At 39.7% G+C, this 82,040-nt stretch carries 94 protein-coding genes and 1 pseudogene (1 of these 95 only partly in view); 16 read left to right on the forward strand and 79 right to left on the reverse strand.

Annotated features, from left to right (window positions below):
• The 5 genes from lgt to NXS10_RS05060 all read right to left on the reverse strand — a co-directional run.
• Positions 1-187: the start of a prolipoprotein diacylglyceryl transferase gene (gene lgt / locus NXS10_RS05040; protein ID WP_259138353.1), read on the reverse strand. 596 nt of this gene lie to the left of the window's left edge; only the first 187 of its 783 coding nucleotides appear in the window; the start codon lies at positions 185-187; its stop codon lies beyond the left edge, outside the window.
• Positions 184-1,116: an HPr(Ser) kinase/phosphatase gene (gene hprK / locus NXS10_RS05045; protein WP_259138356.1), complete on the reverse strand. Its 933-nt coding sequence runs from the start codon at positions 1,114-1,116 to the stop codon at positions 184-186. The genes lgt and hprK overlap by 4 nt, the downstream gene beginning before the upstream one ends.
• Before the next feature lie 195 nt (positions 1,117-1,311).
• Positions 1,312-1,581 (reverse strand): PspC domain-containing protein, encoded by a 270-nt coding sequence (locus tag NXS10_RS05050; RefSeq protein ID WP_259138358.1) that lies wholly within the window; start codon positions 1,579-1,581, stop codon positions 1,312-1,314.
• A gap of 65 nt (positions 1,582-1,646) precedes the next feature.
• Positions 1,647-2,084, reverse strand: a complete 438-nt coding sequence (locus NXS10_RS05055; RefSeq protein ID WP_259138360.1) for a SprT family protein — start codon at positions 2,082-2,084, stop codon at positions 1,647-1,649.
• Complete coding sequence (locus NXS10_RS05060) at positions 2,071-4,203, reverse strand: Tex family protein (protein ID WP_259138363.1); 2,133 nt, start codon at positions 4,201-4,203, stop codon at positions 2,071-2,073. Before NXS10_RS05060 ends, NXS10_RS05055 begins: the two co-directional genes overlap by 14 nt.
• Positions 4,204-4,381: 178 nt before the next feature.
• On the opposite strand from NXS10_RS05060, the gene NXS10_RS05065 reads away from it, so the two are divergent.
• The 3 genes from NXS10_RS05065 to NXS10_RS05075 are packed head-to-tail and all read left to right on the forward strand — an operon-like array spanning position 4,382 to position 6,231.
• On the forward strand, positions 4,382-4,513 hold the full coding sequence (locus NXS10_RS05065) for an SPJ_0845 family protein (protein WP_259138365.1): 132 nt from the start codon (positions 4,382-4,384) through the stop codon (positions 4,511-4,513).
• A gap of 3 nt (positions 4,514-4,516) precedes the next feature.
• A complete protein-coding gene (locus NXS10_RS05070) occupies positions 4,517-5,419 on the forward strand; it encodes a permease (RefSeq protein ID WP_259138367.1) in 903 nt (300 codons plus the stop codon).
• Positions 5,419-6,231: a TIGR03943 family putative permease subunit gene (locus tag NXS10_RS05075; protein WP_259138369.1), complete on the forward strand. Its 813-nt coding sequence runs from the start codon at positions 5,419-5,421 to the stop codon at positions 6,229-6,231. The genes NXS10_RS05070 and NXS10_RS05075 overlap by 1 nt, the downstream gene beginning before the upstream one ends.
• A 39-nt stretch (positions 6,232-6,270) precedes the next feature.
• Here NXS10_RS05075 and ftsY read toward each other — a convergent pair whose 3' ends face one another.
• The 9 genes and pseudogenes from ftsY to NXS10_RS08650 all read right to left on the reverse strand — a co-directional run bounded on the left by ftsY (position 6,271) and on the right by NXS10_RS08650 (position 16,473).
• Positions 6,271-7,662, reverse strand: a complete 1,392-nt coding sequence (gene ftsY / locus NXS10_RS05080) for a signal recognition particle-docking protein FtsY (RefSeq protein ID WP_259138372.1) — start codon at positions 7,660-7,662, stop codon at positions 6,271-6,273.
• Positions 7,662-8,492, reverse strand: a complete 831-nt coding sequence (locus NXS10_RS05085) for a Cof-type HAD-IIB family hydrolase (RefSeq protein ID WP_259138375.1) — start codon at positions 8,490-8,492, stop codon at positions 7,662-7,664. The genes ftsY and NXS10_RS05085 overlap by 1 nt, the downstream gene beginning before the upstream one ends.
• The gene (locus NXS10_RS05090; RefSeq protein WP_259138377.1) at positions 8,473-9,285 is read right to left on the reverse strand and encodes an HAD family hydrolase; all 813 of its coding nucleotides are present in this window, start codon (positions 9,283-9,285) and stop codon (positions 8,473-8,475) included. Before NXS10_RS05090 ends, NXS10_RS05085 begins: the two co-directional genes overlap by 20 nt.
• A 224-nt stretch (positions 9,286-9,509) precedes the next feature.
• Entirely contained in the window at positions 9,510-10,712 is a 1,203-nt protein-coding gene (locus NXS10_RS05095; RefSeq protein ID WP_259138570.1) for an MFS transporter, read from the reverse strand.
• A gap of 43 nt (positions 10,713-10,755) precedes the next feature.
• Positions 10,756-11,333 (reverse strand): annotated as a pseudogene (locus tag NXS10_RS05100) (HD domain-containing protein).
• A 23-nt stretch (positions 11,334-11,356) separates the two neighbouring features.
• A complete protein-coding gene (locus tag NXS10_RS05105; RefSeq protein ID WP_259138379.1) occupies positions 11,357-11,563 on the reverse strand; it encodes a hypothetical protein in 207 nt (68 codons plus the stop codon).
• Positions 11,564-11,728: 165 nt separating this feature from the next.
• Complete coding sequence (locus NXS10_RS05110) at positions 11,729-13,387, reverse strand: NUDIX domain-containing protein (protein ID WP_259138381.1); 1,659 nt, start codon at positions 13,385-13,387, stop codon at positions 11,729-11,731.
• 94 nt (positions 13,388-13,481) lie between these two features.
• On the reverse strand, positions 13,482-16,352 hold the full coding sequence (locus NXS10_RS05115) for a non-ribosomal peptide synthetase (protein WP_259138383.1): 2,871 nt from the start codon (positions 16,350-16,352) through the stop codon (positions 13,482-13,484).
• Between the two features lie 52 nt (positions 16,353-16,404).
• Positions 16,405-16,473: an SHP2/SHP3 family peptide pheromone gene (locus NXS10_RS08650; protein ID WP_259138572.1), complete on the reverse strand. Its 69-nt coding sequence runs from the start codon at positions 16,471-16,473 to the stop codon at positions 16,405-16,407.
• A gap of 81 nt (positions 16,474-16,554) precedes the next feature.
• Between NXS10_RS08650 and NXS10_RS05125 the strand changes: the two genes are divergently transcribed.
• Entirely contained in the window at positions 16,555-17,406 is an 852-nt protein-coding gene (locus NXS10_RS05125; protein WP_259138385.1) for a helix-turn-helix domain-containing protein, read from the forward strand.
• A gap of 296 nt (positions 17,407-17,702) precedes the next feature.
• On the opposite strand, the gene celB is transcribed toward NXS10_RS05125, so the two are convergent.
• The 11 genes from celB to yycF all read right to left on the reverse strand — a co-directional run bounded on the left by celB (position 17,703) and on the right by yycF (position 31,147).
• Positions 17,703-19,055: a PTS cellobiose transporter subunit IIC gene (celB, locus tag NXS10_RS05130; protein ID WP_259138387.1), complete on the reverse strand. Its 1,353-nt coding sequence runs from the start codon at positions 19,053-19,055 to the stop codon at positions 17,703-17,705.
• 18 nt (positions 19,056-19,073) lie between these two features.
• Positions 19,074-19,427: a hypothetical protein gene (locus tag NXS10_RS05135; protein WP_259138390.1), complete on the reverse strand. Its 354-nt coding sequence runs from the start codon at positions 19,425-19,427 to the stop codon at positions 19,074-19,076.
• Between the two features lie 182 nt (positions 19,428-19,609).
• Positions 19,610-19,924, reverse strand: coding sequence for a PTS cellobiose transporter subunit IIA (locus NXS10_RS05140; RefSeq protein ID WP_259138392.1), 315 nt, complete (start codon positions 19,922-19,924; stop codon positions 19,610-19,612).
• Complete coding sequence (locus NXS10_RS05145; RefSeq protein WP_259138394.1) at positions 19,924-21,924, reverse strand: BglG family transcription antiterminator; 2,001 nt, start codon at positions 21,922-21,924, stop codon at positions 19,924-19,926. The genes NXS10_RS05140 and NXS10_RS05145 overlap by 1 nt, the downstream gene beginning before the upstream one ends.
• Before the next feature lie 45 nt (positions 21,925-21,969).
• Positions 21,970-22,284: a PTS cellobiose transporter subunit IIB gene (locus NXS10_RS05150; RefSeq protein WP_259138396.1), complete on the reverse strand. Its 315-nt coding sequence runs from the start codon at positions 22,282-22,284 to the stop codon at positions 21,970-21,972.
• A 117-nt stretch (positions 22,285-22,401) separates the two neighbouring features.
• A complete protein-coding gene (locus NXS10_RS05155) occupies positions 22,402-23,832 on the reverse strand; it encodes a 6-phospho-beta-glucosidase (RefSeq protein WP_259138398.1) in 1,431 nt (476 codons plus the stop codon).
• A gap of 109 nt (positions 23,833-23,941) precedes the next feature.
• Complete coding sequence (gene smc / locus NXS10_RS05160) at positions 23,942-27,478, reverse strand: chromosome segregation protein SMC (RefSeq protein ID WP_259138400.1); 3,537 nt, start codon at positions 27,476-27,478, stop codon at positions 23,942-23,944.
• The gene (gene rnc, locus NXS10_RS05165) at positions 27,479-28,171 is read right to left on the reverse strand and encodes a ribonuclease III (protein ID WP_259138402.1); all 693 of its coding nucleotides are present in this window, start codon (positions 28,169-28,171) and stop codon (positions 27,479-27,481) included.
• Between the two features lie 111 nt (positions 28,172-28,282).
• Positions 28,283-29,095, reverse strand: coding sequence for an exodeoxyribonuclease WalJ (walJ, locus tag NXS10_RS05170; protein WP_259138404.1), 813 nt, complete (start codon positions 29,093-29,095; stop codon positions 28,283-28,285).
• A gap of 2 nt (positions 29,096-29,097) precedes the next feature.
• A complete protein-coding gene (gene vicK, locus NXS10_RS05175) occupies positions 29,098-30,444 on the reverse strand; it encodes a cell wall metabolism sensor histidine kinase VicK (protein ID WP_259138406.1) in 1,347 nt (448 codons plus the stop codon).
• Positions 30,437-31,147 carry a response regulator YycF gene (gene yycF, locus NXS10_RS05180; RefSeq protein ID WP_259138409.1) on the reverse strand — a complete coding sequence of 237 codons (711 nt, stop codon included), beginning with the start codon at positions 31,145-31,147 and terminating at the stop codon, positions 30,437-30,439. Before yycF ends, vicK begins: the two co-directional genes overlap by 8 nt.
• A 626-nt stretch (positions 31,148-31,773) precedes the next feature.
• On the opposite strand from yycF, the gene NXS10_RS05185 reads away from it, so the two are divergent.
• Genes NXS10_RS05185 through NXS10_RS05200 form a run of 4 tightly spaced genes read left to right on the forward strand, consistent with a single transcriptional unit; the run spans position 31,774 to position 34,728 of the window.
• Positions 31,774-32,544, forward strand: a complete 771-nt coding sequence (locus NXS10_RS05185) for an amino acid ABC transporter ATP-binding protein (protein WP_259138412.1) — start codon at positions 31,774-31,776, stop codon at positions 32,542-32,544.
• A gap of 1 nt (position 32,545) precedes the next feature.
• Positions 32,546-33,349, forward strand: coding sequence for a transporter substrate-binding domain-containing protein (locus tag NXS10_RS05190; protein WP_259138414.1), 804 nt, complete (start codon positions 32,546-32,548; stop codon positions 33,347-33,349).
• 14 nt (positions 33,350-33,363) lie between these two features.
• On the forward strand, positions 33,364-34,068 hold the full coding sequence (locus tag NXS10_RS05195; RefSeq protein WP_259138418.1) for an amino acid ABC transporter permease: 705 nt from the start codon (positions 33,364-33,366) through the stop codon (positions 34,066-34,068).
• A gap of 9 nt (positions 34,069-34,077) precedes the next feature.
• Positions 34,078-34,728, forward strand: a complete 651-nt coding sequence (locus NXS10_RS05200) for an amino acid ABC transporter permease (protein WP_259138421.1) — start codon at positions 34,078-34,080, stop codon at positions 34,726-34,728.
• A 60-nt stretch (positions 34,729-34,788) separates the two neighbouring features.
• On the opposite strand, the gene thrS is transcribed toward NXS10_RS05200, so the two are convergent.
• Positions 34,789-36,741: a threonine--tRNA ligase gene (gene thrS / locus NXS10_RS05205; protein ID WP_259138424.1), complete on the reverse strand. Its 1,953-nt coding sequence runs from the start codon at positions 36,739-36,741 to the stop codon at positions 34,789-34,791.
• Between the two features lie 158 nt (positions 36,742-36,899).
• Positions 36,900-37,217: a nucleoside triphosphate pyrophosphohydrolase family protein gene (locus NXS10_RS05210; protein WP_259138427.1), complete on the reverse strand. Its 318-nt coding sequence runs from the start codon at positions 37,215-37,217 to the stop codon at positions 36,900-36,902.
• Positions 37,218-37,627: 410 nt separating this feature from the next.
• Between NXS10_RS05210 and NXS10_RS05215 the strand changes: the two genes are divergently transcribed.
• The 3 genes from NXS10_RS05215 to NXS10_RS05225 all read left to right on the forward strand — a co-directional run bounded on the left by NXS10_RS05215 (position 37,628) and on the right by NXS10_RS05225 (position 39,863).
• The gene (locus tag NXS10_RS05215) at positions 37,628-38,392 is read left to right on the forward strand and encodes a (S)-acetoin forming diacetyl reductase (protein ID WP_259138575.1); all 765 of its coding nucleotides are present in this window, start codon (positions 37,628-37,630) and stop codon (positions 38,390-38,392) included.
• A gap of 222 nt (positions 38,393-38,614) precedes the next feature.
• Positions 38,615-38,758 carry a hypothetical protein gene (locus NXS10_RS05220; RefSeq protein ID WP_259138428.1) on the forward strand — a complete coding sequence of 48 codons (144 nt, stop codon included), beginning with the start codon at positions 38,615-38,617 and terminating at the stop codon, positions 38,756-38,758.
• A gap of 229 nt (positions 38,759-38,987) precedes the next feature.
• Positions 38,988-39,863: a hypothetical protein gene (locus NXS10_RS05225; protein WP_259138431.1), complete on the forward strand. Its 876-nt coding sequence runs from the start codon at positions 38,988-38,990 to the stop codon at positions 39,861-39,863.
• A 35-nt stretch (positions 39,864-39,898) separates the two neighbouring features.
• Here NXS10_RS05225 and NXS10_RS05230 read toward each other — a convergent pair whose 3' ends face one another.
• The 3 genes from NXS10_RS05230 to NXS10_RS05240 all read right to left on the reverse strand — a co-directional run bounded on the left by NXS10_RS05230 (position 39,899) and on the right by NXS10_RS05240 (position 43,319).
• Positions 39,899-41,221, reverse strand: a complete 1,323-nt coding sequence (locus tag NXS10_RS05230; protein WP_259138433.1) for a glycosyltransferase family 4 protein — start codon at positions 41,219-41,221, stop codon at positions 39,899-39,901.
• Between the two features lie 15 nt (positions 41,222-41,236).
• The gene (locus NXS10_RS05235; RefSeq protein ID WP_259138436.1) at positions 41,237-42,274 is read right to left on the reverse strand and encodes a glycosyltransferase family 4 protein; all 1,038 of its coding nucleotides are present in this window, start codon (positions 42,272-42,274) and stop codon (positions 41,237-41,239) included.
• A gap of 643 nt (positions 42,275-42,917) precedes the next feature.
• Positions 42,918-43,319, reverse strand: a complete 402-nt coding sequence (locus NXS10_RS05240) for a helix-turn-helix domain-containing protein (RefSeq protein ID WP_259138439.1) — start codon at positions 43,317-43,319, stop codon at positions 42,918-42,920.
• 162 nt (positions 43,320-43,481) lie between these two features.
• Between NXS10_RS05240 and NXS10_RS05245 the strand changes: the two genes are divergently transcribed.
• Complete coding sequence (locus NXS10_RS05245; protein WP_259138442.1) at positions 43,482-43,628, forward strand: hypothetical protein; 147 nt, start codon at positions 43,482-43,484, stop codon at positions 43,626-43,628.
• Between the two features lie 76 nt (positions 43,629-43,704).
• On the forward strand, positions 43,705-43,851 hold the full coding sequence (locus tag NXS10_RS05250) for a hypothetical protein (protein ID WP_259138445.1): 147 nt from the start codon (positions 43,705-43,707) through the stop codon (positions 43,849-43,851).
• A 120-nt stretch (positions 43,852-43,971) separates the two neighbouring features.
• Here NXS10_RS05250 and NXS10_RS05255 read toward each other — a convergent pair whose 3' ends face one another.
• The 24 genes from NXS10_RS05255 to NXS10_RS05370 all read right to left on the reverse strand — a co-directional run bounded on the left by NXS10_RS05255 (position 43,972) and on the right by NXS10_RS05370 (position 66,646).
• Positions 43,972-44,184: a hypothetical protein gene (locus NXS10_RS05255; protein WP_259138447.1), complete on the reverse strand. Its 213-nt coding sequence runs from the start codon at positions 44,182-44,184 to the stop codon at positions 43,972-43,974.
• Between the two features lie 588 nt (positions 44,185-44,772).
• Positions 44,773-45,177, reverse strand: coding sequence for a type II toxin-antitoxin system HicB family antitoxin (locus tag NXS10_RS05260; RefSeq protein ID WP_259138450.1), 405 nt, complete (start codon positions 45,175-45,177; stop codon positions 44,773-44,775).
• Between the two features lie 52 nt (positions 45,178-45,229).
• A complete protein-coding gene (locus NXS10_RS05265) occupies positions 45,230-45,418 on the reverse strand; it encodes a type II toxin-antitoxin system HicA family toxin (protein ID WP_259138453.1) in 189 nt (62 codons plus the stop codon).
• Between the two features lie 136 nt (positions 45,419-45,554).
• Positions 45,555-46,058, reverse strand: coding sequence for a PBECR4 domain-containing protein (locus NXS10_RS05270; RefSeq protein WP_259138456.1), 504 nt, complete (start codon positions 46,056-46,058; stop codon positions 45,555-45,557).
• Between the two features lie 1,144 nt (positions 46,059-47,202).
• A complete protein-coding gene (locus NXS10_RS05275) occupies positions 47,203-48,027 on the reverse strand; it encodes a peptidoglycan recognition protein family protein (RefSeq protein WP_259138459.1) in 825 nt (274 codons plus the stop codon).
• 11 nt (positions 48,028-48,038) lie between these two features.
• Positions 48,039-48,272: a phage holin gene (locus NXS10_RS05280; RefSeq protein WP_259138460.1), complete on the reverse strand. Its 234-nt coding sequence runs from the start codon at positions 48,270-48,272 to the stop codon at positions 48,039-48,041.
• Positions 48,262-48,579, reverse strand: a complete 318-nt coding sequence (locus tag NXS10_RS05285) for a DUF7365 family protein (RefSeq protein WP_259138462.1) — start codon at positions 48,577-48,579, stop codon at positions 48,262-48,264. The genes NXS10_RS05280 and NXS10_RS05285 overlap by 11 nt, the downstream gene beginning before the upstream one ends.
• On the reverse strand, positions 48,579-48,854 hold the full coding sequence (locus tag NXS10_RS05290; protein WP_259138464.1) for a hypothetical protein: 276 nt from the start codon (positions 48,852-48,854) through the stop codon (positions 48,579-48,581). The genes NXS10_RS05285 and NXS10_RS05290 overlap by 1 nt, the downstream gene beginning before the upstream one ends.
• Before the next feature lie 18 nt (positions 48,855-48,872).
• Positions 48,873-50,876, reverse strand: coding sequence for a DUF859 domain-containing protein (locus tag NXS10_RS05295; RefSeq protein ID WP_259138466.1), 2,004 nt, complete (start codon positions 50,874-50,876; stop codon positions 48,873-48,875).
• Position 50,877: 1 nt separating this feature from the next.
• Positions 50,878-53,910, reverse strand: a complete 3,033-nt coding sequence (locus NXS10_RS05300; protein ID WP_259138476.1) for a phage tail spike protein — start codon at positions 53,908-53,910, stop codon at positions 50,878-50,880.
• A complete protein-coding gene (locus tag NXS10_RS05305; RefSeq protein ID WP_259138478.1) occupies positions 53,911-55,464 on the reverse strand; it encodes a distal tail protein Dit in 1,554 nt (517 codons plus the stop codon). It abuts the gene before it with no gap.
• A complete protein-coding gene (locus NXS10_RS05310) occupies positions 55,461-59,924 on the reverse strand; it encodes a tape measure protein (RefSeq protein ID WP_259138480.1) in 4,464 nt (1,487 codons plus the stop codon). The genes NXS10_RS05305 and NXS10_RS05310 overlap by 4 nt, the downstream gene beginning before the upstream one ends.
• 1 nt (position 59,925) lies before the next feature.
• Entirely contained in the window at positions 59,926-60,078 is a 153-nt protein-coding gene (locus NXS10_RS05315) for a hypothetical protein (RefSeq protein WP_259138482.1), read from the reverse strand.
• Between the two features lie 50 nt (positions 60,079-60,128).
• On the reverse strand, positions 60,129-60,476 hold the full coding sequence (locus NXS10_RS05320; RefSeq protein ID WP_259138484.1) for a phage tail tube assembly chaperone: 348 nt from the start codon (positions 60,474-60,476) through the stop codon (positions 60,129-60,131).
• A 99-nt stretch (positions 60,477-60,575) separates the two neighbouring features.
• Positions 60,576-61,187, reverse strand: a complete 612-nt coding sequence (locus NXS10_RS05325) for a phage tail protein (RefSeq protein ID WP_259138486.1) — start codon at positions 61,185-61,187, stop codon at positions 60,576-60,578.
• A 17-nt stretch (positions 61,188-61,204) separates the two neighbouring features.
• The gene (locus NXS10_RS05330) at positions 61,205-61,582 is read right to left on the reverse strand and encodes a DUF806 family protein (protein WP_259138487.1); all 378 of its coding nucleotides are present in this window, start codon (positions 61,580-61,582) and stop codon (positions 61,205-61,207) included.
• A 3-nt stretch (positions 61,583-61,585) separates the two neighbouring features.
• A complete protein-coding gene (locus NXS10_RS05335; protein ID WP_306345015.1) occupies positions 61,586-62,047 on the reverse strand; it encodes an HK97 gp10 family phage protein in 462 nt (153 codons plus the stop codon).
• Positions 62,004-62,351, reverse strand: coding sequence for a phage head closure protein (locus tag NXS10_RS05340; RefSeq protein WP_259138489.1), 348 nt, complete (start codon positions 62,349-62,351; stop codon positions 62,004-62,006). The genes NXS10_RS05335 and NXS10_RS05340 overlap by 44 nt, the downstream gene beginning before the upstream one ends.
• Positions 62,344-62,667 (reverse strand): head-tail connector protein, encoded by a 324-nt coding sequence (locus tag NXS10_RS05345; protein WP_259138492.1) that lies wholly within the window; start codon positions 62,665-62,667, stop codon positions 62,344-62,346. The genes NXS10_RS05340 and NXS10_RS05345 overlap by 8 nt, the downstream gene beginning before the upstream one ends.
• Positions 62,668-62,677: 10 nt before the next feature.
• Positions 62,678-63,904 (reverse strand): phage major capsid protein, encoded by a 1,227-nt coding sequence (locus NXS10_RS05350; RefSeq protein ID WP_259138494.1) that lies wholly within the window; start codon positions 63,902-63,904, stop codon positions 62,678-62,680.
• Positions 63,897-64,577 (reverse strand): head maturation protease, ClpP-related, encoded by a 681-nt coding sequence (locus NXS10_RS05355; RefSeq protein WP_259138497.1) that lies wholly within the window; start codon positions 64,575-64,577, stop codon positions 63,897-63,899. Before NXS10_RS05355 ends, NXS10_RS05350 begins: the two co-directional genes overlap by 8 nt.
• Positions 64,564-65,742 (reverse strand): phage portal protein, encoded by a 1,179-nt coding sequence (locus tag NXS10_RS05360; RefSeq protein WP_259138499.1) that lies wholly within the window; start codon positions 65,740-65,742, stop codon positions 64,564-64,566. Before NXS10_RS05360 ends, NXS10_RS05355 begins: the two co-directional genes overlap by 14 nt.
• A gap of 472 nt (positions 65,743-66,214) precedes the next feature.
• Positions 66,215-66,346 carry a hypothetical protein gene (locus NXS10_RS05365; protein WP_259138502.1) on the reverse strand — a complete coding sequence of 44 codons (132 nt, stop codon included), beginning with the start codon at positions 66,344-66,346 and terminating at the stop codon, positions 66,215-66,217.
• Between the two features lie 108 nt (positions 66,347-66,454).
• Positions 66,455-66,646, reverse strand: coding sequence for a helix-turn-helix domain-containing protein (locus NXS10_RS05370; RefSeq protein WP_259138504.1), 192 nt, complete (start codon positions 66,644-66,646; stop codon positions 66,455-66,457).
• A 740-nt stretch (positions 66,647-67,386) separates the two neighbouring features.
• Between NXS10_RS05370 and NXS10_RS05375 the strand changes: the two genes are divergently transcribed.
• The 3 genes from NXS10_RS05375 to NXS10_RS05385 are packed head-to-tail and all read left to right on the forward strand — an operon-like array spanning position 67,387 to position 68,181.
• Positions 67,387-67,602 carry a hypothetical protein gene (locus NXS10_RS05375; RefSeq protein WP_259138506.1) on the forward strand — a complete coding sequence of 72 codons (216 nt, stop codon included), beginning with the start codon at positions 67,387-67,389 and terminating at the stop codon, positions 67,600-67,602.
• Complete coding sequence (locus NXS10_RS05380) at positions 67,583-68,041, forward strand: DUF2335 domain-containing protein (RefSeq protein WP_259138508.1); 459 nt, start codon at positions 67,583-67,585, stop codon at positions 68,039-68,041. Before NXS10_RS05375 ends, NXS10_RS05380 begins: the two co-directional genes overlap by 20 nt.
• The gene (locus tag NXS10_RS05385) at positions 68,038-68,181 is read left to right on the forward strand and encodes a hypothetical protein (RefSeq protein WP_259138510.1); all 144 of its coding nucleotides are present in this window, start codon (positions 68,038-68,040) and stop codon (positions 68,179-68,181) included. Before NXS10_RS05380 ends, NXS10_RS05385 begins: the two co-directional genes overlap by 4 nt.
• A 25-nt stretch (positions 68,182-68,206) precedes the next feature.
• On the opposite strand, the gene NXS10_RS05390 is transcribed toward NXS10_RS05385, so the two are convergent.
• The 25 genes from NXS10_RS05390 to NXS10_RS05510 form a co-directional block, all read right to left on the reverse strand.
• On the reverse strand, positions 68,207-68,398 hold the full coding sequence (locus tag NXS10_RS05390; RefSeq protein ID WP_259138512.1) for an XRE family transcriptional regulator: 192 nt from the start codon (positions 68,396-68,398) through the stop codon (positions 68,207-68,209).
• A gap of 173 nt (positions 68,399-68,571) precedes the next feature.
• A complete protein-coding gene (locus tag NXS10_RS05395; RefSeq protein ID WP_259138514.1) occupies positions 68,572-68,715 on the reverse strand; it encodes a hypothetical protein in 144 nt (47 codons plus the stop codon).
• 111 nt (positions 68,716-68,826) lie between these two features.
• Positions 68,827-69,015, reverse strand: coding sequence for a hypothetical protein (locus NXS10_RS05400; RefSeq protein ID WP_259138516.1), 189 nt, complete (start codon positions 69,013-69,015; stop codon positions 68,827-68,829).
• A 12-nt stretch (positions 69,016-69,027) separates the two neighbouring features.
• Positions 69,028-69,186: a hypothetical protein gene (locus NXS10_RS05405; protein WP_259138518.1), complete on the reverse strand. Its 159-nt coding sequence runs from the start codon at positions 69,184-69,186 to the stop codon at positions 69,028-69,030.
• Positions 69,187-69,808: 622 nt separating this feature from the next.
• Positions 69,809-69,997 carry a DUF1056 family protein gene (locus NXS10_RS05410; protein ID WP_259138520.1) on the reverse strand — a complete coding sequence of 63 codons (189 nt, stop codon included), beginning with the start codon at positions 69,995-69,997 and terminating at the stop codon, positions 69,809-69,811.
• Positions 69,998-70,044: 47 nt separating this feature from the next.
• On the reverse strand, positions 70,045-70,500 hold the full coding sequence (locus tag NXS10_RS05415; protein WP_259138522.1) for a RusA family crossover junction endodeoxyribonuclease: 456 nt from the start codon (positions 70,498-70,500) through the stop codon (positions 70,045-70,047).
• A gap of 161 nt (positions 70,501-70,661) precedes the next feature.
• The gene (gene ssb / locus NXS10_RS05420; protein ID WP_259138524.1) at positions 70,662-71,054 is read right to left on the reverse strand and encodes a single-stranded DNA-binding protein; all 393 of its coding nucleotides are present in this window, start codon (positions 71,052-71,054) and stop codon (positions 70,662-70,664) included.
• Positions 71,047-72,018: a DUF1351 domain-containing protein gene (locus NXS10_RS05425; protein WP_259138526.1), complete on the reverse strand. Its 972-nt coding sequence runs from the start codon at positions 72,016-72,018 to the stop codon at positions 71,047-71,049. The genes ssb and NXS10_RS05425 overlap by 8 nt, the downstream gene beginning before the upstream one ends.
• 10 nt (positions 72,019-72,028) lie before the next feature.
• On the reverse strand, positions 72,029-72,754 hold the full coding sequence (locus NXS10_RS05430) for an ERF family protein (RefSeq protein WP_259138528.1): 726 nt from the start codon (positions 72,752-72,754) through the stop codon (positions 72,029-72,031).
• Between the two features lie 143 nt (positions 72,755-72,897).
• A complete protein-coding gene (locus NXS10_RS05435) occupies positions 72,898-73,089 on the reverse strand; it encodes a hypothetical protein (RefSeq protein WP_259138530.1) in 192 nt (63 codons plus the stop codon).
• Positions 73,090-73,231: 142 nt separating this feature from the next.
• A complete protein-coding gene (locus NXS10_RS05440) occupies positions 73,232-73,411 on the reverse strand; it encodes a hypothetical protein (protein ID WP_259138532.1) in 180 nt (59 codons plus the stop codon).
• Positions 73,412-73,686: 275 nt separating this feature from the next.
• A complete protein-coding gene (locus NXS10_RS05445; protein WP_259138534.1) occupies positions 73,687-73,860 on the reverse strand; it encodes a plasmid mobilization protein in 174 nt (57 codons plus the stop codon).
• Between the two features lie 106 nt (positions 73,861-73,966).
• Positions 73,967-75,847, reverse strand: a complete 1,881-nt coding sequence (locus tag NXS10_RS05450; RefSeq protein WP_259138536.1) for a terminase large subunit — start codon at positions 75,845-75,847, stop codon at positions 73,967-73,969.
• Positions 75,844-76,311, reverse strand: coding sequence for a phage terminase small subunit P27 family (locus NXS10_RS05455; RefSeq protein WP_259138539.1), 468 nt, complete (start codon positions 76,309-76,311; stop codon positions 75,844-75,846). Before NXS10_RS05455 ends, NXS10_RS05450 begins: the two co-directional genes overlap by 4 nt.
• 102 nt (positions 76,312-76,413) lie before the next feature.
• Positions 76,414-76,926, reverse strand: a complete 513-nt coding sequence (locus tag NXS10_RS05460) for an HNH endonuclease (protein WP_259138541.1) — start codon at positions 76,924-76,926, stop codon at positions 76,414-76,416.
• Positions 76,926-77,060 carry a hypothetical protein gene (locus NXS10_RS05465; RefSeq protein WP_259138543.1) on the reverse strand — a complete coding sequence of 45 codons (135 nt, stop codon included), beginning with the start codon at positions 77,058-77,060 and terminating at the stop codon, positions 76,926-76,928. The genes NXS10_RS05460 and NXS10_RS05465 overlap by 1 nt, the downstream gene beginning before the upstream one ends.
• A gap of 114 nt (positions 77,061-77,174) precedes the next feature.
• On the reverse strand, positions 77,175-77,579 hold the full coding sequence (locus NXS10_RS05470) for a DUF1492 domain-containing protein (RefSeq protein WP_259138545.1): 405 nt from the start codon (positions 77,577-77,579) through the stop codon (positions 77,175-77,177).
• Between the two features lie 85 nt (positions 77,580-77,664).
• Positions 77,665-77,829, reverse strand: a complete 165-nt coding sequence (locus NXS10_RS05475) for a CopG family transcriptional regulator (protein WP_259138547.1) — start codon at positions 77,827-77,829, stop codon at positions 77,665-77,667.
• A gap of 14 nt (positions 77,830-77,843) precedes the next feature.
• On the reverse strand, positions 77,844-77,984 hold the full coding sequence (locus NXS10_RS05480; protein ID WP_259138549.1) for a hypothetical protein: 141 nt from the start codon (positions 77,982-77,984) through the stop codon (positions 77,844-77,846).
• Between the two features lie 1,111 nt (positions 77,985-79,095).
• Positions 79,096-79,266, reverse strand: a complete 171-nt coding sequence (locus NXS10_RS05485; protein ID WP_259138552.1) for a ribbon-helix-helix domain-containing protein — start codon at positions 79,264-79,266, stop codon at positions 79,096-79,098.
• Between the two features lie 446 nt (positions 79,267-79,712).
• Positions 79,713-79,931: a hypothetical protein gene (locus NXS10_RS05490; RefSeq protein ID WP_259138554.1), complete on the reverse strand. Its 219-nt coding sequence runs from the start codon at positions 79,929-79,931 to the stop codon at positions 79,713-79,715.
• Positions 79,928-80,161, reverse strand: a complete 234-nt coding sequence (locus NXS10_RS05495) for a hypothetical protein (protein WP_259138556.1) — start codon at positions 80,159-80,161, stop codon at positions 79,928-79,930. Before NXS10_RS05495 ends, NXS10_RS05490 begins: the two co-directional genes overlap by 4 nt.
• Complete coding sequence (locus NXS10_RS05500) at positions 80,154-80,726, reverse strand: hypothetical protein (protein ID WP_259138558.1); 573 nt, start codon at positions 80,724-80,726, stop codon at positions 80,154-80,156. Before NXS10_RS05500 ends, NXS10_RS05495 begins: the two co-directional genes overlap by 8 nt.
• A 16-nt stretch (positions 80,727-80,742) precedes the next feature.
• A complete protein-coding gene (locus NXS10_RS05505; RefSeq protein WP_259138560.1) occupies positions 80,743-81,165 on the reverse strand; it encodes a hypothetical protein in 423 nt (140 codons plus the stop codon).
• A gap of 154 nt (positions 81,166-81,319) precedes the next feature.
• Complete coding sequence (locus NXS10_RS05510) at positions 81,320-81,754, reverse strand: helix-turn-helix domain-containing protein (protein WP_259138563.1); 435 nt, start codon at positions 81,752-81,754, stop codon at positions 81,320-81,322.
• Positions 81,755-82,040 lie beyond the last annotated feature (286 nt).

Consider the following 82,040-nt stretch of genomic DNA (forward strand, 5'->3'; position numbering starts at 1 on the left):
CCCTTGCTCCAACAATAGCTATAGGAAAGGCAAGGAGGATAAAATCGAGAATATCATCTGATGTGATACCCTTCCTTTCTCCCTCTTTTATGGCAAGATACACAGCAAGCAACAAACCAGACACAATACAAATAGCATACCAATGTATAGCGATTGAACCTAACTGAATAGCAATGGGATTAATCATTTATTTTCCTCGTGTCTACTGATGAGATTAGTAAGGCGCTTTTCAAATGTCTTTGTCGCATCAAAACCCATTTGTTTAGCACGATAATTCATAGCAGCAGCTTCTATAACCACAGAAACATTACGCCCAGTCTTTACTGGAATGCGAATACGAGGAATTTTTACACCCGAAAGTTCAATTTCCTCATTACCATTTCCCAGCCTGTCAAAGTTTTTTCCTGTCTCAAAGTTTTCGAGGTAAATAGAGAGTTGTACTTGAGAAGAGTCTTTAACGGCACTTGCACCATATAGACTCATAACATCAATAATACCGACACCACGAATTTCAAGTAGATGCCTTAAAATCTCTGCCGGTTCCCCCCAGAGTGTCTCTTCATCTTTAGCAAAGACATCTACACGGTCATCAGCAACTAAACGATGACCCCGTTTGACAAGCTCTAATCCTGTCTCACTCTTTCCAATACCAGAATCTCCTTGAATCAAAACTCCCATGCCATAAATGTCCATCAATACACCATGCACACTAATACGATCTGCAAGACAAGAATCCAAATACCAAGAAATTTCCCCCGAGAGACGACTAGTTGATACATGACTTTTCAAAATAGCGACACTGTGCTTTGCTGCTGCTTTTAACATCTCCTCTGGAATATCTAAATTTCTAGCCACGATAGCTGCAGGTGTCTCTACTTGAAACATCTCACTTAAGACCTGATAACGATTGTGCGAGGTCATTTTGGTCAGATAAGACCACTCTTTCATCCCAAATAGTTGCAAACGCTCAGGGGAATAATAATCAAAATACCCCGTCATCTCAAGACCAGGTCGTGAAATATCAGCTGTTGTAATCTCTTTTTCAAGATGAGAACTCTCACCATAAACAATCTCCAACTTCAACTTATCCACTAACATCTGTACCGTTACTGACATGTCTATCTCCTTGTTCGTTCGCTTACACATGTGGTAAAGGATTACTTTATACTATTATACCATAATCTAGTCACAAAAAGACAACTCAAAACTTGCTTAACTTCCTTATTTTTTACAAAGAAAAAAGCTTAGTTAAAAACTAAGCTTTGCTCTTGTCTTTCCTCACTAGTAATCCTGTTATTTTACCAGTTCGCTTTACCAAAACCAGTCATCATTATCACGAATAACCTCAGCATCTTTACGCTTTCTAGATCCCAATCCATACTTATCATACTCAATATCCTCTTTGTAAGGAAGAAAGATAGCTAGCAAGAGGTAAAGAACAATTCCAAATCCTGAGAAATACATCAAAAGTGCTGCTACGACACGTGTTATAGGCAAATCCCAGCCAAATTTATCAGCTAGACCAGCTACTACACCACACAGTAATTTATTTTGGCGTTGTTTATAAAACATTGATTTCATCTGCGAAACACCTTTCTTCTTTTCACCATTCATTGTAACAAAAGATAAGGTAAATAAAATCAGCCTTACGACTGATTTTTCATCATGAGCTGTCCACGACAAAAGCTACAGACATATTTTTGAGTATTAATACGACGCTTTCTTTTGTAGACTTTGTGACAAGATTGACAGGTATACTCATAAAGATTGCTAGCTTGATTGAGATTTGGTGCATAACGCAAACCATCAACTTGCTGTAAAAGTACTTTAAAATCTTTATCACGATGGCGAAATCCTTTATGATCGTAGTAAAGATGATAGTGACACAGTTCATGTCGAACAATCTTGCGAAAGATTTCGCAACCAAATTTTTCGTACATTTTAGGATTGAAATCCAGATGACCATCATCTGGAAAAAAACGTCCTCCAGTTGTCCTTAAGCGCTTATTCCAATAGGCTTTGTGTAAAAAAGGCTTATTAAAATCTTCTAGCGACACCGTTTTGACATAATCAGTTAGATTCATCTGGCGCAACGAGAGATAGGTTAATCTTATCACGTTCTGTGTCAATTTTTGATACCCAAACAGTCACAATATCACCGACAGAAACCACTTGACTTGGATGATTGATAAAGGTAGTACTCATCTGCGAGATATGAATCAAACCATCATCATGTAAACCAATGTCAACAAAAGCACCAAAATCAACAACATTTCGCACCGTACCCTCTAACTTTTGACCAAGTGATAAATCTGAAATCTCTAAAATATCTTGGCGCAGTACAGGAGCTGCAAAATGGTCACGTAAGTCACGTCCTGGTTTTAGTAAGTCACTAATAATATCTTTTAGCGTTTCTTGTCCTATAGCGAGTTCCTCTGCCATATCAGCTACAACAACTGATTGTAATTTCTGTTTAGCGTCATCGTCTAATTGATTAATATCAAGTTTCTTGAACAAATCCCAAACTGCTTTATAGCTTTCTGGGTGAACACCCGTATTGTCTAGAAAGTTGTTAGACTCTGGAATACGCAAGAAACCAGCTGCCTGTTCAAAAACTTTCTCACCTAGACGTGGTACTTTTTTTATGTCTTGTCGTGAAGCAATCAATCCAATTTCTTCACGATATTTAACAATATTTTCAGAAATTGTTTTATTAAGACCTGAAACGTGTGCTAGAAGTGCTGGGCTTGCGGTATTGATATTAACACCGACTTGGTTGACCACAGTATCTACTACAAAATCGAGGTTTTCAGCTAACTTTTTTTGGCTAACATCGTGCTGATATTGTCCCACACCGATAGATTTTGGATCAATCTTGACAAGTTCAGCTAGTGGATCTTGGAGTCTGCGAGCTATAGAAATAGCTGAACGTTTTTCGACGGTTAAGTCTGGGAACTCCTTTCGTGCTAGCTCACTAGCAGAATAAACAGAAGCTCCACTTTCGTTGACGATGACATAAGACACATTTGGATAGTCTTTTAAAACATCTGCAACAAAAGCTTCGCTCTCACGGCTAGCCGTACCATTTCCAATAGCAATAATCTCAATATCAAAGGTATCTATAAGCTGAGCTAGCTCCCTTTTGGACTGGGCTATTTTAGCTTGATTAGCTGGTGGTACAGGATAGATGACTTGTGTGGTGAGGAGTTTTCCTGTTTGGTCGACTACAGCTAGTTTAGCTCCTGTCCTAAAAGCAGGGTCAAAACCTAGTACTATTTTCCCTTTTAGGGGTGAAACTAAAAGGAGATGGCGTAGATTTTTTGCAAATAATGCAATAGCGCCGTCCTCAGCACTCTCTGTCAACTCGGAACGAATACGACGTTCCATAGCAGGAATAATCTTTTTCTTCAGCGCTTCTTGAATCGCTCTTTGGATATAGGTATTCTTTTCCCTAAAACGAGCCTCAACAAAACGTGTCATCACATCCAAATTATGCTCAAAATGTACTTTCAATACTCCCTGCTTTTCACCACGATTTAGAGCTAAAACACGATAGCCCTGCATATTGCGTACAGGCTCACTAAAATCATAATAAATCTGATAAATTCTTTTCTCATCCAGCATCTCATCCTTTAGCTTTGAAGTGATGAAACTGTGTTGCTTAATATCTCGATTAACAAAAGCTCTAATAGAAACATCCTCTGATAAAGCTTCAATCACAATATCAACTGCACCAGCTAAAGCCTTCTCAGCCGTCTCAAAACCTTCACAAATAAAGCTTTTAGCTTCTTTTTCGATAAAAGACTTATTTTGCAAGATAAGCCGTGCCAAAGGAAAAAGTCCTGCCTCACGAGCAATCGTCGCCTTAGTGCGACGTTTTTCTTTATAGGGTAGATATAACTCCTCGACATCTGCTAGTTTGCTAGCTTCTTCAATTGCTTGTTTAAGAGACTCCGTAAGTTTACCTTGTTCCTCAATCTTTGATAGGACAGCCAGCTTACGCTCAAAAAGCGTTGTGAGAGATTTATCCATCTCGATAATTGTTTTGATTTGAACCTCATCCAGATTTCCTGTTAACTCTTTGCGATAACGAGCGATAAAAGGAATCGTATTTCCTTCTTTGGTTAGTTCAATAACTTTTTCAATCTGTTGATTATAAAGACCAAGATTTGTAGCTATTTGTTTAATATTTGCATTTTCCATATTTACTATTATACCACAAGAATACTCTAAAGATAAGAGGGCGGCAACACAAACAGTGGTACTTTCTCGTTTGTCTAACTCCTTTCTCATTGCTTTTGCTCTGCTATTTTAAGACAAGTGTAGTATAATACCTATTAATGAATCTTTTCATTAAATATTTTAGAAAGAAGGATTTTTCATGGCTATTACACATAAACGTCAGGAGGACTTAGAGCGTAGATTTGCAGAATTTGCGACAATTATCGATCCTGAGCAAGAAAAGAAAAAACCAAAAGATGCTAAGGATAAAAAAGATAGGAAAACAATCTAGTTTATGGTACTTCTTAATCAGTTACCTGATAATATCTTGCAATGGTTTGCTATTTTTCTCTCCATTATCATTGAAGCATTACCTTTTGTACTCTTAGGAGCGATTTTTTCGGGATTTATCGAAGTCTATGTCACTCCAGATAGCGTCAATCGTCTTTTACCTAAACCTAAATTCTTGAGGATTTTATTTGGAACATTGATTGGCTTTGTCTTTCCATCATGTGAGTGTGGCATTGTTCCTATCATCAACCGCTTTATTGAGAAAAAAGTTCCCGCCTATACAGCTATTCCTTTTCTGACAACCGCACCAATTATCAATCCTATCGTTTTGTTTGCTACCTATTCAGCTTTTGGTAATTCTGTACGCTTTGTCTTATTGCGTCTTATCGGATCTCTCCTGATTGCTTTGGTTTTAGGCTGTTTGTTGGCCTATGTCTTAGATAGTGATATTTTAAAAGATAGCGCTAATAGCAACCATTTTCGTGATTATTCATCAGAAAAAGGACATCACAAGTTTTTTTTAGCATTGGGACATGCTATTGAGGAGTTTTTTGATACAGGAAGATACTTAGTCTTTGGAACCTTGGTAGCTTCCGCTATGCAAATCTTTGTTCCAACCCATTTTTTGACCACTATCGGACATAGTCCTCTCATGGCGATTTTAGTTATGATGCTACTTGCTTTTATCTTATCCCTTTGTAGTGAAGCGGATGCTTTTATTGGTGCATCTTTACTATCTACCTTTGGCATAGCTCCTGTTATAGCATTTCTGTTGATTGGTCCTATGGTAGATATTAAAAATCTTATGATGATGATAAAAAGCTTTAAACCTAAATTCATCGTCCAGTTTGTCACTATTGCATCTAGTTTAGTGGCAATTTACTGCTTGATTGTGGGGGTAATATAATGTTTCGCTTTTTAGTTTTAGTAGGTTATTTTGAGCTCTCTATGTACCTGCAAATCACAGGTAAACTTAATCAATACATCAACACACACTATGCCTACCTCGCTTACATCGCTATGGTACTTTCTTTTATCCTTGCCATAATTCAGTTGATAATATGGATAAAAAATATAAGATTACATAGCCATTTGACAGGTAAATGGGCAAAACTCACTAGTCCTTTTATCTTGCTCTTTCCCATTTTGGTGGGACTTTTAGTGCCGACAGTCACACTGGATTCCACCACAGTTTCAGCTAAAGGTTATCATTTTCCACTAGCTGCTGGCTCTAGCAAGTCTGGTGTTAGCGATGATGGAACTTCTGTACAATATCTAAAGCCTGATACCAGTAGCTTTTTTACCTCTAGTGCTTATGAAAAAGAGATGACAGCAGAACTCAAAAAATATCACGGTACATCTCCTATCACAATCACAACAAACAATTATATGGAGGTAATGGAACTCATCTATCTCTACCCTGATAATTTTACTGGACGAAAAATTACCTACACAGGCTTTGTCTACAATGAGCCTAAGCACGCAGGTTATCAATTTCTTTTTCGCTTCGGCATTATTCATTGTATTGCAGACTCTGGGGTGTACGGGCTCTTAACCACTGGAAACCAAACTTTTAAAGACAATACTTGGGTAAATGCTACTGGAGAAATTCAGCTTGAGTATAACCAGACTCTAAAGCAAACCCTACCTATCCTTCACATAACAGAAGCAAAAGAAACTAGCAAACCTGACAATCCATACGTCTACCGTGTCTTTTAATAATAAACAATAGCACTAGAAAACTAGTGCTATTGTTTATTATATAATATCTGATAGTAAGCTGCGTATGAAATCCTCCGAACGGAACTCACCTATATCATCTATTTTCTCTCCAAAACCAATATATTTAACCGGAATAGACAAATCTTGACGAATGGCTAAAACAACTCCTCCTTTTGCCGTACCATCAATTTTTGTCAGAATAATACCTGTAAGCGGTGTAATTTTTGAAAACTCCTTAGCTTGACTAAGCGCATTTTGTCCTGTTGATGCATCCAATGCTAAAAGTGTCTCATGTGGCGCATCTGGTACAACACGTTTGATAATACGCCCAATTTTTTCAAGTTCTGCCATAAGATGATCTTTATTTTGCAAGCGTCCAGCCGTATCAATCAATAAAATATCCACATTTTCAGCAACTGCTTTTTCCATACCATCGAAGACGACACTAGCGGGATCCGCTTTTTCAGATCCTGTCACTACGGGAACGTCTACACGATGCCCCCACTCCAACAACTGTGCCACTGCCCCAGCACGAAACGTATCAGCAGCGACTAGCATAACTCTCTTACCTTCTTGCTTATACTTATAGGCAAGTTTTCCGATAGAGGTTGTTTTTCCGACACCATTAACACCAACAAAAAGCATAACAGTTAAGCCGTCTTGAAAGTGAACACTCTCGTTGTAAACGCCGTCTTTTTCGTAAATATCAACAAGCTTTTCAATAATCAGATGGCGAAGTTCATCTGATTTCTTTGCATTTTCCAATTTTGCTTCGTAGCGTAAGTCCTCTGTTAGTTGCGTCGCAACGTTGACCCCAACATCAGACAAGATAAGCAGTTCTTCTAACTCTTCAAAGAAATCCTCATCCACACGACGGAAATTAGCCAAAAAAGCGTTGAGTCTTGCACCAAAACCTGTGCGAGTTTTTTTCAAGCTACGATTATATTTTTCTTCGGATGTCTCAATAACATCGCTCTCTTTTGTCTTATCTTTGGCATCATCATGTTTACTAAAATCAAGCGTTTCCTCAGTAAGATTTTTCTCAATAGTAGTACGCTTAGCATAATAATTCGCCATGAAATCTTGTTCAGTTTGTGAAACTGCTGTTGTTTTAGCCCTAGATGTCGCTACGTCTGTTACTAGTTCTGTGCGTTCTTGTTTGCTATCAGAATTTTCTGTGGACTTCTTACCCTTACCCAAATCTTCAGATGCTGTTGGCTGATCCGAAGTCGTCACATTTTCTAAGTCAGCTACTGTATCTTTTACCTCAGAAGTGTTGTTTTCCATCACATCGTTACCGAGGTAAGTCTCTTTATCCTTACTATCATCATCCTCTAAATTTGATGTTTTTTTCTTAGAATCGTCAACACCGACAACTTCACTTTCATTTTCTTTTTTACGTCCAAATAATCGATCAAATAACCCCATTAGTTTGCTTCTCCTAACACATATCGTTCAATTGCCTCTGCAACTCCTGATGCTTCGTTATTGCGCTTAGTGACACTGTTTGCAACACGCTTAACTTGATCCGTTGCATTCGCCATAGCAACACCTAATCCTGCCCATCTAATCATACTAATATCATTTGCCTCATCGCCTATTGCCATGACATTAACGTTTGTTAAGCCTAAGTGTTGACAGAGATGAGCTAAGCCGCTAGCTTTATGAACTCCCTTTGGCATGATTTCAAAGATAATTTCTCGTGATTTAAAAGCTTCATATTTTTCGTTGATAACATCTGGTAACTTGGGCAACTGCTCATCTAAAAACTTCTCATCTGTCACTGTCACGACTTTGTTGTAAGGAATATTTAGCGGAATATCCTCAAAATGCTCTACTTCTACAAAAGTCAACAGAGGATTCGCTGTATGATAAAGGGATTTATTGCCCCTAGACGGTAGACTATAGACAATGCCATCGCTAAGCACATCAAAAGGCAAACCCAAAGGTTCTAAGTAAGTATGGATAGTTTTTAAATCTTCATAAGTCAGAACTGATTTATCCAAAATTTCACCTGTTGTCCGTTGCACAAGCCCACCGTTAAAAGTAATGCAATAATCGTCATCAGATAATAAATGTAAATCAGATAAAAGAGTACCAATGGCCTTCAGCGGACGACCTGTAGTAATAACAACTTTTACACCTTGCTTGCGGACACGCTCAAGTGCTCTGCGGTTTTCTTTACTAATTTCTTTTTGAGCATTAAACAAGGTTCCATCGAGATCAATAGCAATCATCTTAATGTCTTTTCTTATCATCCAGTATCCCCTCCATATATGCCATAACAGACTCTTTTTCACAAGAATCAATAACTTCTTGGCTAATCGCTTTTATCTCATCACGCGCATTGCCTGTGGCAATAGCAGTTCCTGAAAACTCCAACATCTCATAATCATTGAGATTATCCCCAAAAGCAAGAACTTCGTCTCTCTTGATACCTAGCTGGGTACAGAGAGCCTCAAGTCCTGTTCGTTTGGTCACAGCGTCTAGGATAATATCAACGGATTGAAAACCAGTTGTTACTGCATTAGCGTACGACAAACGCTCTGTTACCCATTTTTCTCCTTCAAGCACGGTCTCTTCTGTAAAATTAGCAGTCAACTTGAAGATAACATCGTCTATAGCCTCAAAAGAATCTACCCTTTGGATATTTTTATAGTAATTTGAAATAAAGTTCACATAATCACTACTAGCATCTTGGTGGACATAAGCTCCATTTTTCCCTGATAAAAGATATTCGTGCCCATTCATGTAAGGGCTAGCAAGCAGTAACTGTATAATCTCCAGATATTGTTCTTTAGTTAAGTGTTTCTCAAAAGTCAACTCACCACCGACGACTAAGGCACTGCCATTTTCAGCTACAAAGCCCATCTGGTCACGAAAATCAGCAAAAAGACTCTCCAAAGAAAGAAGAGAGCGACCAGATGCTGCAACGAACACTATGCCTCTCTTTTTAAAACCTTTGAGAACTGTATTCAAACGCTTTTTATCATAAGTTCCATTAGCATCTAAAAAAGTGCCATCCATATCGGTTGCTATTAGCTTAATCATACAATTTAACCTTTATCCTTACAGGGGTGTGCAAAACCCGAGTAGGGTGCACATCTCAAATCCCAATATAACTTTTTTTCTATTATAACATAGAAAAACAAAAAAGCGTGCCTTTTCGACACACCCTTATCTTTTATAAATCAATCTGTATTTTACTTACAATTTCAATATTTGAAAGAGAATTATGGGGAAGCAATCCTGCTATATAAAATCTAAGCTCTGTTTTAATGAATATTATATTTTTTAAAAAGAGCCCTAAACATAAATGACAGCACCACAATGAACATTCCGATTATCAAGAAATTAAAAGTATTCTTGGAATTTAATATCGCAGAAAATATCCCTGTACCCATTGGCATAAAAAGAATAGCTACTGTAAAGATAATACCAAACACTCTCCCTAAAAATTCATTATCAACATCTCTCTGGACAATAGAGAAAAACTGAATATTAAAGATGGAAAGAAATAGATTAAATAGTGCCGGTGATAAGGCTAGAACAATCCCATTGTGGAACATCAAATAAAGCGGTGTAGCTAACATTAACATCAAACCCGAACATGATAAAAATAACATCAATAGCTTACTTGATAACCGCTTATTGACAAAACCACTTAATATTGCGCCAATAAATCCACCAATTGCTTCTGCTGTTAGAAATATTCCATAAAGTCCAGATGAAACTCCTCCAAACATTTGATTACTATAGGGCAACAATAAATTATAAGCTGCTAGAAAAAAATTGACAAGTGCAGAAAGCACGATAATAATAAAGATTGACTTATGACTGTAAACATACTTGAACCCTATCTTTAAGTCGTTAAAGACTCCACTTAGTGTCATTTTCTCCTTTGTAACCACTTCTTCATTAATAGGTGTAATAAAGAAAATTAGTAAAGCAGCTAATAGAAATGATAATCCATCCAATAGTAACACACCATGTATGCCAAGTAGCTTATATAAGAAAATCGCTATCATAGGAATCGCCACTTTTATAATGGTACTAGTGGTTTCCAAATAGGAATTTAGTTTTGTTATATGATCTTTTTGTACGATTTCTTTCGTGAAAGCTTTATAAGATGGACCAGAAAAAGCACTCATAAAAGCCAAAATGACATTGGTGATAACAATTGCATAGACCAACCATTTTTCTTGGGATATAAATGAGAGAACTGTACAGACGATACCACATAAGATATTTGTAGTGACTAAAATTTTTTTCCGCTTGAAGCTATCTGCAATAACACCACCAAACACATTAAATAGGACACCTATCACGCTTTCTAATGACTGATAGACTGCAACCAACGATAATGAAGTGGGATTTAAACTCGCAAGAAAAGTATTATTCGCAAAGTCAAACATAATATCTCCAATTCTGGATATTCCTTTACTACTAACCAAATACAATATATTCTTTTTTTCCATTCTTTTCACAATATTCCTCAACTATTTTAAAGGCCAATTGATATTATAAATATAAGCCCTTTTTTACACTTTCCTTAACCAACTCTTCAGTCAGTTTCCATAACTCTTTAGATTCACCTTTTATAAATTTTTTCTTTTCTAATACCATGTCTGAACTAATATTATCTGGATTATAATTTAATTCTGACACTTCTAAGTGATTTATAAGTGGTACCAATGCGTCAATAACTCTTGCATATCTTGCCTCAGCACTCTGCCCTTTTTCAAATTCCAACCAAGAATTTTTCATATTCAAATATTTTTCTTCTGGGAGGATGCTCATTGTCTTTTTTATAGATTCTAGCTCTCTATCATGAGAGTGAACCTTTTTTTATCATCAAAAACCCAAGTATCTCCGGCATAAATCTCACCTAAATCATGAATCAGTAACATAGAAACTACCTTTTCTATATTCAATTTTTCAGGATAATAATCTTGAAGAACAATCGAAGCTATCGCGCTCTGCCAAGAATGCTCGGCACTATTTTCAAATCTTCCATCAAGGGTTCTATTAAATCTTGTTACTGACTTTAATTTCTCTATTTCTTTAATAAAATTAACTGTATTATTCAAATTACTCATTGCTGCTGTAACCTCCCTAATATTTATCTCCCCTTAAATTCTTCGATTAATGTATTTAAACTTTTACCTGTAACTGAACAAAAATACACGCCATCTTTTTCTTCAACTGGGGTAATTTTAACAATCTGACTTATAGGCGTAATTATAAATGGTACTATCGTATTCTTAGGAATATTTAACTCTCTTAAATGAAAAACTTCATGTTGAAAATCTGAGTAATTTTGTAACATTCTAGCATGATAATGGCCTTTTCTCTCATATTCTCGACCGTTTGTAAAATCAAACCAATCAGCATCTTTACGATAATAATAAGTTCCAACTACTTCGAGATATTGCTCTACTGTTGATAAAATAAATTATATTTCTTTTTTCAAATTTTCTCAATTTTCCCCCATCTATTTATTAAAGTGTTCAAGCCAAAGCTGAGCGATATATTGATTATCGGTTTCAGATAAAGAATAAATAGAATGTAAATTATCACACTTCTCAGATTTTACATTTTTTTGTAAAATAAATAAAATCGCAGCATGAACCAATAATATATAGTTTCCTAATGCTGAGCTGACTGCAAAATTTGCTGGTATACCTTGATTTAAAACATAAAAATAATTATCCTCGTTTTTATACTCAGTAAAATAATCTCCCTCATTATTTATACTGTACTCCCCGTTAATATAATTTAAATCAAATTCATCATCAGATGAAGTTGCTGTAGCAACAAATGCACCATCTTTTAATGACCTAAAATCTAATATATCTAAACACTTTGAACCAGTCGCACAAAAGACGATGTCAACATTGGAAAGGTCTTTATCCATTAAAATTTCACAACCGTCCCTTACAGCCATCACAGAACGTATATGATCTTTTTCTATTACTTTTGGCTTGATTCCAAGCTCTCTTAATCTTGAACAAATCCCATAGCCTATTTTACCATATCCAATGCAAGCTACATTCATATATTTGATAAGCAAATTCTTTTGGTGCAATATATAATCTGCTCCAAATACTATATCTGTACCAACGAGATAATCTTCATTCTTTTTCAACGGATTCCTAGCTACTGAAAAAATAGGATAATTCGTATTGAGCAAATTTTGCTCATATTTCTTTATGCCATTCTCTGTATCTTCCACAATACAAATAATCGGAATATTTCTTTTTTGTGAAATATTTACAAAATATCCTCCGATATCTATTAAAATTGTTTTACTAGTGATTTCACAAAAATTTTCATCAAATGCATCATCACGTGAAGCAACTTTCATTCTAACACCAAACCCCTTTAACTCATTCCAAACCTCCTGATTAATGGAATTTGGTTTTGCACATATCACTAAACGATCTCCAAAAACTTTCTTCAATGTTTTAATTAATGGGATGCTACTTGGTATAATATGTTGTACTGCAACACAAGAAACATTTTCAAATGTGGCTTTGGATACTATTTTAGATAAGAAAGATTCTTGAGCTCTAAATCCTGAAGATTGTAATAGCTCAATCTTTTTTGCAATATTTTTATACCCTATCATATTTTGAAAATTTTCCCACTCAATCCATTCAAAAAAACTAGATTCTAACTCATTTATAGTAACTTGGATTTCATCCTCTACAAAAAATAAGTACTGTAAATCATAATGATAGTGACTCTTTTCATTCTTAGATTTATTTTCAGGAATTTTATGAATAGAAATATTAAAAGGAACAAGTTCATTTAGATGTTCAACACATTTATAAAAGAGAAGTTTCGAATCAATTCCCGTCTCTTCAAATAGTTCTCTCTTAGCTGCTTCTAACGGATTAATGTCTACCTTTTCAATATGACCACCAGGCTGCAAATATTTCCTGAGTACCTTATGATGTAACATTAATATTTTCTCACTCTTTTTTGCAATAACGAATGCAGAGGCCGTAAAGTGTCCTATAAAATTCTTTCTATCAATCAGTTTATCTTGATTTTCTTCTCTAAGATGATTCCAAATTTGCTCTAATTTATCTTTTTCCTCAAAATTATTTAACAAATACCCTTCAACGAGCTCTTTGTAATTAACCATGTGTTTTTACTCCTTAATTTATGTCATTCATAAGATGATAAATGCATATCATTAGAAAAATGTCAGCTAACAAGAAGACGATTCTTATGTCTCATCAATATAAATCTGATTGTTTATAAATGTTAGTAACTTCTTCTACAGATATTTCATTATCCTCTGATGTCAGTGAATAATTTATTTTTTTTAATAGATTTGAACAAACTACAAAATAACTCTCGCCTCTATGGCTAAATACATTTACAAAATTCTTCTCAAATCCGTTTTCAACTATAGCTCTAGTAGTATTACTTATATTCACTACCTCTCCTAGATAATTAATGGAGACTGATAAATATCCCAATCTTTTTTTAATCAATCCTCCTAATGAATCATTTCTCCTCAAAGCAATCTCATTAAAATCTATCCCCTTTGAGTATAAAGATAATATGTATTCAAATTTGTTCTTAAAATCTAAGTATTGTTGCGAGCAATTCACTTCAAAAGGTATCTTTTTATGAATATCACCTATTAAATTTAATGCATCGAAACTCTTAAACTCTCTAAAATCAAATGAAAGAGCCCCAAAAATATTCTTTATATGGTAATCCGATAACAAGCATTGACAAATGGAATACACTGTATAGAGATATTTATCTTCCTTAGAATTGTAATTATCAGCACATAGCCTAAATATTCTTATATCGCTCTTCAACAGAGACAAATCAATTGGGCTACTTTTTTTCGGAAGAATTTCTAATTCATTTAATAATAAATTACTTCTTACCATTTTGTCTTTATACTTTTCATACTCTACTAATGAACTTCTTTTAATATTGTTGTTCGCATAATAATATTTTTGAAACATTATTTTTTCCAATTTATTAAGTGAAGATGAATCAATTGAATGATAAGGAAAGTATAATCTCATCACTTGATGATGTGTCGAAGCTACAATAATTGGAATGTTTACAATATCTATAGAATCTAGTATCTGTTGCAATTCTACTGGCGATGGTAAAGTCTTTAACTGCACAATTTTAGAACTCGATATATCATCACTAATCCTAAACTCTATACTATCATCTGTTTTTTTTACTACCAGCCTAAATATATCTATTTTATTACTAATTTCCTTGATTAGTTGCTCTACTTTTCCGATTTCTGAAGTAGATGATGCTTTCAATTTTAAATCAAAATAAATAATTCGAAACTGCCTATTTTGATAAAGCCTCAATTGAGTTGGTGTGGGGCTTAATTTGAATCCATCTTCAGTAACACAGCCCATCTCTAAGTGTTTTCGAAGTATTTGATTATCTTCTCTATCTAATCCCGTATACCCCTTCTGTATATTATCATCTGCCTCATAATTATTTATATAATTATAAATCGAATTTATACTTTTAAGCCTATGAAAGTCTGTATCCTTGATTTCTATATTAAACATTTCTTCAATCTCTAAGAAAAAACGAACCAAATCTAATGAATCTAAATCAATGATATCAGTGACCTTAAATTGCGATAAAACATCTAAAATAGACTGTTCGACAGTATCTCTTGCTACTGATTTTTTCTGAAAATAATACTTATCCAGTAACTTGTTAATGTCAAGTTTCCTGTTTTGATTAAAATAATATTCTTCCACTTTTACGATGATTGGATTAATATATTTAGGTAAACGATTTTGTATTTCATTATCGATATCTGTTTTAGAAATATAGAAAATATATAATTTTTTCTGATGAAATACTATTTTTGATGAATAAACATCTTTCAGCTGATCAACCAATGACTTAATTTCATCTAACTCTATTCTAACACCGTTTATTTGAACTTGATTATCTATCCTAGACCCAAATACTAATTGTCCTTTTCTGAAATATACATAATCACCTGTTTTATAGTACCTATCTTCCCCAACTATTACAAATTTTTCAGAATCTAGTTCAGGCTGCAATAAATAACCTGCACTTACACCTTTACCTCCAATAAATAACTCTACCTGCTCATCTTCCCCTAGTTCAACCATTGAATCAAATTGTAGATTTACACCTGGTAACGGTTGACCAATTGGAACAACTTGATAATCTTTATTTTCAAGTTCATAGTATGTCGCATATATTGTTGTTTCCGATGGACCATATAAATTAAATACTCTACATCCTTTATCAATCACTGATCTCAACTTATTAGCTAAAGTGCTAGGAAAAATTTCCCCCGCCAGACACAGAGCGCTTAAACTTTCAAATACATCTGATCCATTGGTATCTACTATGGTCTCTGCAAAAGAAGGAGATAGCGAAAGATGAGAAATATTATTAGTAACTAATAATTTTTTCATACTAAGGATGCTGTTAACTCCCGATTCATAACATATCAAAGTTCCACCTGTAAAAACAGGACAAAATATTTCTGTTAGTGATACATCAAAAGTATATGGTGTAGTGAATAGGAATCGAGATTCACTATTAAAGTTAACAATTTTATAAAATTCTTGTAATAGCCAACAAATATTTTCGCTTGTTAAAAATACTTTTTTAGGAATACCAGTCGTCCCTGATGTACATATGATATATGAGATTTTATTTTCTATTATTTTTTTTATTTGTTGATATTCTCTATACTCATCATATTGTGGTATCTCCAAAACATTTATATTCAAACTCACATCAGTAGCTTCATCACAAATAATAGTGTCAAATTCAACATCTTTAACACGTTCCAAAGATTTACCAATCTCTAAACTATTAGTAATAGGTAAAGGAATCTTACCTGCTTTCATGATACCTAATACCACGGGTAGAACATATTCCGATCTAATTAAATAAAATGGAATAATCTCACTTTGACTAGCAATTAATAATTTACTTGCAAAATAATTTGACATTAGTTCAATATCACGAAACGAATAATTTCGATATTTTGTGATTATTATTTCTTTTTCAGGAAACTCCATCAATTTTTCATTAAATTTTGTTAGTATAGACATATATAAATCTCCCTATAGTAATTTTCAAGTAAAGTAAGTCATTTAACCAATTTTAACCAATAATAATGATAATGTCCATCACCGGTATCAAAATTGGGAAAAATTTTGAAATTTTCTTCATATTTAGACTTCCTTTCAATTTTTATTTATTATACAATAAATAAAACTAAGTCATTTTTTTGTTGGGAAAATGGGAAAAATTATGAAATCAAAACTTGGCATCACACTTAGAAAAGTTCGTAAAGGGAAAAAAATTAGTCTATGCTCTGTTGCTGATGAGCATCTTTCAAAATCACAAATCTCTCGTTTTGAGCGTGGAGAATCAGAAATATCTTGTACTCGACTAATCAATATTTTAGACAAACTATACATCACTTTGGATGAGTTTCTTATTTTACATGATGAAGACTATACCAATTCCGAAACATTTGCTAACCTGGTACAGTACATTCGTAAACAGTACTCAGCACAAAATATCAATAATATAGCATGTCTGCTTTCCGATACTTCAATTTACACTCTCAATTCGTTTGAGAAAACAATGGTAAAATCCATTTTACACACAATGGATTCGAACCTCATTCCATCAGATGAAGAGTTACTTCAACTGACAGACTATCTTTTCAAAGTCGAAAAATGGGGCTACTATGAAATCATTTTATTAGGTAACTGTGTACGCACAATTAACTACAACTCCTACTTCTTATTAACCAAAGAAATGTTAAACAATTACATCTACTCTTCATTGAATAAAACCAATAAGCAACTTGTCACTCAGCTTGCTATAAATTGTTTCATTCTTAGCATCGATAAGGAAGAGTTTTCTAATTGCTCCTATTTAATTGATGAGATAAAGGATTTGTTAGATAATGAATTAAACTTTTATGAGCAGACAATCTTTCTCTACACTACTGGTTACTATGAATTTAAGTGCCAATCAGGTACTGGAATTGAAAAGATGAAACAAGCCATACAAGTGCTTGATATTTTAGGAGAAGACAGGTTAAAACTGCACTATACTGACCATTTTAATAAACTAGTCAACAAAGAATAAGTGAAATCATTCTCTACCTTTTAACATTTTACCAGTCAAGGGTCACTCAATAAAAAATCAGCTACTCTTATCACTTTTCTCTTTTACCTATAGATAGCTAAAAAGCATTGGAAACAGCTTATATCAAAGCTTTCTTTGTACTCTATTCTTTTAATATTTTTCAACAATAATCAGCTTACTGAAGCCTTCAAACGTCTTTTTCCATCCTGACTATGTCGGTGCAAAAAAGGAATTTCTCATCAAGAAATTCCTTTTTTATCTGATAAATTGAGAGTGACACTTCATTTTTCCTTGTCTTATTTGGCAATCTCTTCCTCATCGAGTAGTTGTTTATCATAACGATAGAGAAACGGACAATAAACTAAGAATGCTGCTACCGCACAGATAATCGCTAGTGGAATCGCTTTGACATCTGCGGTACCAAGAAATGCACCGATACCCACTGGTGTAGGCCACGGAACTTGAGCAACTATTGCATGAATGAGATTTAATTTCATTGCAAAATAATAAATCGTCATTGAAACAATCGGAGCACAAATGAAAGGGATGGCAAGTGCTGGATTATAAATAATTGGCAAACCAAAGATGAGTGGTTCATTGATATTGAAAATACCTGGCACAACAGATGCTTTTCCGATGGCACTTAACTGTTGAGAGCGAGCGCAAAATGCACACCAAATACATAAACCAAGTGTAGCGCCTGACCCACCTGCAATAACAAACATGTTTGAAAATTCACCAGCTACAATATAGTGTGTGCCTTGGGTTGCATTAGCTGTCACATTAGAGATAGCAATCGGATTGACAAAAGCAAAGATAATATTCGCACCATGAATACCGACAATCCAAAGAGCTTGTGTCAACAGATAAATAATGACAAGCCCAATCCAAGTATTAGTCAAATGACCGACAAATGAAAACGGAATAGAGATAACTTCGTATATATCTGTTCCTAGAGCTATCAAAATACCATTAATCAAAATAACGACAAAGGCTACCACAAATCCTGGGATAAAGGCGGTAAATCCACGAGAAACACCCTCTGGAACAGAGTCTGGCATTTTTATAACCCATTTATGTTTCACACACATACGGTAAAGTAGAACGGTAATAACCGCCATTACAATAGCTGTGAAAACACCACTGGTTCCAAAACGGGTTACACCGCTAGCCATCGACCAACCATCTACCACAATACTTCCTTTCTTCAGACTAGTCACTGCAGACATCACACCACTATCAAACACAATTTGTGGAACGGTCATGATAAAAGCAAACAAGGCAAGTAAGGCGCCATTAAGAGGATTCAAATCCAAATCTTCCTCTTCTGCGTAAATTTTTGTCAATTCATAAGCCATTGACAAAACAAAATACAATGATAATGAACCCATCGTTGCGTAATAAGCAACCATATATAAACTCGTAAATTTATCAAATGAAGCGGAAAAAATATCGGCAACTATTGGCCAAAATGAGAAAGCCTGTGGCAAAATACTAAACACCAGAAACATTGATCCGACAATCGTAAATGGAACTGCTGTCATACCTGCAGCTGTGATAGCACGCACAACCTTATACTGTGCAATAACGCCCATTGGTCCCATGAGATATTTATCTAAAAGACCAAAGAAACCTTTTTGTTCGTCCATAAGAACGCCTCCTAAACATTAGTGATAAGAGTTTTCAATCGCTTGAAAACGTCTATAATATCTATCTTTATTCTCTGAAATCTCTTGTATTCTTTTGAGATTGTATAAAACAAGTAATATACCCAAGATTAAGAGCATAGCTATAAAGAGATGACTAGATAGGTTGTCAGCAAAAATAGGAAAAATCTTAGAAAACTGATTCGTCATAACAGTCAATGCTAGTAGCAATATTTGAGTTGCCCCTTGGCAATAAAACGTTTGCTTCGTTCTTTTGAGATAAATCTGCTGCGTTCCATACATCCTAAACTGCTCTGCATAAGACCAAGCAATCAAAACTAGTAGGAGACTTGGGAGAATTATATATAAACCCATCTGTGCCCATAAGATGATACCCCAATAGATATTGGAAAAGAAAAATAAAGCCAAAGAATATCTAAACAACATATAACGATTAAAATAAGAATTCTTCAAAATCATCTCTTTTTTTAGCACTTCTCTTGACTGTGGAAAATGTGTTTTTCTCATCTTTTTCTTATTCATCAGGTACCCTTTCATTAGCCTACTTTTTGATACAATTCTAGCATTTCTAGCGCCACTTCTCTGAGAGTCATCGTCGTCATAAGGTGATCTTGAGCATGTACCATGATAATTTCAACGTTGATTTCTGTACCACAAGCATACTCCTGCAAAAGATTGGTTTGTGCTTGATGTGCTTTTAGTAGCTCTTCGTTTGAATCCTTTAATTTTTTCTTGGCTAAATCATAGTTTCCCTCACGCATAGCTTCAAAAGCTTCGTGAACAATACTTCTGGCATTTCCTGAGTTTAAAATAATCTCAAAAGCCGCTATTTGCAACTCTTCTGTAGTCATTAATGCAGTTTCCTTTCTTTTATTTTCAAAAATAATGTCTTAAATTGCTGAAACGTCTGACTCTCCAAAAGCTGCTTTTGGATATCTGGTCGATCAACCAAATCGACGATACAAGAAGCAAGCTCAGGCAAACCATCATTATCATAGATAGACATAGAGGGTAAAAAGACAAACTGGATATGAGGATAATCGTCATTCCATTTCAAGCCTTCTTTAATGATAGCCACACCAATATGGTGTTGATTAGCTACCGCTTTGATGGGATGAGGGACAGCGATACTATCACTAAAAATAACAGAACTCATTGATTCACGCTGTGAAAGCATCTTTTTCATTCTATCAATAAATTGCTCTCCTTCGCCTTTTCCCATCTTCTCTAACAAATATTCAATAACGGTGTCTTTGTCTGCTTTGTCCAAACATAAAAAATAATTTTCTGAAAAATAAGCGTCAAAATGACTTTCGATATCATCTATGATTTTCTTGTCAGCATTTTCCAACGTGTCTTCCTTAGATTTTTCCAGATAGGCTATCTTATGACGCACTGCCTGAACTTCTTCCTCTTTAAAAAAGACAGACACTGTAAAGATCGGAATGTTAAAGATTAAACGAGATAAATCAATCGATGATATGATAAAGTCGATTCCGTGAAGTTTTTCATCCGTCATCTCATAATAGCCAATCACATCCACAATATGAACAAGATTACCTAATTCATTGCTAATGCGACTTTTTAACATCTGTGCACTACCATAGCCAGTTGCACAAATCACTAGAATATTGAATTTGCTTTTTCTCTTTTTTCTTTCCTTTGCTGCCATGAAATGAAGAGCAATATAAGCTATTTCATTGTCTGATAGAGTGAAAGTATTAAATGTTGGCATGGTATCAAGTGTGCGACGACCTAGATAAAACATATGGGGATACTTCATTTGAATTTCACTACTTAGAGGATTTTCTAAAACAACTTGATTTTTGAGTCTAATCAATAAAGTAGCAAGATGCGCTACCAATCCCTCAATCAACTGAAAGTCTGTTTCTATCTCATCACCTATTTGATGCAGTGCTTGTAATAATTCTTGACGAATCTTATCAGATGAGCTATTTAAGTGACCATGTGGATTGCTGTAACTTTTAGAGACCAAATGAAGAGTGATGTAGTCTACTTCTTCTGGCGGAAATGTTATCTGAGTGACTGCTGAGATACGATTTAGGATGCAAGTAGCCACCTCACTCTCAGGTAAGTGACTCAACTGAGCTGATTCATCAATCTGCATGATGTAAAAACCTTCTGTCACACGGCGAATGGCTAGAGCAATATGAATAATCAAATTTTGAATCGCAAAATCAGACAATTTCAGATGCGCTTCACGGCATTCATCCAAAATAATAATCGTCAACTCTTCAAACGAAATAACTTGATTGAACAAACGATTACCGACATAAGAATGCATAGTGTGAATAAAGCCAGAGTCGATAAAATGATCAATGATAAATCGTCTTTTATCTCGTTCTTGACCGATTACAAATACCCCTTTGTTCGCTTTACTTTCAATCTTTAGATGGTAAGCAGCTAATTTATGCCTTATTTTCTTAAAATCTGCCGATAAAGTGGAACGACTGACATACAGTTCATTTACCAAGTCATCAAAATAAATCTCACCTTGTTCAAAAAGTAGTTTATTTAATAGGTAATTATAACGGTCATTGATGTCAACAGATTCGCTATAATAGACACCAGATTCAGTGATGTGATTTTCCTCCAAGAGTCTAGCATAGGCTACCTCGTTATCAATCACTAACTGATAACCAACTCCTGATTTTGATAAGATATTCACACCATTGTACGCAGTCTTTAGTTCGTCTACAATAGCTTTATAATACGTTCGTATCGTTCTATCAGAGCAGTCAAGGTAAGCAGCTAATTCCTTGCTAGTCACAAAATGGCTTTTGTTCTCCACTAAAAATTGGAGCATTCGTAGTTCTTTCGGATGTAACACATTAACCTCCTGTTAAAATGGCAATGATCGAAACAAGCAAAAAACCTAGATATTATCCTTGACTAATTTAGCCATTTTTTCAATGCCCATAGGGATTGGAACATAAGCTTGTGGTGGAATTTGAACAATTGGTTTACCTTTCTTAGCCGCTGCATCCGCCAATTGTTTAAAATTCATTTTGGTTTGTGGACTAACAAGATAAAGGTCATATTTATCCGCTTCAATACGCTTTTGACCTTCTGGAACACCCACGGCATCCATTTCAATCGTTTCTCCTTGTTCTTGAAGTAGGAGAGCTGTTTTCTTAGCAATCATTGAAGAGGACATACCACCTGCACAGATAATCAACGCCTTTGCCATAATTTTTTACTCCTTTTTGTAAACTTGTAATACCTTACAAGTTTATAGTAATATAAAACGCTCTCAATGTGAATCGTTCTTTCTTCCGCTTTAATGCGGAAATCTTTTTCTTGCACCTTATAGGTCTTCACCATTAGTTGCGATAACATTTTTATACCAATCAAAAGACTTCTTAGGACTGCGGGTGTAAGTCCCTTGCCCTTCATCGTCCTTATCCACATAGATAAAACCGTAGCGTTTCCGCATTTCACCCGTTCCAGCGGACACTAGGTCGATACAGCCCCACGGAGTATAGCCCATCAGATCCACACCATCCTCCACCACAGCCTTTTTCATCTCACGGATATGAGCAGACAAATAATCAATCCGATAATCATCATGAACCATACCGTCTGCCTCTACTCGGTCAATAGCTCCAAAACCATTTTCTACAATGAAGAGTGGTAGATGATAATGGTCAGTAAACCAATTAAGAGCATATCGAAGACCCTCGGGGTCAATCTGCCAATCCCATTCAGAAGTTTTGACATAATTGTTCTTGACCAAATCCTCAGTTTCCAGATAGTCATAGAAAGGATTATCTCGATGATAGCTAATGGCAAAGGACATGTAGTAGCTAAAGCCAATATAGTCCACACAGCCAGCTAACAAGTCAGCCTTGTCCTTATCAGTCACATCCAACTCAAAGTCTTTTCGTTGCCAATACTTGAAAATATGTTCGGGATATTGACCAAAAACATGAACATCTGCAAAATAATAGCGTTTTTGCATAGCTTTCATAGCAAGAAGCATATCCTTTGGATTGCAGGTTGCTGGATAAATGGGACACATAGCAATCATACAACCAATCTGAAAATCTGGATTAATATGATGTCCAATCTTAACAGCACGGGCTGAAGCCACTAGTTCATAATGGGCAGCTTGATACATGATTTCTTCACGGTTATCTCCTTCTTTATAGACAATACCTGAATTGGTAAAAGGAGCAAAATCCTCTTGATAGTTGGCTTGGTTATTGATTTCATTGAAGGTCATCCAATATTTGACCTTATCCTTGTAGCGATGAAAGACCACTTGGGCAAAATGGACAAAGAAATCAATCATCTTGCGATTCTTCCAGCCCCCATATTCTGTCACCAAATGATAAGGCATTTCAAAGTGAGATAGGGTTACGACAGGCTCGATTCCGTATTTCAAACATTCATCAAAAAGATTATCATAAAAAGCTAAACCAGCCTCATTAGGCTCATCCTCATCGCCTTTAGGAAAAATCCGTGTCCAAGCAATGGACGTCCGAAAGCACTTGAATCCCATCTCAGCAAACAAGGCAATATCTCCTTTATAACGATGATAAAAATCAATGGCCTCATGGTTGGGATAATATTTCCCTTCCACAATACCTTCTGTGATTTCCCGTGGCACACCATGCTTTGCAGCGGTCATAACATCAGCTACACTGATTCCCTTGCCGCCTTCTTGCCAACCACCTTCCAGTTGATGAGCAGCAACTGCACCGCCCCATAAAAATCCATCTTTAAATGCTGACATCTTTAAGTCCTCCTATTTCTTTTTTCTTTCATTGTAGCAAGCGTTTTCATTTTTGAACATATAAAAAATTTCCTCAATAGTTAGGAAATTTTTTACCTCTCAATTGTATCTAAGTTGTTGTTAACTCTTCAGCGTCTTTTAGTTTGACAGAAACAATACGCGAAATACCTGACTCTTGCATGGTCACACCGTAGATACTATTTGCTGCTGCCATCGTACCTTTACGATGCGTAACAACGATAAACTGACTAGATTGATCAAAGTGATTAAGGTAGTCTCCAAAACGCTTAACATTCGCTTCATCTAGAGCTGCCTCAACCTCATCCAAGATAACAAAAGGTATGGTTTTTACACGGATAATGGCAAATAGCAGAGCAAGAGCCGACAAGGCTTTTTCACCACCAGACATAAGATTGAGTGATTGAATTTTTTTTCCTGGAGGTTGCACGGATATTTCAATACCCGTCTCAAGAAAATCCTCAGAAGTCAATGTCAAGTCTGCATTTCCTCCGCCAAACATTTGCGTAAAAGTCTGCTTAAAACTTTCTCGAATCGCCTCAAATGTCAATTTAAAGCGTTGTTTAACCTCTGCATCCATATCTGAAATAGTTGTCAACAGAAGATTCTTAGCATCTACCAAGTCTTTTTTTTGGGTATTTAAAAAATTTAGTCTCTGACTAACTTCTTCAAATTGCTCAATAGCATCCAGATTAACAGGACCCAAGTTTTTAATTTGATGAATGAGTTGGCGTAGCTGCTCTCTTGCGATTGCAAGATTATCAAGCTTATGTGCTTCTTTTTTAGCATCTTCTAAGGTGTATTGATATTCCTCACTCAATCTATATGCGAATTGACGCAAATGCTTTTTGGCAGTCTCTATCTGCGCTTCAATCTGTGCTTGTTGGCGGATATACTGCTCATTTTGTTGGCTTTTTTGAGCTAGCAACTGATTCGTCTCATCAACCTGTGCTTCGATATCCTCTAGTTCAAAACGCACACTAATCTGCTCTTGTTCCAAACTGCTTTTACGATCTTTTGCCTGATCCAGCTGTTTTTTTAAGCGCGGTAAGAGTGTATCATCTAATTGCTTTTGATGCGTGAGGGTTCTTGTCAAACTGCTAAGTTCTGTTTGATAGGTCTTTTGATCCATTTGCAGGCGATCTTGATTTGCTTTTTCAAACTTTATCTCACTGACTAACTCACGTTCTTGCAATTTTGCCTGCGATAATTGTTCAGAAAGACGTGCTGCATCTGCCTCAAAGCTATCTTTGTCCGTTTTAAGTTGTTCAATTTGACGAGAAAGGGTTATTTTTTCTTGCGCTAGCTGCTTCAATTGCGCATCTATCTCTTGACACAAGGCATCAAAAGAAGTTTTATGTTCTTTTTCATCATGATTTTTTAGTGTTTGATAAGTATCCTCAACGTCTGCTAAACGTTCTTTTAATTGATGATAAGAAAGACTGATAGCCTGCTCATCTAGTCTTTTTTGGTTTCCATCTTCCTTGATAACAGCAAGTTCAGATCTTTCTGACTCAAGTTTTGTTTTTAACATTGCTACTTCCTGCTCACAAGTAATCTGATAGTTTTCTAAACTCTTCAATTCTTGACTAATTTGGTCTAACTCTTGCTTGATAAAGGTCGTATTATTCCCACGGCTAGCACCGCCTGAAAAAGAACCTCCTGTTCTAATCTCAGTACCATCTAAGGTTACTATACGTACACGATAAGACAGACGTTTAGCAGCTTGATTAGCGTGCTCAATAGTATCAAAAATTGCTGTCAAGCCCAAAAGATAGCTCATAATATGAGATAACTTACGATCATAACTCATCAGTTGACTAGCAACCCCCAAGAAACCTCTACTAGTCTCCAAAACCTCTAGCTGTTGCGAGGCCAACTGACGAGAAGAAATCGTGGTTAGAGGCAAAAAAGTTGCCCGCCCCTTTCGGTATTGTTTCAAAAAGGCAATTGCTTGTTTTGCCGCCTCTTCATCTTCCACAATGATATGCTGGCTGCTAGCACCGAGCGCCACCTCCAGTGCTATCTGGTAACGTGGCGAAAAAGAGAGATGTTCGCTGACTGCGCCAATGATACCAACTAAATTCTTTTCTTGTAAGACTGCCTTGACACCTGCATAAAAATGGCTGTGATTTTTATAAATAGATTCAAGACTCGCTTTTTTCGCTCTTTTAGACTTGATTTTATCCATTTGTTGAAAAAAATCATCCTGTCTTTCTTGGTATGTTGTCTCTACATTTTTGAACAATTTTACCTTTTCTTGATACTGCTCTAATAAATCTTTGACAGACTGACTAGCGCTCTCTAATGCCGCTTGTTGCCTTGTTTCTTCTTCTTTCAGTTTAGAGATTTCTTGTGCCAATTGTTGCATTTCTTCTTTTCTGAAAGCAAACTGCTGCTCTTGACTCTCTTTTTGCGCTTCGAGAGCTGTTTTTTGGTTAGAAAGTTCTGCTTCTTTTTGCAATAAAACCACAAACTGTTCTCGTAACTGCTCAATGAGCTTATCAGGATTATGACGATATTGCTCCAAGTCAGTTTCAAGCCTTGCGATATTTGCCTTTTCCTGCTCAAACTTTTCCTTCAACCTTGTTAAAGTCGCTGTTTTATCGTTCAGTTCACTCTCTATTTGTTCAATATTTTCCTCAATTTTTTTAGCTTGTTCTGTTAGCTGAGTCGTTTTTTGAGTGGATTGTTTAACAGCCAATTTTGTCACTTCAATCTGATGCTCCAAGTCCGCTACTAGTTGAGTAACATTTAAAAGCTCCTTTTGTTTTGACAGATTTTTATCTGTCAAGCTACGGCGTCTATCCTTGAGTTTTTGGATTTTCACCTCTAATTTCTGACGTGTATCATAATAAACAGATAAACTATCCTTTACAACTGCCAATTCTTCTTTTTGCGTGTTAAGAATAGCTTTTCGTGCCTCAATATCCTCAACTAAAATCGCTAAATCAAGGACTTTTCGCTCATCATCTAATGCTAGAAAGCGCTTAGCTGTATCCGCTTGATGTTTGAGAGGGGTGACTTGTGTTTCAAGCTCGTAGATAATGTCTTCTAAGCGTTCAAGATTATTCTGCGTTTTATCCAACTTGGTCTGTGTTTCTTTTTTTCGCGTCTTATATTTCAAAACACCTGCAGCTTCCTCAAAAATCGCCCTACGATCTTGCGGTTTATTATTAAAAATTTCCTCAACACGTCCTTGTGAGATGACCGAAAACGAATCACGTCCGAGTCCTGTATCCATGAACAACTCATTGACATCTCGTAGACGAACCTTACGACCATCAATGAGATACTCACTATCCCCATTTCTAAAAATACGACGCTCTACACGTATCCTATTATCTAAATGTTTGATAAACTGGTCACTATTATCCAGCGTCACTGCAACATAGGCATAGTTTAGTGGCTTTCTGCTCTGCGTTCCTGCAAAAATAACATCTGGCATTTTTCCACCACGTAAACTTTTCGCACTAGACTCTCCTAGCGCCCAACGCAAACTCTCCGTAATATTACTCTTCCCAGAACCATTGGGACCAACAATGGCAGTCACTCCCTTATCGAACGCAATTATTGTCTTATCTGCAAAGGACTTAAAACCTTGCAACTCAATTTCTTTTAGAAACATTTAGTCCTCACTCAGTCGATCAAGTGCTTCTTTAGCAGCCGATTGTTCTGCTTGTTTTTTAGACTTACCACTCCCAGAGCTGATTGCTTTGTTATTTACAAAGACACTCACTTCAAATACTTTTGCATGAGCTGGACCAGACTCTTTAGTGACACGATAATCAATCACCACATCTCCATTGACTTGCAATTGCTCTTGAAGTGCTGTTTTATAGTCTCTCACCTTTTGGTAATTATCATTTTCAACTCGGGGAATGACCACTTGCTTAAGAAAAGCTTCAACCACATCTACACCTTTATCAAGTAATAACGCTCCCAAAAAGGCTTCAAACAAATCACCTAAAATTGTAACACGCTTGCGTCCACCTGACTTTTCTTCTCCTTTACCAAGCTTTATATAAGCATCGAATCCGCAATCACATGAAAAACCTGCCAGACTTTCCTCACGCACAATCATAGAGCGTAGCTTAGACAAATCACCTTCTGGTTTTTTAGGATATTTTTCAAACAAATAACGCGAAATTAACAGTTGCAAAACAGCGTCTCCTAAAAATTCCAAGCGCTCATTATGTGAAATCTTTAGGGGACGATGTTCATTAGCATAAGAAGTATGTGTAAAGGCTGTATCCAATAGTTTTTTGTCATCGAAGGTGATGCCATAATCTACGTTCAATTTTTCTTCCAACGTTTTCATTATTTTTATCTCCCTTTTATTTTATATAAAAGTCTTTTCTAAATTATACCAAAAATATCTCACAATGAAAAAGAGGCTCTATTTTTGAAAGACCTCTTCACATCGTCTTTTTTAAATCTGTGTCAAAGGGGTCGCATGATCTGGCGATGTGTCTAAGACCTTGAAATCACTATTAACAGCGAAATCTGCTGACATGAGTTGGTTTTCCATCGTCATATGCGCTAATTCTTTGATATTATTTTCTTGACTCAAATGTCCAAGATAGATTTTTTTAGTGCGCCGTCCAATAGTTCTAATCATAGTTTCCGCACCATCTTCATTGGAGAGATGCCCTTTATCAGACAAAATTCTCTGTTTGAGACTCCAAGGGTAACTGCCTGAGCGCAAAATATCAATATCATGATTGGACTCAATCAAGTAAGCATCTGCATTTTCAATCAAACCGGCTAAACGATCGCTAACATATCCTGTATCCGTTAACATAACAAAGCTCTTATCATCCTTTATCAAACGGTAAAATTGTGGGTCAGCAGCATCATGACTCACCCCATAACTCTCAATATCTAAGTCAGCAAAGGTAAGCATCTTATCACGCCCAAAGATATGTTTTTGAGCAACTTCAAGCTTTCCTATCATGTTTTTGTCGTCTATGATTTTCCAAGTGGCTTCATTGGCATAAACATCGAGTTTGTATTTACGAGCAAGAATACCCACTCCCTTAATATGATCTGAATGCTCATGCGTCACTAAAATAGCATCCAATTCCTGAGGCTTGCGTCCAATATCAGCTAAAAGACTGGTAATTTTTTTACCAGTCAATCCTGCGTCAATCAAGATTTTTTGCTTAGGTGTCTCAACATAAAAGGCATTACCACTAGAACCTGAAGCTAAAATACTATACCGAAACCCTTTCTCTTCAAGCATGCTTACTCTTCCTCTTCTTCCCATTCATCATAGATAGCACTTTCTTTATTATACGGCAAAACAATTGTAAAAGTTGAACCATTTCCATAATCACTTTTTGCCCAAATAAAGCCTTTATGAAGTTTCACAATTTCCTTTGCAATAGATAGACCCAAGCCTGTACCACCTTGTGATCGACTACGAGCCTTATCCACACGGTAAAAGCGATCAAACACCAAAGGCAAATCTTTCTTTGGAATCCCTAAACCTTCATCAGAGATGGACAAAATCAGCTGACTATCAGTTGTTTGCATACTGATAGTCACTTTCCCACCATCTGGAGAATACTTGATGGCATTGTTTAAGACATTGTCAAGTACTTGCGTCATCTTATCTGTATCAATCTCTATCCAAATTGGACTCAAAGGATAATCACGGAGGATATCAATTTTTTTCGATGCAGACTGCTGTGCTGTGATTTGTTCAAAACGATTGAGAATAGACGTGATAAAGGCTGTAAAATTAGTCATTTCAATTTCGAGCTTTGTCACTTGGTTATCAATACGAGACAGTGCTAGTAAATCTGAAATCATACGCATCATACGATTGGTCTCATCAAGCGACACTTTGACAAAGCTAGGAGCGACTTCTTCTTTTAGTATTCCTTCATCCAATGCTTCCAGATAAGATTTGATAGAGGTCAACGGTGTTCGTAACTCATGACTAACATTGGATACAAAAAGTCTGCGTTCACGTTCCTCTTTTTCCTGTTCTGTCGCATCATGTGAAACTGCAACAAGACCTGTAACAAAGCCACTATCATGACGATTTTTAGCAAAGCGGATATGTAGTGTTATAAACTCGCCCATCTCATCTCGACGATAAAGTGTCAACTCTGGTGTTTTTTCCACCAGCTCGCGAAAGGAATAATCAGCATCATCCCCTAAAATAGCTATAATGGATTTTCCCAATGCTTCTTGTTCAGAAAGATTGAACTGCTTTTGTGCTTTTTCATTAATCATAGTGATACGTCCCACACTATTGGTTGCTAAGACGCCGTCCGTCATATAAGTGAGAATATTTGAGAGACGATTTTTTTCCTGAGCTAAATTATCGTGTGTTTTTTGATAAACTCTATCAAGTTCATTTAGCGTCTCACCAAGATCAACTATCTCAGGTTCACCTTTTAGCTTGATATCAAGGGATTGCTGTCCCTCTATCATCCCTCGAACTTTATCTGTAAGCAAATGCAAATTTTTGACCAGACGAATATCACGATAAGTCAAAAAGATAAAATAAATCCCTACAAAAGCAAGTAAAATAAGGAGTGCAAACTCAAACGTTTTAAGATTTTCAAAGGTATTAGCCATAATCTTTCATATAATAACCGACGCCACGACGTGTCAGTATGTATTCTGGGCGACTCGGTGTATCTTCGATTTTTTCACGCAAGCGACGTACCGTCACATCAACCGTCCTCACATCACCAAAATAATCATATCCCCACACTGTCTCAAGCAAGTGTTCACGTGTCATGACCTGACCGATATGTGTTGCCAAATGATACAACAATTCAAACTCACGATGTGTCAACTCAATATCCTCGCCATATTTACGTGCTACAAAAGCATCTGGTACGATTTGCAAATTATTAATGATAATAATATTTGAGCTAGCTTCGTTGTTTTCTTCGGTGACAGCAGACTCGATATTTTCCGTACGGCGTAAGTGCGCTTTAATGCGCGCCAATAACTCACGATTTGAAAAAGGCTTGGTCACATAGTCATCTGCACCGATTTCCAATCCAATAACCTTATCAATCTCACTATCTTTTGCTGATAACATGATAATAGGTACGTAGCTGGTCTTACGAATTTCTCGCGCTACTTCAAGTCCATCTTTTTCTGGCAACATCAAATCCAAGATCAAAAGATCCGGTCTTTCTTTGTCAAAAAGTTCTAGCGCTTCATTACCGTCAAAAGCAGTGACAACACTATAACCTTCCTTTGTTAAATTAAATTTAATAATATCTGAGATAGGTTTCTCATCATCGACAATTAAAATTTTTTTCATATCGCCCTCCTATTGGTCGTCCATTGGAGAATAAAACAAGCAGATAAAAATTACTCAAGTACAAATACAAATTATAGTATACCAAATTTTCAACGATAAATACACTGATAGACTTTTTTTATTATATTATCTAAATAATGATGTGATAATTGTAAACACCTTTACTTCAACCTGATTTTCCTTCAAAGATTTGAGTCCTTTGAAGGTATCGTTAGCGAAAAGTTCAAGAGTAAATTCAACCATAGTGAACCTTCTAATGAATCTATTACACCACAAATACCTTTCTAGTTAACAGTGCAATTCCTAGCACCACCATTTTTTCAACCTTCATTCTCAGCGAGAAAATAAGAAAAAAACAGCCATTTTTAGCAATATCTGCTAGTTATGGCTCTTTTATTGTTGAATTGTCAGGGGAGTTGCTGATTTAGCTTTTATCCCTCTCTAACTGGATGATATAACTTTTTTAGGATAACATACCTAGTTTTACTTATGTGTAACAACAATATTATCGATTTTATAATTTTTTTTGAATACATTGACAGCTATACTGTTCTATGTTACAATAATTGTGTTATAAAACCTAACAGATGGTTTCTGTTTTATTACAAAAAAGTAGGAGGAATACTATGGCATTAATCGAATACAAAAATGTCGACAAATACTATGGTGATTATCATGCACTTCGCCACATTAATCTCAATATCGAAGAAGGGCAAGTCGTTGTTTTACTAGGACCTTCTGGGTCTGGTAAGTCAACTCTTATCCGTACCATGAATGCGCTTGAATCTATCGAAACAGGAAGTTTAATCGTCAATGGACATGAACTGGCCAATGCTTCTAATAAAGATTTGGTTCAACTTCGTAAAGAAGTCGGCATGGTTTTCCAGCATTTCAATCTTTACCCTCATAAAACGGTGTTAGAAAATGTTACACTTGCTCCTATTAAAGTTTTAGGAATCTCACAAAAAGAGGCCGAAGAAACAGCTGAAAAATACTTAACCTATGTTAATATGTGGGATCGTAAAGACTCTTATCCAGGTATGCTCTCTGGGGGGCAAAAGCAACGTGTTGCTATCGCTCGTGGGCTTGCTATGCATCCTAAACTATTGCTCTTTGATGAGCCAACATCTGCACTTGACCCTGAAACTATCGGAGATGTTCTTACTGTCATGCAAAATCTTGCTCGTGAAGGTATGAATATGGTGGTCGTTACCCACGAGATGGGCTTTGCTCGTGAAGTGGCTGATCGTATTATCTTTATGGCTGACGGACAGATTCTAGTAGATACAACTGATGTCCATGGTTTCTTTGATGCTCCAACAGAACCACGTGCTAAACAGTTCTTGAGTAATATCATCAACCACACTAGTGAACGTGTCAATGCCAAAGGAGAATAGTATGAAAAAAAGAAAACTAGCCTCCGCTATCCTAACCCTTCTCGCCTTGCTTGTGACTTTACAGACAGCTGTCAAGGCGGATAGCACCCCAGCACAAGTCAAAAAAATCCAAGAAACAGGTGTCTTAAAGGTTGGTGTCAAACAGGACGTTCCAAACTTTGGCTACTACAGCGCTGATAGCAACTCCTACGAAGGTATGGAAATTGACATTGCTAAAAAAATCGCAAAAGCTATGGGAGTCAAAATCAGCTTTGTACCTGTCACAACACAAACACGTGAACCCTTGATGGATAATGGGCAAATCGATATTCTTATCGGAACCTACACCATCACAGACGAGCGCAAACAAAACTACAGCATCTCAAATCCTTACTACTACGATGAAATTGGTTTTCTCGTTCGTAAAGACAGTGGTATTACCAAAATCTCTGACTTGAATGGTAAAACTATCGGCGTCTCCCAAGGAGCAACCACTAAGAGCAGCCTTGAAACTTATGCTAAAGAGAACAATCTGACTTTTAAGTACATGCAGCTTGGCAGTTATCCTGAGCTAGCCGTTGCCCTTTATGCTAAACGTATTGACGCTTTTTCAGTAGATAAGTCTATCCTTTCTGGTTATGTCAGCTCAAAAACAACCATCTTAAAGGATGGCTTTAATACGCAAGAATATGGAATCGCCACTAAAAAATCCAATACTCAAATCATAAGCTACATCAACAAGTTCATTTCCAAATGGAAAAAAGACGGCAGTCTTGAGAAAATCTACAAAAAATACAATCTCACCCCTGCAAAATCCAATTCATAAGGAGGAATCGCCTAATGGTATATTTAACTTCAACTGCGAGTCCGTTTGCACTGTCACGTTGGGCTGATTTTTTTGCCAACTTTGGTACATTTGTAAAGGGATTTATCTATACTCTCGGAATGTCTATTGGCGCTTTGATTCTAGCACTGCTGCTAGGTATCCTCTTTGGTGCCATGTCATCTACTAAAAACAAACTCTTGCGTGCTATTGCACGTATCTACGTTGAAATTTTCCAAAACACTCCCCTCTTAGTTCAATTTGTGGTGGTCTACTACGGTTTAGCTATTGTATCAAATGGTAATATCATGATTAACGCTTTCTTTACCTCAATCATCTGTGTAGGTATCTACCATGGAGCCTATATCGCTGAGGTTATCCGATCAGGTATCGAGGCTGTACCGCGGGGACAGACTGAGGCTGCCTTGTCACAAGGTTTTACTTATCCACAGACTATGGGGATAATTATCTTGCCACAAGCTATTAGAACCATCCTTCCTCCAATGACCAACCAGGTGGTTAATCTTATTAAAAACACATCAACAGTTGCCATCATCTCTGGAGCTGACATCATGTTTGTCGCAAAAGCTTGGGCATACGATACGACCAACTACGTGCCTGCCTTTATCGGAGCGGCTGTTCTCTACTTTATCATGTGCTTCCCACTTGCCACTTGGGCACGTCGCATGGAAGAAGCCAATAAAGATTCGTATTCACTATAAGGAGAGATTATGTCACAAGTCTTAACTCAGAGCAATCTCCTCTTTATCCTAAAGGGGTTGGGATTGACACTCTATATCTCATTTTTTGCTATTGTATTATCCACTATTTTTGGAACTATTTTAGCTGTCATGCGCAATAGTCACAACGGTCTTTTTAAACTGTTAGCTAGTATCTATATTGAATTTGTGCGTAATGTGCCAAATTTGCTATGGATTTTCATTATTTTCTTAGTCTTTCAAATGAAGTCTGTACCTGCTGGTATCACTGCCTTTACAGTCTTTACATCAGCAGCACTTGCTGAGATTATCCGTGGGGGACTCAATGCTGTTGACCATGGACAAACTGAGGCTGGGCTTGCGCAAGGCTTTACCAACTATCAGATTTTCATCTATATCGTCTTTCCACAAGCTTTTCGCAAGATGTTGCCTGCTATCATCTCACAGTTTGTGACTGTCATCAAAGATACATCGCTCCTCTACTCTGTTATTGCAATCCAAGAGTTATTTGGAAAGAGTCAAATCTTGATGGGACGATACTTTGAAGCCAATCAAGTTTTCATCCTTTACGGTATTGTTGCCGGACTATACTTCGCTATCAATTTTACTATCTCCCTGTTTTCACGCTACTTAGCCAAACGCTGGGCACAGGCAGCAGAATAACTGATACACACTAGCTATTAAAAAACGAACTGCTTTTTAAACAGTTCGTTTTTTAATGTCTTACTCGTCCTCTTTTTCAACACGAGATTTACGATCAATATCTTCTAAAATAGTATTAACAAAGTCCTCTATAGACTGCACTTCTGTAGCTTTTGAGCCGTAACGACGAACATTGACCGTCCCTTCTGCTAACTCCTTATCTCCGACAATGAGTTGGTATGGAATTTTCTGTGTTTGACTTTGACGAATTTTATACTGCATCTTTTCATTGCGTTCATCTACATCAACACGCACGCCGTGATCACGCAAGGCTTTTGCCACTTCCCAAGCATAATCAAGGTGAACTTCTGTTGAAATTGGTATAACCGTCACTTGATGAGGTGCTAGCCAAGTTGGGAAAGCACCTTTATAAGTTTCAATGAGAATAGCAATAAAGCGCTCCATCGTTGAAACAACTCCACGGTGAATCATGACAGGACGGTGTTCTTCACCATCTGCTCCTATGTATTTGAGATCAAAGCGCTCTGGTAGGAGGAAATCCAACTGAATAGTTGAAAGAGTTTCTTCATTACCAAGAGCTGTCTTGACTTGGATGTCTAGTTTTGGTCCATAAAAAGCCGCCTCACCTTCGGCTTCAAAGTAATCAGCACCCATATCATCAAGTGCAGCTTTAAGCATAGATTGTGCATTTTCCCACATTTCATCATTGTCATAGTATTTATGTGTATCTTTAGGATCACGATAAGACAAACGGAAACGGTAGTCTGTTAGATTGAAGTCTTTATAAACATCAATAATCAATTGCAATGTCTTTTTGAACTCGTCGCGAATTTGCTCTGGTGCTACAAAAATGTGACCATCATTAAGTGTCATCTCACGTACACGCTGAAGTCCTGAAAGCGCACCCGATTTTTCATAACGATGCATCATACCAAGCTCTGCAATACGAATAGGCAATTCACGATAAGAACGTACATGATTTTTATAGACTTGAATATGGTGTGGACAATTCATTGGTCGAAGGACAAATTCCTCACCGTCTCCCATATCCATAGTTGGAAACATATCTTCTCTATAATGATCCCAGTGTCCAGACGTTTTATAAAGCTCAACAGAAGCCAAAGGTGGTGTATAAACATGCTGGTAACCAGCTGCCAACTCTTTATCCGTAATATAGCGCTCTAATACACGACGAATTGTCGCACCATTTGGCAACCAGAAAGGAAGACCTTGTCCCACTTCTTTAGAAATCATAAAGAGATCCAACTCTTTTCCCAATTTTCTGTGGTCACGTTCTTTAGCTTCTTCACGCATCTTGAGATAATTTTTGAGATCTTTCTTATCAAACCAAGCTGTCCCATAAACACGTTGCATCATAGCGTTGTTACTATCTCCTCGCCAATAAGCTCCCGCAACATTCAATAAATGAAAGACTTGAATGCGTCCAGTTGACGGAACATGTGGACCACGGCAAAGGTCTACATACTCACCTTGACGATAAATGGTAAGTCCTCCTTCATCTTCAGAATGTTCCTCAATAAGCTCAAGTTTATAAGGATCATTCTTGAAAATCTCACGCGCTTCTGCTTTAGTGACTTCCTCACGAATGCTTGGAAAATTTTCCTTGACGATTTTTTTCATTTCTTCTTCGATACGTGCTAAATCTTCATTTGAGATTTGTCCTGCTTCGTTATCCGTATCATAGTAAAAACCATCCTGAATAGCAGGTCCAACTCCCAAGTGAATTTCTGGAAAAAGACGACGTGCTGCTTGTGCAAAAAGATGAGCAGCTGAATGTCTCAAAAGAGCAAGTGCATCCTCATGATCTGGTGTAACAATCTCAAGACTACCATCCTCATAAATAGGGCGGGTCGTATCAATCAATTTACCGTTTAACTTCCCAGCTAAGGCTTTTTTTGCCAAGGAATTACTAATAGATTGTGCAATATCAAATGTTGTACTGCCATCATCATAATAACGCACAGCACCATCGGGAAAAGTAATGTTAATCATAAAGTGTCTCCTTTAAAGTGTTAGTTTTATATATCAAGCTATCAAAAAACGTAGTTACTCATGCTTTTACTCTATCATGTTTAGATCAAGGTTCTCAAAAGACTAGACCTACATTTTCCGCTGATAATAGTAGCGGAGGTCTTATAGCTGTTTATCCTCTAGGTTTCTATCTTGAGCTGTTTTTCTTTTGAGCTCAAAAAGATTTCCATCTCCTTTTGAATATCGACATCGAGGCGCTCTGAGAGAGTTATTAACCACCATATATTTTCGGCTAACTTTTGTTCTAGATTATAGGGCGTCTCATCATAGTAACGTCCTTTGCGTGTCATGACCAGGCGATTAAGATTACCAATGTCATTACCCAAAGCAAGTAAATCTTCTTCAACCGTCCAAGGTTGACCATGATACGTCATCTCAAGCCTTTCATAAGCCTTGCGAATAGCAATTGAACGTATCAACAACTCATCTGTTAACATATCTGTCTGTCCTTTCTTTCCTCCAAAAGAAAAAGCGACACCCCAAAAGGACGTCGCAACGTGGTTCCACCTTTATTTATCTACACAAAACAATAGTTTTACATGAGACCTCTACTAGCTATAAGGCGCTACCCTATCATGTTTTCATAACAGCTTGGAAGGAGTATCAAGTAAGACTATCTGCACCCATTTCACCATCTAATGCTCGCTTTTAAGATAGTCACCTTACTTAACTTGTCTTCTCTAACATTATATCACGAAATCAAACTTTTTCAAGTCTATATAGGTATATAGAAAACGGTTACTTTTTTTGTTGACATTTCCTCCTAAAAAGAATATACTGAACGTGAAAATTGTCCTTTGTATTAGAATATTCTAATGGGATAGCGTATAAAAAAGGAGGATAGATGATGACTAAAGTGGCTATTGTGACAGGAGCAGGACAAGGGATTGGTTTTGCAATTGCTAAGCGTTTACATGCAGATGGGTTTAAAGTCGGTATTTTAGATTCTAACGCTGAAACAGCACAAAAAGCTGTAAAAACTATCTCGAGTGAGGACACCATCGCTATTGTAGCAAATGTAGCAAAGCGTGATGAGGTCTTTGCTGCTTTTGATAAAGTGGTTGAAACTTTTGGAGATTTGAGCGTTGTGGTCAATAATGCTGGTGTGGCACCAACAACGCCTCTTGACACCATAACGCAAGAACAGTTCCAAGATGTCTTTAATATCAATGTTGGAGGTACTATCTGGGGAGCTCAAGCTGCACACAAACACTTTAAGGATTTGGGACATGGTGGTAAGATTATCAATGCTACCTCCCAAGCTGGTGTCGTTGGAAATCCGAATCTCACTGTCTATGGATCATCTAAGTTTGCTATTCGAGGCATTACACAAACACTAGCACGTGATCTCGCTGATGAGGGCATCACCGTTAATGCCTATGCTCCTGGTATCGTCAAGACACCTATGATGTTTGATATTGCTCATCAAGTCGGCAAAAATGCTGGCAAAGATGACGAGTGGGGCATGCAAACTTTTGCTAAGGATATCGCCTTAAAACGTCTCTCTGATCCTGAAGATGTTGCCAATGCTGTTAGTTTTTTAGCAGGCAAAGACTCTGATTACATAACAGGACAGACACTTATCGTCGATGGGGGTATGCAATTCCACTAACTAAATTCAAAAAAAGAGGAGGACTAGATAGTCCTCCTCTCTTTTTTATGTCAACAGTTTTAGATATTATTTTCAAATATCACTAGATTAAAAATCCTTCTTTATGGTAAACTGGAAAGAAAGTAGCTAAATGAAATGAACGCTTAAAAAAGTCATCTTTAACGGATAAGTTTCGCACTGCTTTTTTGCTTTATTGACAGCGCACAGCGCTTTTGCTAGACAATGGTTAAAAACATAGATACTATCAAAACGACACTCAAAAAAATTCAGGACTCCTACGATGATATCACAAGCGTCAAAGAGACACTTGAATCCAAAGAAAATCACGACCTTGAGACGGCCTCTATCAACTACAAAAACACCTAAACGAGATGATAAATCTACAAGAATCTCAAACAAACTATTTTAAACGCTTCAAAATTTAGAAGAGTAAACGCCATACAATCACCAATGAGGACACCTAAAATGAAAAAAAATAAAAATACTTTTTCTGCTACCACTACTCATTTTATTAGTTGCTTGTGGTAAAAATGCTAAGGAATCTTTTATCAGTCATATAAAAAATGATACAACAGCTAAAAATCATGCCTATCAGATGATAACAACTATCTCTGATATAAAAACAGATGACAATACTCTCAAAAATCTTAATAACAAGTCGTTTACAACTACAGTAAATATTTCACCAAAAGGAAAAAAAGCGAGCTTTAAGGTTGATTTAACACAACTTGACTCTAAGTTGCCTAGCTATGAATTTATCGCCATCGGAGACAATCTCTATATGAATCTTGATGCCCTTGTCCAACTGCAAAATCTCAATCAAAGCTCACAAATCTCCTTTGAGAGCGAAGATTTTTCGGGTAAGTACATCAACACTTCAGACATCTCAGATAACAAATTCAAATTTAATGGCTACACCAATGTTGCAACACTCTCTTGGCTCAAAGGGCTTAGTGATAAAGATTTCAGCAATTCTAAAGACTCCACTATGCTGACATTAACTGTTAAGACGTTTTCAGACTTTTTGAAAAGCATGATTACATCAAACAACAACTCAAACAGAGATGTTTTATCGCTAAACTCACTGCTTTCCAGCAAATCTAACATACGTATCAGCATTGATAAAGAGGGCAACAAAACGGTAACAGCCACTCTTGTCTTTACAAATAGCAAAACTCTCAATATCTCCTCACTCAATGCCAAAGTGACAATCAAAAAAACTAACTATAACGCTCCTCATACACCTGAAACAGGTTCTATTTTATCTACAACACAACTCACAAACCTTATGGAGGCGCATTACAAATATAGCCAAACACAATTTGAAGAACTGTATCAGTATGTCAAGGAAAATGCCAGTGATTTTACTAAAGATCAACTTGATACTGTTTTTGCAGAAGATAAAGCACACATGACAAATGAGCAGTTACAACGCTTTAATGAAATGATTGATCAAGCAACCTCTAATTAATTTTTAAAAAACTTCTCATTTAAATGAGAAGTTTTTTAATCTAGAAAATCTTTTATCGACATAATCATTCGCTTAGGTACACGTTTAACTTTTTTAGAGGTGGAGCCTGTCATTTTTAAAACTTTCTTCGGTAGTTTGTAAGGTGTCTTATTCACTTTTGGACCATTTTTTCTCATCGTCAAAGAAAGTTTTCGGTGTTTTTTATTTTCTTGGGAAATCAAGACGTCTAAGTAAAAACTATATACGGATTTGGCAAAATGTTGCGCTGAAATCTCATAAAGTTTTTTCTGATAGCGATCCTCAGTCATTTCAGGTGTATGATCAATAGCATCTAAAATACCAGCTACCAAATCTTCTTCTCTATCATAAAGTGTCCCAAACATTTTATGATCAATGACATCATTTAGGTAAGGATTGGATTGTGCAATGATAGGACGATGACTGGCAAGACTTTCAATATAAGTCAGACCCTGCGTCTCACTGGTAGAAGCTGAGATGAAAAAATCACACGCTTTATAATAATAAGCAACTTGCTGATGAGGAATCATTCCTGTAAACACAATGGCATGCTCTAGTCTCAAATCATGAGATAATGCCTTTAACGTATTGAGATAAGGACCGTCACCAACAACAACTAACTTGACTTTAGGATTTTGAGACAAGACATCAGGTAAACTCTTTAAAATAGCCTGAATATTTTTTTCAGATGAAACACGAGAAAGGCTCAGTAGCATTGTTTCATCTGCTGCTATGCCGAGCTCACGACGCAATCTCTCCCTATCTTCCTCAGTAATATCTTTTCGGACATATTCTTCGATGGGAATGCCTGTTGGAATCACACGTTTTGGAATCTTGATATGATAGTCCTCTAAAAGATTGAACACGATACGAGATGGACAAATAACACCATCAAGATCACTTAAGTAACCTCGAATGATGTATTTGACCATGCTTGGCTTTATCAAACGTCCTTTAGCAATGTAACCTACATAGTCCTCATACTGGGTATGGTAGGTATGGACAACAGGAATATGCAAAGCACTAGCAATCCACTTCCCCAAAAAACCAAGACTAAACTCTGTTTGTGTGTGAATAATATCAAGCCTATACGTCTTAGCGATTTTATAAGAGGAAATCAAACCGCGATAGACAACACGACGATCTGTAAAGGAGATAAATGGAACGCTAGGCAATCTTATGATAGTTGGATCTTCATAACGTTTAACTTCTGGATCTGTTGTTGTAAAAATATAGACATCATGTCCATGTTTCTCCAGTTCTTCCTTTAGTGTCCGAATACTAGTCGCAACACCAGACACCTGTGGAAAGTAAGTATCTGTAAACAACCCTATACGCATACTATCCCTCCTTAATTATTTGAGGTCTGCTTGATGGCGATAAAAATCAATCCAAGTCTTAAGCAAACGCTCCTCTGAATATGTCTTTGAAATGTTTTCAGATTGTGTCTTTAGATGGTTGAGAGCTGTCGGATATGCGCGTAAATGCCTAATCGCCTCTCCCATTTTTGAGACGTCACTTGCTGGCAAGTACATCCCCTCTAAAATGATGCGATAAAGATCTAAATCCCTTAGCATAATGGGGGCTCCACATGCCGCTGCTTCAAGGATAGTCATCGGAAAGAGTTCACTAAAACTGGGTAATAAAAACAAATCACAAGCTCCATAGAGTTGGCGCATTTCATCAGCCTCTACAATTCCTGTAAAAGTGAGGTTGGTAGGCGGATTTTTCATAAGTTTTTTGTAAACATCATAACCGTCTGTCATCCCACCAAATGAAAACCCCCCCGCCCAAACAAATTGAATGTCCGAATTTGTCTTAGCAAGAGTGACGAAATCATCAATACCTTTACGTTTTTGAATTTGCCCAGCACCAAGAACAACAAAATCTTCCTCTGTCCAATCATAGCGCTTGCGCACTGCTATCCTGTCATCAGCATTAGGTCTAAACCATTTTTCCGAATTAACAAAATTAGGAATGTAAGTAATCTTATCACGGTCAATGCCAAAAGCGACCAAATCTTCTATAAAACTGGGATTGACAACTACTAGATGATCCATGCGATTATAAAAACTCGTCACATACTTAGCCACAATCGGTTGTACAATTTTAGGAATACGAAGACTCCCCCGCAAAGTGTTCGGTAAAAAATGGACGTAGCCAATACGACGACCAACACGCTTTTTACAGAAAGTCGATAGATAAAAAGAAATATCAATCGTATGATAATGCGTAATATCAGCCTTAATACGTTGATTTTCTGTAAGATCAATAATATCTTTAGCATCTCGTTTCAACAAACGCATCAACTCACGATAAGCTCCTGAAACCCCCTGTCCGGGAATAGTCTCGCTTGAGCTGAGCATATTGACTTTGATTTTTTCTTTTGTCATAGTGTTACTATTATATCGTAAATTTCCAAATATTGTAATATCAAGATTTATAAAACCTCATCCATGATAAAATCACAATCTACTGGACAAGGTCTTTTTTTCTTACATACCAATAATACCATACTTTTACTATCATTTCTAACACTACCAAAAAAACTCTAGTATCTTAATACAAATAATCGTCTTCAGTAATTGTTGCAATCTCTACATGTACTTCATAAAGGTAGAAAATTTAAAGCGCTTAAACTAGCCAAGATGTTTAAGGGCGCGTTTTTCTAATGCTTGCTTTTCTTACAAAAAGTTTTTTTCGAACAGCTTTTTTGTGCTATAATGGCAGTGGATAGTTTTGGTGTGCCACTGATTTTTCAGTGGCTTTTTTTGCTTTACTGGAGCAAAAAGGGTTGATTATAAAACTCAGTATAACTATTCACATCACACAAACGCCCACGAGGATTGTCTGCTCTTAGCGCATCTCTTTTCTTCATGATCCTGTGCCAATAAAGCCACTCACTCAAAAAACCTTGGCTTCTTTCTTATAGATTAAGCTATTTATCTCATCAGGTCAAGTGGTAAATAGCTTTTTTCACGCTTAGTCTCCAAAAAGTCTGACAAAGTCTGACTAATATCTAAAAGTCTTATTAATCTACTCTAAAGCACCTTGCTCCTCTTCTTCTAGCTGTTCTTCTAATTGCTCTATAACGGCTTTTAGGACGGTTTTTTGACGTTTAGGGTGTAGTTGTCCCACCTTGTCATTAATCGCCTTTAAAGTGGCGTTTTGGGTAACTGTGAGGGAAGTGTCGCCATCTCGTGCGCCCATCTGATTCCCCTCAATCTGAGAAATAAGAAATTCAAAATCAACATTCATAGCATGAGCTATATTTTGTATCGTTTCTAAAGAGGGAGAAATAGGCCTTTTAGTGGCTGGGTTTTCCCCTTTTTCTAACATGGAAATATAAGCCTTGCTCAAGTTAGCTAACTTAGCAAACTTTCCCATTGACAATCGCTGGGAAGTCCGATAATCTTTTACAATTTTCCCTAATTTCATGACCTTCTCCTGTGTTTTAGAGTTTAATTTATTTTACCAAAAAAAGGTAAAAAAACCAAGATTTTTTGCAAAAAAGCACTTGATAAATATTGTTTAATATGTTAAACTATAGAATGTAAGGTTGCTAAAGACCTTACAAATAAGTACGGAGGTAAATGTGATATGCTAGAAAAGGTTATCGTGATTGTTTTAGTCATCAGTTACCTGTTCGATAAGCAAGTCCAAAGACGAGTTAGGCGAGCAGAGATAGAAAAGCTAAAACAAGAAACAAAAAAGCTAGCTCTTGACATCAAGAAAGCTAGCAAGTAACACATCTTAAGTGGAGGCTGGAGCGAAAAGCTCCAAGCTGATACTTATGCAAGTAGTATATCACAAAAGAAAGATAATGACAATAGAAAATAGCATTTATGCCGGTTTAATTATCGCTTTAGCTTGGTCACTGTACGAGGATTACAAGGTAAACAAGCGCTATCAAAAACTCTTATCAGAAAAGCAAGCCTTAGAAAAACGCGCCCTTAAACATCTTGACTAGCTGACTTTGAACATAGCTAAAAAACACCCTAAACACTCCAAAAAATCAACCTGTATTTTTTGTATTTTTATAACTTTTTAGATACAGAAAAAGCCCAGCACAACTGCCAAGGCTTTTTGTCTAGTCAAACTTTTTTAAGTTTTCTTCGATAAGCGCCAGTAGCTCTTCCAAGTCGTCTTTTGTCGCACGGTTTCGGATAAACCCACGCGCCTGACTTCTCCCATTCAAATAGAGCTTATGCTCCCTGTTCTTTTGCGCCCAGCGCTTATTGGCTTCCATCTGGTCCTTTATATCCTTGTAGCCTTTACGCTTTGGCTTTAGCTCATCTGTCATGTAAACCCCTCCTATCTGTTTTTAAGCCTCAATTTTTTCATTTTTTTAGCTTCCATTTTGCGCCCCCTTTTGGTATAATGAGAGTGCGGTTAACCTTAAAGGGTGCGACCCTTTGACTAACCGTATGCATTAATTATAATTTTTTTAAAGTTCCTTTTCTCAGTTTTCTTGTCCTTTAAGATTGCCCCTTTCTCAATATTAGAGGACAACTACAGCATAACAGCACTAGCGTTATGTAAATACCCTTTTTTCATTTTTTACCACAAACCACCACGGCGTAACAACCGTGGTTTTTTTAGTGTTAGTCATCTCTTGAAATCCATAAAAACACCAAAAAAACAAAAATAAAAATAACAAAATCCTTCACAATATTCACCTGTTATGATATACTCAAATAAATCAAGGGAATGGGGCAGAAAGCCCCTACACCTTGATAAGAACCTTATGATAAGAACCTTACTTAAACTTTCTTGTTTTGGCTGTTTTTTGAGGTTCTTTTTTTGTTACCTTAATCATCTTGGCTATGCCTGTCAAGACTGAACCAACACCAGTTAAAGCAACCCCAACTGATTTATTATAAACAGACCTTTAAACGTTCAACTCCTCACGTATTGCTTTTTGTAATAATTGACTGAAATTGATTTTATTCTCTTTGCCAGCTTCAACTAGCCAACTGGGTAAAGTTACTGTCTTATTAACTGTTTTAGAACGCTCTCGCTCACGAACAAGATCAGTATCTACCGAAATAGCCTGTAAAATGTCCGCATCGCTGGTAAGCTCTCCAGCCAGCGCTTTAAAACTTGATGGTGCTGGAAATTCTTTTTTTTCATCTTCGAACATGATTGTAAAAATTTCCAACACTTCACGAGCATTATAAACAGCTTCATTTAAAGTATTTGCTTCACTGATTGCTCCAGAAAAGTCCGGAAAAGTGATAGTATAACCCCCGTTTTCACTGTCTACTTCAAAAAGTGCTAAATAGGTGTATTTCATAATATAATAATTAGCCAACGACCACCCCGAAAATAGGGAGAGGAATTATCCCCTATTTTTTCTTGATGACTTTTAAAACTGAGCGTAATGTTTTAGGTTTATAGTCTTTCTGCTTTGGATTACTGATTAAAACTTTTCGTCCATCTTCATGTTCCCAAAGCGTATGTGAACCTTTGCCTTTGCTGGTAGGCTTAAAACCTTCATCCTTAGCTATTTTTTCAAGCTCTCGCCGTGTGGTCATTGGCTTTCTCCTTTCCTTATCTTTATGATTATATTATACCATTGTTTAAAACACTTGTCGACACTAAACACGTGTTTTAAACAATTTTTTTCACACACACAAAAAAGCCCCTTGGCATAACGACCTTGGGGAATTTTTACAGCCAGACTATACCCATTATTCTCGTTTTTCTGACGCGATCATATTTTTTAGCAGATGCCTCATGAAGAGTTACCAGCCTATAGATGCCCTCCTTATCTTTTCGTAGCCCAAGAACCTTGGCGTTACGCTTACCGCTTTCAAAGAAAACTAAGTCAAGATTCATGCTGTTCCTAGACAAATCTTTTCTGATGACACAGTAGTCAGTTGCCTGTTCGATAAAAATATCAGAAATAAATGGATATAGCCCTATTCTTTGTTTCACCTCTCTAAAACTCGGAGATTGCTTAAATTCTCCCAAATCAAAAGCACCACTTTCAATTTGTTTTAGAGTAAAGTTAGCGTAGTCCTTGGTTAGCTTATGAAGCCCAAAAAGATGGTGCAAATCTGTAGCTTGAAAAGTAACAACCAACTCTTTTAAATCAGCATAGTTGGTGGAAACTTGGCATATTTTTCCCACAAAGTGTTCTCTATAATCTTTAACAAGCTCTCTTAAGTCCACGCAAAACTCCATTATAAAATTCAAAAAAAAAGCGCTAGGCAGGTTTCGACCCACTGCCAAGGTCAACGATTAGTAGGGGCAAACTACTAACTCCCTTTAGTGCTTTCTAGGCTTGTCACTAGGGAACAATTTTTAAGCTTTGCCAAGCCGTACAGTGCGCTCTTACCGTACGTCTGTGTCGCCACAGATATTGTTCAATACCATCATAATCTATTTTTGTCTTTTTGTCTAGTCTTACAATTTCACCAAATAACGATAGTAATGATAATAGCTAAAAGCGTAAGAGCTGTCATAGACCAAAACAAAACCTTATACTTTTTATCTTCCATTTTCGAATACCTTGTGATACAATGGGAACATACCGTTAGCCTTGGGGCTTTCGCCCCTTTCGCTAACTTTGTTAAATCCTAGAATTTTTCTAAGATTTTTTCGATTAGGTTTAGTAGTGCGATGACTAAGTTGATAAGTGTGATTACCAAAGCCATCGTTTTTTCACTACTAAGCTTTTTTCGTTTTTTAGGATGTTTTCCCATTATATGAGTTCCTTTCTATAATTTCCTTGTCTAAGGCTACCTCCCTCAACTTTACAAGACTATTATAACATAATATTATAATTATGTAAAGTCTTTTTTTATTTTTTATTAAAAAACTTCCAAAAACAATGTTTAAGTACTTAAAAAGCCACTCAAACTAAAGGCTAACAAACTTGTCATCAAAATCAACTTGTTAGTTATCACGCTTGAATGGCACTTTAAAATCGGATAGTGAAAAATCACTATCCACCCTGTAAAGGGGTGTACTTAAATAGTATCAAAAAGAGACATGAAAGTAAAATTTAAGGAGTTAAAGCAAAATAACAACTAAACCTATACACACAAAAACCCCCTCTAGCTTTTGCTAGAAGGGGGTTGTGCATTTTGAATAGTGGTAATAGGTCGGACGGCACTCCGACATCTCAGGTACCCTATTAAGGGTGCGGTAGGCACCATTTCTACCCTCTATTACCATAATTGTTTAAATTATAACATACCGACTACCACTTGTCAACTTTTTTTAATCTCCCACTATGTAGTCGTTTTGTTATTTTTAGTTTCGATAGCTCATGCATTGTTGCAACATAAAAGTATTCTTTACAACTTGCTACCTATTCTTCTCTCAGATTAAGTGCTGCAAATGCTCTATTATACCATGGGGCTTTTGTGTTCCATACATAGTGGGGAAGGTCACGTCCTGTACCGTCTTTATAGATTTGTCGGATGATTTTCAACTCATCTTCATTGGTTAGCCAGTGGTAAGTGCCACGCGCGCTATTAGCATAATAGACACGTCTCCAGTCTCGTTTTGGGTCGCCTTCTATTCTGAATGTAAATTCCATTTCTAAACCTCCTGTTGGTGTTGCTGTTTTTGCTGGTTGCGGTTGTGCTTGTGGCGTTGGTTGTGCTGCGCCACCGTTATAGTATTTCTGTACACGTCTGACATAGTCATCGATGTTTAGCGTTTGAGGGCAAGCGGTTTGTGAGACTTCCCTGTGCATTTTGATTGTCGAGCGGTCAGGGGCTAGTCCCAAGCGCTTACAGATTTCAGCTGTTAGTCTTGCCCCATTTTCTAAGGTTCTATCTGAAAAGAGATAAGTGCTAGCGTCGTTTAGGTTGCCGATATAGCTATTGATATGCTCGATACCAATAGAGTTTTCATTGGTGATAGCCCCACGCCCTCCAGAGTGCCATGCGACAAAATTCTCACCCACGCAGCCCATGATGTCGCTATCTGTCACGAGATAGTTGGCGCTTGTCTGATAGTTACGTGATTTAAGCCATGTTGAGTAAGCTCCCACTACATTTGTTGTCGCTGTACCGTGGATAACGATATAGCGGATAGCTTGTGGGCGCGCTCCCCCACTCCAGAAAACTTCTGGGCGTGCGATGGTGATAAGGTCACTATAGACATCACCGTTTACGTTTTTTACCATGATAGCTCTCCTTATTTTTTGCGTGGTTCAGTATAGTCATAGGCCTGTCCGCTATCGCTGATACCGTGCGTGGTTGGGTCGACAATGACCCCTAACAAGACCAAAAGGGTCAAGATAGAGTTGATAACCTCAGAGATATTGCTAGGCAAGCTAAACCCCAACTGTTGCAAGAGCAAAATCACCGTCGAGATGATGGCTAAAAGTGTTGTTTTATTTAAAAACCTCAATTTCCAGTTAATGCGCATGATAGCCCTCCTGTAGTTTTTCATTGATGGTTTTGATATCGCTTCTGACTTCTTTCATGTTTTCTGATAAGTGCTTTATCTGCTCGATCATCGCCATCATCGCTTTTTGTTCATTGCCGTATTTGTCCAGCACGATAGCGTGGTCGCTGAGCTTTTCCCTTTGGTATTTGCATTCTGCTTCTAGGTTGGTTAAGCGGTGTTCTAGTCGTGCCATATTGCCCCTGATGAGTAGCGCCAGACTTGTCCCACTCACTACGATAGGCAAGACCACCACAACCAGCCAGTGCATGAGTTCACGCTCCGCCATTATTCAGTCTCCTTTACTTTATCTGTTTTGTCCGCTTCTATCTCAGATAGGATAGCATCCTCTATCTCATAGCGTAGGTCACGTAGTTTCTGCTCATCTCTTCGCATAGTGGCACGATTGCTAGCGTATAGATCTGGTAGAAGCAGATTTTCATAGAGGGTTGAGACTGCTTCGTTATTGACATTGATCGTTGTCTGTTTGACTAGTTTTTCCTCGCCGTTTTCTGTCACGATAAACTCAGCGATGATTTGACGTGTTTTATTGATTCTTAACATAGTGATATCCTTTCGTTTTTAGATCATGATTGTTAGTTGTCCCCTGTAGGTGATTCCCTTACCAGAGTTTAGCACAGTGAGACGGTTAACCCCTTCATCTATCTGTAAGTGACTATTGTCACCCCCACCATAAGACCAAGCGGCGATGACAAACATATAGGACTGCGGTGCGCTCCATCCCTCTATCGTGCCGATAGTGAGATTTTTCCCAGTTCCTACAAAGTCATAGCGGACACTGATGACATCGCCCACACGCTTGTAGTAAGACCCCTTATAGCCTGCGGACTGCCAGCCTGTATTGATGAGATTTGGATGGTTGGCTCGTACGAGCTGAGACGGTGTTATCTCTATCCAGTCTTGATAGTTGCCATCTGAATCGACTGTTCTAAAAAAGACTTCACCTGTTGCCCTTGTATAGGTTTGCCAGAGGTTATTCTTCGTATCGGTATAGGTTGCGCCACCAGTGACTACGACTTGCAAAAAGCCCTGTGTTTTTCTGCCATTGGGCTGGTTTAGGGTTTGGCTGTCTACGCTGTAGATACCAGCGGTTGTCGCTTCGTCGAGATTGGCAATTGGGGCTATAGCGTAAAAGCCTAGGGCTGTCCCATCTCTAGCATAGACTTCCCCAGTGGCTTCAATTGACCCCTCAGCGCCACGCTCAGCGATTTTCCCCACACCTAGCCGCCCCAGCTTGTCATAGCTAAAGACGACGCGCTCAGTCGGTACTGTCACACTAAACTCCGTACTGGTAAAGCTATCCGATAAGGTTCCTGTGACTTGAAAAGACTGGTCAGCGCCGTAAGTGCCAGCTAGATTGGCTTGTGAGTTGGTTAGGCTTGCTAGCGTGGTAAATGACCCTGACGCCTGTCCGCTATCCGTGTTAAAGGTAGTTGTCCCCAGCTTTGCTACTCTAAAAGATAAGGTCATCACGTTCTTTTGACTATTTGAGACGGTTAAGGGCGCTATCTTGGCGTTTCGGGTGACGGTAAGGGTGCTAGAGAGCTTCCCAGACCTAGCAACGCTAAAGCTCAAGACGGGGGCAAAGTATTCTAGGACATTGATAGCGACCTCTTTTACTTCCGACTGTCTCCCACGACTATCAAAGACACAAGCACGCACGGTTGCCTTGCCGTTAAAGTTCATGAGACCAAAAAGCCCACCATCGCTATCTATGACCTGCCTTTGTCCCACTATCTCCGCTCGGTAACCAGTGATGGTAGAGCCGTACGCCCCTTTTTGACCGTTAAAGCTCACTTGGACATTGGAGAGGACTTGGACAAAGGTATTCTCAGACATGAGAGCTTTGACCTTTTCATTGGTATCTATCAAGGTAAGACCAGAAAAGCTAGGCTTGACACTATCTGGCAAGCTCGCTATTAGGCTTGTCTGCTGCGTGCCTATCAGTGTAGAGCCACTGTAGGTATCGACATAGAGACTACCACGCCCGCTGGTTGTATCTGGGATATCATCTGCAAAGTTCATTGGGATTGTCCACGAACAGCTGGTTGCGACATTTGTCGCTATTGTCCCCTTTTTATCCCCCCACCAGTATCTGATGGTATGCGTAAAACTCTCATTTTGACGCTTCAGCGTGATAGTTACTGGGCTACCGATGACACAGTTTCCCACACTGATAGCGCTCATCCGTGCTATCGTCGTGAGTGTAAAGGTCCCCACCCCCAGCATGAGTGTACCAGGGGAGAAGCCCCCAGCACCGTTAAACTTCGCTGCAAACTGAAAAGCCTTTGTCCCATCAGCATTGTGCCCCACGGTGATGGTCTGATCTATCAGCATGAGCGTGCTGTTCATGTTTGTCATAGAGGGGCTACCTGACCAGCTGAGACGTTGATTGTTCACATCGACAAAGGCAGATAGGCTATAGCCGTAAAAGGTCGATGTGGTATTGAGTAGCGCCAGCCTTACCCTGACTTGACTACTGTTTGTCTGTACATTTTGCGACACTTGTTCAAGCCATAGCCTGATACGATAGCCCCTGTCGTTATTTGACCAAAATTCTGCCATATTATCCTCCTACATAGCGCATGACGTTCATATCTGGATTTAAGGGGTACTGTTCTTCTCGAAAGCGTCCGATTTGTAAGGTCTTGGTAAAGACCCCATTGTCTATCCGCAAGACCCCATTTGAGATATAGGCGACCTCTAGCCCTGCACTGTAAAAGGAGATGCGGTTATCAGATATCCGAACAGAAGAAGAACCGTCGTTTTTACCGATGACTAGCCCTTCATTTCCAGCTTTCATATAGCTGTCGATAAAGCTCCAGCGCTGTGCCATATTGCCTAGATTGGTATCTATCGCATTGATACGTTGTGAGAGCGTTGTGAGGTCATCATTTGAGCGTTTTTCATTTGCCTGTTGATCTTTGACAAACTGTTGATACTCCGAGAACCACTTTTCCACCGTATCCATCGCCGCCTTGGCTTCTAGCTCCGCTTGGAGAAGACCAGCACGTTCTGAAAGAGCATTGATTTGTTCTTGGGTCAAGCTTTGGTCAGCCTTGGTGCTTAGGGCGTCATCGATATCAGCTTGCGACTGCTCATAGTGCCTTGCTGTTCTCCCCTCTACCAACATCACCTCAGCGATAAACATCAGATTACCACGACCATCGTTTGACCCATTATTGTCAAAACGCAGATAAGCATTGTCCAGCTCACCGCTGTTAAAGGTCACCGTGATATAGTCCATCTTGTCATGTGCAAACTTTCTGCCCCCTATCAAGGGGCGCGCCTGTGAGTAACTGGCTGTATCCTGTGCTTTTCGCCCCAGCAGATAGACATCACTACTTGTGACATTGCGACTAGAGAGAGCGTAAAAACTCAAAGTATAGTCACAGTTTCTTTTGAGTTCAAAACGATTGGTACAAGCATAGGTTTCCTGTGGGCTTTTTGTCTCTAGGCAAAAGAGTTTTTTCTGCCCTTGATAGTAAAAAGCGTGCTGACTGACGCGAAAAGTCCCACCAGCTACACCGTAACCCCACCAGGCGTTAAGACTGCTTGGAAAGCCACCGTTTTTGATGAGATTGTGCCCACCTATCTCCACCGTTCCCACCATATCAACCCATTTGTACTTAGTTGGGTCAGAGCTATCTGCCTGTGTAAAGTCGGTATAAGTCCCGATATAGCGTTTATTGCCTGTCTGACTAGTGCTAAAGCCACTTCTGCCATCAGCACTTTCAGCATAGGCAAAGTGGATATAGGGGGTTCTGCCGTCTGCACCTTTTGCCCCTGGTATCCCATCAGCGCCATCAGCACCCCTCCACTTCGTCCAGCGGTAGGCGGTTGGATTATTGCTATCAGTCTGTGTAAAGTCCTGATACATACCGATATAGGCTTTTGTCTGGTCCGTCTGACTAAAGCCACCACCAACGGCATTATCAGCGTAAGCAATGTGGGTATACTGGGTTCTGCCATCAGCACCCTTTGCGCCAGCAATCCCACGCTCGCCCTTTGGTCCTTGCAGACCTTGGATACCCGGATCGCCCTTATCGCCTTTTGCTCCCTGTGGTCCCCTCTCACCTTGTGCGCCACGCTCACCCCTGTCTCCCTTATCGCCTTTTTGCCCATTTAGCCCATCATTGACATTGATAAGGGTCAGCTCATCAACTGCCACTTCTTCACTACCGATATAGGCAGCGATGGTTAGGGTCGCTGTATTGTCAATATCAGTCCCACGCACGACATAGGTCAGACCAGCTTTGACATTCCCATCAAGGGAGAAGCGATAGGTCACCTTCTGCGTGATAAGCTTATCTCCTTTTTTCAGACTGGGAGCTACGAGCGTCTCTCCAGTCTGGTTTTTAAAGGCTGTCCCATTTGTCGTTGCTATCTGGATAGTGTAGGGGGTTTTTGCTTCTATCAGCTCTTGCATGCGTGCCGATAGACTAGATGAGAGTTGTGACTTGAGCTTGACATAGTTTGAGAAGGTCAGCGTGTTGTTGCTTGGATTTGAAAAACTGATGACCTGTTCAGACACGCGCGCCTGTAATATCAAGCTACCTATAAAGTTCTCATCTTGTATCTTGACCGTATCGCCAAGCGCAAGGTCACTATAGTTGTTGACAAAACTTGAGGCGATAGAGGCGGTATAGGTCATTTTAGGATAGGCATACTGCTTTAGCGTCCTAAAGGCATAGGCTAGGAGGTCATTGGCATTTGTATACTCCGTTTGATAGTCTCGCCTTATCCACTTATCCACAGTTTGCGCCACACTTTGCCGGTACATCTGCGCCGCCTTTGGGGCGTAGACTTCTGAGTTTCCCTTCCTCGTGAAAAACTCTTCATTTCCTAGCTCGTCCTTATCAGAGCGCTCCAGATTGTTCAGATTGACCCCATCAGCGCCTGTAAAGACCCCCATGGTAAACAAGTCTGTCTTGTCCGTTGTGACCTGTACCCCCTTGACGTCCTTACCATAACGCAGGGTAATATCACTTCTTATCCGTCCGATACCGTGATGCGTACTATCTGCCTTGTGGTAGATGTTTAGCACCACGCGCTTATAGGTCCCATCACGGTTTAGCTCCGTGGTAAACTTCAACTCCGCATCAAAGCGTGACGCCAGAGAAAGCAGGCGTGCTAGTTTTGTCTCTTGATTATCAAAAGTCAGCGTTCTTTTCGTTTCTGCGATTTCAAAAACACCGATTTCCCCACCCTCATAGACTAAAAGCTCCATCTGCTTGATATACCAGTCCATGGTATGCGCCTCAGAGCTGGTAAAGGGATTAGCTAGCTCATTGACTAACTCCAGACTGGTATTGTTACAAGTCAGCTGGATTTTAAAGTCATCTTCAACCATCTGAGCGATGTAAAAGAGATAGTCCTCCCCTTGATAGCGAAAGGACAAGTAGACCTTATCCGTGATATAGACCAAGTCATCATGGAGCTTGCCATTGTAAAATTTTGGGATACTCAGATCAAAAGTTGACGTCGCCTCAGCCAGATAGCGGTGCCAGCTATCATTGGTAAAGGATAGCATGCCCTCCACCTTGTTATTTAGCGCTGTTAGGCGCTTTAGTTGGCTGTCTCTTATAACGATTTGCACCTAGATATACCTCTCTTTCCACTCAATTGTGATGGTGGGTTCTTTTCTTAGCCAGCTTGAAAACTGAAAATCAAGCTCACTTGTGCCGACTGGTAGAGCGAGCGGTTCAGAGCCATTTAGCTCATCGCTGTTTTTGGGCATACCGTCTAGGGTCGTCTTTCCTGTCGCCATATCAATCACCATCTGACTACCCATTGGGTAGCGATTTGGAATATCTCTAGCCACAGCGACAAAGTCTTTTTGATAGTAGAGCTGTTCTACATACATCCTTGTCACAAGAGGCTTGTTTCCGATAGCTCCAAAGGCGAGATGGATTTTAGCAGAGCGCCTGCCCTTGATTTCTGGGATGGTAAAGACTGGATAAGACCCCCACCAGTAGACCTGTACTTTATCATCATTGCGCTTTAAGTCTGAAAAGCCACGTGGTTCATTAAAAGGGTTTTGCGTCTCAATATCTGTTGCTGAAAAAGTCCAGCGCTTCAGCATACGATAGCCACCCTTACCATCACTTGCCATAAAGTTATACTCACAGTCTAGGCCATTAGAGCGCTTGTAGGTTTCCACACCGTAGAGAAATTGCCCATTGGTATCCGAGACACTCAGCTTGATAAAGCCATATTGATTGGTTGCCCCAGCCCAAAAGAGCTGACGCCACCAGATATAGTCATTGAGTGACCCTTTTGTCCCATTGCTATCTGTTGGGATATCCCAGCTCAGCGTTCCTGCACTATGCCCAGCATTTGTCGCCCAGTTAGAGAGACTGAGAAAGTTCCGCCCGTTAAAGGCGACCGGCCCCACCTGTCCGTTTTGTGCCTGTAGGGTATCGTTTAGGATAGCCACATTTTTACTTGCTTGACGTAAACCCTCAGAGGAGAGATTGAAACGGTAATCCAGCAAAAGCTCAGAGCGTTTGATGTTTTCGCTATCGTCTTCTTCTGGATTGCCTAGCTCGTAGATACCAGAGGCGCTCACAAGCCCCATATAGCCATTTTCAGCGTTGTTTTTGATGGTGATGATAGGATAGACCTCCGCCGTCCCAAAATTGTTTAAAACCGCCTTAAATGCGCTTCTCGACTGTTTGGTAATCGTTCCGTACTTTCCGCTTTGTCCTGTCTTGACCATCGCCCTTGTTTTACTCGTCGCATAGGCGCTTGGTACTTCAAAAGCTAAAGTCACCGTTGCAGAAGCTGGTGAGGTTGAGTGGTCGATGGCAAAGGACTGCGCCCCTGTTGGGATTGCCAGCCAGATTTTATTAGGTTCATCGCCAAAGATGAGTTCTTTAGGTTCACTCACGTTCAAGAGCCCACCTAGCCACTCTTGGGCTGCCACTAAAAAGGGTTGTGTTCCCTTTAGCTTTAGGGTCACCGTGATAGGTTTATAAGCCAAAGTCCCATACATAAAGGACTGCCCATAGCGTTGAGAACCTTGTTCTTGATAGGTATTGTTAAAGCTACTGCCGACATTCCTTGTGACGTCTGTTGTCTGCGCCAGACCTCCCAGTTTTTTGAGGTTATCTAGCACAGATAGACCGTTGTAATAAAAACTGATACTCACACGATTCCTCCTCTCTCACCTCTTAGGATAGCCATACGTTTGTCATAGGCTTCCTGTGCTGTTGCCATATAAGGCGCCAGCCCATTTGACACCCCTTGACCATCGATAATATTACGTATCTCAAGCGGTTGTTGTCCATTTGCCACAAGTTGACCTAACAGTCCTATCATGGTATCTAGCTTATGCTCAAGCGCTGATAGTGCGCCTGTCTCACTGTCTCGCCTTTTCTTGTCTCCCTCTTCACCGATAAAGTGACCGACTACCTCAGCTAGCAATTGCCAGGCTCTACTTCGCCTTGCTATATCGGTTGGGATGACATACTCAGGCTTATTGTTTTCAGCGAGTTCATAGACACCGTGCTGAGACACGAGACCACCATTAGCATAGCCCAGAGGCCCAGAGACACGCGCAAACATACTAGGACCACGCCCATAGCGTGCCGCCGCATAGGCGATACCAGCTAAAAGGTTGTCATAACCGTTAAAGATATTGTTATGCCCAGGGTGCTTATAAGCGTTAAAGGTCGGTTCAATCGTCTGTACCAGCCCTTTGGAGGGGATACCAGCCCTTGCATTGCTATCCCAGTTATTAACGGCTCTTGGGTTACCGTTACTTTCACGCTGGATAACCTTCATCCATGCATTGACTTGTGACTGCGTCGCTTCAAAGCCATTGGCTTTTAGCGCTTTTACAACGCTATCACGCCAGCGCGCCACACCAGTCCCACCACCGCCAGAGGGTTCGCTGTCTGTTTCTGGTGCTAAGAATTTTTTGATCCAGTCAAACATACCGCCCACCTGTCTCTTGATGAGTTGTTGCAGTGGGTTATTTGCCTTTTTCGCACTGTCAGAACCTCCATCTGTGCTACTTCCCCCCTTGACACCAAAGTCAAGGAAGGTGGTTGCACCAGAGGCTAGCCGATTGCTAAAGGTATGATAGCGCCCATCGCCACCATAGTTATACTCTTCACCGCTATACCTATCCCCATTTACAGAGGATACGATAGCCACGTGGTTTGGAAACTGACTGCCTGGCGCATAGACAGCCACACTACCAGCCTTGGGTTTGCTCATATGCGGTACACGAGCATTGACCCAGTCCGAACCGTTACCTAGATGTGAAAACTTAGCTGGATTGACACCCCAGTTATTCAGACGGCTAGCCACAAAGGACACACATTCACGGATAAAGTAGCCCCAAGGGTCAGCCATAGCGTCTTTTGCCATGTTTTTCCACTTGGCTGGATAGTCGTCTCCGACTGCCCCCATCGCTACAGAGCTTCCTTCATCGGCTGCCGATTGCGCCATGCTCCAGAGTTCCTTCCACCAACTTTTAGCGGTGTTGATAGGAGTTTTAAAAAGAGCTGTCCCCAGAGGGTTAAACAAGCCGTCTAGCTTGTCTGCCTTGGGGTTAAATTTTCTTGCCAGCGTGCCTATTGGATCTTTTACAGCGTCAGAGATGTAGCCTAGCATTTTAGCAAACTTAGAAACGGTATCCTTGATACCGTCCCAGACATTGCCAGCGACCTGCGTTGTCGTGTTCCATATCTTAGACCAAAAGCCAGTACCGCTTTTGAAAGGGACTTGATTGCCTAAGCTTGATAAGAGCCTTGTCTCAAAGGCGTTTAGGACTTCTGTCCCAGCTGGTAGCAATGCAGAGACATTCCTGCCTTGCGGTTGCCAGATGTGACCGTTTGGAAAGATAACCGTTTCACGGTTGCCCGTCTCAGGGCTATCATTGCCATCATTTAGAAGGGCAAGAGTGGGGCTTGTGATAGCTTTACGGATACGTGAGATACCCTCAAGCGCCCCTGTCCCTTGGGCAAACTTAACCTTAGGGATTTTCTTAATAGCATTTTTAGACCCACCAAAAGACTCTATCAAGCCATTGATCCCATCTATCCCAGCGTTTGGAATTTTGATAACGGCATTGATACCAGAGCCAGCGAGATCCTTTAAGCCCTGCCACATGGCAGAAAAGCCCTTTTTGATACCGTCCCAGGTATCGCTAAACTTTTGTCCGATACTGTCTAGAGCCAGACTTAAAAGCTTTCTTAGCACTTCACTACCGATTTTGCTTCTTTTTTGCATGACCGACCAGCTATTAGTCAGGTAGTCACTAGCCCCCTGCCAAGTCGACTTCCAGCCTTTAGAGATACCAGAAGACACTTGACTGATAGTATCAGATGTTGCCTTATAGGCCTTCCCAACGTTTTTTTTGATACCGTTAAAGGTATCGCCTATAAACTTCCCAGCCTTACCAAAAAAGCTGACAAAGCCCTTGTATAGGTTCTTAGCCCACTTGATGAGACCATCTACAAACTTCCTAAAGGCCTTGCTGTGCTTATAGAGTTCATAAAGGGCGACACCAGCCGCCGTAACCCCCAGCACGATCAAGCCAAAAGGATTGGTGGCAAAGGCGAGCTTAAGCGCTTGAAAGCCTGTCTTGACCAGCGTTATCCCCTTATAGAGGGATTGAAAGCCCTTGATGACATGCGACGCTATAAAGTACCCACCGATGACTATACCGACCGCCTTTATCGCTTCCTTGTGCTTAGCAATCTCTTTTAGCCCTCCAGCTAGCCCAGTGACTGAGCTTTTAGACTTCTTGCTATTGCCACTCATCGCACCAAAAGCAGAAGCGATAAGGTCAATGGTATCTTTTGCGACTGCCCAGACCCCCTCACCTAGAGAGGTGGCGATACTTGCCACAGAGCCGACACCAGAGAGGGCATTTTTAGCAAACTGAGCGATAGCAGGGGCGTTTTTTGCGATACTGTCAGCCATCTTTTCCACAAAGCCTGTCAGCTTGTCCATGATGTGATTCATGACCTCGCCAGAATCTTTCATCTTGAAAACTTTCTTAAAGCTATCAATGACCTTATCTAGTCCACGAGAAGCCACCTCACCTAGTGTTGTAAAGCGCTTCTTTGTCTCATCGCTTGCTATCCACTCAGAAGCTTTTGCTAAAAGCGGATTTTTCATTTTTGAGAAGGGTTCTTCAACCGCTGCGATTAGGGCGGGACCCCTTCCTTTTATGGTGCGCTCCAGCCCTTCAGTCGTATTGGCAAAGTTTTTGGTGGCGTCCTTATACTTTTCGCCCATCCGTTGCAAGGCTTTGTTGGCGATTTCAGCTGTGACTTCACCGTTCTTCTGCATTTCAGCAAAAGTAGCGTTGGTGATTTCAGCACCGCCTTTCATCTCTGAAATAACGCCAATCATTTCCTGCTTGATAGTCGGGAAAACGTTCATAAAGGACAACATGTCCTGCGCTTGAACCTTACCATTACCAAGCATTTGCCCCCATTGTGTGGCAAAGTTTTGGACGGCGTCATCCGCTACACCAAAAGCGTCTTGCAAAGTCAGAATGGTGTTTGTGAGCTGTTTCGTGTCGTCTGCGCTGTGAGTAACAGAGTATATTTTTTTATTCAGCTCATCGACCATCTGGGCGCTGTTTGAGGCGGCTTGTGCCATATCGTTGGTCATATCCACCATGGCACGCCCCTCTTTTGCAGAGCCTGTTAGGGTCGTCCATGACGCTGTCATGACTTCTTGATAGCGGATATAGTCATTACCCTGTTGCAAAAGTTCAGAAAAGAGACTTTTTGCCCGACCTAGACCGCCTACAAAGGCACTTGAGACCACATTGGCACTAAAGACACTGGTAAAGATAGAGCCTGTCTGGTGCGCCTTTTTACCGACGCTTTCTGTCTCCTCACCTAGCCCTTTCATCTTCTCCTTGAGTTTTTGGACAAGTGTAGGGTGCTCACCTAGTTTTTTTAGCTCCGCATTGAGTTTGTCTTGCTCGCCTTTAGCCTTCGCCATGGCGGTAGCTGTTTCATTTAGCTTTATTTTTTGCTTGTGATAAGCCTCGCTAGCTTCTCCGCTTTCTCTAGCAATCTTCGTGAGCATTTTCTCTTGTGTCTCGTACTGCCTTGAGAGATTTAAAATGGCTTCTTTGAGACCAGACACGCGCGCTTTTTGCGCTTCCTCTTCCTTGCCCTCAGCTTCTAGGCGTTTAATCTTGCTATCGACTAGGTCATTTTGCGCCTTATAGCTTTTTTGCAAGTCAGCTAGCCCAGACTTGTAGTAGTCCATCGACTGCTTGGCTTTTGTCTGTTGGGCTTCCATGCTAGCTAGTCTAGTTGTGGCTTGGTCGATTTGTTGTTGATACTTGAGATACTCGCCAGCCGTCTCAGTGGTGCTGCCTTTGAGTTCAGCTTGCTTTTGCTTGAGGTTGTCTATTTTTGCTTTTTGCGCTTCAATGGCATTTCCCAAGCCTTGGTATTTTGTTTCTGCCGCCTTGGTATAGTCCCCAACGGCTTTTAATTGCGCTTCTTGCGCTTTCCATGCATTGGTGGCACTATTAACCACGTTTGTCAACTGACGCACCGATTGGCTCGCCTTGACCACGTCAAGAGCGATTTCCGTTGACATCTGCGCTTGTATTTTCTTAGCCATGCTACCTCCTTTCTAAGCCTAAAAAGGTCAGTGGGTCAACTGGGCGATCTTTTGCTTCTTTTGCTGTCATGACCTCCATCAAGCGAAAATAATCCGCATTTTCATACTCCTCTAGCGTCCAGCCAAAGGTCATCAGCGCGTGCTTTTCTGCCAAGTCCATATCAGCAATGACATTTTCCAGCTCAAAAACACGTCTCCCCCAGTCTAGGCTTCCTTTGGGGCTTGTTCCTCTTCTAACTCTTTTTCTGTCAAGCCCATCATGCGCCCAGTGATTTTTTGAGCGATTTTTTGCGTTTCCTCATAGTCCATATTCTCCAGAATTTCCGCCTGTTTATCGTCCAGATCTAGGATAAAGCGTAAAAAAGCAATCGTCTCATTGATGAGTGCAATTCCAGCTTCTACCTGTGCTAGATAGTCCTCATCAGGCACATCAGAGAGCTTTGCGACACTCAGTTGAAACTCTTGCATACGTCGCATGTTGCGGTTTGTCGTTGCGATGATAAAAGGCTTTTTTGCCAACTCTTTTATCGCCACCGTTTTGATATCTGCCATGTTTTCTCCTTCTCACAAAAAATAAAAGAGCGCTCCTTGCGCCCTTTTACCTCATTTTAAAAAGTCTGACCATTACTGACCTTTACTGACTATTAGTGACTATCCTTGATTACTAGCAGTCGTTTCCGTATAGCCACCTAGCACCTCTTGCCACATCTTAGCCGCACTAAAGGCAGCATGAGCAGAGTAGTAGATCTTGTAGGCTTCACCGCCAAAAGCCTGTGTAGATAGCGCGGTATAGGTCAGACTGTCGTCGTTACGTGTTTGGGCGGTATCGGTATCTGTGCCGATATTTTGCGCCGTCTCTTGGAAGATACCAGCCCCAAAGCCAAAGTAAACCGAGTTTCTGCGGTCAAGGGTTTGCGTCTCGATGAGTACCGCCACTTGTGGTTGACTACCATACTTCACATAGCCACCATTGACTAAGCTCCGTCCTAGAATTTTTTGCTTGACCTTATAGTCAAGGTTATTAAAGTCAAAGGCGACTTGAGGGCTACCAGGACCCACATAGACATCTTGCACTTGGTTGTTTCCAGAGACTTTTGTCACACTCCCCTCTAGGTTTGTGATATTAGCTGTTTTTGTTCCTAACATCGTGTTGTCGACATTGACAATCCCTGTTTCAGAAAGCCCTTGAGCTCCTGTGATGATTTGTTGCGTCTTGGCATCCACTAAAGCCAAGGTCACCATTTTTAAACCGACTACTGCCATATTTCTTTTTTCTCCTTTTAGATGATTTTCTCACAAGCCACGTAAAAGACCGCTGTCACCTGTAAGGTGTCAGGATCTAACGTGTGCTCTCTTATATCTGTAATCGCCCAGTGCTTTTCCTTGAGGTAGCGATAGAGCCTAAGCTCAAAGCCCTCCATATCAAAGTCATCTGGGAGATCAAAGCGATAAAACAACTGAATTTCCACCTGGTTACGCAGACCAAAAAAGGTGTCATTGCCCACAAGGTCAAGACTGGTGTCAACCTCCGTGATAAGGACTAGGGTTTTATCTGTGTTTTCTTGCATTTCATGAGGGAGATTGACCGTATAGATAGCGTCAATTTCTGGAAAGTCTCCCTCTTCTATCAGGTTTTTCACTTCTATTGTCGCAAGCATAACTCACCTCTTTTTCTCTATTACGCGTTCATAGGCTTCTTTTTCAGCCTGTAAGACTCTAGCTTGCACCACTTGGCTATCTTGGACATTTGTCACAAAGTGGTCAGCCTTATATTTTTTTGTGCCATCATTTAGACGGCGAGCATTGGAGGCGTGGTAGGGGTTGTTCCAGCCTACCGTTGATACCCCAGTCATGCGCCCATCAATATTTTTAGCTTGTACAGCTAGGTTATCTGCCATGTGCCCATAGACGCTATTTTTATGACTTGAGTAGTGGCGCTTTTTTGTCTCTTTCTCCAGTTCAGACTTAAAGACATCAGCCCCCGCCTTCGTGATATTGGCTTGTTCTTTAGGGGTGAGGTCAGCTAGGTGCTTGACCTCCTCTAGCCACTCAGCTAGGGCGCTATCTATTCCAGCCATATCACCGCCCCACTTTCTTTTGCGCTCTAAGTGTGATGTAGTCATACTTTGAAAAGCCAAAGCCCTCATCAGAGCTGATGGTGACGATATCATAGGTCACGCCATCCATCATCACCTTATAGCTTTCCTTTAGCCCTTTCGTATGCCTACAGACGATAACGATTGTATCACTTAGCCCAGCTTGTGTAGCTTGATACTGCTGGTTTAGCGTACGCTTTTGAGGCTTGACATGTAAGCTAAAGGCTACCTCTAGCCTAGGCACGTTGACCCCTGCCGCATTGGGCTTTGAGGTCATGGTACAAAAGGCCGCTTTTTTATTAAAAGCAGATGGTAACAAACGCCTAACCATTCTCTACCTCCTCTAGGTAGCTCTCATACAAGCCCCTTAACTGCCCCACGATACTATGTAAAGTCAGGTCGATAGCATACGTCTGTGTATCACTAAGCGCGATACGGTATTGATAGTAACTACCAGCCAGAGCCTTAACTGCAACATCAAAGAGGGGTGCTACCTCTTTTTGAGAGTAAAAGGCTTCATCACTTCCGATAGCATTTTGGATAAAGGCGATAGCTGCCACGATATAGCTTTCAATGAGTTTATCGTCATCATTGCCATCTACTGCCATCATCGCCTTTAACTCCTCTACTGCGGCAGAGTTATCCATAGCCTACCTCCTAGCTTTGTTGAGTGCCTTGAACTTCTGTATAGGTCGTATTGATGTTACCTACTTGATTAGCGATTGTCTTAAATGACCCAGCTACAAAGGCATCTTTATCCGTTGCCACCACGTCAAAGCGGTCAATAACACGGATTTTTGTCAAGTCTTTCTCAAAAGCCCCAGCACCGATATTGGTTGTCAAAAGGGAGAGATGTTCACGGTCAAAGAGCGTTACCGCTTGTCTCAAGTCCCCAAAGTAAAGGGGATGATTGCCCTTATTATCTGGTAACCACTTATCAGCGATTTCAACCACTGCTTTCCCCTCGATGAGATAGCGCTCAGGTTGGGTCACATCACGCTGTAAGAGATAGTTCCCAAAAGCGTCTTTCACCTTCGCTAACTCAGCTATCCCAGATGTATTAGTCAAAAAGAAAGAAGTTGAGCGAATAGCTGGGTCAACTCCTTTTAGTGCTAAGTCCTTAATATCATCAAAACTTGTAATGGTTGATTTCGTTGGGACTGCGTCCAGTACCTCAATGATTTTTTGATTGCGTGTTACCACCACTTTTTTAGCAATCCATTCAGACAGCCAAGAAAGGATATTTTCCGCCGTATCCTTTAGAAGGGTATTAGTCGCCGTTGTGATACCAGCATAGCGCTTGATAGCGTACTTAACAAGCGTCAGTTTAGGGTCGTCATTGTCACCGATAGCGCCGTCTTCAGCGTCAAGGTTGGTGAGTGGTGTAATATCAGACCATTTTTCAAAGACACGAGAACCTGCCTGTGTTGTGACCGCCTCTTTATTGACATATTGTTCAAGGCTATCAAAACGACGCACGAGCTTGTTAATCGTTGTCCGGATGTCCTGCGGGATAGTCAATCCCACCGCATTACCAGACTCATCTGTTTCAGAGCCGACTTGTGCCAAAATCGTTGGGTCGCCTTTTACCATAGCGACAAAGTCCTTGACAAAAGCGTCCTTGACATCTTTTTCAGTAGCGGTAAGTTCTTTTACCTCATCATCTGACATATCTATCACTGCCTGCGCTTGTGCTTCAATCATCTGTTCATGTAGAGCGTCACGACGTGCCTTGGCATTGTCACGCTTGTTCTTTAGCTCCTTAAAAGCCTCAGCAGAAAAAGCGTCATCATTTAGCGCTGTATTGATTTCTTCGTTCAAATCTTCCACCTTGTGCCCTGCTGCAATCCAGAGTTCATTGAGTTCATTTACGGTTTTAGTCATGTGTTATCTCCTTTCCTTGCAAAATCGCAAGTTTTCGTTCTTTTAGGTTTGTTGTGCTTTTTTCTTTAGCAAGCCCATTTAAAAAAGTATTAAGTGCCGCCTTGCTCGGTAGACTGTGTAGGCTATTGGTGATGAGTGCTTGTTTTTCATCGACAAACATTATCTCATCACAAAAGCCCATATCAATAGCCTTTTGGGCGCTCATCCACGTTTCATTTTGCATAAGTTGCAAGATATCGGCTTCATCTCGCCCTGTTTTGAGTTTATAAGCGTTGACAATGGCACTATCCACACTATCTAGTGTCTTAGCATTGTGGCGCATATCATCCGCATTCCCAAAAAGGCTACTGCTTGCCTTATGGATCATCATTTGCGCTGTTGGGCTCATCTTGATGACATCACCAGCCATGGCAATCACACTGGCAGCGCTGGCAGCTAGACCTTGCACGCGCACGGTTATTTTTTTACCGCTTGCCTTTAACATCGTGTAGATTTCGCTGGCTGCAAAGACATCACCACCATTTGATGCAATATCTAATACCAGCTCATCGTCTTCATCCTTATCAATCGCTTCTTTCACCTTTTTCGGATAGACACTATCTATCCCCCAGTAGTCAAAAAAAGTGCCATAGAGATTGTCCACGACGTCGCCTTTTATATCAATTGTCCCCATTTTCCTCACCTCCTTTCATGGTGTCTTTAGGACTATTTACCTGTAAAATAGTTCCGTCCGCTTCTGGTAAGTCCTCAGGCAAAAAGCCCGCTCGCTTCAAGAGAAAGACCCCTTGATTGTGGGCAAGCGTACCACGAGACACCAGGTTAGCGATTGTCTGCGCGTAGCCATCCCCCACTGGGTCAATCGCTGGATAGATATTGGCATCAATTGCCGTCCCCAACTTAAAGGAAAGCTCACTCACCAGCGGTTGCATATAGCGGTTGATAGCATGCGCATAGAGCCCTTTTATCTGGTCAAGCGAGGACTGCTGATCCCCTTGCCCTCCCAGATAGCTATCAGGGATACCATAGACCTTGGCAAACTGCGTTGTTGTCCAGTTAGCTTGATTGAGCAACTGCGAGATGTTGGACTTGATTTCAAGCGGTGAAAACTCCTCTAGGTCATCAAGTACCAAGGGGCCTCCCGTCATCTGACGCTGTACCGCCCTTGAGCGTGCCAGCTTTTCTTTCATGGACAGCAAGCCCCCGTTCTTGATTTTCAAGACACCGTTAGCGTTTAGGGAGTTTTTCAGAGCGTCCAGAGTTAGACGGTGAGACGCTTTTTGAATCTCACGTTCATTGACAAGAGCCATGAGAGGACTAACCCCACTTCTGCCCCCATCGATAGACAGCAATTTAAAATGCAATATATCGTTTTGTGGGACATGACTTTTAGGCGCTATTTTCGGATCTAAAAAACTGATAGAGTAATACAGCCCCTCTTCATACTCATAGGGGTACTGCGTTACCTGTGAGGGCTTTAAAAACTCCCACTTCACATCAGACCCATTTGCATTACGCCATCGGTAAACAAAGGCTTCACCGCCTAAAAGCAACTGTGCAAAAATCGACTGATAAAAACTGTGCCTACTCACACTATTACTAGGGTTATTGACAATCCCTTGTAAACGCGCTTTTTCCACCGTTAGAGTGACATTTGCCAAGTCGTTTGACAATTGATTGACAATAGCAAATAAATCCGAGTTTTTCAGCGCTTCATAAGCCGATACCCAGTCTCCAGCAGAAAATAACTGCTCAAGGTCAAAGGAACTTAGCCCATACGCTTCCTCCTCACCCTGTGGCGGCTCTTTATTGGCGCTATTTGTAAAACGAAAAAATGGCATAGCTCTCCTTTCTAGATCTCACGACCAAAAAAATAATATTTCCCCCTTGACAACAAAAAGGAAATAGCGTAAAATAATATCTAATCTTCATGGGTTTTAAACTCCTTGATGCGGATTTAAAATACCAAAAAAAGCATAAGCGTTTCCTCTCTTATGCTTTTTTCTTTTTTTACTTGTTTTTTTGAATGCGATATGTTATACTAACAGTAGCTTCTTTGATGTCCTAGTCTTTATTATACTACAATTCCCATCTTAATGATAAATTGTTGTATAGGCTACGATTGAGCCAGTGACCGCTTTGGTCACTGGCTATTTTTTATCAGAAAAAGAAGTTCCAGATGACAGACAGCCAGATGAGTACCACAATCACCCAGCCGACATTTAACCAAAATCTTTTGTTAGGCTTCATTTTTACGTCGAGATATGCTATAATCAAGCTACACTAAAGTGTGGGGATTTTCACCCCATCACTCTAGTTTTTAGAGAACCACTCTAGCAATTGAAGGATATAACCTATAACTGCTAGAATGATTTGAACCTTGAGCTCTACACTCAATGGTTCTTTTTTCTTGCCCTTACAGCGCTTGTAGCGTCGACTAAGCATATCTCTTTCCCCCTTTCCTTACTTTATACTTCTATTATACTGCCTATACTATAGATTGTCAAGTCTTTTTTGATTTTTTTATCACAAACAAAAAAGCCTAAGTTTTTCTTACGCTTTTTCTCTTTCCTTAGCATATTCGGTTAGCTTGATAGCATGCGCCAAACTCATCTTCTCAAGTGGGGTTTTACCAGTCACCCACCTGCTTATTGTCGTCGCTTTAATTCCTGTCGCCTTTGCGATTTGATAAGCCGTCACCGTATCTAGTAATTCTCTGATTTTATCCAAATCCGCAACCGCCATATTTTCCCCTCCTTTGACCTATCGTCACCAAAACAGATTATAAAGAACAATCCCCCAGATAATCATTAAAATAACACCAGAGGCAATTTCCCATTTTGTTTTATCTTTCATTTGTCACCTTTTTTTTATTTTTGACTAGCTTTTTTAAAAATGATGTGTTATAATTATTTTATATTCCCATACGACCTGAACCTTGAGCTCTACACTCAATGGTTCTTTTCGTCTATCCTAAAAGCCAAATCTTAAGCCACCAGAGGACTAAAAGCCCAATACCGATACCAATATAAAAACCATCTTTCTTGTTTTTCATTGCGTCTAGAAAAGAGTTATGCTACAATCGAAAGTAACAGCTAGGGGCATGTGCCCCTCACTGCCTACACTTCTTACTTAAAAGAAGTGTTTTATCAACTCAACAAATGCAGTTACTACTGTTGAGATGATTAGAGCTTTAGGACCGTCTAGCCACGGTTCTTTTTTTGCTTTCTTCTTTCGACTAAGCATATCTCTTTCCCCCTTTCTTACTTTATATCTCTATTATACTACATTTTAATGCACTAGTCAACTGTTTTAAACCATTATTTTAATAACTTTTAAGTTATCAACTTATAGATGGTATGTTAACCTTTTGCCTTTTTTTGAAAAAAACGTCAATAGTAAAACACGACTAAATAACTTGACAAATCTTGTAAAAATATAGTACATTGAAATCAATTAGAATAGATAGAATTAAGGGGATAAGAATGTACGAAGATATTCTATTTTATAAGCGAAATGTGTTGAAAATGTTAGCTTCTGGGCTTTCTCACCTATCTTTGCCAGTCGCTTTTACAAATAAAGATATTCCTAGGGTTCCCTCTGATAGGTTATCAGATGGAAAAAAGCTAAAACGTGATTATGCGAAATCTGTAAAAGAACTTAATGAGGAGGCTTTGAAGTTTGCCTATAAAGAAAAATAATACTGTAAAAGAGTTGGCAAAAGCCAAAGACCTAGTTGATAAAGTTGAAAAACTACCCCAAGAGGAAAGGCAGATTGTTCTTGAAAAGTTGGAAATTTATCAAGGTGATATGCCACATCCTGATATTTTAAAGGGATATAATCAGCTATATCCTAAGGCTGCTGAGATGATTATACAAAATGGGATAAGAGAGTCTGAGCATAGGCGCAAAATGGAGGAAAGATACCTAGCAGGCAACCTCCGCTCACATCAGTTAGGACAATTTTTAGGTTTTATTATCGCTCTTGTTATAGTAGCTGGTGGAGTATTTTTGATATATAAAAACCATCCCATAACAGGCACTTTATTGAGTGGTACAACTGCTGTAGGGGTTGTTGGGTTGTTTACAGGGAACAAAGAAGACAAAAATGACACAAAAAATCTAGGAGAAACATCATGAAAGAAATTACCGAAACGAAATACCCACTGATGACTAAAAAAGAGGAGCTTTCTTGTACCATCGAAGAGACAAAAAACAATCAAAATATGAGTGAGTGTTTTTCAGACGTTGCTTCCCTTATGGAGAGCCTAAAGGATTAGTAACCAATAACCACTAAAAAGGAGGTCATCTGACCCCTTTTTTAGCGTATTCCGTCAACTTCAGAGCGTTATTATAGGACATGTTGCCGACATCTGTACGCCCTTTAGCGTAGTTTGCCAAGGTCTGCTCAGAAATCCCAGTCGCCTTTGCGATTTGATAGCGTGAATGGCTGGTCAAAAATGCCAGTAATTCCTCTTTTTCCAATACTTCAATCATGCTCTTTTAACGCCTCTTTTATTTTTTCTAACTCCCTATCCAGATACCTTTTGTGAATGTGCCTACCGATAAACAGCACTAACCACAAGATGGCTAAACCATAAACTAGCATTGCTTTTTAAGGCAGATGATGATACACTTGATAAGAGCTTGGGGCGAAAACCCCCTTACTCTTATTTTCGATGAGAAAGCTTCATGACTTCTAGCTTGTGCTGTAACACTTGCTTATGACGAAGTCTTGCTTCTCTTGCCAAGCCTACAACCATGATGACAATAGCTAAATCATGTTCTTGTAGGCTTTTTAGTATCTCTACCATCTGCCCTACCTCCTTTCTTACTTTATACATCTATTATACTATTTTTTATGATAGTAGTCAAGAGGACTTACAGACTTTTTTTAATAAAAAACCTCAGTCATCACTGAGATTTTAGCTATTCTCTAAAAGGGCTTTGCGCTTTTCCTTGATAAGCCCCTCTAACTCTTCCAAGTCAGCAAGCGTTGCATTATTTCGGATAAACCCACGCGCCGTTGAGCGTTTTGTCATATAGTTCCGATGTTCCCTATTTTTTTCATTCCATTTTTTCGTGGCTCTTTTTTGAGCGTCAGCAACCGCCATAATATTCCCCCCTTAAAAAAATAACCACCAAATCAACAAAGCAAATACCGCACCCACCGCTAGGTTAGGCAATAAACCCGCCCTATAGGACACTTCCACTTTTGTACTGCCATCTTTTGAGACGTGCTTGATGGTCTTTTGCTCACCAATTAAGACTTTTTTCCAGTCCATGTTTTCCCTCTTTTCCTTGCAGAGTTAGGACAAACGTGCTAAACTATCCTTATCCCCTCTTACCAAGGGGAGGAGGCTTTCACCTCCTAGCCAATCAAGCTTACCACTTGATTAACTTTTTGATTTTTAGCCTGAACTTGAAGATTTGAATTTCAAACTCAAATTCTTCATGTTTGGGCTTTTCTTGATGTTTAGCCATCTGAGCTAACCCCTTTCTATTTTGTTAAGGTCTTTATCAACCTTACATCTCTATTATACTGCCTATACTATAGATTGTCAAGCCCTTTTTTGATTTTTTTGAACTTTTTTACTTTTTGAGTAGCCCCAAATGGGTTACCATTTGGGGCTTTTCGCTTTTGCGCCTTATTTATCCTTGCTATTTGTCAGCAAATAGAGTAAAATAAGAACAAGGATTATTTGTTCCATTTTGAGCCTCCTTTTTTGCCCAGTAAACACCACGCCTTGCGTGGTATACTGGATGAGCAAAAAGGGAGGAGAAAAATGGTTTGTCACTAGTTTAGTGGCGCAAAAGCGCAAGATGAAAATTTTCTTGCGCTTTTTTGTTGTCTTTTTAAACCTTTTATTATCGCCAAAACGTTTTAAACTAAAACCCTGCGCGTGACTAGTCCCCCTTTTGCCCTGCTATCAGCTCAGACACTAAGCCGACTAAGACAAAGGTCACGCTAAGCGTGATACCAAAAGCAATCCGCCCCACATAATACATGGTTACGTTGAAAGTGATGGCAGCCATCAAAAACATCACAATATCAAAGTTTGCCCACAGTCCTCTTAAAAATTGTTTTAGTAGCATGTTTGTCCTCCTTTAGCTTGACTTTCTGGCTTTTTTTGATACGCCTATCATACCTCACCAGCCACCTCAATTTTCAGCTCTATACGCGGTTTGGGGCTATAGAGTTTACGTGCTGTTACGCAACTGACAAGCCCATCATCTAGCCAAACCACACCGCTTTTAGTGATACTATCAAAAACGGACTTCACCAGATTGTCTATATCGACCTTCTTATCGTGCCATATGCGCTCCTCAGTAAAGCGGTAGTACTGTTCCCAAGTCTTTTTAAGCGCTCTTTTTGCTGGCTTTTTACACAGATAGAGCGGTGCTTCCATGTAAAAGGTCACATCGACCTTAACCGCACTCTCGTAAAACTCCCCCTTGTAGTTCTTCTTAAACCACCTTGTCACCGCATTACGCCAATCCCTCATGGGTTTACTCTCATAAGCCTTTGCATAACCGCCACGGCAACTATACCTTGCTCTCTCCTGCGGTTTTGGTTTAAAGGGGACAATGATTATCATCTCAGGTACTCCTTCTGGTAAATCTCTGATGAAAGGACTAGGCTTTCTCTAAAAGCCACGGCTTCTTCTTTCGTTTCAAAAGAATAGCGTGTTGGTACGTCATCGCTATGGGCGTACCGCCGTTTTCTTAGCTCAACTATCCATACCATACACTCACCTCACTAAAAGGGTAAATCAGCGTCATCGATAGCCACTGGGTTACCTGCTAGCCCAGTTTTTTCAGCTTCTGCTTGCTGGTTACGACTTTCTAGCAACTGGAAGCTATCTGCGATGACTTCTGTCACGTATACACGCTGACCTTCTTTATTGTCATAATGGCGTGTCTGGATGCGACCGACCACCCCAATCATCGCCCCCTTTTTAGCAAAGTTAGCGAGATTTTCAGCTTGCTTACGCCATATCACAATCTTGATAAAGTCCGCCTCACGTTCACCATTTTGATTTTTATAAGGGCGATTAACCGCCAAGGTAAAGCTAGCTACCGCCTGTTCACCAACATAGCGCAATTCTGCATCACTTGTCATACGACCTACTAAAACTACGTTATTAATCATGTTCAACCTCTTTCATTTTCTGAATAACTTCAAAGGCAATGCCTTCTTTTTCTAACAACGCTCTAAAGGATAGCGCCTGTTTTTGTGTCAGGGTGAATTTTAACACCACATCATAGACTGGCTCGTCTGCCTCCTCTAGGATTTCACCTGTTTCACTATCATAAGCCTTGATTGTCTCTTTTGCTTGTCTTTTAGCTGTCTCTTCCAGCTTTTTTTGACGCTCAAGCTCCGCTTGTTTTTTGGCGGCGATTTCCTTTTCAAGGCGTAAAATATGCTCACGCTCATGTTCTATCATCTCAAAGATTTCTGGCAAGCTCTTGCCGTTCTTATGATGTTCCAGATAGCTATAAGCCGATAAAGCGTACTTCTGGCAAGTCTGTTTGATAAGCTCCCTCTCCTCAAGGCGCTTTTCTTCCTTTCCCAGCTCTGCCAAGACAAGAGCGTCTAGTTGCTCTGTCGTCTTTTTCGTCAAGACAAAACTATCTTTTTTAAAGTCACTCACCTTGATAAAGTTATCGGCGTACTCACTTATCAACTTTTCAGCGTCCAGCTGGACTTTCGTCTCAACTAGCACCGTCTCAACCGCCCTCTCTAGGTAGTGACTAACCGTGCTTTTTCGCAATTTCTTTTGTTCATCATCGTAAGCGTCAATCTGCTTTTTCAAGCCACTAGCCACCGCTTGTAGTTTCTCATAAGGCGGTGCATACAAGCCTATAAAGGTCTCATAAGGGCTATTGACCTGCTTTTTGACCTCTTTACGCTCCGTCTCAAGGCGTGCTATCAGCTTATTTAGCTCAGTTCTTGCTTGCTTAACCTCGCTGATGTTTGTCTCCTCAAGGTCAACACTGCTATAGAGCGCAACCGCCCTCTCCACATTCTTTACAAAACTATCATAGTCCTTAAAAGCAACCGTGGCAGGGGTACACTCAATGCTGACCGCCTCCAAATCCTTAACTACCGTCATCATCTACCCCCTAAAACGCTAACTCCGTCTGTTGTGCTTGTCTATTGTTGTGCCACTGGGTCATATCGGCAATTGCCTTTTCTGCTGGTAGCCCCTGCCAAGCCTTGATTAGCTCTTCATTTGCACCTAAACCGCCGACCTTTTCTAACAGTTTTTCCTTGATGATTTCTTGCTTATCCTTTTTTGGTGCTTCTTTTGCTTGCTTACTTGCCACACGTTTCGGGGCTTTTGTCGTCTGACCTCTATCCATAGCACTCTCACCGTCGTCATCAGGGTCAGCCACAATCCCAAATACCGCTGAGACTTGATAGCGTTTTGCATAGGTCACTGCACCACCGTAGCCCTGTACGTCCGCTTTAGCTGGCTTTAGCTCAAAAGGGCCATAGCTCCGATACTCCCCACTCTCATGGTGAATAGTCGTCGTCACCGATACCGTCCCACGCTCAACATTTGTACAAGCGTCTTGACTGTAGGACAAGCCTGTCCCCTCAAAAGCCTTTCGCAAACTTTTGTCAATATCAGACAAGGTTGCATATTTATTCCCTAAAAAAGGGTTCTTCCCAGTCATCTCTGGCTGCAGTAATTGCTGGTGAAATTTATACATCGCTTTATCTAACTCGACCGTTGATTCTGACTGCCTTCTTGCTAAAGCCTGTTGCAACTTTAGCACCTTCGTCTCAAGTTCTGCGTTACGTGCTAGCAAATCACTAAGCACCGTCAAGTTATTTTCCGTCATGTTTTTTCTCCCTCTTCGTTTGTCTCAAAAAATACGAAACGTCGTATTTTGCAAATTAAGCCCCTTTTTAACGCGTTTAGATAAAATCAATAGAATTATACCCAAAATGGTTTTTCGTCGATTTTAGGGGCGTTCTCGTCTTCCTATGCCCCTCTATGTACAAGTTCATCTTCAGGCAATCCATGCGCACGATTATAGGCAGCCACACTCACTTCATAGCTCTCCCATTTCTTTTTGGCAAGCGCTTCTTGCATTTGTCTCTCAAACTCCAGCTTGCGCCACTGTGCTTCCGTCATCTTTTTAGGTCTCTTAAATAGCTTTTTCAATAGTTTCATTTGTCTTCCTCCTCATTTTGGGTACAAAAAATACCCTTATCAAACTTGACTTAAAAGGGTACACATGCTAATATATTTGTGTACTTCTTTTAAGTATGTGCGATAGTGTATAGCTCAAATTTTGGCGAAGGCGGGTTATACACTATTTTTTGAGTTCTTGGTATACCTTTTCCAATCCTAACATCAAAATATCCGTCTGCGTTTTACCAGTTGTTTTGACACAAAAATCAAGTTTTTCAACTTCATCATCTGTCATTCTCAAACGTTTACTATGATTTTTAGGATTAGAGGTGGGGCGACCAAGTTTTTTAGGTGTGGTCATATTTCCCTCCTTTTGTATCCACGTAAATATAATAACATTAAGTGGCTACATAAGTCAACCCCTAAACGAATTTTTTTCAAATATTTTCTGCGTACCCTATTTAGTTGTCAAAGAACCCGAGTACACAAAAAGCGTACTCAACTGTTCACAAAATAGAGTACGCATGCTATAATATTTACGTATCCATTTTTTGTGATACCGCCCTTTTGTATTTGGGGGCGCTGGGAGTTCCTAACGTGGTATAGTTTGGCGACCGTACACGTTAGGAACTTTTTTTATTTATAAGACTTAAAAGAGTTTACCGCTTCAACGATTAAATCCGCTTTAGAAATTCCGTGCCTATCTGCTGTTTTTTGTATCATTTTATACTCATCAGCAGTCAAACGTATCTCTAAACGTCTATCTCGCTTAGCTTTCCCCTTTATAGGTCTGCCCTTTTTAGGGCTCATAGGAGTTCCTCCTTTCATATAAGCCCGTACTTATATGATACAATAAGCACGTACATAAGTCAACCCTTTTTTAAAAAAACATGCTTATTTTATTATCATGGACACCTTACCAGTAGTCCTCATCAGAGATAGCCCCTGACTCTTCTGACATCAGCCACTCTCTGACCGCCTCTTGACTCATATGCTCCACCATATAGCCCCTATCATTTGGCAAGCCATAGTCTTCAAAGTGAAACATTGCCTGATAAAGGGCGTTGATGATAGCGTCCACCACGTCGATTTTATAACTGGCGGTGGTTTTACTCACCTGTATCCCCACCTTATCCTCCACAATGACCGCGTTCAAGAGCGCTTTTTTCATGATGGGGTCATCCAGCCTTGTCACATTCCCCTCGATAAAGAGCGTCTGCAAAAACTTCGTCGGGTCTTTTAGCTCGCTTGTCCGCTGCCTGATAGGTTGCAAAGGATAGCTGGTATTCATCTCTAAAGCCTTGATAACCCTTGTCATTCCCATAGCGTCGTAGCCAAAAAAGATAACATCCAACTGATTATCTGCGATATAGTTCACCAGCCACTCATAGACTTGGTCATCATTGATAAGCCCCTGCGGATGGCTTGTAATCGTACAGTAGCCCTCACGCGCCAGCTCACGGTAGTTCATCCCGTCCTTTTTTTCCTTAGCTTCCAGACTACCCGCCTGCTGCCACGGGATAAAAGAATGTTGCTCAATATGCCACTTCATCGCCCCCTTATCATCTGCGTACGGATAGATAAAAGCAAGCGCCGTATTATCACTAAAGAGCGAATAGTCCACCCCCACATACACCTGACGATTGCGAATATCAAACTCCGAGATAACCGCCTTCTCAATATCATCTAACTTTAAAAAAGAATGACTATCCGCATTTAGCCACATGTTCATGTTTTTCACCTGAAAATCAGAGAGCTTACCCATCATCATCTTCTTATCACGCTCAGACACCAGACTTTTCATCAAGTTATCACGATGACTATCTAGATACAGTAGCGGATTACTCTTATACCAGGTCTCGGGTTTAAAAGTCTCCTCAAGACTATCTTGACACCAGATAAGACACAACTGATCATCACCAGCACGGTCAAAATCACGCTCCATCACCTCGATTAGCTTTTGTTGCTCCCTGTGAAAAGGCACATCTGGCACCGTGTAAGAAGTTGAAATCTCAATAAACCGTGACCCTTCTGTATTCACCTGCCCAGAAGTAATCTTAGAAATCCCATCATCAACCCTTAACTCCCCAACCTCATCAGCTACCGCCAACTTAAAGTGCTTACTATCAAACTTCCCTGACTCAAAAGAAATCGTCTGAATAGCGTTATTGGTTGCCAAAGCCTTAATCTCACGCGAATACAACTGCACCCCCATCTCTTTAGCCAAACTCTTAAACGGTTCACGCTCAATAATCCGCCCCATCATGGACTTAATATAGCCAAAAAGCTTCATCGTCTGCTCAAAATTAAGCGAACTCACCAGAAAATCTTGGTTGCTTTGCCCCAGCGCCTCAATCAAAAAACAATAACATTCCAAAATACCCGCTATCATCGTCTTACCCTGCGCCCTTGCAATCGACAAGACAATATTTGAAAAACGAGGCAAACCCTTATCATCTAGCCAACCTATCATCTGACTAAAGATAAACAACTGCCAGTCCATCAAATGTAACGGTTCATCTAAGTTATCGATATTTGGGATAATGCTTGTAAACTTCAAAAACTTATTAAAAGCACCGATAGAGTAAACAAAAGGGAAGTCAGCCTCCCCCTGCCTAGATAAGTCCCTCAGATGACGAAAACAAGCCAACTGGATAGCATAACCCGCCATAACCTCCCCATCAAGCACCCGAAAAGCGTACCTTGTCCCAGGGTCTTGATAGTGCTTTTTAATCTCCGAAAAATCAAGGCTATTATAAGCACCGATAACATCATGACTCTTTCTTAAATCAATCATTTATCCCCTCCAAAGAATGCTTTAAGCGCATCGCCTGCTCGCTTATCCTCCTTAGCGTCATCCACAATAGAAAGCAAGTCTTGACGCCCTTTTGGAGTCAATCCCAGCTGAATAGCCACTTTATTTAGAGTATCCACAGCGTCTTTCATCGTAGCAACTGCTGGGTTCTTCTTAAAACCTAAAAACTGCTCTCCTAAAATCTCTCCGCTGCCTTGTGCTTGTATCGGTTTTTTTAAGGGCTGTTGTATCCCATTTGCTTTCACATCTTGATAAGCTAGCTTGTAAACTTCGTAAGTCGTGCAATACAACTCCACCAACATACTATCTACACGCTTGACTTTTTGTGTGTCTTCTAAAAACGGAACGATTTTCACCCAGACTGCCCTTGCTTCTTTTCCTAGGTAGTTTGGAGGGTCGCTTGGTAACTTCCCTTTATTTTGCTTAAAGTACGGATTTTTAACCACTGCTTGCCCTCCTTTTCTGCTGTGTTGATGACACCCCTTAAAAATCTGAAAAAATCGTCTGCGATGTAAGAAAACACTTTGTGGCGGCTCTTCTTTAGGCAATCATAGGCGGGGGGTATCTTTTTTATTTTGTATGATACGGGCGATGGTTGCAATGCTTCGTATCTGGGGTGCGTTTGTTGCTTGATTGGCGCTACCTGTACCATAATAGCCTTGTTCCCATTGCGTTTTTAGCTGGTGGCAAGTCCTGCAAGTCACAGCTAGATTTGTACTGTCAGCTTTTAGTTGATGGTTGACTTCAATCGGGATAATATGGTCTACTGTTTTACTGTTTGGGGTTAGCTTGCCTTGTGCTAAGCAATACTGACAAAGATAGTGTTGTTTATCCAGTACGGACTGTCTTAGGTGTACCCATTGCCTTGTGCGGTAAAACTGATACTGTGCTTTCTTTTCGGTCTTGCGGTTGCGTTGGTATTTGTTGTATCTTTTGCGACTGTAGCGCTCACGTTGTTCTTTATACTTTTCTTCGTACTGCATATGACGGCTGCAGTAGTGTAGTGGAAGCTCTACCAGCGCGTGGCAATTGTCATACTGACATCTTCTGACACGTGGCATTATTTTGCCCCTTTGAAGAGTTTAAGAAAACCTGCGACAATAAACATCACACAGATAAGAGCTAGAAAGCCTAAGACTAGTAGCCCAAGGACTGCAACAATACATTGCCAGATAAGGGAAATGATGACAAACATAGTGACCTCACAAAAAAAGAACTGCACTCATCACAGCTCTTTGTTTCATTTTTTGATAATACCATAATAACACGTTGCAATGTGTTGTTTCGTGTTAATTGGTGTTCATTTGTGTTAATTTGTACCGCCCTGTAAAAGCTCGTCTAATCTTTTGATACCACCCTTTTTCAGTCGATAATAGCGATTGCGTCCTATGCGTAAACGGTCTCTAATCTCGTACTCGCTATATCTGTTGATAAAAGCCATTCTCAAAACCAAGCCTTCTTCATGCGGTAGTTGTTTGAGTAGTCTGGTCAGCTCGCGTTTTCTTTCTAAGGCTTCTGCCAGTTCTTCATCAATATCAAGTATGCTCATATAGGTGTCATCAACTTTGTGCTTGATACCGCCTGTGACTTTCATCGTGCTTAGTTTTGGGCTGGTCAAAAGCGATGCCAAAAGTTGCGTGCGCTCTTCTTCAAGGCTTTGAATGTAGGGTACAAGCATTTTGAGTTCGTTTAAAATAGTGTAAGCTTTACTCATGATGCTCCTTTTATGTTAATAAGATTAGCTTTTACGTTAACATGACCGTGAGACATCATGGCTTTTTTCTCCTTTAAACCGTTTTTTATTTTTCCGATTTTTCGAGTAAGTCAACCGCTCTAACCACGGTATCAGCTTTTGATAGGCCAAGTTTTTGTGATAACTGTGTAATTTTGTCAAACTCAGCTTCTGTTAATCTGATAGCCATATGTTTATTGCGTTTGGTATCCCCTTTAATCGGTCTTCCCATTTTTGTTGTCATTGCTATCTCGTAACATACCAAATAGCAATTCCCAAGACGATAGCCCAAGCAATGCCAGAGGTAATCTTCTCTTTACGATTGGTTTTTTCAACCGTTATTTCGGCATGTTTGAACTTCTTATGGTAAAGTACTTTGTTAGCCATTGCATTTTACCCTTACTTTTGCTACAATCAACTAAACAGATAGGGGAGCTTTCGCTCCACTATCTCTAGAATTTGATGGTTAGCGAACCCATAATGAAGTAGATTTTGAGGGTTACTTCTTTTGGTTTCGGTAGCCATTTTCTTCTGCGTTTAGCCATTGTGGTAAGTCCTTTCTACTAGATTTGTTAGGTTATCTCAACCTTACCTGTTTATTATAATATTTGTGTTGCGTTTTGTCAATGTTTTTTTAAAAATATTTCTATTTTTTCATTGCCAACTTTTTTCTCCAACTCAGTCTTTACAGCCAGCTTATCATATACCTTGCAGATGACGTCGAACGTGCAAGATATAAGCATGATGACAAACAACATCGCTAAAAACTTTTCACTCACAAAACGCCCCTCTATTTTCTAGTATTTCTCCAAATAAGGATAAGGGTAAGCACTGTCACTACTGCCACTGCAATAAAATCTTTCATGTTGCTACTCACCAAACCTCCTAGCCAAATCAAGTAAACCATCTCAATTCCTCCATAATCGCCCTATAAGCGTTCTTTTTTTCTTTCCTAACCATTTTATCGACCTTTCTTTTATTTTTGTATACGCTAAGTCCCTTTCACAAAACTTAGCGCCTCCGCCAGACGTTTTTTCGCATGTATTGTTGTGTTGTATAGAATCTATTTTATTTAAGGAGTTTTCACGAATGGTCAAAAGACAAACGCCTGACGGTATAGCTAGTAGTCGAATCGAACGACTATGACACCAGTCTAGCTACTGTACTATGACGATAGCAACCTAAAGGATATACTTTCTAAGTCACTTTTTACGTGGATTCTGACACGTTATCAGTTGTTAAAGCGAAAACCTTAATAGGAGGCCTTTCTAAAAAATTTTTCTAGCCCATACGGGCTATGCTCGCTCGGCTGTCGAAAACCGATAAACTGCCACCAGACGAGCACCATTAGCAAAGATAAAGGTTCTAGGTTGCTTTTAACGAGAATCCCAGCTCGTATGTGACTTAGGGGCTTGACTTGCTACTGGCATCATAAAAACCCCTATTCTTACTGAATAGGAGCGCGTGGTTATTAATGTGTTAGATGCTAACACGTTTTTTATTTCTCTAAACGATAGACGAGGTCAATCCCCTCACGGATGATATCCGCCTTGGTCTTTCCTGTCTTCTGACTAAGGTCATCAAGCTTGTTCTTATGCGTTTCAGATAGACGTATGCGCATCTGATAGTCTTTCGGGTCATTGGTCGGTCGTCCCATTTTTTTAGCCATGTTATCAGTGTAAAAAGCTGATGACAAGGGCGATGATACTTGTTATTAAGGCGATACTAGCAATAACTATAGAACGTTTGTCTTTTTCCATTGTCAATCTGCTAGGAGCTATGATACAATAGACACGAAACCATTAAGGAGCGTAAAGCTCCTTGGCTTCGTTTAGTTGTTAGAAGAGTTCTCGTATAAGTGTGATAATGTTAAGTATGATTGCGATAATATTTAACTTATCCGATACCGAGAGCTTTTCTGTTTGTTTCCTATGTTTCATAGCTCCGTTTTTCCTTTCTACTAGTTTCCTTGTCTAAGGTTACCTCCCTCAACCTTACAAGATTATTATAGCATAAGTGTATCCAAAATTCAATCATTTTGGATACATTTTTTTAAAACTTTCTCCACGCACTCTATGCAATTGTCAAAGGTCGTTTTTGGGTGATGCCAAGCCTCTACCGGCTCTTATCTCCCTTCTTCTCCCTCAAGGCTTTTTGCATTTCTTTTACTTTCAGCTCAAGCCTTATCTCCAGTAGTCTTGTTCTTGTCTGCTCTGGGGTCAATCGCTCATACTTTTTACGGTGAAAAACCTTAAGTTCTTCTAAGTTACACGAAAATAAATTTTCTGGTGTAAAGTTCTTCTTATCCCCATCTAGGTGAATGAAGGCTCTCATTGGATACGCAGTGGCAACTCACCACCGCCCTCACCAAAATACTCTTGCTGAAGCTCCACCGCTTTTAGCTTAATCTCTGCGTTCTGGATAATCGTTTTAGAAACGTTACTAATCGCTTGCGCCCTTTTGGTTTCCTTCTCCAGCTTTTCCTCACTCATCTCCTCATCGTTCAAACGCTCCAGCGCCTCAAACAAGTGATTGTCTAAATCTTGCAATGTATTTCTAACCATCATACGCTCCTTTCATTTCCGCATAGTCCTTGATGTAGGACGACAACTCCTCAGCCTCTATCTGAAAGTCTGTCATGATATAGCTCCCAGCTGTCACATGCATAGCGGTTTGTTGCTCTGGAATAAAAGCCATCGGCAAAAAGATAACGATGGGGTCATCTAGCTCACTGCCCTTCTCACGTTCAAGAAAAGCAACGATAACATCTTGCGTCCCTTCCACCCTAAAGTGCCAGTGGGGCTTTTTCCCACCTGCTTTATTAATAAGCAACGAAGAGTATTTCACATCAATCGTCAAGTTTTTATAAACATAGTCATACTGCGGATTGTTTTTTCTGAAGTTTCTGTTAGCGTCAATTGCTTCTGGCACTAGCTTTTGAAATAGCTCTTCTGCCTTGCCGCCTAGGCGCTGCGGTTTACTCCCAAAGTTCACCTTGTCTTGTAAGCGCAACACCCCAGCCTGTGTCAACAGCATATGAAGCCTAAAAGGCGGTAGCTTACAAGTCCTCTGCACCTTGTGAAAGTCCAGCGTTTCCGTGTATAGATTTATGATTTCCTCTTTTGTCATTTCTCTTGTCCTTTCTCTACAACAGCCCCAAGTCTAACATCTGCGCACGCTTTAAATAATGCTCACGCACCAGCTTTTTCTCATGACTTGAGCTTTTCTTATCCTTATCCTTTTCTCTTCTTTCCTTTCTCAGAAAAACACGTCCCATCTCCCCGTTTTTCATCAGCTTATAGAGGTCATGTTGCTCTATCTGAAAGTGGGCAAAGGCTTCTGTGGTAGTCCCCTCAAAAACATCTCCACGATAGCTAAAACGGTAAATCTTGACGTTAAAAACGGTATGTTCATTGGGGATTTTCTCCACCACCTCACGCTCTAGCTCCCCCTTTCGCTGCATGATAAGAAGCGTACCAGTGCTAAAGCCAAAATGCTCAGAAGCTTCCGGTATCGTCCCTACAAACACTTTTCCTGTCTCTTTTACCTTGTAACGATAAATGTTCACGACATCACCTCTTCTATTCTCAAAAAATACCCAGTTGCTTTTTTCTTCCCTGTGGATAACTTTCAGAAAGTCTTTATATTTTTTTATTTATTCTCAAGTATTATTTGTTGTTTGTTAGTACTTGTTTAATATTAGTATTTGTTAGCATGCGATTTTACAAAGTTGAAAAATTCAATCTTGTAAAATCGCATGTTGTAAAACACTTATCAACAGGGTTATCAACAGGATCTGTGGATAAGTCTGTTGATAACTCTTGTTCCAAACGTTCCTTGATGGATTCAAAATAAGCATCCGTAATTGGGACATCTTGCGCAAATCGGTAGCGCCTAACTCCCTTACCACGCCCCAGACTTTTGGTGATGGTTCGAATGTAGCCATGCTTTTCCAGCTCTTTAAAAGCCGTCCGATGACTCGCCAAACCGTCCTTTGATCGCTTGGCGATATCCTCTGGGTAGATCTTCCAGTCCTCCTTGTTGCTCAGGATGACAGCCAAGACCCCCTTGGCAGAACTTGACAAGTTCTCATCCTCTAAAAAATGATTATTCATAGCGGTGTAATTGTCATACGCATTGGTGAAAATATGTTGCATCTTTAAGCCTCCTATCTCGTCTCATACGCTACGCATTGTTTCCTAGCTGGTCCTATTTGCTTTGCCAGTTGTTAACCAGTAATGGCTGTACAGTCGTTCATTCCTCCATACCTCCTTTTTCGACCTTGTCCAGAAGCCGTTATTTCACATTGCCTTGACAAAAGTTTTTTTCGAACAGCTTTTTTGTGCTATAATGGCAGTGGATAGTTTTGGTGTGCCACTGATTTTTCAGTGGCTTTTTTTGCTTTACTGGAGCAAAAAGGGTTGATTATAAAACTCAGTATAA

Origin of the sequence: Streptococcus sciuri (genome assembly GCF_024814375.1) — a bacterium.
In the GTDB taxonomy this organism is placed as follows: Bacteria; Bacillota; Bacilli; order Lactobacillales; family Streptococcaceae; genus Streptococcus; species Streptococcus sciuri.

What these genes read in the sequence shown, in the direction of transcription:
- hprK (WP_259138356.1), bottom strand. Translation starts at nt 1,116, where the DNA reads ATGTCAGTAACGGTACAGATGTTAGTGGATAAGTTGAAGTTGGAGATT.
- NXS10_RS05050 (WP_259138358.1), bottom strand. Translation starts at nt 1,581, where the DNA reads ATGAAATCAATGTTTTATAAACAACGCCAAAATAAATTACTGTGTGGT.
- NXS10_RS05055 (WP_259138360.1), bottom strand. Translation starts at nt 2,084, where the DNA reads ATGAATCTAACTGATTATGTCAAAACGGTGTCGCTAGAAGATTTTAAT.
- NXS10_RS05060 (WP_259138363.1), bottom strand. Translation starts at nt 4,203, where the DNA reads ATGGAAAATGCAAATATTAAACAAATAGCTACAAATCTTGGTCTTTAT.
- NXS10_RS05065 (WP_259138365.1), top strand. Translation starts at nt 4,382, where the DNA reads ATGGCTATTACACATAAACGTCAGGAGGACTTAGAGCGTAGATTTGCA.
- NXS10_RS05070 (WP_259138367.1), top strand. Translation starts at nt 4,517, where the DNA reads ATGGTACTTCTTAATCAGTTACCTGATAATATCTTGCAATGGTTTGCT.
- NXS10_RS05075 (WP_259138369.1), top strand. Translation starts at nt 5,419, where the DNA reads ATGTTTCGCTTTTTAGTTTTAGTAGGTTATTTTGAGCTCTCTATGTAC.
- ftsY (WP_259138372.1), bottom strand. Translation starts at nt 7,662, where the DNA reads ATGGGGTTATTTGATCGATTATTTGGACGTAAAAAAGAAAATGAAAGT.
- NXS10_RS05085 (WP_259138375.1), bottom strand. Translation starts at nt 8,492, where the DNA reads ATGATAAGAAAAGACATTAAGATGATTGCTATTGATCTCGATGGAACC.
- NXS10_RS05090 (WP_259138377.1), bottom strand. Translation starts at nt 9,285, where the DNA reads ATGATTAAGCTAATAGCAACCGATATGGATGGCACTTTTTTAGATGCT.
- NXS10_RS05095 (WP_259138570.1), bottom strand. Translation starts at nt 10,712, where the DNA reads ATGGAAAAAAAGAATATATTGTATTTGGTTAGTAGTAAAGGAATATCC.
- NXS10_RS05105 (WP_259138379.1), bottom strand. Translation starts at nt 11,563, where the DNA reads ATGTTACAAAATTACTCAGATTTTCAACATGAAGTTTTTCATTTAAGA.
- NXS10_RS05110 (WP_259138381.1), bottom strand. Translation starts at nt 13,387, where the DNA reads ATGGTTAATTACAAAGAGCTCGTTGAAGGGTATTTGTTAAATAATTTT.
- NXS10_RS05115 (WP_259138383.1), bottom strand. Translation starts at nt 16,352, where the DNA reads ATGTCTATACTAACAAAATTTAATGAAAAATTGATGGAGTTTCCTGAA.
- NXS10_RS05125 (WP_259138385.1), top strand. Translation starts at nt 16,555, where the DNA reads ATGAAATCAAAACTTGGCATCACACTTAGAAAAGTTCGTAAAGGGAAA.
- celB (WP_259138387.1), bottom strand. Translation starts at nt 19,055, where the DNA reads ATGGACGAACAAAAAGGTTTCTTTGGTCTTTTAGATAAATATCTCATG.
- NXS10_RS05135 (WP_259138390.1), bottom strand. Translation starts at nt 19,427, where the DNA reads ATGGGTTTATATATAATTCTCCCAAGTCTCCTACTAGTTTTGATTGCT.
- NXS10_RS05140 (WP_259138392.1), bottom strand. Translation starts at nt 19,924, where the DNA reads ATGACTACAGAAGAGTTGCAAATAGCGGCTTTTGAGATTATTTTAAAC.
- NXS10_RS05150 (WP_259138396.1), bottom strand. Translation starts at nt 22,284, where the DNA reads ATGGCAAAGGCGTTGATTATCTGTGCAGGTGGTATGTCCTCTTCAATG.
- NXS10_RS05155 (WP_259138398.1), bottom strand. Translation starts at nt 23,832, where the DNA reads ATGTCAGCATTTAAAGATGGATTTTTATGGGGCGGTGCAGTTGCTGCT.
- smc (WP_259138400.1), bottom strand. Translation starts at nt 27,478, where the DNA reads ATGTTTCTAAAAGAAATTGAGTTGCAAGGTTTTAAGTCCTTTGCAGAT.
- rnc (WP_259138402.1), bottom strand. Translation starts at nt 28,171, where the DNA reads ATGAAAACGTTGGAAGAAAAATTGAACGTAGATTATGGCATCACCTTC.
- walJ (WP_259138404.1), bottom strand. Translation starts at nt 29,095, where the DNA reads ATGCTTGAAGAGAAAGGGTTTCGGTATAGTATTTTAGCTTCAGGTTCT.
- vicK (WP_259138406.1), bottom strand. Translation starts at nt 30,444, where the DNA reads ATGGCTAATACCTTTGAAAATCTTAAAACGTTTGAGTTTGCACTCCTT.
- yycF (WP_259138409.1), bottom strand. Translation starts at nt 31,147, where the DNA reads ATGAAAAAAATTTTAATTGTCGATGATGAGAAACCTATCTCAGATATT.
- NXS10_RS05185 (WP_259138412.1), top strand. Translation starts at nt 31,774, where the DNA reads ATGGCATTAATCGAATACAAAAATGTCGACAAATACTATGGTGATTAT.
- NXS10_RS05190 (WP_259138414.1), top strand. Translation starts at nt 32,546, where the DNA reads ATGAAAAAAAGAAAACTAGCCTCCGCTATCCTAACCCTTCTCGCCTTG.
- NXS10_RS05195 (WP_259138418.1), top strand. Translation starts at nt 33,364, where the DNA reads ATGGTATATTTAACTTCAACTGCGAGTCCGTTTGCACTGTCACGTTGG.
- NXS10_RS05200 (WP_259138421.1), top strand. Translation starts at nt 34,078, where the DNA reads ATGTCACAAGTCTTAACTCAGAGCAATCTCCTCTTTATCCTAAAGGGG.
- thrS (WP_259138424.1), bottom strand. Translation starts at nt 36,741, where the DNA reads ATGATTAACATTACTTTTCCCGATGGTGCTGTGCGTTATTATGATGAT.
- NXS10_RS05210 (WP_259138427.1), bottom strand. Translation starts at nt 37,217, where the DNA reads ATGTTAACAGATGAGTTGTTGATACGTTCAATTGCTATTCGCAAGGCT.
- NXS10_RS05215 (WP_259138575.1), top strand. Translation starts at nt 37,628, where the DNA reads ATGACTAAAGTGGCTATTGTGACAGGAGCAGGACAAGGGATTGGTTTT.
- NXS10_RS05220 (WP_259138428.1), top strand. Translation starts at nt 38,615, where the DNA reads ATGGTTAAAAACATAGATACTATCAAAACGACACTCAAAAAAATTCAG.
- NXS10_RS05225 (WP_259138431.1), top strand. Translation starts at nt 38,988, where the DNA reads ATGATAACAACTATCTCTGATATAAAAACAGATGACAATACTCTCAAA.
- NXS10_RS05230 (WP_259138433.1), bottom strand. Translation starts at nt 41,221, where the DNA reads ATGCGTATAGGGTTGTTTACAGATACTTACTTTCCACAGGTGTCTGGT.
- NXS10_RS05235 (WP_259138436.1), bottom strand. Translation starts at nt 42,274, where the DNA reads ATGACAAAAGAAAAAATCAAAGTCAATATGCTCAGCTCAAGCGAGACT.
- NXS10_RS05240 (WP_259138439.1), bottom strand. Translation starts at nt 43,319, where the DNA reads ATGAAATTAGGGAAAATTGTAAAAGATTATCGGACTTCCCAGCGATTG.
- NXS10_RS05245 (WP_259138442.1), top strand. Translation starts at nt 43,482, where the DNA reads ATGCTAGAAAAGGTTATCGTGATTGTTTTAGTCATCAGTTACCTGTTC.
- NXS10_RS05250 (WP_259138445.1), top strand. Translation starts at nt 43,705, where the DNA reads ATGACAATAGAAAATAGCATTTATGCCGGTTTAATTATCGCTTTAGCT.
- NXS10_RS05255 (WP_259138447.1), bottom strand. Translation starts at nt 44,184, where the DNA reads ATGACAGATGAGCTAAAGCCAAAGCGTAAAGGCTACAAGGATATAAAG.
- NXS10_RS05260 (WP_259138450.1), bottom strand. Translation starts at nt 45,177, where the DNA reads ATGAAATACACCTATTTAGCACTTTTTGAAGTAGACAGTGAAAACGGG.
- NXS10_RS05265 (WP_259138453.1), bottom strand. Translation starts at nt 45,418, where the DNA reads ATGACCACACGGCGAGAGCTTGAAAAAATAGCTAAGGATGAAGGTTTT.
- NXS10_RS05275 (WP_259138459.1), bottom strand. Translation starts at nt 48,027, where the DNA reads ATGGTAAAAAACGTAAACGGTGATGTCTATAGTGACCTTATCACCATC.
- NXS10_RS05280 (WP_259138460.1), bottom strand. Translation starts at nt 48,272, where the DNA reads ATGCGCATTAACTGGAAATTGAGGTTTTTAAATAAAACAACACTTTTA.
- NXS10_RS05285 (WP_259138462.1), bottom strand. Translation starts at nt 48,579, where the DNA reads ATGGCGGAGCGTGAACTCATGCACTGGCTGGTTGTGGTGGTCTTGCCT.
- NXS10_RS05290 (WP_259138464.1), bottom strand. Translation starts at nt 48,854, where the DNA reads ATGTTAAGAATCAATAAAACACGTCAAATCATCGCTGAGTTTATCGTG.
- NXS10_RS05295 (WP_259138466.1), bottom strand. Translation starts at nt 50,876, where the DNA reads ATGGCAGAATTTTGGTCAAATAACGACAGGGGCTATCGTATCAGGCTA.
- NXS10_RS05310 (WP_259138480.1), bottom strand. Translation starts at nt 59,924, where the DNA reads ATGGCTAAGAAAATACAAGCGCAGATGTCAACGGAAATCGCTCTTGAC.
- NXS10_RS05320 (WP_259138484.1), bottom strand. Translation starts at nt 60,476, where the DNA reads ATGGCAGATATCAAAACGGTGGCGATAAAAGAGTTGGCAAAAAAGCCT.
- NXS10_RS05325 (WP_259138486.1), bottom strand. Translation starts at nt 61,187, where the DNA reads ATGGCAGTAGTCGGTTTAAAAATGGTGACCTTGGCTTTAGTGGATGCC.
- NXS10_RS05330 (WP_259138487.1), bottom strand. Translation starts at nt 61,582, where the DNA reads ATGCTTGCGACAATAGAAGTGAAAAACCTGATAGAAGAGGGAGACTTT.
- NXS10_RS05335 (WP_306345015.1), bottom strand. Translation starts at nt 62,047, where the DNA reads ATGACTACATCACACTTAGAGCGCAAAAGAAAGTGGGGCGGTGATATG.
- NXS10_RS05340 (WP_259138489.1), bottom strand. Translation starts at nt 62,351, where the DNA reads ATGGTTAGGCGTTTGTTACCATCTGCTTTTAATAAAAAAGCGGCCTTT.
- NXS10_RS05345 (WP_259138492.1), bottom strand. Translation starts at nt 62,667, where the DNA reads ATGGATAACTCTGCCGCAGTAGAGGAGTTAAAGGCGATGATGGCAGTA.
- NXS10_RS05350 (WP_259138494.1), bottom strand. Translation starts at nt 63,904, where the DNA reads ATGACTAAAACCGTAAATGAACTCAATGAACTCTGGATTGCAGCAGGG.
- NXS10_RS05355 (WP_259138497.1), bottom strand. Translation starts at nt 64,577, where the DNA reads ATGGGGACAATTGATATAAAAGGCGACGTCGTGGACAATCTCTATGGC.
- NXS10_RS05360 (WP_259138499.1), bottom strand. Translation starts at nt 65,742, where the DNA reads ATGCCATTTTTTCGTTTTACAAATAGCGCCAATAAAGAGCCGCCACAG.
- NXS10_RS05365 (WP_259138502.1), bottom strand. Translation starts at nt 66,346, where the DNA reads ATGCTTAGTCGACGCTACAAGCGCTGTAAGGGCAAGAAAAAAGAACCA.
- NXS10_RS05370 (WP_259138504.1), bottom strand. Translation starts at nt 66,646, where the DNA reads ATGGCGGTTGCGGATTTGGATAAAATCAGAGAATTACTAGATACGGTG.
- NXS10_RS05375 (WP_259138506.1), top strand. Translation starts at nt 67,387, where the DNA reads ATGTACGAAGATATTCTATTTTATAAGCGAAATGTGTTGAAAATGTTA.
- NXS10_RS05385 (WP_259138510.1), top strand. Translation starts at nt 68,038, where the DNA reads ATGAAAGAAATTACCGAAACGAAATACCCACTGATGACTAAAAAAGAG.
- NXS10_RS05390 (WP_259138512.1), bottom strand. Translation starts at nt 68,398, where the DNA reads ATGATTGAAGTATTGGAAAAAGAGGAATTACTGGCATTTTTGACCAGC.
- NXS10_RS05395 (WP_259138514.1), bottom strand. Translation starts at nt 68,715, where the DNA reads ATGGTAGAGATACTAAAAAGCCTACAAGAACATGATTTAGCTATTGTC.
- NXS10_RS05400 (WP_259138516.1), bottom strand. Translation starts at nt 69,015, where the DNA reads ATGGCGGTTGCTGACGCTCAAAAAAGAGCCACGAAAAAATGGAATGAA.
- NXS10_RS05405 (WP_259138518.1), bottom strand. Translation starts at nt 69,186, where the DNA reads ATGGACTGGAAAAAAGTCTTAATTGGTGAGCAAAAGACCATCAAGCAC.
- NXS10_RS05410 (WP_259138520.1), bottom strand. Translation starts at nt 69,997, where the DNA reads ATGCTACTAAAACAATTTTTAAGAGGACTGTGGGCAAACTTTGATATT.
- NXS10_RS05415 (WP_259138522.1), bottom strand. Translation starts at nt 70,500, where the DNA reads ATGATAATCATTGTCCCCTTTAAACCAAAACCGCAGGAGAGAGCAAGG.
- ssb (WP_259138524.1), bottom strand. Translation starts at nt 71,054, where the DNA reads ATGATTAATAACGTAGTTTTAGTAGGTCGTATGACAAGTGATGCAGAA.
- NXS10_RS05425 (WP_259138526.1), bottom strand. Translation starts at nt 72,018, where the DNA reads ATGACGGTAGTTAAGGATTTGGAGGCGGTCAGCATTGAGTGTACCCCT.
- NXS10_RS05430 (WP_259138528.1), bottom strand. Translation starts at nt 72,754, where the DNA reads ATGACGGAAAATAACTTGACGGTGCTTAGTGATTTGCTAGCACGTAAC.
- NXS10_RS05435 (WP_259138530.1), bottom strand. Translation starts at nt 73,089, where the DNA reads ATGAAACTATTGAAAAAGCTATTTAAGAGACCTAAAAAGATGACGGAA.
- NXS10_RS05440 (WP_259138532.1), bottom strand. Translation starts at nt 73,411, where the DNA reads ATGACCACACCTAAAAAACTTGGTCGCCCCACCTCTAATCCTAAAAAT.
- NXS10_RS05445 (WP_259138534.1), bottom strand. Translation starts at nt 73,860, where the DNA reads ATGAGCCCTAAAAAGGGCAGACCTATAAAGGGGAAAGCTAAGCGAGAT.
- NXS10_RS05450 (WP_259138536.1), bottom strand. Translation starts at nt 75,847, where the DNA reads ATGATTGATTTAAGAAAGAGTCATGATGTTATCGGTGCTTATAATAGC.
- NXS10_RS05460 (WP_259138541.1), bottom strand. Translation starts at nt 76,926, where the DNA reads ATGCCACGTGTCAGAAGATGTCAGTATGACAATTGCCACGCGCTGGTA.
- NXS10_RS05465 (WP_259138543.1), bottom strand. Translation starts at nt 77,060, where the DNA reads ATGTTTGTCATCATTTCCCTTATCTGGCAATGTATTGTTGCAGTCCTT.
- NXS10_RS05470 (WP_259138545.1), bottom strand. Translation starts at nt 77,579, where the DNA reads ATGAGTAAAGCTTACACTATTTTAAACGAACTCAAAATGCTTGTACCC.
- NXS10_RS05475 (WP_259138547.1), bottom strand. Translation starts at nt 77,829, where the DNA reads ATGGGAAGACCGATTAAAGGGGATACCAAACGCAATAAACATATGGCT.
- NXS10_RS05480 (WP_259138549.1), bottom strand. Translation starts at nt 77,984, where the DNA reads ATGGCTAACAAAGTACTTTACCATAAGAAGTTCAAACATGCCGAAATA.
- NXS10_RS05485 (WP_259138552.1), bottom strand. Translation starts at nt 79,266, where the DNA reads ATGGCTAAAAAAATGGGACGACCGACCAATGACCCGAAAGACTATCAG.
- NXS10_RS05490 (WP_259138554.1), bottom strand. Translation starts at nt 79,931, where the DNA reads ATGAGAGCCTTCATTCACCTAGATGGGGATAAGAAGAACTTTACACCA.
- NXS10_RS05495 (WP_259138556.1), bottom strand. Translation starts at nt 80,161, where the DNA reads ATGGTTAGAAATACATTGCAAGATTTAGACAATCACTTGTTTGAGGCG.
- NXS10_RS05500 (WP_259138558.1), bottom strand. Translation starts at nt 80,726, where the DNA reads ATGACAAAAGAGGAAATCATAAATCTATACACGGAAACGCTGGACTTT.
- NXS10_RS05510 (WP_259138563.1), bottom strand. Translation starts at nt 81,754, where the DNA reads ATGCAACATATTTTCACCAATGCGTATGACAATTACACCGCTATGAAT.